101 protein-coding genes and 3 pseudogenes are annotated in these 111,552 nt (G+C 73.3%); 49 read left to right on the top strand and 55 right to left on the bottom strand.

Annotated features, from left to right (window positions below):
• The first annotated feature begins 123 nt into the window (after positions 1 to 123).
• The 5 genes from ACIP9D_RS24110 (at position 124) to wecB (ending at position 6,295) form a co-directional block, all read left to right on the top strand.
• Positions 124 to 1,668, top strand: coding sequence for a hypothetical protein (locus tag ACIP9D_RS24110; protein WP_350873117.1), 1,545 nt, complete (start codon positions 124 to 126; stop codon positions 1,666 to 1,668).
• 112 nt (positions 1,669 to 1,780) lie between these two features.
• On the top strand, positions 1,781 to 2,821 hold the full coding sequence (locus ACIP9D_RS24105) for an SDR family NAD(P)-dependent oxidoreductase (protein ID WP_350873116.1): 1,041 nt from the start codon (positions 1,781 to 1,783) through the stop codon (positions 2,819 to 2,821).
• Positions 2,815 to 3,942 carry an NAD-dependent epimerase/dehydratase family protein gene (locus ACIP9D_RS24100; RefSeq protein ID WP_350873115.1) on the top strand — a complete coding sequence of 376 codons (1,128 nt, stop codon included), beginning with the start codon at positions 2,815 to 2,817 and terminating at the stop codon, positions 3,940 to 3,942. The genes ACIP9D_RS24105 and ACIP9D_RS24100 overlap by 7 nt, the downstream gene beginning before the upstream one ends.
• A complete protein-coding gene (locus ACIP9D_RS24095) occupies positions 3,939 to 5,174 on the top strand; it encodes a glycosyltransferase family 4 protein (RefSeq protein WP_350873114.1) in 1,236 nt (411 codons plus the stop codon). Before ACIP9D_RS24100 ends, ACIP9D_RS24095 begins: the two co-directional genes overlap by 4 nt.
• Complete coding sequence (gene wecB / locus ACIP9D_RS24090; RefSeq protein ID WP_350873113.1) at positions 5,171 to 6,295, top strand: non-hydrolyzing UDP-N-acetylglucosamine 2-epimerase; 1,125 nt, start codon at positions 5,171 to 5,173, stop codon at positions 6,293 to 6,295. Before ACIP9D_RS24095 ends, wecB begins: the two co-directional genes overlap by 4 nt.
• 187 nt (positions 6,296 to 6,482) lie before the next feature.
• On the opposite strand, the gene ACIP9D_RS24085 is transcribed toward wecB, so the two are convergent.
• From ACIP9D_RS24085 to ACIP9D_RS24070, 4 genes are all read right to left on the bottom strand, one after another.
• Entirely contained in the window at positions 6,483 to 8,357 is a 1,875-nt protein-coding gene (locus ACIP9D_RS24085) for a polysaccharide biosynthesis protein (RefSeq protein WP_350873112.1), read from the bottom strand.
• Positions 8,358 to 8,525: 168 nt separating this feature from the next.
• A complete protein-coding gene (locus ACIP9D_RS24080; RefSeq protein ID WP_350873111.1) occupies positions 8,526 to 9,170 on the bottom strand; it encodes an acetyltransferase in 645 nt (214 codons plus the stop codon).
• Complete coding sequence (locus ACIP9D_RS24075; RefSeq protein ID WP_350873110.1) at positions 9,167 to 10,342, bottom strand: aminotransferase class I/II-fold pyridoxal phosphate-dependent enzyme; 1,176 nt, start codon at positions 10,340 to 10,342, stop codon at positions 9,167 to 9,169. Before ACIP9D_RS24075 ends, ACIP9D_RS24080 begins: the two co-directional genes overlap by 4 nt.
• Positions 10,339 to 11,010 carry a sugar transferase gene (locus ACIP9D_RS24070; RefSeq protein ID WP_350873109.1) on the bottom strand — a complete coding sequence of 224 codons (672 nt, stop codon included), beginning with the start codon at positions 11,008 to 11,010 and terminating at the stop codon, positions 10,339 to 10,341. The genes ACIP9D_RS24075 and ACIP9D_RS24070 overlap by 4 nt, the downstream gene beginning before the upstream one ends.
• A gap of 261 nt (positions 11,011 to 11,271) precedes the next feature.
• Here ACIP9D_RS24070 and ACIP9D_RS24065 point away from each other — a divergent pair, with 261 nt between their 5' ends.
• Entirely contained in the window at positions 11,272 to 12,219 is a 948-nt protein-coding gene (locus ACIP9D_RS24065; protein ID WP_350873108.1) for a DUF389 domain-containing protein, read from the top strand.
• Here the strand turns inward: ACIP9D_RS24065 and ACIP9D_RS24060 are convergent.
• Complete coding sequence (locus ACIP9D_RS24060) at positions 12,185 to 12,616, bottom strand: hypothetical protein (RefSeq protein ID WP_350873107.1); 432 nt, start codon at positions 12,614 to 12,616, stop codon at positions 12,185 to 12,187. The two genes, ACIP9D_RS24065 and ACIP9D_RS24060, sit on opposite strands and share 35 nt — an antisense overlap.
• A gap of 290 nt (positions 12,617 to 12,906) precedes the next feature.
• A pseudogene (locus ACIP9D_RS24055) lies at positions 12,907 to 15,334 on the bottom strand (Tex family protein).
• Here ACIP9D_RS24055 and ACIP9D_RS24050 point away from each other — a divergent pair.
• Entirely contained in the window at positions 15,333 to 16,844 is a 1,512-nt protein-coding gene (locus ACIP9D_RS24050) for a dGTP triphosphohydrolase (RefSeq protein WP_350873106.1), read from the top strand. The pseudogene ACIP9D_RS24055 and the gene ACIP9D_RS24050 sit on opposite strands and share 2 nt — an antisense overlap.
• An 18-nt stretch (positions 16,845 to 16,862) precedes the next feature.
• On the opposite strand, the gene ACIP9D_RS24045 is transcribed toward ACIP9D_RS24050, so the two are convergent.
• From ACIP9D_RS24045 to ACIP9D_RS24015, 7 genes are all read right to left on the bottom strand, one after another.
• Positions 16,863 to 18,011 (bottom strand): MBL fold metallo-hydrolase, encoded by a 1,149-nt coding sequence (locus tag ACIP9D_RS24045; RefSeq protein ID WP_350873105.1) that lies wholly within the window; start codon positions 18,009 to 18,011, stop codon positions 16,863 to 16,865.
• A gap of 105 nt (positions 18,012 to 18,116) precedes the next feature.
• Entirely contained in the window at positions 18,117 to 19,133 is a 1,017-nt protein-coding gene (locus ACIP9D_RS24040) for a serine hydrolase (RefSeq protein ID WP_350873104.1), read from the bottom strand.
• A gap of 98 nt (positions 19,134 to 19,231) precedes the next feature.
• On the bottom strand, positions 19,232 to 20,173 hold the full coding sequence (locus ACIP9D_RS24035) for an SDR family NAD(P)-dependent oxidoreductase (RefSeq protein WP_350873103.1): 942 nt from the start codon (positions 20,171 to 20,173) through the stop codon (positions 19,232 to 19,234).
• A complete protein-coding gene (locus ACIP9D_RS24030) occupies positions 20,170 to 21,354 on the bottom strand; it encodes a zinc-dependent alcohol dehydrogenase (protein ID WP_350873102.1) in 1,185 nt (394 codons plus the stop codon). Before ACIP9D_RS24030 ends, ACIP9D_RS24035 begins: the two co-directional genes overlap by 4 nt.
• A gap of 257 nt (positions 21,355 to 21,611) precedes the next feature.
• On the bottom strand, positions 21,612 to 22,379 hold the full coding sequence (locus ACIP9D_RS24025) for a succinate dehydrogenase/fumarate reductase iron-sulfur subunit (RefSeq protein WP_350873101.1): 768 nt from the start codon (positions 22,377 to 22,379) through the stop codon (positions 21,612 to 21,614).
• Entirely contained in the window at positions 22,376 to 24,313 is a 1,938-nt protein-coding gene (locus ACIP9D_RS24020) for a fumarate reductase/succinate dehydrogenase flavoprotein subunit (RefSeq protein WP_350873100.1), read from the bottom strand. Before ACIP9D_RS24020 ends, ACIP9D_RS24025 begins: the two co-directional genes overlap by 4 nt.
• A gap of 2 nt (positions 24,314 to 24,315) precedes the next feature.
• Positions 24,316 to 25,047, bottom strand: coding sequence for a succinate dehydrogenase cytochrome b subunit (locus ACIP9D_RS24015; RefSeq protein WP_350873099.1), 732 nt, complete (start codon positions 25,045 to 25,047; stop codon positions 24,316 to 24,318).
• 35 nt (positions 25,048 to 25,082) lie between these two features.
• Here ACIP9D_RS24015 and ACIP9D_RS24010 point away from each other — a divergent pair, with 35 nt between their 5' ends.
• Complete coding sequence (locus ACIP9D_RS24010; RefSeq protein ID WP_350873098.1) at positions 25,083 to 26,009, top strand: LysR family transcriptional regulator; 927 nt, start codon at positions 25,083 to 25,085, stop codon at positions 26,007 to 26,009.
• A 54-nt stretch (positions 26,010 to 26,063) separates the two neighbouring features.
• On the opposite strand, the pseudogene ACIP9D_RS24005 reads toward ACIP9D_RS24010, so the two are convergent.
• Both ACIP9D_RS24005 and hrpA read right to left on the bottom strand, forming a co-directional pair.
• Positions 26,064 to 26,618, bottom strand: a pseudogene (locus ACIP9D_RS24005) (DUF998 domain-containing protein); the annotation flags it as partial.
• A gap of 235 nt (positions 26,619 to 26,853) precedes the next feature.
• On the bottom strand, positions 26,854 to 30,906 hold the full coding sequence (hrpA, locus tag ACIP9D_RS24000; RefSeq protein WP_350873097.1) for an ATP-dependent RNA helicase HrpA: 4,053 nt from the start codon (positions 30,904 to 30,906) through the stop codon (positions 26,854 to 26,856).
• A 340-nt stretch (positions 30,907 to 31,246) separates the two neighbouring features.
• Between hrpA and ACIP9D_RS23995 the strand changes: the two genes are divergently transcribed.
• Complete coding sequence (locus ACIP9D_RS23995) at positions 31,247 to 31,690, top strand: cytidine deaminase (RefSeq protein ID WP_350873096.1); 444 nt, start codon at positions 31,247 to 31,249, stop codon at positions 31,688 to 31,690.
• A 13-nt stretch (positions 31,691 to 31,703) separates the two neighbouring features.
• On the opposite strand, the gene ACIP9D_RS23990 is transcribed toward ACIP9D_RS23995, so the two are convergent.
• Positions 31,704 to 32,063 (bottom strand): YciI family protein, encoded by a 360-nt coding sequence (locus tag ACIP9D_RS23990; RefSeq protein ID WP_350873095.1) that lies wholly within the window; start codon positions 32,061 to 32,063, stop codon positions 31,704 to 31,706.
• Between the two features lie 153 nt (positions 32,064 to 32,216).
• On the opposite strand from ACIP9D_RS23990, the gene ACIP9D_RS23985 reads away from it, so the two are divergent.
• The 5 genes from ACIP9D_RS23985 (at position 32,217) to ACIP9D_RS23965 (ending at position 38,566) form a co-directional block, all read left to right on the top strand.
• Complete coding sequence (locus ACIP9D_RS23985; protein WP_350873094.1) at positions 32,217 to 33,263, top strand: iron ABC transporter permease; 1,047 nt, start codon at positions 32,217 to 32,219, stop codon at positions 33,261 to 33,263.
• Positions 33,260 to 34,330, top strand: coding sequence for an iron ABC transporter permease (locus ACIP9D_RS23980; protein WP_350873093.1), 1,071 nt, complete (start codon positions 33,260 to 33,262; stop codon positions 34,328 to 34,330). The genes ACIP9D_RS23985 and ACIP9D_RS23980 overlap by 4 nt, the downstream gene beginning before the upstream one ends.
• A 46-nt stretch (positions 34,331 to 34,376) precedes the next feature.
• The gene (locus ACIP9D_RS23975; protein ID WP_350873092.1) at positions 34,377 to 35,318 is read left to right on the top strand and encodes an ABC transporter ATP-binding protein; all 942 of its coding nucleotides are present in this window, start codon (positions 34,377 to 34,379) and stop codon (positions 35,316 to 35,318) included.
• On the top strand, positions 35,318 to 36,262 hold the full coding sequence (locus ACIP9D_RS23970) for an iron-siderophore ABC transporter substrate-binding protein (protein WP_350873091.1): 945 nt from the start codon (positions 35,318 to 35,320) through the stop codon (positions 36,260 to 36,262). Before ACIP9D_RS23975 ends, ACIP9D_RS23970 begins: the two co-directional genes overlap by 1 nt.
• Before the next feature lie 162 nt (positions 36,263 to 36,424).
• Positions 36,425 to 38,566, top strand: a complete 2,142-nt coding sequence (locus ACIP9D_RS23965; protein ID WP_350873090.1) for an acyltransferase family protein — start codon at positions 36,425 to 36,427, stop codon at positions 38,564 to 38,566.
• Between the two features lie 179 nt (positions 38,567 to 38,745).
• Here ACIP9D_RS23965 and ACIP9D_RS23960 read toward each other — a convergent pair whose 3' ends face one another.
• The 3 genes from ACIP9D_RS23960 to trmB form a co-directional block, all read right to left on the bottom strand.
• Positions 38,746 to 39,390, bottom strand: a complete 645-nt coding sequence (locus ACIP9D_RS23960; protein ID WP_350873089.1) for a hypothetical protein — start codon at positions 39,388 to 39,390, stop codon at positions 38,746 to 38,748.
• Positions 39,391 to 39,509: 119 nt separating this feature from the next.
• A complete protein-coding gene (locus tag ACIP9D_RS23955; RefSeq protein WP_350873088.1) occupies positions 39,510 to 42,023 on the bottom strand; it encodes a DUF3516 domain-containing protein in 2,514 nt (837 codons plus the stop codon).
• 58 nt (positions 42,024 to 42,081) lie between these two features.
• Positions 42,082 to 42,711, bottom strand: coding sequence for a tRNA (guanosine(46)-N7)-methyltransferase TrmB (trmB, locus tag ACIP9D_RS23950; protein ID WP_350873379.1), 630 nt, complete (start codon positions 42,709 to 42,711; stop codon positions 42,082 to 42,084).
• Positions 42,712 to 43,146: 435 nt separating this feature from the next.
• Between trmB and ACIP9D_RS23945 the strand changes: the two genes are divergently transcribed.
• Both ACIP9D_RS23945 and ACIP9D_RS23940 read left to right on the top strand, forming a co-directional pair.
• Positions 43,147 to 43,719, top strand: a complete 573-nt coding sequence (locus ACIP9D_RS23945) for a hypothetical protein (protein ID WP_400451042.1) — start codon at positions 43,147 to 43,149, stop codon at positions 43,717 to 43,719.
• Between the two features lie 7 nt (positions 43,720 to 43,726).
• Positions 43,727 to 44,500 carry a class F sortase gene (locus tag ACIP9D_RS23940; RefSeq protein ID WP_350873086.1) on the top strand — a complete coding sequence of 258 codons (774 nt, stop codon included), beginning with the start codon at positions 43,727 to 43,729 and terminating at the stop codon, positions 44,498 to 44,500.
• A gap of 6 nt (positions 44,501 to 44,506) precedes the next feature.
• Here the strand turns inward: ACIP9D_RS23940 and ACIP9D_RS23935 are convergent, their stop codons facing one another.
• The 3 genes from ACIP9D_RS23935 to ACIP9D_RS23925 form a co-directional block, all read right to left on the bottom strand.
• On the bottom strand, positions 44,507 to 44,806 hold the full coding sequence (locus tag ACIP9D_RS23935; protein ID WP_350873085.1) for an antibiotic biosynthesis monooxygenase: 300 nt from the start codon (positions 44,804 to 44,806) through the stop codon (positions 44,507 to 44,509).
• 28 nt (positions 44,807 to 44,834) lie between these two features.
• A complete protein-coding gene (locus ACIP9D_RS23930) occupies positions 44,835 to 45,632 on the bottom strand; it encodes an exodeoxyribonuclease III (protein ID WP_350873084.1) in 798 nt (265 codons plus the stop codon).
• A 97-nt stretch (positions 45,633 to 45,729) separates the two neighbouring features.
• On the bottom strand, positions 45,730 to 46,650 hold the full coding sequence (locus ACIP9D_RS23925) for a PAC2 family protein (protein WP_350873083.1): 921 nt from the start codon (positions 46,648 to 46,650) through the stop codon (positions 45,730 to 45,732).
• A gap of 421 nt (positions 46,651 to 47,071) precedes the next feature.
• Between ACIP9D_RS23925 and ACIP9D_RS23920 the strand changes: the two genes are divergently transcribed.
• From ACIP9D_RS23920 to ACIP9D_RS23910, 3 genes are all read left to right on the top strand, one after another.
• Positions 47,072 to 47,938: a peptidase M23 gene (locus ACIP9D_RS23920; protein ID WP_350873082.1), complete on the top strand. Its 867-nt coding sequence runs from the start codon at positions 47,072 to 47,074 to the stop codon at positions 47,936 to 47,938.
• Between the two features lie 142 nt (positions 47,939 to 48,080).
• Positions 48,081 to 48,224, top strand: coding sequence for a hypothetical protein (locus ACIP9D_RS23915; protein ID WP_350873081.1), 144 nt, complete (start codon positions 48,081 to 48,083; stop codon positions 48,222 to 48,224).
• 48 nt (positions 48,225 to 48,272) lie between these two features.
• Entirely contained in the window at positions 48,273 to 49,028 is a 756-nt protein-coding gene (locus ACIP9D_RS23910) for an EcsC family protein (protein ID WP_350873080.1), read from the top strand.
• Positions 49,029 to 49,048: 20 nt separating this feature from the next.
• On the opposite strand, the gene ACIP9D_RS23905 is transcribed toward ACIP9D_RS23910, so the two are convergent.
• Positions 49,049 to 49,900, bottom strand: a complete 852-nt coding sequence (locus tag ACIP9D_RS23905; protein WP_350873079.1) for a GDSL-type esterase/lipase family protein — start codon at positions 49,898 to 49,900, stop codon at positions 49,049 to 49,051.
• Positions 49,901 to 50,141: 241 nt separating this feature from the next.
• Between ACIP9D_RS23905 and ACIP9D_RS23900 the strand changes: the two genes are divergently transcribed.
• The 6 genes from ACIP9D_RS23900 to ACIP9D_RS23875 all read left to right on the top strand — a co-directional run bounded on the left by ACIP9D_RS23900 (position 50,142) and on the right by ACIP9D_RS23875 (position 55,675).
• Entirely contained in the window at positions 50,142 to 51,011 is an 870-nt protein-coding gene (locus ACIP9D_RS23900; protein ID WP_350873078.1) for an LLM class F420-dependent oxidoreductase, read from the top strand.
• Positions 51,012 to 51,100: 89 nt separating this feature from the next.
• Positions 51,101 to 51,364 (top strand): DUF6343 family protein, encoded by a 264-nt coding sequence (locus ACIP9D_RS23895; RefSeq protein WP_350873077.1) that lies wholly within the window; start codon positions 51,101 to 51,103, stop codon positions 51,362 to 51,364.
• Between the two features lie 12 nt (positions 51,365 to 51,376).
• Entirely contained in the window at positions 51,377 to 52,795 is a 1,419-nt protein-coding gene (locus tag ACIP9D_RS23890) for an NADP-dependent succinic semialdehyde dehydrogenase (RefSeq protein WP_350873076.1), read from the top strand.
• Between the two features lie 42 nt (positions 52,796 to 52,837).
• Positions 52,838 to 53,803, top strand: coding sequence for a TIGR03885 family FMN-dependent LLM class oxidoreductase (locus ACIP9D_RS23885; RefSeq protein ID WP_350873075.1), 966 nt, complete (start codon positions 52,838 to 52,840; stop codon positions 53,801 to 53,803).
• A gap of 37 nt (positions 53,804 to 53,840) precedes the next feature.
• On the top strand, positions 53,841 to 55,421 hold the full coding sequence (locus ACIP9D_RS23880) for a Na+/H+ antiporter (RefSeq protein ID WP_350873074.1): 1,581 nt from the start codon (positions 53,841 to 53,843) through the stop codon (positions 55,419 to 55,421).
• Positions 55,418 to 55,675, top strand: a complete 258-nt coding sequence (locus ACIP9D_RS23875) for a UBP-type zinc finger domain-containing protein (protein WP_350873073.1) — start codon at positions 55,418 to 55,420, stop codon at positions 55,673 to 55,675. Before ACIP9D_RS23880 ends, ACIP9D_RS23875 begins: the two co-directional genes overlap by 4 nt.
• Positions 55,676 to 55,705: 30 nt before the next feature.
• On the opposite strand, the gene ACIP9D_RS23870 is transcribed toward ACIP9D_RS23875, so the two are convergent.
• The 4 genes from ACIP9D_RS23870 to ACIP9D_RS23855 form a co-directional block, all read right to left on the bottom strand.
• On the bottom strand, positions 55,706 to 56,239 hold the full coding sequence (locus ACIP9D_RS23870) for a GNAT family N-acetyltransferase (RefSeq protein WP_350873072.1): 534 nt from the start codon (positions 56,237 to 56,239) through the stop codon (positions 55,706 to 55,708).
• A gap of 13 nt (positions 56,240 to 56,252) precedes the next feature.
• Positions 56,253 to 57,545: an MFS transporter gene (locus tag ACIP9D_RS23865; protein ID WP_350873071.1), complete on the bottom strand. Its 1,293-nt coding sequence runs from the start codon at positions 57,543 to 57,545 to the stop codon at positions 56,253 to 56,255.
• A 184-nt stretch (positions 57,546 to 57,729) separates the two neighbouring features.
• A complete protein-coding gene (locus tag ACIP9D_RS23860) occupies positions 57,730 to 57,996 on the bottom strand; it encodes a hypothetical protein (RefSeq protein WP_350873070.1) in 267 nt (88 codons plus the stop codon).
• Between the two features lie 76 nt (positions 57,997 to 58,072).
• Entirely contained in the window at positions 58,073 to 60,685 is a 2,613-nt protein-coding gene (locus tag ACIP9D_RS23855) for a glycoside hydrolase family 9 protein (protein ID WP_350873069.1), read from the bottom strand.
• A gap of 244 nt (positions 60,686 to 60,929) precedes the next feature.
• Between ACIP9D_RS23855 and ACIP9D_RS23850 the strand changes: the two genes are divergently transcribed.
• On the top strand, positions 60,930 to 61,655 hold the full coding sequence (locus ACIP9D_RS23850; protein WP_350873068.1) for a protein phosphatase 2C domain-containing protein: 726 nt from the start codon (positions 60,930 to 60,932) through the stop codon (positions 61,653 to 61,655).
• Between the two features lie 7 nt (positions 61,656 to 61,662).
• Here ACIP9D_RS23850 and ACIP9D_RS23845 read toward each other — a convergent pair whose 3' ends face one another.
• Genes ACIP9D_RS23845 through ACIP9D_RS23835 form a run of 3 tightly spaced genes read right to left on the bottom strand, consistent with a single transcriptional unit; the run spans position 61,663 to position 65,455 of the window.
• A complete protein-coding gene (locus ACIP9D_RS23845) occupies positions 61,663 to 64,341 on the bottom strand; it encodes an ATP-dependent helicase C-terminal domain-containing protein (protein WP_350873378.1) in 2,679 nt (892 codons plus the stop codon).
• A gap of 28 nt (positions 64,342 to 64,369) precedes the next feature.
• Positions 64,370 to 64,570 (bottom strand): DUF397 domain-containing protein, encoded by a 201-nt coding sequence (locus ACIP9D_RS23840; RefSeq protein ID WP_350873067.1) that lies wholly within the window; start codon positions 64,568 to 64,570, stop codon positions 64,370 to 64,372.
• Between the two features lie 42 nt (positions 64,571 to 64,612).
• Positions 64,613 to 65,455, bottom strand: coding sequence for a helix-turn-helix transcriptional regulator (locus tag ACIP9D_RS23835; protein ID WP_350873066.1), 843 nt, complete (start codon positions 65,453 to 65,455; stop codon positions 64,613 to 64,615).
• Positions 65,456 to 65,597: 142 nt separating this feature from the next.
• On the opposite strand from ACIP9D_RS23835, the gene ACIP9D_RS23830 reads away from it, so the two are divergent.
• Genes ACIP9D_RS23830 through ACIP9D_RS23820 form a run of 3 tightly spaced genes read left to right on the top strand, consistent with a single transcriptional unit; the run spans position 65,598 to position 68,383 of the window.
• Positions 65,598 to 66,224 carry a GPP34 family phosphoprotein gene (locus ACIP9D_RS23830; protein WP_350873065.1) on the top strand — a complete coding sequence of 209 codons (627 nt, stop codon included), beginning with the start codon at positions 65,598 to 65,600 and terminating at the stop codon, positions 66,222 to 66,224.
• 42 nt (positions 66,225 to 66,266) lie between these two features.
• The gene (locus ACIP9D_RS23825; RefSeq protein WP_350873064.1) at positions 66,267 to 67,796 is read left to right on the top strand and encodes an APC family permease; all 1,530 of its coding nucleotides are present in this window, start codon (positions 66,267 to 66,269) and stop codon (positions 67,794 to 67,796) included.
• Positions 67,793 to 68,383: a GNAT family N-acetyltransferase gene (locus ACIP9D_RS23820; RefSeq protein ID WP_350873063.1), complete on the top strand. Its 591-nt coding sequence runs from the start codon at positions 67,793 to 67,795 to the stop codon at positions 68,381 to 68,383. The genes ACIP9D_RS23825 and ACIP9D_RS23820 overlap by 4 nt, the downstream gene beginning before the upstream one ends.
• Positions 68,384 to 68,534: 151 nt before the next feature.
• Here the strand turns inward: ACIP9D_RS23820 and ACIP9D_RS23815 are convergent, their stop codons facing one another.
• Entirely contained in the window at positions 68,535 to 69,350 is an 816-nt protein-coding gene (locus ACIP9D_RS23815) for a SigB/SigF/SigG family RNA polymerase sigma factor (protein ID WP_350873062.1), read from the bottom strand.
• A gap of 378 nt (positions 69,351 to 69,728) precedes the next feature.
• Here ACIP9D_RS23815 and ACIP9D_RS23810 point away from each other — a divergent pair, with 378 nt between their 5' ends.
• Positions 69,729 to 70,454 carry a hypothetical protein gene (locus ACIP9D_RS23810; protein WP_350873061.1) on the top strand — a complete coding sequence of 242 codons (726 nt, stop codon included), beginning with the start codon at positions 69,729 to 69,731 and terminating at the stop codon, positions 70,452 to 70,454.
• 19 nt (positions 70,455 to 70,473) lie between these two features.
• Here ACIP9D_RS23810 and ACIP9D_RS23805 read toward each other — a convergent pair whose 3' ends face one another.
• Entirely contained in the window at positions 70,474 to 72,063 is a 1,590-nt protein-coding gene (locus tag ACIP9D_RS23805; RefSeq protein WP_350873377.1) for a phospholipase D-like domain-containing protein, read from the bottom strand.
• Between the two features lie 135 nt (positions 72,064 to 72,198).
• On the opposite strand from ACIP9D_RS23805, the gene ACIP9D_RS23800 reads away from it, so the two are divergent.
• Positions 72,199 to 72,327 carry a hypothetical protein gene (locus ACIP9D_RS23800; protein ID WP_350873060.1) on the top strand — a complete coding sequence of 43 codons (129 nt, stop codon included), beginning with the start codon at positions 72,199 to 72,201 and terminating at the stop codon, positions 72,325 to 72,327.
• A gap of 52 nt (positions 72,328 to 72,379) precedes the next feature.
• Here the strand turns inward: ACIP9D_RS23800 and ACIP9D_RS23795 are convergent, their stop codons facing one another.
• Together ACIP9D_RS23795 and ACIP9D_RS23790 are read right to left on the bottom strand one after the other, a co-directional pair.
• A complete protein-coding gene (locus ACIP9D_RS23795) occupies positions 72,380 to 73,366 on the bottom strand; it encodes a pirin family protein (RefSeq protein ID WP_350873059.1) in 987 nt (328 codons plus the stop codon).
• Positions 73,367 to 73,375: 9 nt separating this feature from the next.
• Positions 73,376 to 73,858 (bottom strand): MarR family transcriptional regulator, encoded by a 483-nt coding sequence (locus tag ACIP9D_RS23790; protein ID WP_350873058.1) that lies wholly within the window; start codon positions 73,856 to 73,858, stop codon positions 73,376 to 73,378.
• 154 nt (positions 73,859 to 74,012) lie between these two features.
• Here ACIP9D_RS23790 and ACIP9D_RS23785 point away from each other — a divergent pair, with 154 nt between their 5' ends.
• Positions 74,013 to 74,543: a GNAT family N-acetyltransferase gene (locus ACIP9D_RS23785; protein ID WP_350873057.1), complete on the top strand. Its 531-nt coding sequence runs from the start codon at positions 74,013 to 74,015 to the stop codon at positions 74,541 to 74,543.
• 44 nt (positions 74,544 to 74,587) lie between these two features.
• On the top strand, positions 74,588 to 75,175 hold the full coding sequence (locus ACIP9D_RS23780) for a DUF1684 domain-containing protein (protein ID WP_350873056.1): 588 nt from the start codon (positions 74,588 to 74,590) through the stop codon (positions 75,173 to 75,175).
• A 68-nt stretch (positions 75,176 to 75,243) separates the two neighbouring features.
• On the opposite strand, the gene ACIP9D_RS23775 is transcribed toward ACIP9D_RS23780, so the two are convergent.
• The 3 genes from ACIP9D_RS23775 to ACIP9D_RS23765 form a co-directional block, all read right to left on the bottom strand.
• Positions 75,244 to 75,828: a general stress protein gene (locus ACIP9D_RS23775; RefSeq protein ID WP_350873055.1), complete on the bottom strand. Its 585-nt coding sequence runs from the start codon at positions 75,826 to 75,828 to the stop codon at positions 75,244 to 75,246.
• 82 nt (positions 75,829 to 75,910) lie between these two features.
• Positions 75,911 to 76,711 (bottom strand): helix-turn-helix transcriptional regulator, encoded by an 801-nt coding sequence (locus ACIP9D_RS23770; protein ID WP_350873054.1) that lies wholly within the window; start codon positions 76,709 to 76,711, stop codon positions 75,911 to 75,913.
• 98 nt (positions 76,712 to 76,809) lie between these two features.
• Positions 76,810 to 78,135 (bottom strand): glycoside hydrolase family 6 protein, encoded by a 1,326-nt coding sequence (locus ACIP9D_RS23765; RefSeq protein ID WP_350873053.1) that lies wholly within the window; start codon positions 78,133 to 78,135, stop codon positions 76,810 to 76,812.
• Between the two features lie 133 nt (positions 78,136 to 78,268).
• Here ACIP9D_RS23765 and ACIP9D_RS23760 point away from each other — a divergent pair, with 133 nt between their 5' ends.
• The gene (locus ACIP9D_RS23760; RefSeq protein WP_350873052.1) at positions 78,269 to 78,769 is read left to right on the top strand and encodes a metallophosphoesterase; all 501 of its coding nucleotides are present in this window, start codon (positions 78,269 to 78,271) and stop codon (positions 78,767 to 78,769) included.
• A gap of 12 nt (positions 78,770 to 78,781) precedes the next feature.
• Here ACIP9D_RS23760 and ACIP9D_RS23755 read toward each other — a convergent pair whose 3' ends face one another.
• The gene (locus ACIP9D_RS23755) at positions 78,782 to 79,000 is read right to left on the bottom strand and encodes a DUF3072 domain-containing protein (protein WP_400450884.1); all 219 of its coding nucleotides are present in this window, start codon (positions 78,998 to 79,000) and stop codon (positions 78,782 to 78,784) included.
• 135 nt (positions 79,001 to 79,135) lie between these two features.
• Between ACIP9D_RS23755 and ACIP9D_RS23750 the strand changes: the two genes are divergently transcribed.
• Positions 79,136 to 80,071, top strand: coding sequence for an FAD-dependent oxidoreductase (locus ACIP9D_RS23750; protein ID WP_350873376.1), 936 nt, complete (start codon positions 79,136 to 79,138; stop codon positions 80,069 to 80,071).
• Positions 80,072 to 80,093: 22 nt separating this feature from the next.
• On the opposite strand, the gene ACIP9D_RS23745 is transcribed toward ACIP9D_RS23750, so the two are convergent.
• The 3 genes and pseudogenes from ACIP9D_RS23745 to ACIP9D_RS23735 form a co-directional block, all read right to left on the bottom strand.
• The gene (locus ACIP9D_RS23745) at positions 80,094 to 81,386 is read right to left on the bottom strand and encodes a cation:proton antiporter (RefSeq protein WP_350873050.1); all 1,293 of its coding nucleotides are present in this window, start codon (positions 81,384 to 81,386) and stop codon (positions 80,094 to 80,096) included.
• A gap of 107 nt (positions 81,387 to 81,493) precedes the next feature.
• Positions 81,494 to 82,173 (bottom strand): annotated as a pseudogene (locus tag ACIP9D_RS23740) (HAD family hydrolase).
• A 44-nt stretch (positions 82,174 to 82,217) separates the two neighbouring features.
• The gene (locus ACIP9D_RS23735; RefSeq protein ID WP_350873049.1) at positions 82,218 to 84,347 is read right to left on the bottom strand and encodes a SpoIIE family protein phosphatase; all 2,130 of its coding nucleotides are present in this window, start codon (positions 84,345 to 84,347) and stop codon (positions 82,218 to 82,220) included.
• Between the two features lie 266 nt (positions 84,348 to 84,613).
• On the opposite strand from ACIP9D_RS23735, the gene ACIP9D_RS23730 reads away from it, so the two are divergent.
• Entirely contained in the window at positions 84,614 to 85,480 is an 867-nt protein-coding gene (locus ACIP9D_RS23730) for a mechanosensitive ion channel family protein (RefSeq protein ID WP_350873048.1), read from the top strand.
• A gap of 74 nt (positions 85,481 to 85,554) precedes the next feature.
• On the opposite strand, the gene ACIP9D_RS23725 is transcribed toward ACIP9D_RS23730, so the two are convergent.
• The gene (locus tag ACIP9D_RS23725; protein ID WP_350873047.1) at positions 85,555 to 85,908 is read right to left on the bottom strand and encodes a DUF6401 family natural product biosynthesis protein; all 354 of its coding nucleotides are present in this window, start codon (positions 85,906 to 85,908) and stop codon (positions 85,555 to 85,557) included.
• A gap of 152 nt (positions 85,909 to 86,060) precedes the next feature.
• On the opposite strand from ACIP9D_RS23725, the gene ACIP9D_RS23720 reads away from it, so the two are divergent.
• Positions 86,061 to 86,507, top strand: coding sequence for a hypothetical protein (locus tag ACIP9D_RS23720; RefSeq protein ID WP_350873046.1), 447 nt, complete (start codon positions 86,061 to 86,063; stop codon positions 86,505 to 86,507).
• Here ACIP9D_RS23720 and ACIP9D_RS23715 read toward each other — a convergent pair.
• Positions 86,504 to 86,716 (bottom strand): hypothetical protein, encoded by a 213-nt coding sequence (locus ACIP9D_RS23715; RefSeq protein WP_350873045.1) that lies wholly within the window; start codon positions 86,714 to 86,716, stop codon positions 86,504 to 86,506. The genes ACIP9D_RS23720 and ACIP9D_RS23715 overlap by 4 nt on opposite strands.
• A gap of 155 nt (positions 86,717 to 86,871) precedes the next feature.
• Here ACIP9D_RS23715 and ACIP9D_RS23710 point away from each other — a divergent pair, with 155 nt between their 5' ends.
• Entirely contained in the window at positions 86,872 to 88,167 is a 1,296-nt protein-coding gene (locus tag ACIP9D_RS23710) for an MFS transporter (protein ID WP_350873044.1), read from the top strand.
• A gap of 143 nt (positions 88,168 to 88,310) precedes the next feature.
• Here ACIP9D_RS23710 and ACIP9D_RS23705 read toward each other — a convergent pair whose 3' ends face one another.
• The 4 genes from ACIP9D_RS23705 to ACIP9D_RS23690 form a co-directional block, all read right to left on the bottom strand.
• Positions 88,311 to 88,571, bottom strand: coding sequence for a hypothetical protein (locus ACIP9D_RS23705; protein WP_350873043.1), 261 nt, complete (start codon positions 88,569 to 88,571; stop codon positions 88,311 to 88,313).
• Positions 88,572 to 88,735: 164 nt separating this feature from the next.
• Positions 88,736 to 89,197 carry an SRPBCC family protein gene (locus ACIP9D_RS23700; protein ID WP_350873042.1) on the bottom strand — a complete coding sequence of 154 codons (462 nt, stop codon included), beginning with the start codon at positions 89,195 to 89,197 and terminating at the stop codon, positions 88,736 to 88,738.
• Between the two features lie 49 nt (positions 89,198 to 89,246).
• Entirely contained in the window at positions 89,247 to 89,663 is a 417-nt protein-coding gene (locus ACIP9D_RS23695) for a DUF2795 domain-containing protein (RefSeq protein ID WP_350873041.1), read from the bottom strand.
• A 45-nt stretch (positions 89,664 to 89,708) separates the two neighbouring features.
• Complete coding sequence (locus ACIP9D_RS23690) at positions 89,709 to 90,689, bottom strand: YihY/virulence factor BrkB family protein (RefSeq protein WP_350873040.1); 981 nt, start codon at positions 90,687 to 90,689, stop codon at positions 89,709 to 89,711.
• 189 nt (positions 90,690 to 90,878) lie between these two features.
• On the opposite strand from ACIP9D_RS23690, the gene ACIP9D_RS23685 reads away from it, so the two are divergent.
• Positions 90,879 to 91,280 carry a ChaB family protein gene (locus tag ACIP9D_RS23685; RefSeq protein ID WP_350873039.1) on the top strand — a complete coding sequence of 134 codons (402 nt, stop codon included), beginning with the start codon at positions 90,879 to 90,881 and terminating at the stop codon, positions 91,278 to 91,280.
• Between the two features lie 63 nt (positions 91,281 to 91,343).
• Here ACIP9D_RS23685 and ACIP9D_RS23680 read toward each other — a convergent pair whose 3' ends face one another.
• Complete coding sequence (locus ACIP9D_RS23680; protein ID WP_350873038.1) at positions 91,344 to 92,777, bottom strand: aldehyde dehydrogenase family protein; 1,434 nt, start codon at positions 92,775 to 92,777, stop codon at positions 91,344 to 91,346.
• Positions 92,778 to 92,849: 72 nt separating this feature from the next.
• On the opposite strand from ACIP9D_RS23680, the gene ACIP9D_RS23675 reads away from it, so the two are divergent.
• Positions 92,850 to 94,454 (top strand): NAD(P)/FAD-dependent oxidoreductase, encoded by a 1,605-nt coding sequence (locus ACIP9D_RS23675; RefSeq protein WP_350873037.1) that lies wholly within the window; start codon positions 92,850 to 92,852, stop codon positions 94,452 to 94,454.
• A 322-nt stretch (positions 94,455 to 94,776) separates the two neighbouring features.
• Here ACIP9D_RS23675 and ACIP9D_RS23670 read toward each other — a convergent pair whose 3' ends face one another.
• From ACIP9D_RS23670 to ACIP9D_RS23660, 3 genes are all read right to left on the bottom strand, one after another.
• Positions 94,777 to 95,544 carry a polyprenol monophosphomannose synthase gene (locus tag ACIP9D_RS23670; RefSeq protein WP_350873036.1) on the bottom strand — a complete coding sequence of 256 codons (768 nt, stop codon included), beginning with the start codon at positions 95,542 to 95,544 and terminating at the stop codon, positions 94,777 to 94,779.
• A gap of 135 nt (positions 95,545 to 95,679) precedes the next feature.
• Complete coding sequence (locus ACIP9D_RS23665; protein WP_350873035.1) at positions 95,680 to 96,681, bottom strand: SDR family oxidoreductase; 1,002 nt, start codon at positions 96,679 to 96,681, stop codon at positions 95,680 to 95,682.
• Positions 96,678 to 97,124, bottom strand: a complete 447-nt coding sequence (locus tag ACIP9D_RS23660) for an SRPBCC family protein (RefSeq protein WP_350873034.1) — start codon at positions 97,122 to 97,124, stop codon at positions 96,678 to 96,680. Before ACIP9D_RS23660 ends, ACIP9D_RS23665 begins: the two co-directional genes overlap by 4 nt.
• 267 nt (positions 97,125 to 97,391) lie before the next feature.
• On the opposite strand from ACIP9D_RS23660, the gene ACIP9D_RS23655 reads away from it, so the two are divergent.
• The 8 genes from ACIP9D_RS23655 to ACIP9D_RS23620 are packed head-to-tail and all read left to right on the top strand — an operon-like array spanning position 97,392 to position 106,043.
• Positions 97,392 to 99,017: an HAD-IIIA family hydrolase gene (locus ACIP9D_RS23655; protein WP_350873033.1), complete on the top strand. Its 1,626-nt coding sequence runs from the start codon at positions 97,392 to 97,394 to the stop codon at positions 99,015 to 99,017.
• Positions 99,014 to 99,991, top strand: a complete 978-nt coding sequence (locus ACIP9D_RS23650; RefSeq protein ID WP_350873032.1) for a glycosyltransferase — start codon at positions 99,014 to 99,016, stop codon at positions 99,989 to 99,991. Before ACIP9D_RS23655 ends, ACIP9D_RS23650 begins: the two co-directional genes overlap by 4 nt.
• Positions 99,976 to 101,193 (top strand): glycosyltransferase, encoded by a 1,218-nt coding sequence (locus ACIP9D_RS23645; RefSeq protein ID WP_350873031.1) that lies wholly within the window; start codon positions 99,976 to 99,978, stop codon positions 101,191 to 101,193. The genes ACIP9D_RS23650 and ACIP9D_RS23645 overlap by 16 nt, the downstream gene beginning before the upstream one ends.
• On the top strand, positions 101,190 to 101,888 hold the full coding sequence (locus tag ACIP9D_RS23640; protein WP_350873375.1) for an SIS domain-containing protein: 699 nt from the start codon (positions 101,190 to 101,192) through the stop codon (positions 101,886 to 101,888). The genes ACIP9D_RS23645 and ACIP9D_RS23640 overlap by 4 nt, the downstream gene beginning before the upstream one ends.
• Positions 101,889 to 101,898: 10 nt before the next feature.
• Positions 101,899 to 103,428 (top strand): PfkB family carbohydrate kinase, encoded by a 1,530-nt coding sequence (locus tag ACIP9D_RS23635; protein WP_350873030.1) that lies wholly within the window; start codon positions 101,899 to 101,901, stop codon positions 103,426 to 103,428.
• Positions 103,425 to 104,126, top strand: coding sequence for an SDR family oxidoreductase (locus ACIP9D_RS23630; RefSeq protein ID WP_400450873.1), 702 nt, complete (start codon positions 103,425 to 103,427; stop codon positions 104,124 to 104,126). The genes ACIP9D_RS23635 and ACIP9D_RS23630 overlap by 4 nt, the downstream gene beginning before the upstream one ends.
• The gene (locus tag ACIP9D_RS23625; protein WP_350873029.1) at positions 104,123 to 105,076 is read left to right on the top strand and encodes a glycosyltransferase family 9 protein; all 954 of its coding nucleotides are present in this window, start codon (positions 104,123 to 104,125) and stop codon (positions 105,074 to 105,076) included. The genes ACIP9D_RS23630 and ACIP9D_RS23625 overlap by 4 nt, the downstream gene beginning before the upstream one ends.
• Positions 105,060 to 106,043: a DNA topoisomerase IB gene (locus tag ACIP9D_RS23620; RefSeq protein WP_350873028.1), complete on the top strand. Its 984-nt coding sequence runs from the start codon at positions 105,060 to 105,062 to the stop codon at positions 106,041 to 106,043. Before ACIP9D_RS23625 ends, ACIP9D_RS23620 begins: the two co-directional genes overlap by 17 nt.
• 43 nt (positions 106,044 to 106,086) lie before the next feature.
• Here the strand turns inward: ACIP9D_RS23620 and ACIP9D_RS23615 are convergent, their stop codons facing one another.
• On the bottom strand, positions 106,087 to 106,890 hold the full coding sequence (locus ACIP9D_RS23615) for a TetR/AcrR family transcriptional regulator (RefSeq protein WP_350873027.1): 804 nt from the start codon (positions 106,888 to 106,890) through the stop codon (positions 106,087 to 106,089).
• An 82-nt stretch (positions 106,891 to 106,972) separates the two neighbouring features.
• On the opposite strand from ACIP9D_RS23615, the gene ACIP9D_RS23610 reads away from it, so the two are divergent.
• On the top strand, positions 106,973 to 108,538 hold the full coding sequence (locus ACIP9D_RS23610; RefSeq protein WP_350873026.1) for an MFS transporter: 1,566 nt from the start codon (positions 106,973 to 106,975) through the stop codon (positions 108,536 to 108,538).
• A gap of 102 nt (positions 108,539 to 108,640) precedes the next feature.
• Here the strand turns inward: ACIP9D_RS23610 and ACIP9D_RS23605 are convergent, their stop codons facing one another.
• The 3 genes from ACIP9D_RS23605 to ACIP9D_RS23595 form a co-directional block, all read right to left on the bottom strand.
• Positions 108,641 to 109,144 carry a hypothetical protein gene (locus ACIP9D_RS23605; protein WP_350873025.1) on the bottom strand — a complete coding sequence of 168 codons (504 nt, stop codon included), beginning with the start codon at positions 109,142 to 109,144 and terminating at the stop codon, positions 108,641 to 108,643.
• A gap of 75 nt (positions 109,145 to 109,219) precedes the next feature.
• Entirely contained in the window at positions 109,220 to 110,851 is a 1,632-nt protein-coding gene (locus ACIP9D_RS23600; protein WP_350873024.1) for a RecQ family ATP-dependent DNA helicase, read from the bottom strand.
• 102 nt (positions 110,852 to 110,953) lie between these two features.
• Complete coding sequence (locus ACIP9D_RS23595) at positions 110,954 to 111,340, bottom strand: hypothetical protein (protein ID WP_350873023.1); 387 nt, start codon at positions 111,338 to 111,340, stop codon at positions 110,954 to 110,956.
• Positions 111,341 to 111,552: the final 212 nt, after the last annotated feature.

The raw sequence follows: 111,552 nt of genomic DNA, 5'->3' as shown, positions 1-111,552 counted from the left end.
CTAACGATGGTGGTGTGAATCGGTGACGCCGGGGGGATCAGCGCGAAGTGGCGTCGCGAAGACCGGCCCGAAATTCGTGAGAGAAGCGCCCGAGTTAGATGTCCGAATATATGCTCCGCTCTCATGGACTCATTGGCAGGGGCGCGGGCGATGGCAGACGGGGATCGAGGCGCACGGCCGCGTCATGCGCGCGGGGTGCCCGACGATCGCGCGCGGACTCCGACCAGCGGTCTCTGGCGCTGCTTCGCCGGGCTCGCCTGGCTCGGGTTGGGCGTGGCGTGCCTGCTCTTCGAGCGGAACATCCCGACCGACTGGGGCAGGGACGGAAATCTCGCGATGAGCCTGCTGGCGACCCTCTTCGGCGCGTGGGTCTTCTGGCGCGACGGTGGTCGCCGGATCACGGCGGTCGGGCTCTACAACCTCGCCTTCGCCTTCTTCGTCGGGTTCAGCGGGCTCTATCAAACGGTGAAGGCATGGACGGTCGATCCCGGCATCCCGCTCTTCACCGCCGTCGCCATCTGCTACTTCGCTCAGGTGGTGACATGGTTGTTGTTCTGGAGCGGCAGCGCGCCGCACCGGCTGACGACGAGTGCCGGGCAGGCGGACGGAAAGACGGCTGGGTGGGCGGTGAAGTGTGGCTTGCTCCTGCTGGTGCTCGCGGTGGCCACGGCGATGGTCGCACCCGATGCGCTGCCAGTGGCCAATCCGGTCGGCTTTGTCGGTGTCGTCCTCCTGGCCGTGGGGCTGTTGCGGGGGCCGTTGGCCCGCCACACGTTCCTCTGGGGAGTGGTTCTCCTCATCGCCTTCGCGCTCTACTTCACCTACCTCTTCAACGGCTTCGGACGGATCGTGGTCGGTACGCTGGCGCTCGCGCTGCTGGTGATATCGGCCCACCGTGATCAGCGGCCGTACACGAAGCTCCTCATCCTTGGTGGAGCGGCACCGGCGCTGCTGTTCCTCGCCGGACTCCGTGCCACCGGTTCACAGGGCTCACCGTTGATGGCCGACCAGGATGGATTCGGGTCCGCGATCAGTCCGCTTCACTCGTTCGCCCAGCTCCTGCGTTTGAACGAGGTAGGGCTGCTGCCGCGGGGCTGGGGGGAGACGTTTGCCAACGCGGCCGTCGGCCTGGTGCCCCGCGCGCTGTGGGAGGGCAAGCCGGTCGGCTTCGGTGCGGACCTCGTCACGTTTCTGTCGCCCGAACTGGTCGGCACGGGGCACTCCGCGGCAGCGCTTGCGCACGGTGAGTGGTTGTACAACTTCGGCCTGCTGGGGCTCGGGTTGATGATCCCGGCGATCGGCCTCGCTGTCAGGTTCATCGACAGGCTTCTGGCCTGGGCGTCGTCGAGTCCGTTGACGACGCCGTATGCCGTGGGCGCTTACGCCGGTGCGATCGTCACCGCGGTCGGTCTGTTCGATTTCTTGTGGGTAGGCAGCTTCACCTACGTCGTCCGTGGCGGTGGCCGTCTGCTGGTGCTCGCCGCGGTGATCCTGCTGATCGGCTGGCGGGTTTCCGGGCCGGCGGCGCCGAGCCACCTGGTTGGCCGCAACCGGCCGCACGCCGCCCGACGTTCGCGGCCGTTCACGGCGGTGTCCGGTCCGATCGGCCGGCCGACTGGGCGCACGTTGGCGAAGTCGGGATCCGGACCAAACAACTTATTCCGTTAAGCCCGTTCTGGGCGTTTCTCCACCTGGGTACCGCTCGTTGCGGCAGTTGTGGCCGCATCACGGCCCCGACCAGCAGGGCCTACGCGAGCCACCATGAACGAACGGAGCGTCAGTGAGTTACTTGACCACCGGACGCCGGGTGCTCATCACCGGCGGTACGGGTTCCTTCGGCCAGACCATGGTGCGCCGCCTCCTCGACCGGGGGGTCGGTGAAGTACGGGTGCTCAGCCGGGACGAGGCCAAGCAGGACGCCATGCGTCGGCTGCTCGGCGACGAGCGGGTCCGCTACTACGTCGGCGACGTGCGGGACTACGACTCGGTGCTCAAGGCCAGCCGAGGCATCGACTACATCTTCCACGCCGCCGCTCTCAAGCAGGTGCCCTCGTGCGAGTTCTTTCCGCTCGAGGCGGTCCGGACGAACGTGCTGGGCAGCAGCAATGTCGTCGAGGCCGCGGAGCGAAACGGGGTCGGCTCGGTGGTGGTGCTCAGCACCGACAAGGCCGTCTATCCGGTGAACGCGATGGGCATGAGCAAGGCGATGATGGAGAAGGTCGCCCAGGCGCACGCCCGGAACAACCCGAACAGCGCCACCACGGTCTCCTGCGTCCGGTACGGCAACGTCATGTACTCGCGCGGTTCGGTGATCCCGCTCTTCATCGAGCAGATCAAGGCGGGTCGGGCGCCCACGGTGACCGACCCGGGGATGACCCGTTTCCTGATGTCGCTGGCCGACTCGGTCGAGCTGGTCGAGCACGCCTTCCAGCACGCCCGACCCGGTGACATCTTCATCCGCAAGGCCGCCGCCTGCACCGTCGGTGACCTGGCCGAGGCGGTCTGCCAGCTCTTCGACGTGCCCGCCAAGCTCGACGTGATCGGCGTACGGCACGGCGAGAAGCAGGACGAGACGCTGGCCAGCCGGGAGGAACTCGCCCAGGCCGAGGACTTCGGCGACTTCCTCCGGGTGCCACTCGACGGCCGCAACCTCAACTACGCGCTCTACGTCTCCGAGGGTGACCTCGGCGGCGGGCCGGCCGAGGACTTCAACTCGGCGAACGCGCCGCGGCTCGGCGTACCCGAGATCATCGAGCTGTTGAAGACGCTGCCCGAGGTCCGCGCTGAGCTGGCCCTGCGGGACCCGGTGCTGGCGTGCTGAAGCTGGCCGTCACAGGGGCCGGCGGGTTCCTCGGCTGGCACGTCCGGGTGCTGCTGCGTGCGCTCGGCTGGCCGGAGCCGACCGTGCTCACGCGCGCCGACCTCGCCGACCCCGGCATGATCGCCGCGAAGGTGGCCGGGGTCGACCGGGTGCTGCACCTGGCCGGTGTGAACCGGGGGGAGCCGGCGGACGTAGCCGCCGGAAACGTGCAGCTCGCCGCGCAGCTCGCCGCCGGGCTCAAGCACTGCGCGAACCCGCCGGCTCGGGTGGTCTACGCCAACTCGGTGCAGGCCGGCAACGGCACCTCGTACGGCGACGCCAAGGCCACCGCCGCCCGGGTGCTGGCGGACACCGGCGTCGACCTCGACGACGTGTTGCTGCCGAACCTGTACGGCGAACACGGTCGGCCCTACTACAACTCGGCGGTGGCGACCTTCTGTCGGTTGCTGGCCGAGGGTGGGCGGCCAGAGGTGCACGCCGACCGGGAGCTGAGCCTGGTGCACGTGACCGACGCCGCCGCCCGGCTCATCGGCATGCCCTTGGGCGGGTCGTGGGACCCGGCCATGCCGGCGCTGCGGATCGGTGTCCAGGCCCTGGCCGACCGGCTCGCCGGGATGGCCGCTACGTACCGGACGGGGGAGATCCCGCCCCTGCTGGAGCGGCACGACGTGCGGCTGTTCAACACCTACCGGTCGCACTGCTTTCCGGCGCACTATCCGCTGGCGTTGCCCCGCCGGGCGGACGCCCGCGGTGAGCTGGTCGAGACGGTCAAGGCGCACGGCGGCGCCGGCCAGACCTTCTGCTCCAGCACGGTTCCCGGGATCACCCGCGGCGAGCACTTCCACCTGGCGAAGGTGGAGCGGTTCGTGGTGTTGCGCGGCTCGGCCGAGATCAGCCTGCGCCGGGTGGGCGATGCCGAGGTGGTGCGCTTTCCGGTGAACGGCGACGAGCCGGTGCTGGTGGACATGCCCACGATGTGGGTGCACAAGCTGGTGAACACCGGGCCGGACGAGCTGGTGACGATGTTCTGGACCAACGAGCTCTTCGACCCGGATCGGCCGGACACCTGGCCTGAGCCGGTGGAGGCGGCCCGGCCGGCGCCGGTGGCGGTCGGCGCGTGAAGATCGGTCTGGTCAGCCAGTGGTATCCCCCGGAGGGGGTCTTCATTCCGGGCAACCTCGCCGACCAACTGGCCGACCGCGGTCACGAGGTCCGGGTGCTCACCACCTTCCCCAGCTACCCGCACGGCCGGATCTTTCCCGGCTGGCGGCAACGCTGGCGGCACCAGGAGAGCGACGGGCCGGTCGAGATCCGGCGGGTGCCCGCCTATCCCAGTCATGACACCTCGGCCGCGCGGCGGGCCGTGAGCCACCTCTCCTTCGGCGCCAGCAGCGCGGCCGGGGTGCGGTGGCTCGCCGGCGTCGACGTCACGTACGTCTACCACCCGCCACCCACCTCCATCGCCGCCGCGGCGCTGCTGCACGCCGTCCGGCGGACGCCGATCGTGCTGCACGTCCAGGACCTGTGGCCCGAGTCGGTGGTGCACTCGGGCATGGCGCCCCCGGGACGCAAGGGGCGCGCCCTGGCGAGTGCGCTCGGCGAGCTGATGCGCCGCACGTACCGGATGGCGGACGCGGTTGTGGCGATCTCGCCCGCGATGGCCGAGCAGGTCGTGGCGCGCGGCGCCGACCCGGCCCGGGTACGGGTGGTCTGGAACTGGACCGACGACGCGCTGTTCCGTCCGGTGCCGGCCACCGCAGCGGCCCGCGCGGTGCTCGGTCATCGCGGGCGCCCCACCGTGATGTTCGCCGGCAACATCGGTCTGCTGCAGGGCATCGAGACGGCCGTACGGGCCGCGGCTGCGGTCCGGGATCAGGTCGACGTCGTGCTGGTCGGCTCGGGCGCCGGCGAGGACGCTGCCCGCCGGCTCGCCGCCGAGCTGGGCGCCGACAATGTACGGTTCGTCGGCCGGCGTCCGGCCGAGCAGATGGCCGATCTGTACGCCGCCGCGGAGTGGCAACTGATCTGCCTGCGCGACGTGCCGGCCCTGCGCGCCGCTGTCCCGTCGAAGCTGCAGGCCGCGCTGGCCTGTGGCGTGCCGGTGATCGCGTCGGTGGCGGGCGACACCGCGAGCCTGGTCCGGTCGACCGGAGTCGGCCTCGTCTGCCCGCCCGAGGACTGGCAGGCCCTCGCCGACCGGTTCGCGGAGGCGGCCGCCCAGCCGACCTTCGCCCGGGAGGAGATGGGCCGCCGGGCTCGACAGGTCTATCAGGAGCGGATGTCGCTGCGCGCGGGCGTCGACCAGTTCGAGGACATCTTGGCCAAGGTGGCAGCAGAGAGAGGACGGGCATGACCCGGATCATGACGGTGGTCGGCACCCGACCCGAGATCATCCGGCTCTCCCGGGTGATCGCCCGGCTCGATGACACGCTGGACCACGTCCTGGTGCACACGGGACAGAACTGGGACAGCACCCTTTCCGACGTCTTCTTCACCGAGCTGCGGCTGCGCCAGCCGGACCGCTTCCTGCGGGTCGACACCTCCTCGCTCGGCCGGGTGTTGGGCGGCGTGCTGGTCGGCATGGAGGCGGCGATCGCCGAGCTGCGGCCGGACGCGCTGCTGGTGCTCGGCGACACCAACAGCTGTATCGCGGCTCTGATGGCCCGGCGGATGCGCGTGCCGGTCTACCACATGGAGGCCGGCAACCGGTGTTTCGACCTCAACGTGCCGGAGGAGACCAACCGCCGGCTGGTCGACCACGTCGCCGACTTCAACCTGGTCTACACCGAGCATGCCCGGCGCAACCTGCTGGCCGAAGGGCTGCACCCCCGCCGGATCCTGCACACCGGCTCGCCGATGCGGGAGGTGCTGGAGCACTACCGTGCCGAGATAACCGCGTCGCCGATCCTGCGGCAGCTCGAACTCGAACCGGGGCGCTACTTCATGGTCAGCGCGCACCGCGAGGAGAACGTGGACCAGCCGGCCCGGCTGCGGCAGCTGCTGGACTGCCTCCGGGCGGTCCACGACCGCTGGGGCTACCCGGTGCTGGTCTCCACCCACCCCCGCACGCGTAAGCGGCTGGAGGCGTTGGCACCGGACGCCGCCGCTCTGGAGGGGATCGCCTTCCACGAGCCGTTTGGCCTGATCGACTACGTCCACCTGCAGACGAAGGCGTACTGCACGCTGTCGGACAGCGGGACGATCAGCGAAGAAGCGGCCATCCTCGGTTTCCCCGCGGTCACCCTGCGGGAGTCGATCGAGCGGCCGGAGGCGCTGGACGCCGGCGGCATCATCATGACCGGGCTGGACCCGGCGGGCGTGGTCGAGGCCGTCCAGGTCACCGTGGACCAGGTCGCCGCGCAGGGCGTGCCCTGTCCGGTCGACTACCAGGTCCCGGACACCTCCCGACGGGTGGTCGACTTCATCCTCTCCACCGTCCGCCGGCACCACGACTGGGCGGGCATCCGCCGCTGATCCGCGTCGAACGAGGCCGGCGACCGCAACCGCGATCGTCGGCCTCGGCGTCTCTCCGACGCCGGTCCCGCTCATCGGTCGGGAACGGGATGACTGCCTGGCTCCCGGGCCGAGCAGCACGGCGTAAGGGGGCACCGCATGCGATGCCCCCTTGCCGAATGCTCCGCCCCTGCGGGGAGCGGGTGGGTCAGCGCGACGACAGTGGCACGCCCAGGGGACCGTGCAGCATCGGCCCGATCGGCTGGGCGGAGAGCAGCGCGAGCTGTTCGACGACCTTCGCCGGATCCTCGTACGGGTCGAGCCCGCTGGCCTCCATCGGGTCGAGCGCCGGCACGGCCACGTGGGACACCAGGGGGTGGAACGGCCGGGTGTCGATCTCACCGGTGCCGAGCAGGTCCTCGTGCAGCTTCTCGCCGGGCCGTAGGCCGGTGTAGACGATCGGCACGGAGCTGGACGCGTGCTCGGCCATCTGGCGGGCCAGGTCGGCGATGCGGACGGGCTCGCCCATGTCGAGCACCAGAGCCTCTCCGTCGCGCCCGATCTCGGCGGCCTGGAGCACCAGGTGGACGGCCTCCTGGACGGTCATCAGGTAGCGGGTGACCTCCGGATGGGTGACGGTCAGCGGCTTGCCGTCCTCGATCTGACGCTGGAACGCCGTCACCACCGAGCCGCGGCTGCTCAGCACGTTGCCGAACCGGACACTGAGGAAGGTCCCGGGGAACCGGGATGCGGCGTGCGCGGTCAACCGTTCGGTGATCCGCTTCGAGTAGCCGAGAACGCTGATCGGGTCGGCTGCCTTGTCGGTGGAGATGTTGACGAACTTGGCCACGTCCTGGCAGGCGTCCAGCACCGACAGGGTGCCCCAGACGTTCGTCTTGACCGCCTCGCCCGGGTGTCGTTGCAGCAGGGTCAGGTGCTTCAGCGCCGCGGCGTGGAAAATGATCTCCGGGCGGCGCTCCCGGATGATCCGGCGGATCTCCTCGTCGTCTCGTAGGTCGGCGAGGATCAGCTCGGGACCGTCCAGCAGGGCCCGTCCGGCGAGCGACATCTGCAGGCTGTGCAGGGCGGACTCGTCCCGGTCCAGCATCATCAGCTCACCCGGGTCCGCCTTCATCACCTGGCGGCAGAGTTCGGAGCCGATGGAGCCGCCGGCGCCGGTGATGAGGATCCGTCGGCCGGTCAGGCTGTTCGTGCTCAGCGGCAGGTCGCCGACCACCTGGCGACGGCCGAGCAGGTCGCTGATCTGCACGTCACGGACGTCGGTGACGGTGATCCGATGATCGACGAGGTCCCGGACCGGGGGCAGCACCTTGAACGCCGCGCCGGCCTGGAGCGTCGCCTCGCGGATCTCGCGGATCAGCGCGGCGTCGGCGTTCGCCACCGAGAAGATGACCGTGCTCGCGGCGGTGCGACGGACCGAGGCGGCCACGTCGTGCCGTCCGCCGAGCACGCGTACCCTGCCGATGCGCAGGTCACGCTTGTCCGGGTCGTCGTCGAGCGCGCCGACCGGCAGGTACCGGCCGCGCGGGTCGCTCAGCATGGCGCGCAGCAGCCCCTGGCCGGCGTCACCCATCCCGAACAGCAGCACGGGCGTGGACGACCGGACGTCGGGCCGCATGGCGAGATCGTGCCGGTGCCGGTACGCGAACCGGGCGCCGAGCATGAACAGCAGGGCCAGCGCGCCGCCGACCAGTGGGGTGCTTGCCGGTACCGGCCGGTCGCCGGAGGGCAGCAGGCCGAGCAGGACGATCGCCGCCGTCATGATGGTGGTACCGGCGACGCCCTGGACCTCCTGCAGGCTGCCCAGTGGGTGCCGCCCGGAGTAGAGGCGACGCAGCGCCGCCACCGCCACGTGCACGATCGCCGCGACCGCGCCGATCGCCGCGGCCCGGCCCAACTGGCCGGGGGGAAGCTGGAACTCGAACCGGGTCCACACGGCGGCGACGAAACCGCCGATCCAGGCGGTGGTGTCGGTGGCGAGGAAGCCGGTGGTGCGGCGACGGGCCCTGGCCCGTCGCGTCCGCCGGTCCGCGTGTGCCGTCATCTCGGGGTGCTGCGGCATGTATTGGCTCCCTGTTCCGTCTTTCGACCACTCCCGCCGCACGGCAGAAGGAGCTCTACGCTCTTTGTCCTTGTTACAGGCTCTTACGGCATCGTTGGGCGTTTTCGGGTTGGATGAGTCGAATATCCTGCCTGTCCCGGTTGGTGCGGACGGGCTGCCCGGCGTCCGTCAACGGGCCGGTACGCCCTTGACGACCACCTGATCGGGCACATCCCGAACGACGCAGGCACCGGCGCCGACGGTGCTGTCGCGCCCGATCCGCAAGCCCTGGAGGACGGCCGCGGTGGTGCCGATGAGGACACCCTCGGCGAGGTGACAGTCACCGGAGACGGCGGCGAGCGGATTGACCGAGACGTAGTCGGCGAGGGTGCTGTCGTGGCCGACCGTGGCGTTCTGGTTGAGATGTACGTGCCGGCCGAGGGTGACGTTCGTGGTGACCCGGGCCCCCGCGAAGGCCACGAACCCCGGCCCGTGCTCCGTGTCCGGCCCGATCGTGGCGTCCGGGTGGACCAGGCTCGCCGCCGGGACGCCGTACCCGTCGGTTCGCCGCCCGACCGCTCGACGAATCCGCGGGTCTCCGATGCCGACGACGTGGTGCACGCCCGGCGGGGCGTCGCGCAACCAGGCCACGTCGCCGAGGTACGGCACGTCGAGTCGCTGCAGCCGCTTGAGGTTCTCCTCGGTGGGTCGGTCGTCGACGACACCGAGCAGCTGCCAGAGCGGCTGTGGCGCGGCCCCGTTGACCGCCCGGGCGATGGTCAGCACCTCCCGGCCGTGTCCACCGCAGCCGACCACCACAAGCCCCGTGGTCACGCTGCCGGGCCCCCCGCCCGGAGGGTGAGGAACTCGTCGATCGCGGCGAGCACCCGGCCGACCTGGGGCTCGCTCAGCGCGCTTCCGCTGGGCAGGGTGAGCCCGTCGGCGAACAGCCGCTCCGCGGCGCCGGTGAGCAGGCTCTCGGCTCCGGCGTGGACGGGTTGCAGGTGCATCGGTTTCCACACCGGTCTGGTCTCGATGTCCCGCTCGGTCAGGTGGGCTGCGAGGTCGTCCGCCCGCCAGCCGCACCGCTCCGGCTCGACGGTGATGACGGTGAGCCAACAGTTCGACCCGGTGTCCTCCGCGCCGAGCAGCCGCACACCCGGCACCGGAGCGAAGAGCTTGGCGTAGCGGTCGCGCAACTGGCGGCGTCGGGCGATCATGCCGTCCAGCCGTACCAGCTGGGCCCGGCCCAGTGCGGCCAGCAGGTTGCTGAGCCGGTAGTTGTAGCCGGTCTCGCGGTGTTCGTAGTGCGGCGTCGGCTCCCGGGCCTGGGTGGAGAGGTGGCGGGCCCGAGCCAGCAGAGCGACGTCGTCCGAGACGAGCATCCCGCCACCGGAGGTGGTCATGATCTTGTTGCCGTTGAAGGAGAGCGCGGCGACGCGCCCGAAGGAGCCGGCGGCGCGTCCCCGGTAGCTGGCACCGAGTGCCTCCGCGGCATCCTCCACCAACGGAACTTCGGCGTCGACGCAGACCGGTACCAGGGCGTCGTAGTCGGCGCAGCTGCCGAACATGTCTACCGGGACGACCGCGCCGACCCGCTCGCCGCGCGCTCGCAGCCGCTGGATCAGCGCGGCCACGAGCTGCACGTCCACGTTGCCGGTCTGGGGGTCGCAGTCGACGAAGACCGGTCGCGCGCCGATGTAGCGGACCGCGTTGGCGGTGGCGACGAAGGTGAGTGTGGGCACGAGGACCACGTCGCCGGGTCCGACCCCGACGCCGAGCAGAGCGAGGTGCAGGGCGGCGGTGCCGGAGCTGACCGCCAAAGCCCCCGTGGTGCCGACCCGCTCCGCTATCTCGCGTTCGAACGCCTGCAGGTCCGGGCCGGCTGGCGCCACCCAGCCCGAGCGGAGCGCGGCGATCAGGTACGACTCCTCGAGCGGACCGACGTCGGGCGGGGAGAGCAGGACTCGCCGACTCGCCGCTCCGGCCCCCTGCAAGGTCGTCACGCCGGGGTCCGATCCCGCTGCGGCAGTGCCGGGCGGTGCGGCGTACCCAGGAACTCCGGAGCGGTGGCCGACCCCGTCGCGTTGATCCCGTCGCGGCGCAGCACGGTACGCACGGTCGCGAGGAGGATCGACAGGTCGAGGCGGGGGCTGCAGCTGTCCACGTACCGCACGTCGAGGTCCAGCTTCTCCTCCCAGCTCAGACTGTTGCGCCCGCGCACCTGGGCCAGCCCGGTGACGCCGGGTCGTACCTCGTGCCTGCGGGCCTGCCAGGGCGAGTAGCGATCGAGGTACTCGGGCAGCAGCGGGCGGGGGCCCACCAGGCTCATGTCGCCGCGCAGCACGTTCCAGAGCGTGGGCAGCTCGTCGAGGCTGGTGGCGCGCAGCCAGCGCCCGAGTGGAGTCAGTCGAGCGTCGTCGCCGACCAGGCCCCGGCTGGGGTTGGGCGGCCGCATGGTGCGGAACTTGACCACCTCGAAGGGCTGGCCGTGCAGGCCGATGCGGCACTGGCGGAACAGCACCGGGCGGCCGAGGCCCACGGCGACCAGGACCGCGACCACCGCCAGCACCGGCGAGACGAGCACCAGCAGTACGACCGCCACCGTGACGTCGACGATCCGCTTACCCCGATCGGGGCGGATCGGCCGTGGGGGGCGACCGGGGGTGTTCACGAGACCACCAGGCAGCGGCACCTTCCGACCTCCGAGGTAATGCGACAAAAAGTTCTTTAAGTGTTTTAGCAGGCATAGACGCCGCAGCGACTCCGAATGCTCACAGTCGGGCTGCTTCCTCCCGATCAACCACGAAACTCCGCGCACGGACACGGCTCTACCGCCGGACCTTGTGCGGTCCGCGCAGATCAGCGCCCGAGCGGTACAGTCGCGACGGCCGGACGGGCAAGGGGAGAACCGCCGGCCGGGCGAGGGGGACGTGTGCTGCACCTGAGGGTGATCGCTCCGCCGGACCAGTCGGCGGCGGTGACCGACCTGTTGACCGCCGAGCCCGGGGTCACCCACCTGGTGGTGCTGCCCGGCGCCGCCCGTCAGCCCCCGGGCGACCTCATCCAGTGCGATGTCGTCCGGGAGAGCGCCGACAGCGTGCTGCACGGCCTGCAACAGCTCGGCGTGGAGGCGCGCGGGGGTGTCGCCGCCGACGACGTCGAGCTGACCATCTCCGCGGCAGCCGACCGGGCGGCGGAGGAGGCGCCCGGCAGCGGCGCCGACGCGGTGGTGTGGGACGAGATCGCGGCCAAGACCGGCGAGCAGACCGAGCTCTCCGGCACCTACCTGGTGCTGATCATCGTCGCCACCATGATCGCTGGCATCGGCGTCCTGCTCGACCAGCCGATTCTCATCGTCGGCGCGATGGTGGTCGGTCCCGAGTTCGGCCCGCTGGCGGCGCTCTGCGTCGGGCTGCTACGCCGGCGGCTGGGCACCGTCGTCCGGTCGGTGCAGGCCCTGGTGGTGGGCTTCCTGGCCGCCATGGTGGCCACCGCGCTGAGCACCTGGGCGCTGACCGCGGCCGGCCTCGTCAACCGGGAGATGCTGCTGGCGGAGCGGCCACTGACCGACTTCATCTGGCGGCCGGACGCGCTCTCCTGGGTGGTCGGCCTGCTGGCCGGGGTCGCCGGCATGCTCTCGCTGACCTCGAAGAAGTCCGGCAGCCTGGTCGGGGTGCTGATCTCGGTCACCACCGTGCCGGCCGCCGCGAACGTCGCCGTCGCCGGCGCCTACGGGGTCTGGGACGAAGCGGGCGGTTCGGCGCTCCAACTCGTGATCAACATCGCCGCGATCGTGCTCGCCGGGCTGCTCACCCTGCTCGTGCAGCAGTTCTGGTGGTGGAACGTCAGCCGTCGGAACCGGCGTCGAGCCGGCGGGTGAGCAGGGCCCGCAGCGGGATCGACTCCCCGTCCCGGCCGCCCTCACCGACGATCAGTGGCGGTGGGCTCGGTTCGGCCTCCGCGCCGAACAGCCGGGCTCGCAGGCTGCCCGGCACCGTCAGCAGGAAGAACCGGCCGTCCACGTCGACCGCCCGGCTGCGGGCCTGGTCCACGTACCAGCCGGTGAGCCTGGTCCGGTACCGACCGCGACCGTCGTAGGAGCGCGCGACCAGCCGGGTCGGGCGCAGCCCCCGCCGGTTGGCCTCGGCCACGAACCAGGTCACGATCTCCGCAGCCTGCGCGTGCGCGGCCGCCCGCCGTCGGGCGTCGGCCTCCGCATGGGCCCGCACCGCCCGCCGCTGCCGCTCCGGCCAGTCCAGGCCGTCGTCCTCACCCACGCCCCGACGGTACGCCGCTCAGCCCGCCCCCGGTGATCCACCCACCCCCGCCCCCGCCCCCGCCGGTGCGCCGCTCTCGTGACGGCCGGCTCGCCCCGCGTCGGGGGATCTCGTGCTGCTGGGGCAGTCAGAAACGGACGGTCGGCGTCGGCCTACGGTGCGGCTCGGAAGGCCGGCCTGGTGGGTGTCCATATCTGGGGCAGGTCGACAGCACGCGACCCGACCCGTCGGGCAGCCTCGGCGGCCGGCCGACGGGTCGGGTCGGTTGGTCGGAGCGGGTTACCCGAGGGTCAGGCCAGGCCGGCGCGGCGCAGTGCCTCGGCCATCGCGTCGTTGGCCGGCGGCGTCGCGCCGCCACGGCCCTGTCGGGCCCCGCCCCGGTCACCCTGACCGCCGCGTCCGGCGCCGCGCTGACCCGCGCGCCCGCCGCGGTCCTGACCGCCGCCGCGAGGGCCGGCGTCGCCGCCGGGCTCCTCCTCGAGCCGCAGGGTCAGCGAGATCCGCTTACGCGGTACGTCGACGTCGAGCACCTTGACCTTGACCACGTCACCGGACTTCACCACCTCGCGCGGGTCCTTGACGAAGGTCCGCGACATCGCCGACACGTGCACCAGGCCGTCCTGGTGCACCCCGACGTCGACGAAGGCGCCGAAGGCGGCCACGTTGGTCACCACGCCTTCCAGCACCATGCCCTGAATCAGGTCGCTGATCTTCTCCACGCCCTCGACGAAGGTCGCGGTGCGGAACTCGGGCCGCGGGTCCCGGCCCGGCTTCTCCAGCTCGCCGATGATGTCGGTGACGGTGGGCAGGCCGAACGTGTCGTCGACGAAGTCGGTCGCCCGCAGCCCGCGCAGGATCGCCGACCTGCCGATCAGTGAGCGCAGGTCCTGCCCGGTGCTGGCCAGGATGCGCCGCACCACCGGGTACGCCTCGGGGTGCACGCTTGAGGAGTCCAGCGGGTCGTCGCCGCCGGGGATGCGCAGGAAGCCCGCGCACTGCTCGAACGCCTTCGGGCCGAGCCGGGCCACCTTCTTCAGCTCTGCGCGGGTGCGGAACGGGCCGTTGGCGTCGCGGTGCAGCACGATGTTCTCGGCCAGCCCGGCTCCGATGCCGGAGACCCGGGTCAGCAGCGGTGCCGACGCGGTGTTGACGTCCACCCCGACCCCGTTGACGCAGTCCTCGACCACCGCGTCGAGCGAGCGGGAGAGCTTCACCTCGGACAGGTCGTGCTGGTACTGCCCGACGCCGATCGACCTCGGGTCGATCTTGACCAGCTCGGCGAGCGGGTCCTGGAGCCGGCGGGCGATGGACACCGCGCCGCGCAGCGACACGTCCAGCCCGGGCAGCTCCTGCGAGGCGTACGCGGAGGCGGAGTAGACCGACGCGCCGGCCTCGGAGACCACCACCTTGGTCAGGTTCAGCTGCGGGTGCCGCTTGATCAGTTCACCGGCGAGCTTGTCGGTCTCCCGGGAGGCGGTGCCGTTGCCGATGGCGATCAGCTCCACCCCGTGCGCCCCGGCCAACCGGGCCAGGGTCTCGATCGAGGCGTCCCACTGCCGGCGCGGCTCGTGCGGATAGATGGTGTCGGTGGCGACCACCTTGCCGGTGCCGTCCACCACGGCCACCTTCACGCCGGTACGCAGACCGGGGTCGAGCCCCATCGTCGGCCGGGCGCCGGCCGGAGCGGCGAGCAGCAGGTCGCGCAGGTTGGTGGCGAAGACCCGCACCGCCTCCTCCTCGGCCGCCTGCCAGAGCCGCATCCGCAGGTCCGCGCCGAGGTGGATGAGGATCCGGGTACGCCAGGCCCAGCGCACCGTGTCGGCCAGCCACCGGTCACCCGGCCGGCCCTGGTCGCTGATTCCGAACCGGCCGGCGATCACCGCCTCGTACCGGCTCGGGCCGGTCGGCGCCGCGTCGGCCTCGCCGCTCTCCTCCGGCTCCATGGTCAGGTCGAGCACGCCCTCCTTCTCGCCCCGGAACATCGCCAGGATCCGGTGCGACGGCAGCTTGGCGTACGGCTCGGCGAAGTCGAAGTAGTCGGCGAACTTCGCCCCGGTCGACTCCTGCCCGTCGCGTACCCGGGACACCAACCGGCCCCGCGACCACATCTGCTCGCGCAGCGTGCCGATCAGGTCGGCGTCCTCGGCGAAGCGCTCGATGAGGATGGCCCGGGCGCCGTCCAGCGCGGCGGCCGGGTCGGCGACCCCCTTCTCCTCCTCGACGTAGCCGGCGGCCACGGCCCGCGGGTCCTGGGCCGGATCGTCGAGCAGCGACTCGGCCAGCGGCGCCAGCCCGGCCTCGCGGGCGATCTGCGCCCGGGTCCGCCGCTTCGGCTTGTACGGCAGGTAGATGTCCTCCAGCCGGGACTTCGAGTCGGCCGCCATGATCTGGGCTTCCAGCGCCTCGTCGAGCTTGCCCTGGCCACGGATCGACTCCAGCACCGCCGCCCGCCGCTCGTCCAGCTCGCGCAGATAGCGCAGCCGCTCCTCGAGGGTACGAAGCTGGGTGTCGTCGAGCAGGCCGGTGGCCTCCTTGCGGTAGCGGGCGATGAACGGCACGGTCGCGCCGCCGTCGAGCAGCTCCACGGCCGCCCGCACCTGACGCTCGGCCACGCCGAGCTCCTCGGCGATCCGCTGATGAACAGAGAGGGTCACGATCTCGATCCGCCTTCGGGAGTGGTTTCCGCCCAGCATTCTGCCGCGCTAGCGTGGCGATCATGGAACCACCTGTGGAGCCGCGCGCTCGGCGGCTCTTCGGCGGCAGCGCCCGGGCCCTCGGTGACCTCGCCGCCAGCCCGTTCCGGGCCGACCGGGACCGGATCGTCGGCTCGCCGTTCTTCGCCCGACTCGGCGGGGTCACCCAGGTGATCAGCCCGGTCGGATCCGGCCTGCTGGTGCACAACCGGCTCACCCACAGCCTGAAGGTAGCCCAGGTCGCCCGGGCCATCGCCGAACGGCTCACCGCCGACGAGCGCCAACGTGACCTGCTGGAGAAGCTCGGCGGCTGCGACCCGGACGTGGTGGAGGCGGCGGCGCTCGCCCACGACCTCGGACACCCGCCCTTCGGGCACCTCGGCGAACGGGTGCTGGACCGGCTGGCCCGGCAGCGGCTCGGGCTCACCGACGGCTTCGAGGGCAACGCCCAGTCGTACCGGATCGTCACCAGCACCGAGATCCGCGGCGCGGCCACCACCGGGCTGGACCTCACCGCGGCGGTGCGTGCCGCGATGCTGAAGTACCCGTGGACCCGGCTCGACCATCCGGATCCGCATCCCCGGCTGCTCGACCCGCCGCCGCGCGGGGCCACCCCGCCGCCGGACGACCCGGAGAGCGGCTCGTCGAAGTTCGGCGCGTACCGGACCGAGGTCGACGACCTGCGCCAGGCCCGCGAGCCCTTCGTCGGCCGGATCGCGGACTGGCAGCAGACCGTCGAGGCCTCCGTGATGGACACCGCCGACGACATCGCGTACGCCATCCACGACGTGGAGGACTTCTACCGGGTCGGGGTGCTCCAGCAGGGGGCGGTGGCCGCCGAGCTGATGGCCTGGCAGCGGGAGGGCGGGCACTTCCGGGCGATCACCGACGCCGCGCTGGGCACCTCGGCCCGCCGGCCCGGCGCGGCGATCGAACGGCTGCGCCGGCAACTGCACCGCAAGGACGCCTGGGTGGCCGACGACGAGGCGTTCGCCGCCGCCGTCGAGCACGTCCGGGAGGAGCTGGTGGACGGCCTGCTCGCCATGCCGTTCGACGGTTCGATCGAGGCCGAGCAGTACGTGGCCCGCTTCTCCGCGCGCTGGTCGACCCGGTTCGTCGAGGCGATCACGGTCACCGACCAGCCATCGGTGCGCTCCGGCCACGTGCTGCTCGCGCCGGCGCAGTGGCACGAGGTGCAGGTGCTCAAGTTCGTCCACCACCGGTTCGTGCTGGCCCGCCCCGACCTGGCCCTGCACCAGCGTGGGCAGGCCCGGCTGCTGGGCACCCTGGTGGAGGCGCTCTGGGAGTGGCTGCTCGACCCGGAGGAGGAGTCGCGGCTGCCGCGGCGGCTGCACGACCTGGTCGAGCTGGCCGAGGCGGAGCTGCACCCGCGCACCCCGGACCGGATCGGCCGGGCGCGTGGGCGGGCCATCATCGACTTCGTCGCGCAGCTCACCGACAACCAGGCGGTGGCGTTGCTGGATGCGCTCTCCGGCCGCGGCGGCGCGCTCTGGACCGACGCGTTCGTGCTCTGATCGCCGCTGCCGCCCGGGTCAGGCGACCGACTGCCACCAGCCGTCGACCGCCGGCGGGTCGTCCACCACCACCCGCTCGCCGGGCCGCGGCACGGCCAGCCGGACGTCGCGCGCCTTCGTCTCGGTCCAGAGCCGGTCCACCGGCTCCGACCAGTCGTGCAGGGCGAGGTTGAACGTCGCCCAGTGCACCGGGATCAGCAACCCGCCGCGCAGGTCGAGGTGGGCGGTGACCGCCTCCTCCGGGTACATGTGGATGCTCGGCCAGGCCCGGTCGTACGCGCCGATCTGCACCAGCGTCGCGTCGAACGGGCCGTGCTCGGCGCCGATGGCGGCGTAGCCGGCGAAGTAGCCGGAGTCGCCGGTGTAGAAGACCTTCCGGTGCGTCCCGGCGACCACCCACGAACTCCAGAGCGTGCCGTCGCGGCGCAGCCCCCGGCCGGAGAAGTGCTGCGCCGCGGTCGCGGTGATCTCCAGGCCGCCCACCCGGTGGCTCTCCGACCAGTCCAGCTCGATGATGCGCTCGGCCGGCACGCCCCACCGGTCGAGGTGCGCGCCGACGCCCAGCGGCACCACGAACGGGGCGGACTGGCTGGCCAGCAGCTCCCGCACGGTGGGCAGGTCGAGGTGGTCGTAGTGGTCGTGGGAGATCAGGATCGCGTCCAGCGCGGGCAGTTCGTCGAGGCGGACCGGCGGCTCGTGCAGCCGGCGGGGGCCGACCAGCGCGGACGGTGAGCAGCGCTCGCTCCACACCGGGTCGAGCAGCACCCGGCGGCCCTCGATCTCGATCAGCGCGGAGGCGTGGCCGTACCAGATGATGTTGAGTTCCCGGCTCTGGTCGGCCCCGCCGGGCGCGTCGGCCGGCCGCAGCAGCGGCACGGCCGCGCTCGGGCGGCGCTTCTGCTTGCCGAAGACCAGCTCCCAGAGCAGGTTGCGGCCCGGCTCGGGGACCATCGTCCGGGTGCTGGCCGGGTTGTGGAAGGCGCCGTCCCGGAACCGCGGCGACCGGGCCGCCCGCTCAGCCCGGGCACCGGCCAGCCGGCCACCCAACGCCAGCGGCACATCCCGGGCCACCCAGGCCAACCCGGCCAGCGCGGCCACGCCGACGAGCCCTCCCAGCCGCCGGCCGAGGGCCCGCTCGAACTGCGGTCGTTCCGCTGGTGCGCCCATGGTTGTCCCTTCCAGCCGTCTCCCGCAGTACACCGTAGCCACCGAGCGCCGCCGCGCTCCAGGGAACCCGGTGCGCGGCGGCGCTCGGCCGCGGGACGCGGCTGCTCAGCCGCCGTTGCTCGGTCGCTGAGTGGTCAACCGCAGGCGCGGGCCGACGCCGGCGAGCCGGGAGGTCGCGGTCAGGAAGAACCGGCCGAGCCGGGCCCGGGCCTGCACGGCCGGGTGGGTGGCGCCGAAGTCGTCGGCGTCGGCCTGCCCGTCGGCGAAGAGCGCGTAGGTGAGCAGTGGGGCGCCCGCCGGGTCGAAGATCACCCCGGCCTCGTGCCGCGCGCTGTCGAACCAGCCCGCCTTGGTGGCGACCCGGGCCCGCTCGGCCGACGACATGACCCGCCGGATGCCGTCGGTGTAGGCGATGGGGGAGCGCAACAGGTTGAGCAGGAACGTCGTGGAGGTGGGGGAGAGCAGGGCGCCGGCGACGAGCGCCCGCAGCAGGTCGTGGGTCTCCCGGGGGGTGCTGGTGCCGAGGAAGAACCGGTTCGGGTTGGCGACCGGCTGGACCTGGGTGTTCGGGAAGCCCTTCGCCACCAGGATGGCGTTCAGCTCGAGGGCCGGGCAGACCAGGCCGCAGAGCCGGACGGCGGTGTCGTCGGAGACGGTGAGCAGGGCGGCCAGCGCGTGCCCGAGGGTGACCGAGCTGGGGTAGGCGCCGTCGAGGCTGAAGATGCCGTCGCCGCCGGGCACCACGATCGACTCGGTCACCTCGAGCCGCTGGTCGAGGGCGAGCAGACCCCGGTCGACCTTGTCGAGCACGGCCACGGCCACCGCGATCTTGTTGACGCTGTAGGCCTCGAGGCGCTGGTCGGGGGAGTCCGCCACGGCCACGACCGGCGCGCCGGCGGCGTCGCTGACGCTGACGTACGCCTGCCAGTTGCCGCCGGCCTGCGTCGTCGCCCGCTGGTAGGCCCGGGCCACCCGGGCGGCCACCAGCTGGGCGGTGGCGGCCAGAGCGGCGTCGGTGTCCACCGCGTCGGCGTCCACCGCGGCGGCGGCCGGCGAGGTGGTGCCCAGTACGGTGCCGGCGGTGGCCACCGTGCCGAAACCGAGCGCGGTCCTGCGGTTCACCCGGATAGTCAATCGTCTCTCCCGTCGTGGTGCGCCGGAGTTCTCTCCGACCCACCACCCTAGGCGAACCGATAGATCCCGGTGATCCCGTGGACGCCTCACCCCAGGCGTCGCCGCAACCGGGAACCGAGCGTTGCGGGCAGCGCGACGGCGACCCGCAGCAGGTGGGCGGGGTCGGGCAGCCAGCCCCCGCTCAGCGCCTCGCTGGCCGGGTCGGGGGCGAAGAGCACCCCGTCGTGCGGGGCCACCGGCCGGTTGCTCAGCCCGAGCCGGCGCATCAACGGCCCGACCAGGGCGTCGTAGAGCCCCGGCAGCACGGTGAAGCCGACCCGCATCAGCGGATTGAGCCGGCCCACCGAGACCTCCCGGCGGGGCCGGTCGGCGCAGCCCACGATTGCTCGGGCCACCCGCTGCGGGGTGGTGATCGGCGGCGGTGGCCGGCCGACATGGCCCAGGTGGTTCGCCGCGCGCTGGTACACCGGGGTGTCCACGCTGCCCGGGTTGACCAGGCAGAGGTGGATGTCCGGGGCGTCCCGCAGCTCCTGCTGGAGCACCCGGGTCAGCCCGGCCAGCCCCCACTTCGCCGCCACGTAGGCGCTCAGGTAGGGCGCGGTGATGTGCCCGAGCACCGACCCGGTGAGGATCAGGGTGCCCGCCCCGGTGGCCCGGAAGTGCCGCAACGCGACCCTCGCGGCCTCGGCGGCGGCCAGCAGGTCGGTCCGGACCACCTGCTCGAAGAGCCGTCCGGGCAGCTCGTCGAAGCGCCCGTACGCGGTGACCGCGGCGGCGTGCACCCAGACGTCGATCCGGCCGAAGCGGTCGACGGCCGCGTCGGCCAGCGCCTCCAACGCGCCGGGGGTGGTGACGTCGGTCGGCACGGTGAGCACCTCGGCGGCGGCCGCGCACTCCGTTCGTACCTCGGCGAGGGTCTGCGGGGCGCGGGCGGCGAGGACCAGACGGTCGCCGCGCCCGGCGAAGGCCCGGGCCGCCGCCCGCCCGATGCCGCTGGTGGCGCCGACGACCACCACCACCCGGCTCACGGCGCGAGCACGACCTTCACACACCCGTCCCGCTTCTGCTGGAACATCTCGTACGCCTCCGGCGCCCGCTGCAACGGCAGCCGGTGGGTGTGCAGGTCCTCGACGCCCAGCGGGTCGTCGTCGCCGCTGAGCAGCGGCATGATCTCGTCGACCCAGCGGCGCACGTGGCACTGGCCCATCCGCAGCTGGATGCCCCGGTCGAACATCTCCATCAGCGGCATCGGATTCTGCTCACCGCCGTAGACCCCGGAGATCGACACGGTGCCGCCCCGGCGGACGGCCTTCACCGCGGCGTGCAGCACGCTGAGCCGGTCCACCCCGCCCCGGTCGATCACCGGCCGGGCCAGCCGGTCCGGCAGCAGCCCGGCGGCGGTGTGGGCGAGCTTGCCGGCGGGCGCGCCGTGCGCCTCCATGCCGACCGCGTCGATCACCGCGTCCGGGCCGCGCCCGTCCACCAGGTCGATCAGGGCGCCCGGCACGTCGTCGAGTTCCCGGACGTCGAGTACCTCCACGCCGTAGCGGCGGGCCAGCTCGAGCCGCTCCGGGACGAGGTCCAGGCCGATCACCCGGCCGGCGCCGAGGTGCCGGCCGACCCGGGCGCAGAGCTGCCCGACCGGGCCGAGCCCGAAGACGGCGAGGGTACCGCCGGGCGGGGTGTCCGCGTACTTCACCGCCTGCCAGGCGGTGGGCAGGATGTCGGAGAGGTAGAGCCAGCGCTCGTCCGGGCCGTTCTGCGGGACGGTGATCGGGCCGAAGTCGGCGTGGGGCACCCGCAGGAACTCGGCCTGCCCGCCGGGGACCGAGCCGTAGAGGGAGGTGTAGCCGAAGAGCGCCGCGCCCTTGCCCTCGCTGCGCACCTGGGTGGTCTCGCACTGGGCGTAGAGCTGCCGGCGGCACATCCAGCAGTTTCCGCAGGCGATGTTGAACGGCACCACCACCCGGTCGCCCGGCTTCAGCCGGCTCACTCCGGAGCCGACCTCCTCGACGATGCCCATCGGCTCGTGCCCGAGCACCTCGCCCGGCTTCAGGTACGGCCCGAGCACCTCGTAGAGGTGCAGGTCGGAGCCGCAGATGGCGGTCGAGGTGATGCGGACGACGGCGTCGGTCGGCTCCTCGATCCGAGGGTCGGGCACCTCCTCCACCCGCACGTCCCGTTTGCCCTGCCACGTCAAAGCCTTCATGCCCGCGTCCTCCCCTGGAAGTCCTCCTCGGGGCTGCTACCCCGGTGGAGGGACTTGAACCGGAAGTACCCGCAGGTGCTGCCGACCGGCCCCGGGTGGGGGCAGGTCGACAGGGCGCCGGCGGGGATCCTCGCCGGGCGGGCGGCCCGGGGGCCGTCGGGTCGGCGCGGGGGAGGCGTCTCGCGTCGGGCCCGCAGACGGGCACGGGCCGCCGCCTCCCGGGCGGGAGAGCGGCGGCCCGTGGTGCGCGGTGGCCGTCAGGAGCCGGGGGTGTTGTCGCCCCGCTTGGTGGTGGTGGCCGCGAGGAAGTCCCGGTTGAGCCGGCCGATGGTGTTCAGCGGGATGCCCTTCGGGCAGGCCACCGTGCACTCACCGGCGTTGGTGCAACCGCCGAAGCCGGACTCGTCGTGCGCGTCGACCATGCCGATCACCCGGGTGTACCGCTCGGGCTGGCCCTGCGGCAGCAGCGAGAGCTGGGTGAGCTTGGCGGCGGTGAAGAGCATGCCGGAGCCGTTCGGGCAGGCCGCCACGCAGGCGCCGCAGCCGATGCAGGCCGCCGACTCGAAGGCGGCGTCCGCGTTGGCCTTGGCGACCGGGGTGGAGTGCGCCTCGGGCGCGCTGCCGGTCGGCGCGGTGATGTAGCCGCCCGCAGCGATGATCTTGTCGAAGGCGCCCCGGTTGACCACCAGGTCCTTGATGACCGGGAAGGCCCGGGCCCGCCACGGCTCGATGTCGATCGTGTCGCCGTCGGAGAACTGCCGCATGTGCAGCTGGCAGGCGGTGGTGCCGCGCTGCGGCCCGTGCGCGTTGCCGTTGATCATCATGCCGCACATGCCGCAGATGCCCTCGCGGCAGTCGTGGTCGAACGCCACCGGGTCCTCGCCGGCGAGGATCAGCCGCTCGTTGAGCACGTCGAGCATCTCCAGGAACGACATGTCCGGGGAGACGTCGTCGACCTGGTAGGTCACCATCCGACCCTTGTCCTCGGGGCCGGTCTGGCGCCAGATGCGCAGGGTCAGGTTCACTTGTAACTCCGCTGCGTGGGGTGGACGTATTCGAACTTCAGGTCTTCCTTGTGCAGCACCGAGGGCTCACCCGTGGCGGTGAACTCCCACGCGGCGACGTACGCGAACCGGTCGTCGTCGCGCTGGGCCTCACCGTCGGAGGTCTGGTGCTCGGCCCGGAAGTGGCCGCCGCAGGACTCCTCGCGGTGCAGGGCGTCGATGCACATCAGCTCGGCCAGCTCGAAGAAGTCGGCCACCCGGCCGGCCTTCTCCAGCGACTGGTTGAGCCCCTCGCCGTCGCCGACCACCCGGACCCGCTGCCAGAACTGCTCGCGCAGCGCCCGGATCTCGGCGATCGCCTTGCGCAGCCCGGCGTCACTGCGCTCCATGCCGCAGTGCTCCCACATGATCTGGCCCAGCTCGCGGTGGAACGAGTCCACCGTCCGGTCGCCGTTGACCGCGAGCAGCCGCTGGATGCGGTCCTCGACGTCGGCGCGCGCCTCGACCGCCGCCGGGTGGCTGGCGTCGACCTTCTCCAACGGTCCCGAGGCCAGGTAGTTGGCGATGGTGGTGGGCAGCACGAAGTAGCCGTCGGCCAGGCCCTGCATCAGCGCGGACGCGCCGAGCCGGTTGGCGCCGTGGTCGGAGAAGTTGGCCTCGCCGATCACGAACAGACCCGGGATGCTCGACTGGAGGTCGTAGTCGACCCAGAGCCCACCCATCGTGTAGTGCACCGCGGGGTAGATCCGCATCGGCACCTCGTACGGGTCCTCGCCGGTGATCCGCTCGTACATCTCGAAGAGGTTGCCGTACTTGGCCTCGATCGCCTTGCGGCCCAGCCGGTCGATCGCGTCGGCGAAGTCGAGGTACACGCCGAGCTTGGTCGGGCCGACGCCCCGGCCCTCGTCGCAGACGTTCTTCGCGGCTCGGGAGGCGATGTCGCGGGGGACCAGGTTGCCGAAGGAGGGGTAGATCCGCTCCAGGTAGTAGTCCCGCTCGTCCTCGGGGATGTCCCGCGGCGCGCGGTCGTCGCCCTTGGTCTTCGGCACCCAGACCCGGCCGTCGTTGCGCAGCGACTCGCTCATCAGGGTCAGCTTCGACTGGTGGTCGCCGGAGACCGGGATGCAGGTCGGGTGGATCTGCGTGTAGCAGGGGTTGGCGAAGTACGCGCCCTTGCGGTGCGCCCGCCAGGTGGCGGTGACGTTGCAGCCCTTGGCGTTGGTGGAGAGGTAGAAGACGTTGCCGTAGCCGCCGGAGGCGAGCACCACGGCATCGGCCATCTCGGTGCTGATCTCGCCGGTGACCAGGTCGCGGACCACGATGCCCCGGGCCTTGCCGTCCACCACGACCAGCTCGAGCATCTCGTGCCGGGCGTTCATCTCCACGTTGCCGAGGCCGATCTGCCGCTCCAGCGCCTGGTACGCGCCGAGCAGCAGCTGCTGTCCCGTCTGGCCCCGGGCGTAGAAGGTGCGCTGCACCTGGGCGCCACCGAAGGAGCGGGTGTCGAGCAGGCCGCCGTACTCGCGGGCGAACGGCACGCCCTGCGCCACGCACTGGTCGATGATGTTGACCGAGACCTCGGCGAGCCGGTGCACGTTCGACTCGCGGGAGCGGAAGTCACCGCCCTTGACGGTGTCGTAGAAGAGCCGGTGCACCGAGTCGCCGTCGTTGCGGTAGTTCTTCGCCGCGTTGATGCCGCCCTGCGCCGCGATCGAGTGCGCCCGGCGCGGGCTGTCCTGGTAGCAGTAGGACTTGACGTGGTAGCCCTGCTCGGCCAGCGTGGCCGCGGCCGAGCCGCCGGCCAGACCGGTGCCGACCACGATCACCGTCATCTTCCGGCGGTTGGCCGGGTTGACCAGCTTGGCCTCGAAGCGCCGGGTGGACCAGCGCTGCTCGATCGGGCCGTCGGGAGCCTTGGCGTCGGCGATCGGGTCGCCCTCGGTGTAGAGATCCATGTTCAGGCCACCAATCCGGTGAGTACGGCGAACGGGACCACCAGGAAGCCGGCGCAGAGCGCGACGGCGAAGACCAACGCGGCGGTGCGGGCCCGGCGCTCACCCTGCGGGGTCTGCTGCCCCAGGCTGCGGAACGCGCTGAACGCCCCGTGCCGCAGGTGGAAGCCCAGCGCGACGATCGCCAGGGTGTAGAAGAGCGTGACGTACCAGCGCTCCGGCGCGAAGTCGGCGACGACGTTGGCGTACGGCTTGGTCGGGTCGCCGACCGGGTTCAGGTGACCGGTGGTCAGGTCCAGCAGGTGGTAGATGACGAAGAGCAGGATGATCACCCCACCCCAGCGCATCGTGCGGGCCGCGTAGCTGCCCCGGACCTTCGCGCGGTGGGCGTACCGGACCGGTCGGGCGGCCCGGGCCCGCAGGGCCAGGGCGGTGGCGGCGGCGATGTGCCCCAGCACGGCGACGGTCAGCACGCCACGCTGGATCCAGAGGAACCAGACGCCCGGCAGCAGCGGCTTGCCGATGTCGCGCAGCCAGTGCGCGTAGTGGTCGAACGAGGTCTCCCCCGTGAACACCTTCAGGTTGCCGAGCATGTGCAGGATGAGGAACAGCACCAGGATGATGCCCGTCACCGCCATGACGGCTTTCAGGCCGACGTTGGAGCGGATGGGCGACCGGGTTTTCGTGACTACCACGCGTTCGACGCTAAAAGCACTTTGATCAGTCGTCCAATGCATCGAACCCGCAGTCTTGATAGCCGTAGGCTATTTAGATGCAGCTCCATCAGCTCAGGTACTTCGTTGCGGTGGCCGAAGTACGACATTTCACCCAGGCGGCCGACATCGTCGGCATAACCCAGCCGTCGTTGAGTAAGCAAATTCACGCCCTGGAGACCGACCTCGGAGCCCCACTCTTCGAACGGCTAAGGGGCAACATCGCGCTCACCGCGGCCGGCGAGGTGCTGCTGCCGTTGGCCAAGCGGATCCTCGCCGACGTCGACACCGCCACCCGCGAGGTGCAGGAACTGGTCGGCCTGCGCCGGGGCCGGGTACGCCTCGGCGCCACGCCCAGCCTGGCCACCTCGCTCGCCCCGCCGGTGCTGCGCCGCTTCCGCGACGCGCACCCCACCGTGGACCTGCGGGTGGAGGAGGGCGGCTCACAGGACCTCGTCCGTGACCTGCTCCGCGGCGACCTTGACCTGGCGCTGATCATCATGCCGGCCCAGGGCGCCGACCCCGGGCTGCGCGTCGACCCGATCCTGCGGGAGAGCCTGGTGGTCGCCTCGGTGGCCGGGCTGCCCGCAGCCACGACCGGCGAGCTGCGCATCACCGATCTGCGGGACCAGCCGATGGTGATGTTCCGCGAGGGCTACGACCTGCGCGACGCCACCATCCAGGCCTGCCGGGAGGCCGGTTTCGAGCCGACCTTCGCCGTCGACGGCGGAGAGATGGACGCGGTGCTCAGCTTCGTCGAGGCCGGCCTGGGCATCGCGCTGGTGCCGGGCATCGTGGTCGCCCGCCGCCCAGGGGTGCGGATCACCCGGCTGGCCCCACCCGGGGTGACCCGGACCATCGCCGTCGCCCGGCGCCGCGACGTGGTGCCCACCCACGCCGGCCGGGAGTTGCGCCGCATCCTGCTCGACTACGTCCGCGACGCCACCTCCACCGGCGAGCTCCCGCCCGGCGTCGAGCCGCTGTAGGGGGTCGCCCCGGCCGTCCGACCGGTCGCGTCGTCCCAGCTGCGCGACGAGCAGCAGCAGGCAGACCTCGCCGAGGCAGACGAGGCGTTCGATCAGACCCACGAACGGGCGCAGTGGGGAGCCCACCAGGTAGGCGGCCACGAAGGGGGCCATCGCGACCAGGCAGGCGATCGCACCCAGGCCCACCGCGCGGGCGAGCCGCCCCGGATGCCGTACGGCGGTCAGCAGCGCGCCGACCGGCAGCCCCGACAGGGCGGCGACCGCGGCCCAACGGTGGATGTCCCCGGTCGTCGTCACCGCGGCGCCGACCGGATCGCGTGGGAAGACGACCAGGACCACGAGCCCCAAGCACCAGGCGCCCAGCCCGGCCGGTCCCACCGCCGACAGGAGCCGAACCCGGCCGCCGGCGGCCCGCCCGACGGACCGGGCGACCGGGGCGAGCAGCAGCGCCGAACCCACGGCCAGCGCGACGATCGCCACGTTGAACAGCCACCCGTGGCGCGACAGCGCATAGTCGCTGACCGTTTCCCGGACCGGATCGACCGGGCTGCCGGGCAGGTGCAGGACGCCGATCAGCAGCAGCGCCAGCCCGGCGACGAGCAACCCCACGAGGCGGGTGACGGCCGCGGTGCGGGCCGGCCGGGGGCGGGCGGCGATGGCGCTGCCGGGGACAGCTCCGGGGACCACAGGGGCAGTGGGCACGGATCGGGCTCCTCACCGCGGTGGCGCGCCCGGTCGGCACGCGAGGGCGAGGCGTCTTCCCGATCTGCCCCGCGCCACACCACCCGACCGGGACCGGCGGGGTCGGGCGCGGATCCGCCGGATCCGCCCCGGTCCCGTCGGCTCAGCGCCCCTCGGCCTCGTCCATCGCCCGGTAGATGCGCTGCTCCGACACCGGGTACGGGGTGCCGAGCGCCTGTGCGAAGACGTTCACCCGCAACTCCTCGATCATCCAGCGGATCTCCCGCACCGCGGCCTCCTGCCGGCGGGCCGGTGACAGCGCGGCGAGCATGTCCTCGTACTCCTTGCGCACCGTGGCGACGCGGTCCTGCTGCTGCCGGTCCCGCTGCGGGTTCTGCGGCAGCCGCTCCAGCCGCCGCTCGATCGCGGTCAGGTAGCGCAGCAGGTCGGGCAGGCGGGCGTACCCGGTCTCGGTGAGGAAGCCGGCGTGCACCAGCCCGGAGAGTTGGGCGCGGATGTCGGCCAGCGCGGCCACCACCGCCAGGTTCTGCGTCCGGCCGAGCCGCTGCTCGACCGCGTACCCCGCCGCGAGCACCCGGCGGGCCCGCTCCATCACCTCGACCACGGTGTCCACCAGGTCGGCCCGGACCCGCTCGCGCAGCGCGGCGAAGCCGTCGGCGTCCCAGGCCGGGCCGCCCGCGTCGGCGATCAGCTTGTCGATCGCCGCGCCGGCCGCGTCCTCGATCAGCGCCGGCACGCTGCCGTGCGGGTTGCGGCTGAGCGCCAGCTTCGCCTCGTTCGACAGCCGCCCCTGCAGGAACTTCGCCGGCGACGGCACGGTCAGCCGCAGCAGTCGCCGGGTGCCGGCCCAGTGCGCCGCCTCCGCCTCGGCGGCCGAGTCGAAGACCCGTACGCCGACCGTGCCGCCCTCGTCCACCAGCGCCGGGTACGCGGTCACCGCGTAGCCGGCGCGCACCTGCTCGATGCTGCGCGGCAGGGTGCCGATGCTCCACTCACGCAGCCCGGTGCGGGCCACGTCCGGGGCGGCGGCCGCCACCACCTGGCGTACCTCCCGGGTGAGCTGGCGCTGCAACGCCGGCAGGTCCTTGCCCTCGGCGACCGGCTGGTCGTCCTCGCCGAGCACCCGGAACGTCACCCGCAGGTGCGGTGGCAGCTTCGGCACGTCCCAGGCCTCCCGGGGCACGGTCACCCCGGTCATCCGGCGCAGCTGCCGGGTGAGCGCGTCCAGCAGCGGCTCCTCGCCGGCCGGCATCGCCGCGAGCGCGGCCCGGGCGTAGTCCGGCACCGGGACGAAGTTGCGGCGCAGCGCCTTGGGCAGCGAGCGGATCAGCGCGATCACCAGCTCCTCGCGCAGCCCGGGCACCTGCCAGTCGAAGCTCTCCGCCGGCACCTGGTTGAGCAGCGGTAGCGGGATGTCCACGGTGACGCCGTCGGTCGGGGTGCCCGGCTCGAACCGGTAGGTCAGCGGCAGGGCCACCGCGTCGGCGCGCCACTCGTCCGGGTAGTCGGCCTCCTCGACCCCGCTCCGGCCGGCGTTCACCAGCAGCTCACGGGTGAAGGTGAGCAGGTCGGGCCGCTCCCGGCGGGTCTTCTTCCACCAGGCGTCGAAGTGCCGGCCGGAGACCACGTCGGCGGGGATCCGCTCGTCGTAGAAGCGGAACACCGTCTCGTCGTCGACGAGGATGTCCCGCCGGCGGGCCCGGTGCTCCAGCTCCTCGATCTCGGTCAGCAGCCGCTGGTTGTCCTGCCAGAACTGGTGGTGGGTCTGCCAGTCGCCCTCTACCAGCGCGTGCCGGACGAACAGCTCCCGGCTCAGCGCCGGGTCGATCCGGCCGAAGTTGACCTTCCGGGAGGTGACGAGCGGAATGCCGTAGAGGGTCACCTTCTCGTACGCCATCACCGCCGCCTGCTTCTTCTCCCAGTGCGGCTCGCTGTAGCTGCGCTTGACCAGGTGCTGGGCGAGCGGCTCGACCCACTCCGGCTCGACCCGGCCGGCGATGCGGCCCCACAACCGGGACGTCTCCACCAGCTCGGCGGCCATCACCCAGCGCGGCGGCTTGCGGAACAGCGCCGAGCCGGGGAAGAGCCCGAACTTCGCCCCCCGGGCGCCCAGGTACTCGTTCTTCTGCGGATCCTTGAGCCCGACGTGCGACAGCAGCCCGGCCAGCAGTGACTGGTGAACCTTCGGGGTGTCGATCTCCTCCGGCAGGTCCGCACCGACCCCGCGCCGCTGCCCGGCGTCCGGGCCGCCGTCGGCGTCGCGCGCCGCTCGCCCGCCGCGCCCCCCGCCGCCCGACTCGGGGGTACGCAGCACCTGGCGCAGCTGGCTGACGATGTCCTGCCACTCGCGGACCCGCAGGTAGTTGAGGTACTCGGCCTTGCACATCCGGCGGAAGGCGCTGGAGGAGAGGGCCCGTTGCTGCTCCCGCAGGTAGCGCCAGAGGTTGAGCAGCGCGACGAAGTCCGACTCCCGGTCGGTGAACCGGGCGTGCGCCTGGTCGGCCTGGGCCTGCTTGTCGACCGGCCGTTCCCGGGGATCCTGAATGGAGAGCGCGGCGGCGATCACCATCACCTCGGTGGCGCAGCCGTTGCGCTCGCCCTCCACCACCATCCTGGCCAGCCGGGGGTCGACCGGCAGCTGCGCCAGCCGCCGCCCCAGCGAGGTGAGGCGCTTCGTCAGGTCGGTCTCGGTGGGGTCCAACGCGCCCAGCTCGTGCAGCAGGTTGACGCCGTCGGTGACGTTGCGCCGGTCCGGCGGGTCGATGAACGGGAAGGCGGCGATGTCGCCGAGCCCGATCGCGGTCATCTGGAGGATGACCGAGGCCAGGTTGGTCCGCAGGATCTCCGGGTCGGTGAACTCGGGGCGGGAGAGGAAGTCCTGCTCGTCGTAGAGGCGGATGCAGATGCCGTCCGAGGTGCGTCCGCAGCGCCCCTTGCGCTGGTTCGCCGACGCCTGGGAGACCGGCTCGATCGGCAGCCGCTGCACCTTGAGCCGGCTGGAGTAGCGGGAGATCCGGGCGGTGCCCGGGTCGACCACGTACTTGATGCCGGGCACGGTCAGCGAGGTCTCCGCGACGTTGGTGGCGAGCACCACCCGGCGCCCGGTGTGCGCGGCGAAGACCCGGTGCTGCTCGGCGGCGGAGAGCCGGGCGTACAGCGGCAGGATCTCGGTGCCGAGCAGCGCGCGCTTCTTCTGCACCAGCTTGCCCAGCGCGTCGGCGGTGTCCCGGATCTCCCGTTCACCGCTGAGGAAGACCAGGATGTCGCCGGGGCCCTCCGCGGCCAGCTCCTCGACCGCGTCGCCGATCGCCTGGATCTGGTCCCGGACGTTCTCCCCCTCGCCGTCGTCCTCCTCTTCCTCCGCCTCGTTGACCTCGACCAGCGGCCGGTAGCGCACCTCGACGGGGTAGGTCCGGCCGGACACCTCGACGATCGGGGCGGGCTTGCCCTCGGCGTCGGCGAAGTGCCGCGCGAAACGGCCGGTCTCGATGGTCGCCGAGGTGATGATCACCTTGAGGTCGGGTCGGCGGGCGAGCAGTTGCTTCAGGTACCCGAGGATGAAGTCGACGTTGAGGCTGCGTTCGTGCGCCTCGTCGATGATCAGGGTGTCGTACTGGCGGAGCATCCGATCGGTCTGCAGCTCGGCCAGGAGGATGCCGTCGGTCATCAGCTTGACCAGGCTGCGGTCGCTGACCTGGTCGGTGAAGCGGACCTTGTAGCCCACCACGTCGCCCAGCTCGGTGCCGAGCTCCTCGGCGATCCGGTCGGCGACGGTGCGGGCGGCCAGCCGCCGGGGCTGGGTGTGCCCGATCAGCCCGTGCACCCCGCGCCCCAGCTCCAGGCAGATCTTCGGCAACTGGGTGGTCTTGCCGGAGCCGGTCTCGCCGGCCACGATCACCACCTGGTGGTCCCGGATCGCGGTGGCGATGTCGTCCTTGCGGTCGCTCACCGGCAGGCCGGCCGGGTACGTGATCACCGGTACCGCGGCCCGCCGGTCGGCCAGCCGCTGCTCGGCCCGGGCGACCTCGGCGGTGATCTCGGTCAGCGCCGACTCCCGCCGCTCCGGGTCGCGCAGCTTCCGGACGCCGTCCAGCCGTCGCTGGAGACGGCGCTGATCGCGGAACATCAGGGGGGAGAGGCGGCGGTGCAGCTCACGGAGCGAGTCGGGCGCGGCCGGTGCGGCTGGATTCTGCATGTCGTCGCCAAGAATAGGCAGGCGCGGGCGGCGCCGCCCCTGGGTTACCGGCGGCCGGCCCGCCACCGCGTCCGCGAACGCGAGTGCCGATGCCGCGCCGTCCGTCAACGCCCGACCCGCCGCATCCCACCACCCACGCACGGCCCCTTTGCTCTGCTTCACCCGCGGCACCGCTGGGAGCGCTCCGGTGTTGCCGTCGCTGAAGCAGAGCAAAGGGCGTGGTCGGGGCGCCCCACCGGGGACGCAGCCATCGACGCGTCGCCGCCCGCGGTCGCGCGACCAGTGGAGGAATCCGACCGGGCTAGAGTTGCCGCCGACCGAGCTCGACGAGGGGACGCCGATGACGATGCGGGACACCGACCGGGCGCTGGTGCAGGCCGCCACGGCGGTCGCCAAGCTGCGCTGCCGTGGTGAGAACCACACCGTCGCCGCCGCGGCCCGCAGCGCGGACGGCCGGGTCTTCACCGCCGTGAACGTCTACCACTTCACCGGCGGGCCCTGCGCCGAGCTGGTCGCCATCGGCGCGGCCGCCACCCAGGGCGTCGGTGAGCTGGAGACCATCGTCGCGGTCGGCGACCGGGGGCGCGGGGTGATCCCGCCGTGCGGCCGGTGCCGGCAGGTGCTGCGGGACTACTACCCGTCGATCCGGGTGATCGTCGGGCCGATGGACGCGCTGCGCGTCGTGCCGGTCGGCGACCTGCTGCCCGAGACGTACGTCTGGGCCGACCAGCAGACCGACGCCGCGACCCCGGCACCCGCCCCGCGCAGCGGCGCGCAGGGCTGACGGGCGCGCCGGGTCAGTCGCCCGCAGCCGCCTCCAGCATCGAGCGCGGCATCGGCACGCTCTCGAACCGGACGTTCCCCTCGGGTACCATCCAGTTCATCACCTGCACCACGAGCCGTCCGGCCCGTACCGCCGGGTCGTTGCGGTAGAGCTCCCGTGCCCGGTCGCGGTGGACGGCGAGCACCACGAACCCGCGCAGCTGGTCGTCGTCCGCGTCGACGAACGGCCCGGCCGCGAGGACGAGGCCCTGTTCCACCAGGCCCGCCTGGTGGGCCAGGTGGGCGTCCTGCAACCGGTCGGCCGCCTCCGGCGGCAGCTCCGGGGCGTCCGGCGGGCGGACCAGCAGGACGACCGTGTGCTGGTCGAATCGCATGCCCTCACCCTAGGGGCGCACGACGCCCACCGTCGCCGGTCCGCCGGGCTGTCCGCCCAGCTCAACGAGGTTCGATGGACGACCGCCGGTGGGGCCGGTCGCGCGAGGTCGGCTAAGGTAAGGCGAACCTAAGCGCGTACCCGCAGGAGACTCGTGACCACCCTCGCCAGCCGGCCGGTTGCCGCCGGCCGCCGCAGCAGCGCCCGTAACGGGCGTCGACTCGCGGTCACCCTCGCGGCCGGGCTGTTGTTGCTGCTCGCCGTGCTGGCCAGCTTCGCCCTCGGCAGCCGGCCGCTCGCGGTGGACCAGGTCTGGCACGCGCTGGTCGCACCCGACGGCGGCGAGGCGAGCACCATCGTCCGCGAGCTGCGGATGCCGCGTACCGCCCTCGGCCTCGCCGTCGGTCTCGCGCTCGCGGTGGCCGGGGTGCTCTTCCAGGCGCTCACCCGCAACCCGCTCGCCGAGCCGCGGATCCTCGGCATCAGTGCCGGCGCCTCGTTCGGCGTGGTGCTGGCCATCTCCGTCTTCGGCGTCGGCACGCTTGCCGGGTACGTCTGGTTCGGCATCGGCGGCGCGCTGCTGGCCGGGCTACTGGTCTTCGCCGTGGCCTCCCGAGCCCGCGAGGGCGCCAGCCCGGTCACCCTCGCGCTGGTCGGCGCTGCGCTCGACGCCAGTCTCGCCTCCGGGGTGTACGCGCTGCTCAGCATCGACGCCCGCACCTTCGAGGAGTACCGGTTCTGGGTGGTCGGCGGGCTCACCGGTCGGGACCTGTCGGTCTCCGCGCAGGTGCTGCCCTTCGTGCTCGCCGGGCTGGTCCTGGCCGCCCTGGTCGCCCGGGGACTGGACGCGCTCGCCCTCGGCGACGACGTGGCCCGCGGGCTCGGCCACCGGATCGGTCTGGTGCGTCTCGGCGGGGGCATCGCCGCCGTGCTGCTCACCGGTGCCGCCGTGGCCGCCGCCGGGCCCATCGCCTTCGTCGGGCTGGCCGTGCCGCACCTGGCCCGGGCGCTGGTCGGCGCCGACCACCGGTGGACGCTCGCGGTCTCCGCGCTGCTCGGGCCGGCGCTGCTGCTCGGTGCCGACGTCGTCGGCCGGCTGGTCGCCCCGCCCGGCGAGATACCGGCCGGCATCGTCACCGCGCTGATCGGCGCGCCGCTGCTGGCCATCCTGGTCCGTCGCGCCCGGGTGGTGACCGCGTGACCGCCACCACCGACGCTTCGCCGACGTCCGGCACGGCCCGGCTGCCCGGCCGCTCGCTGCTACGGGTCGGCCCGGTCAGCGTCCAGATCCGGCGCCGCTCGGTGCTGGTCGCCGCCGTGCTGATCGTGCTGTTGGCGGCGGCCGTCGTGCTGAGCCTCTCGCTCGGCACCCCGTACGTCGCCCCGCGCGACGTGCTGCGCTCGCTCTCCGGCGTCGGCACCCCGTACGACCTGGTCGTTCTCGACCTGCGGTTGCCGCGCATCGTGCTGGCGGCGGTGGCCGGCGCGGCGTTCGGGGTGGCCGGGACGATGATCCAGAGCGTGGCGCGCAACCCGCTCGCCAGTCCGGACGTCATCGGCATCACCCAGGGCGCCGGGCTCGCCGCGACGGTGGCGCTGACCAGCGGCGCCGCGGCGGTGCTGGTCGCGCCGGCGGCGCTCGTCGGTGGGCTGGCCGCCGCGGTCCTGCTGCTCGCCCTCGGCGCCCGGCACGGGCTGGCCGCGCAGCGGTTCGTGCTCGCCGGGGTGGCGGTGGCGTTCGCGCTGCGGGCCCTCACCGAGGTGGTCATGCTCACCGCCGACCCGATCGACGGGCTGCGCGCGCAGATCTGGCTGATCGGCACCCTCGCGGGCAAGGGCTGGACGGAGACCCTCTGGATCGCCGGCACCCTGCTCGTCCTGCTGCCGGTGCTGGCCTGGGCGGGCTGGGCGTTGAACAGCACCGCGCTCGACGACGACACGGCCCGTGGCATCGGGTTGCGCCCGGTGGCCCGTCGGATCGGGCTCGCCGGCACCGGCGTGTTCGTCGCGGCCATGGTCACCGCCCAGGTCGGCGCGGTCGACTTCGTCGCCCTGGTCGCGCCGCAGGTGGCCCGGCGGCTGGTCCGGGCCGAACGGCCGCCGGTGTTCTGCGCCGCGCTGCTCGGCGCCCTGCTGCTCGTGCTGGCCGATCTGGCCGGCCGCCGGCTCTTCGCGCCCACCCAGCTGCCGGCCGGCGTGCTGACCGCCGCGATCGGCGGCCCGTACCTGATGTACCTGCTGCTGCGCGGCCGCCGGCGGACCTCGTGACCACCGCCGCCACCCGCTTCTCCCTCCACCCCTACGAGGAGGCGTGATGCTCTCCACCCGCGACCTGGTCGCCGGCTACGACGAGCGGACCGTGCTGGACGGGCTGGACCTGGACCTGCCCGCCGACGCGTTCACCGTGATCGTCGGGCCGAACGCCTGCGGCAAGTCGACGTTGCTGCGGACCATGGCCCGGCTGCTCACCCCGCGGCGCGGGACCGTGCTGCTGGACGGCGCCGCCATCCGGGAACTGCCCACCCGGGAGGTGGCCCGCCGCCTCGGCGTGCTGCCGCAGAGCCCGCTGGTGCCCGAAGGCGTCACCGTCGCCGACCTGGTCGGCCGGGGCCGGCAGCCGTACCAGCGCTGGTGGCGGCAGTGGTCGGAGGAGGACAGCGCCGCGGTGGACCAGGCCATGGCGCTGGCGGACGTCACCGGCCTCGCCGACCGGCCGGTGGACACCCTCTCCGGTGGCCAGCGGCAGCGGGTGTGGATCGCGATGACCCTCGCCCAGGACACCGACGCGCTGCTGCTGGACGAGCCGACCACCTTCCTCGACCTGGCACACCAGGTGGAGGTGCTGGACCTGCTGCACCGGCTCCGCGCCGAGCGGGGCCGCACCGTGGTGGCCGTGCTGCACGACCTCAACCAGGCCGCCCGGTATGCCGACCACCTGGTCGCGATGCGCGCCGGAGCCGTGGTGGCCGCCGGACCGCCTCGCGAGATCCTCACCGCGGACCTGGTCCGTGAGGTGTTCGGGCTCGACTGCGTGGTGGTGCCGTGCCCGGTCACCGGCGCGCCGCTGGTGGTGCCCGCGCTCACCAGCCCCACCCTGGCCGGCGGATCGTCCGCCGTCGCCACCCCCGTCGGCACCGACCCGACCAGCGCCGGTTCCCCGGCCGCCGGTCCGTCCGGTGCCCCGGCTGCCGGATCGTCCGGCGCCACCCCTGCCGCCGGCGCACTCGCCGGCTCGTACCCCTCGGAAGGAATCTGATGCGTCGTCTCGTCGCCGCTCTCGCCGCGGCCGCCGCCCTCGGCGTCGGACTCACCGCCTGTGGTGAGAGCGACCCGGTTGCCGGCACCACCGGCGGGGAGACCCGGGAGATCACCCACGCCATGGGCACCACCAAGGTGCCGGCCGAGCCCAAGCGGGTCGTCGTCCTCGACACAGACAAGATCGACACCGCGCTCTCGCTCGGCATCACCCCGATCGGCGCCGCCACCGCGGGCGAGGCGAGGAGCTGGCCGACGTACTTCGGCGAGGAGAAGCTCGCCAGCATCAAGGAGGTCGGCGTGCTCACCGAGCCCGACCTCGAGGCGATCAACGCGCTCAAGCCCGACCTGATCCTGGGCAGCAAGTTCCGCCAGGAGAAGTTCTACGACGAGCTGGCCGCCATCGCGCCGACCGTCTTCACCGACAAGGTCGGCATCACCTGGAAGGAGAACTTCCTCCTCGACGGCAAGGCGCTCGGCAAGGAGCAGCAGGCCAAGGACCTGCTGACCGCCTACGAGACCAAGGCCAAGGAATTCGGCGCCAAGCTCGGCGACGCCGCCAGCCGCAAGATCTCCATCGTGCGCTTCCTCCCCGGCGCCATCCGGGTCTACGGCCCCGACTCGTTCTCCGGCATCGTGGTGGGCGACACCGGCCTGGGCCGGCCCGAGCGGCAGCAGCTCGCCGCCAAGGAGGACAAGCGCTTCGACGTGGTCAGCCCCGAGCGGATCAACGAGGTCGACGGCGACGTCATCTTCGTGACCGCGTACGGCGACAAGGCCGCGGCCGAGCAGGCCAAGGTCACCGGCGGCACGCTCTGGAAGGGCCTCTCCGCCGTCAAGGCGAACAAGGCGTACGTGGTCGCCGACGAGGTCTGGATGACCGGCATCGGGGTCGGCGCCGCCAACAAGATCCTCGACGACCTCCAGAAGTACCTCGCCGCCTGATCCGTCCGCGCCCACCCTGGTGTGCGCCGTCAAATTCAGCTACATCGACGCAGGTAGTGGCCTCTCTTGCCATGGGGAGGCCACTACTTCCGTTTCGGGCACGAACTTGCCGATATTGGTCGTAACCCCCCACGCCGTTGCCCAGTTGCTTCAGTGACGCGGATGGCATGGGATGGGAAACGAATGACTCGAGTGGCCGTGCGGCCAGAGGCCAGTCCCCGAGCCGGATTCCGAGGCGATGTGGAGGGGCTTCGTGCCCTCGCCGTGGTCTTGGTGCTCGTGGGGCATGCCGGTCAGCAACTGGTGCCAGGTGGCTTCGTCGGCGTTGACGTCTTCTTCGTCATCTCCGGATTCCTGATCACCGGCCTGCTGGTGGACGAGGTGAATCGGACGGGCCGGCTCTCGTTGACCGGGTTCTACGCCCGGCGCGCCAAGCGGCTGCTGCCGGCCGCGGTGGTGGTGCTCATCGCGAGCCTGCTGCTCACGTTCGCCTTTCTACCGCGCACCCGCTGGTCGGCCACCGGCTGGGACGTGGTGTTCAGCGGGCTGTACAGCATGAACTGGCGGCTCGCCGAACAGTCGGTCGACTACCTGGCGAGCAACCGCGCGCCAAGCATCCTCCAGCACTTCTGGTCACTCGGCGTCGAGGAGCAGTTCTACCTGGTCTGGCCATTACTGCTGGCCGCCGCTGTGTGGGTTGGCCGGCGCCGCCACGCTCGCACCGGATACCTTCTCCTCGCTCTCGCGCTGGTCGCGGTGCCGTCCTTCGCCTGGTCCGTCTGGCTGACCAGTGACAATCCCGCCCGCGCCTATTTCGTGACGACCACCCGGATGTGGGAGTTGGCTCTTGGCGGCTTCCTAGCCCTGCTCGCCGGCAACCTGCGGCGCCTGCCCCGGCTGGCCGCGGCCGTGCTCGCCTGGTGCGGCCTGGCAGCGATCGTGGCATCGGCCTTTCTTCTGACCGAGGACTCCGCGTTCCCCGGGTATCTGGCGTTGGCCCCCACCCTGGGCACGGCAGCGGTGATCGCCGGCGGTCTCGCCGCAGGCGGCGTCGGACCTGCCACGCTGCTGGCGGTGCGGCCGGTACGCGCCATCGGAGCAATTTCCTACTCCCTCTACCTCTGGCACTGGCCTCTCCTGGTCGTCGCCGAGGCCCGATTTGGGGAGCTCACGACCGCCGCTGGCCTCGCCGTTGCCGCGTTCTCGGTGGTGCCGGCCGCTCTCACCTACCGGTTCATTGAGAACCCGATCCGGATGTCGGCGACGCTGGCGTGGGAGCCTGCGCGCTCACTGCAGCTCGGGGCGGTCTGCACCGGATTGTCCCTACTGGCTGGACTGGCCTTCCAACTCACCGTGTGGCCACCGGCGAGCCCGCCGGCGCCGCCTGTCTTGGCCGCGCCGATCACCGGCACTGGCGCGCCCGTGGCGGCGGCGTCACCGACGGTGCTTGGTGCCGCCGCTCTGGGTAGCTCGCCGGCCAGCAGTGACGCCGGAGTTCCGGCCGACAGGGTGGGGCCGTTCGTGCCGGATCCGCTGGTGGCGAGCAAGGACGGCCCTGATGCGTGGCAGGGAGGCTGTCACGCCGACCAGCGCAGCAGTGCGGTGAGGTCGTGTCAGTACGGGGACCCGAATGCGTCCTTCACCGTCGCTCTCGCCGGGGACTCCCACGCCGCCCAGTGGCTGCCGGCGCTGCAGCGGGTAGCCGTGTCGAACAAGTGGCGCCTCAAGAGCTACACGAAGTCATCCTGCCCGTTCGTCGAAGGCGTGGTCGCCCTCGACAACCGGCCGTATCCCAGCTGCACGGAGTGGAACGAGAAGCTCCGGACCGCGCTGACTGGCGCTGAGCGACCCAACGTGCTGGTGGTGAGCACGTCCTTCTACGTGATGGTCCGTGACGGCGAGCCGGTCACCAGCCAGGCGCAGGCCGCGTTCGCGGACGTGCTCCGGCGGACGTGGGCCGCCACCGCGGCAGCCGGGATTCCAGTGATCGTGCTTCGCGACACCCCCTACCACGACATGGACATCGCGGAGTGTGTATCGGCGAACCCGCGGAAGTTGACCCGATGCGCCTCGCCCCGTGACAAGGTCCTTGCGGCTGGCGGCGGCCCGGCCCACGAAACCGCCGCCCGTGACAACGACAAGGTGCACCTGGTCGACCTCAACGCCGCCATCTGCCCCCGTGCGCGGTGCGCGCCGGTAATCGGGGGCGTGCTCGTCTATCGCGACAACAATCACATCACCGCGACCTACGCTGCGACTCTCGCACCACGATTGGCCGCGGCGCTCGATCGCATAGTCGGCTGAGGACCGCGGGCGGGGCCGTCGTGTATGGCGGTCCGCAGGCGAAGCAGCGACTTTGGCCGACGCGATCGTCAAGCCACTGTCAGCCTGGGCCGAGCGCCTTGCCAGCCGGAACCGGCAGCCGCCCGAGCGCCGAGCCGACGGGTTAGCGGCAGCAGTGCGCTCGGGCGGTGCGGGGAGGGTCAGGCGGCGGTTGTCCAGAGGGAGCGGAAGGCGGCGGCCTCGCCGGCGAGCCAGCGTTCGACCTGGTCGGCCTTGACCCCGTCGGGCATCCGGTGCGCCTGGCCGCGCCGGACGTCGACCAGGACCGGCTCGGCGTGCGGGAGTACCGCGTCCATGTGCCGGGCCATCAGGTGGAGTGTGGCGAGCGCCGTCTCCTCGCTCGGCGGGGCCTCGTCGAAGTGCAGCCGAACGGCCTCGACGCGTCCGTCGTCGTGGCGTAGACCGAAGTGCGGGTTGATCTTGACGGGCAGGTCACCGAGCATGGCGAGCGCGTCGCGGGTCTGGGCCAGGTCGACCGAGGCGGGCTCGCCGAGGGAGTGCAGCCAGGTGGTCGCGCCGGGCACCAGCGCCTGGTAGAGCGGGCGCCAGCGCGGCTTGACCAGGTCGACCACCTGGTCGAGGTGGGTGCCGCCGGTGTGGAAGGCGATGTCGGCCTTGAGCGCCTTGACGAACTGGCCGTGCGGATTGAAGCCGTGCCGACTGGCCCGCTGCTTGCGCAGCCCACCGACGAAGGTCGCCTTGGTCGGGCCGGTGCGGTCGACGTAGCGGGTGAAGCCGAGCAGCGTGGCGTAGGGGGTGAGCGGGGCGGAGGCGGGCGCGGTCACGGTCGTCCTCCCAGGTCAGGAACCGGTTTAGTACATACATTCTAATCGACGGTCCTGACATCGCCCAGCGAACGAAAGGGGCCGTCCGGGCATCCCGGACGGCCCCTGAAAAAGAAGTTCTAGAGCTGGCCGACGGAGGTGATCCGCACGACCGCGGCGCCCACCTCGTCCGAGGCGACCAGGTCGATCTCGGCGCTGATCCCCCAGTCGTGGTCGCCGTCCGGGTCGTCCAGGATCTGCCGGACCGTCCACCGCTCCCGGCCCTGTTCGATCATGAGCAGCGCCGGTCCGCGGGCGTCCGGCCCGGTCCCGATCGAGTCGTACGACTCGAAGTAGGGCGCCAGCGCGTCGGCCCAGGCGTCGTAGTCCCAGCCGTCCGCGGCGTCGAGTTCGGCCAGCAGGTCCCAGCGGCGTAGCGCGGCCAGCTCCACCCGGCGGAACAGGGCGTTGCGCACCAGCACCCGGAACGCGCGGGCGTTGCGGGTGACCGCCGGCGGTCGATCGTCGAGGGCGGCGTGCGCCTCGGCCACCTCGGCTACGTCGGACGGGTTGCGCAGCCGCTCCCACTCGTCGATCAGGCTGGAGTCCACCTGCCGGACCAGCTCGCCCAGCCACTCGATGAGGTCGACCAGCTCCTCGGTCTTCGCGTCCTCGGGGACGGTCTGCCGCAGCGTCTTGTACGCGTCGGCGAGGTAGCGCAGCACCAGCCCCTCGGAGCGGGACAGCCCGTAGAACTGCACGTACTCGGTGAAGGTCATCGCCCGCTCGTACATGTCCCGGACGACGGACTTGGGGGAGAGCTGGTGGTCGGCCACCCACGGGTGCCCCTGCCGGTACATCTCGTAGGCCGCGTCGAGCAGCTCCGCGAGCGGCTTGGGCCAGGTCACCTCGTCGAGAAGTTCGAGCCGGGCCTCGTACTCGATGCCCTCGGCCTTCATCGCGGCGACCGCCTCGCCGCGGGCCTTGAACTGCTGGGCGGAGAGCACCTGCCGCGGGTCGTCGAGGATCGACTCGATCACCGAGAGCACGTCGAGGGGGTACGCCGGGGATTCCCGGTCCAGCAGCTCGATGGCGGCCAGGGCCAGCGGCGACAGCGGCTGGTTGAGCGCGAAGTCGAGCTGGAGGTCGACGGTGAGCCGCACCCGGCGCCCGGTCTCGTCCGGCTCGGGCAGCTCCTCGACCACGCCGCCGGCGCGCAGCGCCCGGTAGATGGCGATCGCCCGGCGGATGTGCCGGCGCTGGGCGGCCCGCTCCTCGTGGTTGTCGGTCAGCAGGTGCCGCATGGCGGCGAACGCGTCGCCGGGGCGGCCGATGACGTTGAGCAGCATCGAGTGGCTGACCTGGAAGCTCGAGGTGAGCGGCTCCGGCTCGGCCGCCACCAGCCGGTCGAAGGTGGGCTGCCCCCAGCCGACCGACCCCTCCGGCGGCTTCTTCTTGACCACCTTGCGCCGCTTCTTCGGGTCGTCGCCCGCCTTGGCCAGCGCCTTCTCGTTCTCGATCACGTGCTCGGGCGCCTGCACCACCACCCGGCCGATCGTGTCGAAGCCGGCCCGGCCGGCCCGCCCGGCGATCTGGTGGAACTCGCGGGCCTTGAGCAGCCGGGTACGCGTCCCGTCGTACTTCGAGAGGCCGGTGAAGAGCACGGTGCGGATCGGCACGTTGATGCCGACGCCGAGGGTGTCGGTGCCGCAGATGACCTTGAGCAGCCCGGCCTGGGCGAGGGTCTCCACCAGGCGGCGGTACTTGGGCAGCATGCCCGCGTGGTGCACGCCGATGCCGTGCCGGACCAGCCGGGACAGCGTCTTGCCGAAGCTGGAGGTGAACCGGAACCGGCCGATCGCGGCGGCGATCATGTCCTTCTCGGCCCGGGTGCAGACGTTGACGCTCATCAGCGCCTGGGCGCGCTCCAGCGCGGCGGCCTGGGTGAAGTGCACGACGTAGACCGGGGCCTGCTTCGTCTCCAGCAGTTCCTCGAGGGTCTCGTGCATCGGCGTCATCGCGTACGAGAAGAGCAGCGGGACCGGCCGCTCGGCCGACCGGACGACGGCGGTCGGCCGCCCGGTACGCCGGGTCAGGTCGTCGACGAACCGGGTGGTGTCGCCGAGGGTCGCCGACATCAGGATGAACTGCGCCTGGGGCAGCTCGATGAGCGGCACCTGCCACGCCCAGCCCCGGTCGGGCTCGGCGTAGAAGTGGAACTCGTCCATGATCACCTGGCCGACGTCGGCCCGGGCGCCCTCCCGCAGCGCCAGGTTGGCCAGGATCTCGGCGGTGCAGCAGATGATCGGGGCGTCGGCGTTGACGCTGGCGTCCCCGGTGAGCATGCCGACGTTCTCCGCGCCGAAGATCTCGCAGAGGGCGAAGAACTTCTCCGACACCAGCGCCTTGATCGGCGCGGTGTAGAACGTGGTCCGGTCGTCCGCCAGGGCCGTGAAGTGCGCCGCCACCGCGACCAGGCTCTTGCCGGAGCCGGTCGGAGTATTCATGATCACGTTCGCGCCGGAGACGATCTCGATGACCGCCTCCTCCTGGTGGGGGTAGAGGTCGAGGCCGCGCTCCTTCGCCCAGCCGGCGAACGCGTCATAGAGGGTGTCGGGGTCTGCGCTTGCGGGCAGCGCGGCGGTGAGCGTCATATCCCGTCCATGGTGCCTGGATCATGCCCCTCCGCGCCAACCGGCCGCGGCCCGCCGGTCAGCGGCGGTGACGGATCAGGTCGAAGATCGGGCGTCCGGCCGTGAGCGCCCGCCGTTCGAACTTCGTCACCGGCCGGTGCGCCGGCCGCGGGGCGAACCCGCCGTGCGGGTCGACCAACTCCGGGTCGGCGTCGAGGGTGGCCCGCATCACCTCGGCGTACTCGGCCCAGTCGGTGGCGCAGTGCAGGGTGCCGCCGAGGGCCAGCCGGCTGCGCAGCAGTGCCACGTGCGCCGGCTGGACGAGCCGCCGCTTGTGGTGCCGGGCCTTCGGCCACGGGTCCGGAAAGAAGATGTGCACCGCGTCGAGCGAGTCGACCGGCAACCGGCGGACCAGCTCCAGGGCGTCGCCCCGGGCCACCCGGACGTTGCCCAGCCCGCGCCGCTCCACCAGGTCGAGCAGGTTGGCGATTCCCGGCGTGTGCACCTCGACCGCCAGGTAATCCCGACCCGGGTCGGCGCCGGCCATCGCGGCGGTGGTCTCGCCCATGCCCGAGCCGATCTCCAGCACCACCGGCGCGTGGCGACCGAACATCCCGGCGAGGTCGACCGGGCCGCCGGGGCCGTCCGGGACCGCCAGGCCGTACGCGGGAAAGAGCCGGCCCAGCGCGTCGGTCTGCCGGTCGGACATCCGCCCCCGGCGGGGGTGGAAGGTGCGGATGGTCCGGGGCGCCGCCGGGTGCTCCGCGGCGGCGCTGAGGTCGTGGTCGGTGAAGGTCACAGCGCTGCGAGCGTACGCGACGGTCCTGCCGGATCGGATGTGATGTACGCCCGGGGATGAGAGGATCCATCTCGTACGGCAGACCGGGCGGTCCGCTGCCCGGCACGTCCGCGACGGCGTCGGGAGGGGGTTGGTTCAGTGACCCGCGCTGGCTTCGTGCTGTCGGCTCTCGTCGCCGGTGTGCTGCTTGCCGCCGGGCCGAATCTCGGCGAGAGTCAGCCGTTCGCCACCGGGCCGTCGGCCGGTGGTGCGGCGATCACCGACGATTCCGCGCTCACCGTGGACCCGGTGGCGGCCGCCGAACCGACCCTCGGGGATGATGCCCCGTCGTCCGACGACCCGGCGCTGATCGTTGATCCGGCGTTGGCTGACGGCTCCGCGCCCGCCGGTGACCCGTTGCTGGTCGGCGACGCCGCCCTGGCCGGCGGGTCGGCGCTGGCCGGTGCGCCGGCGCCCGGTGAGCCGGCCAGCTCGCAGCCGCCACCGAACCCGGTCGTCGACGTCTTCGTGGAGGTCAGCCCGAGCACCGTCCAGCCGGGCTACCTGGTCGGCATCAAGGCCAGCTGCCGGGACAACTCGATCCCGGCCATCGTGGTGTCGGACGCCTTCGGCCGGGTGCAGGTGCAGCCGCAGCGCGGCCTGCTGACCGCGTCGCCGATGGTGCGGGAGCGCACCCGCCCCGGCAACTACCGGGTCAAGCTGGAGTGCCGTGACGGGGAGACCGCCTCGACCATGCTCCAGGTGGTGAAGGCGGTGAAGCCCAGCCGCGGCCCGGCCACCGGATTCGGCGGCGGCGCCGGCGGCTTCACCGGGGGGCTGCTGCTGCCCGGTGGGGTCGCGCTGACCATCGCCGGCATCGTCGTCGCCGTCGTCGCGCTGCGCCGGCCGCGCACGGTACGCGGCAGCAACCGAGGCTGAGCCCGCGATGCCGGCCCCCCGCCCCAGCCGCCCGCCCGTCGGATCGCCGGCCGACCGCTCGGCGCTCGCCCAGCGGGTCTCCATCACCCACGCGATCACCGCGCAGCCAGCCCCGCCGGTACGCCCCGCCGCCGGCCGGGGCACCGGCGTCCGGAACCGGCGACCGGGGCGCTCGCCCTGGACGGTGCCGCTCGCCGTGGTGCTCGTGTTGGCCGGGGTCTTCGCCACCGGTGTCGGGCTGGGCCGCTCGGCCGGGCCGCTGGAGTGGGCCACCAGCGGCGCAGACCGGCCGGCCCGCAGCGACAGCGCCGCCGTGCGGGCCAGCCGTCCGGTGAGCCTCTCGGTGCCGACGATCAAGGTGTCCGCACCCGTCGCGCCGGTCGGGCAGGCCCGGGACGGCTCGATCGCCGTGCCGCCGCTGGAGCGGCACAACGAGACCGGCTGGTACGACCGGGGCCCCACTCCGGGCGAGCCGGGCCCGGCGGTGATCGTCGGGCACGTGGACACCAAGAGCGGCCCGTCGGTCTTCTACGACCTGGGCAAGCTGAAGCCGGGGGACACCATCGAGGTGGCCCGGGCCGACAGGTCGGTGGTGGTGTTCCGGGTCGACACGGTGGAGCACTTCCCGAAGGACCGGCTGCCGGCCGAGCGGATCTACGGCCACGAGGGCCCACCGGGGCTGCGGTTGATCACCTGCGGCGGCGAGTTCGTCGGCGGTCGCACCGGCTACACGGACAACATCATCGCCTTCGCCTCGCTGCAGTCCACCCGGAAGCCGTAGCCCCGGTCAGGGGACCTGTTGGATCACCTCGAACTCGAGGAGGGTGGCACCGGAGGCGACCGGGCGCTGCTGCTGCCCGGCGTGCGCGGCGCGGGACGGGCCAGCCGCCCAGGCCTGGTAGGCCTCCTCGGACTCCCACTTCGTGTACACGAAGTAGCGGCTCTCCCCGGCGACCGGGCGGAGCAGCTCGAACCCGAGGAAGCCGGGGGAGTTCTCCACCGCGCCGGCGCGGGCGGCGAACCGCTTCTCCAGCTCCTCGCCGGCACCGGGCGGGACGTCGATCGCGTTGATCTTCACGACTGCCATGCCCCCACCCTAACCAGCGCCGGCCGGCTCAGAACGTCTCGACCGCCGGCACCAGGGCGGCGTCCACCACGATCGGCGCGTGGTCCGAGGGGCCCTTGCCCTTGCGCGCCTCCCGGTCCACGTACGCCGAGCTGACCACCCGGACGAACGGTGCGGAGGCGTACACCAGGTCGATCCGCATGCCCTTGTTCTGATGGAACATCCCGGCCCGGTAGTCCCAGTAGGTGAACGGGTGCGGCCCCTTCATCGGGGTGGGCACCACGTCGCTGAGCCCCAGGTCGCGCAGCGCCGCCAGCGCGGCCCGCTCGGGCCGGGTGACGTGGGTGGAGTGGGCGAAGACCGCCGGGTCCCAGACGTCCGCGTCGGTCGGCGCGACGTTGAAGTCACCGCAGACCGCGAGCGGCAGCTCCCGGGTCAGCTCCTCCTCCAGCGCGTCGCGCAGCGCGGCGAACCAGGCGAGCTTGTACGCGTAGTGCGGGTCGTCGGGCGCCCGGCCGTTCGGCACGTACACCGACCAGACGCGCAGCCCGCCGCAGGTGGCCGAGATGGCCCGCGCCTCGGGCTCGGGGAAGCCCGGTTCGCCGGGGAACCCGACCGTCACGTCGGTCAGGCCGACCCGGGACAGCAGGGCCACCCCGTTCCACCTGCCGTCGCTGTGGCTGGCCACCGTGTAGCCCAGCTCGCCCACCTCGGCCACCGGGAAGGCGCCGTCCGGGCACTTGGTCTCCTGGAGGCAGACCACGTCCGGGGCGGTGCCGGCGAGCCAGTCGAGCAGCCGGGGCAGGCGGGCCTTCACCGAGTTCACGTTCCAGGTCGCCAGGCGCATGGTCCCAGCCTGCCGCATCGCTGCCCGGGGCGCCGGCCGGCGCCCCGGGATGTCGCGCCATCGCGGGTCAGCCCCGGGGGTGTCGCGCCTTCGCGGGTCAGCTCCCGGGAGTGTCGTTCGGGCGGGTCTGCTCGGCCAGGAACCGCTCCAGCTCGGCGCCGAGCTCCTCGGCGGTGGGCAGTGGCCCGGCGTCCGGGGCGAGCAGGTTCTTCTCGCCCCGTCCCCGGGCGAACGCGTCGTACTGCTCCTCGAGGGCCTGGACCAGCGCCGCGGCGTCCTCGGTCTGGGCGACCTGCCGGTCGATCTCGACCCGGACCACCTCGGCGGCGGAGCGCAGCCCGTCGCGGGGCAGCAGCAGCCCGGTGCTGCGCGAGATCGAGGAGAGCAGGACCTCCGCGGCGGCCGGGTACTCGGTCTGCGCCACGTAGTGCGGCACGTGGGCGGCGAAGCCGAGCGCGTCGCGGCCCAGCTCGCCGAGCCGGAACTCGAGCAGGTGACCGACGCTCGCCGGCACCTGCACCTGCTGCAACCACGGCTCGTAGCCGGCGATCAGGTCGCGCCGGGTGGCGTGTGCGGTCACCCCGGTGGGCCGGGTGTGCGGCACCGCCATCGGGATCGAGTTGAGCCCGACGGTGAGCCGGACGTCCAGCCGGGCGGCGAGACCGGCGACGGCCGCGACGAACCGCTCCCACTGCAGATCGGGTTCGGGGCCGGTGAGCAGCAGGAAGGGCGTCTCGTCGTCGTCGCGCAGCAGGTGCAGCTCGAGCTTCGGCGTGTCGTACGACTCCCAGTGGTCCTCGACGAAGGTCATCACGGGGCGCCGGGACCGGTAGTCGAAGAGCTGGTCGACGTCGAAGGTGGCGACGGGGCGCGCCTCCAGCGAGGTGAGCAGCTGCTCGCGGGCCAACCGACTGGCGTTGCCGGCGTCGACGAAGCCGGTGAGGGCCTGGATCAGGACCGGCTGACCGAGGTCGGGCAGATCGTCGGTGAGCTCGTAGAGCTCGTGTGGGTCGAGCACCGGTGCGGACCTCCCTGGGATGTGCCTGCGGGGCGCCACCGCGTGCCGTGACGCCCGGTTCGGGCAACGTACCCGCCATCCTGGCGCATTCCTTCCCCGGGCGGTCCGTTCTCTGGACCGGGATCAGGATCGGGCAAATCGCCTCATTCCACCGGTCGGCCCGCCGATGGTACCCGTTCGGAGGATGCCGGCATGGGACGGACGGACGAGTTTGATGATCACTCCGCCGGTCGCGTCCGGATGGTGGGTTTCCTCCCGGTCCTGCGCGGTCGAGTGGGGCGGGAGGTTTCTCCGGTCCGCGAGGTCCGTCCGCTGGTGGCCCCGGCCCGGCCCGACCGTCCCCCACCCGGCCCGAATAGTGTGGCCAGGGCCACGAGATCACCGAGGGTAATCACCGGGGGCACCTGCCTAGCCTCGGCTGATGCGTGCCGACGACACCCCCGACGCCCCGAACGCCCTCACCGACCCGTATGTCCAAGCGGATGACCAGCCATCAGCCGAACGGCCGATCCGGTGGAGTCGCCTGCGGGCCGCCGGTGGCGTCCGGGAGTTGAGCAGCGCGCCGGGTCGAGTGCGGGTCGCGCTCGCCGCCGGCGTGGTCTGCTGCCTCGGTCTGGCGGCGTTCGCCCAGGCCGGCGAGCGGACCGCCCAGGCGGACCCGCTGGCCGCCCGTGCCGACCTGGTCCAGCGTGCCGAGCAGGAGCAGCGGGCCTCCCGCGGCCTCGACCGCACACCGACCGCCGAGCCCACCGCCTCCGCCACGACGCCGGCGGCGGAGTCGGCCGCTCCCGCCCCGACCCACCGCGACCCGGACACCGAGCCGGACCGGCCCACGAAGCGGGTCGCGCCGGTGGCTGGCCTGAGCAGGGCGCAGATGGCGAACGCCGAGACGATCGTGCGTACCGGCCGGGAGATGGGCGTGCCCCGCCGGGGTCTGGTGATCGCGGTGGCGACCGCGATGCAGGAGAGCAACCTCTACAACTACGCCAGCGGCGTGCTGCCCGAGTCGCAGGACTACCCGCACCAGGCGATCGGCTGGGACCACGACTCCGTGGGGCTCTTCCAGCAGCGCCCCAGCAGCGGCTGGGGCCCGGTCGGCCGGCTGATGGACCCGGCGTTCGCCACCCGGCAGTTCCTCACCGCACTTGAGCAGGTGCCGGGTTGGCGGCAGATGCGGCTGACCGAAGCGGCCCAGGCGGTGCAGGTGTCGGCCTATCCGGACCTCTACGCCCAGCACGAGTGGCGGGCCACCGAGGTCGTCGACGCCGTCGCTCCCGCCGGGCGGTAGCCGGCCCCGGCCGGGCGCTGGACCGCCCCGGCCGGACGGTACTCTCCGACCACTGTGGACGGTTGCGAGTCGGCCATCCCGGGTACATCCGTTGTCGGTTCCAGGTACACATGAGAGACGGCACACCGACTGGAGGACCGAGATGTCTCTGTTGCAGCGAATCAGCACCTTCCTGCGCTCCCCGAAGGGGCAGCAGCTCGTCGCGCGCGGGCGCCAGGAGCTGGCCAAGCCGGCCAACCAGCAGAAGCTGCGCGGGCTCGCCGCGCGGCTGAACAAGCGCCGCTGAGCGTCGCCGGACCGTCGTACCCCCTGTGCCGACCCCCCGGGAGTTCCTGTGACCGATTCCGTGCCCGCCGACGGCCAGCCGCCCACCTCCCTGCCGCAGCCGCCGGCGGTGCCGCCGGCCGCACCACAGGACGTCCCGGAGGCGCCGCCGGCCACCCTCTGGGACCGGATGCGCGACGATCCCCAGTACGCCCCGGAGCACCTCGCCCTGGAGGCGGTGCGCCGTCTCGGACCTGAGGCGGCGCAGTGGGCCCGCCGGGCCCGGGCGGAGCAGCCCGGCGCCTCCGCCGACGTGCTGGCCGAGCAGGCGGTCCGCAAGTTCGTCAACCGGGCGCGGCTCTCCGGTGCCGTCTCCGGTGCCGCCGGGCTGCCCGGCGCGGTGATCGACGTGGGCGTGCTGGCCTGGACCCAGGCCCGGATGGTGCTGCACGTCGCCGCCGCCTACGACGTCGATCCGCTGCACCCCGACCGCGCCACCGACCTGCTCGTCCTGCAGCGGGTGCACAAGGTGGCCGAGAGCGCGCGGCTGGCGCTCGGAGTGGCCGCCGGCCGGGAACGCGCCGGCGCGCTGTTCGGCACGGGCGGGCAGCGTCCGCTGGGCAAGGTGATGCTGCGCCTCGGCGTCCGGCTGGCCCAGATGGCCGGGGTCCGGGCCGCCAAGCGGGTCTTCGCCAAACTCGTCCCCGGCGCCGCGATCATCCTCGGCACCTGGGCCAACTCCACGGCCACCACGGATCTCGGCGAGCGTTCCCGGGCGCTGTTCCGTCAGCGGGGCAACGCGGTACCCGGTCCGCGCCGGTCCTGACCCGCGGCAGGGGTGTCGGGTTAGTCGGCGAAGCCGGAGGCGCGCCAGGTCACCTCCGCGAGGCGGTCCTGCCCGGCCGCGTTCGGGTGGAACCAGTCCAGCGGGTTGACCAGGTCCAGGGTGAACCGCACCCGGTGCACCGCACCGCCGTCGTGCCGGCACCGCGACCCGTAAGCCCGGCACGCGGCGACGAGCTGGGCGTTGTAGGCCGCGATCCGCTCCCGGAAGGCGGTCCGGCGGGCCCGGTCGGCGGGGGCGGTCGAGGTCGCCTCAGCCAGCAGGGCCGGGCAGACGCCGCGCCGCCAGGCCCGGACCGCCCGGGAGTCGGTGTGCCCGACCTCCCAGAGCCGGTACAGGTCGGGGATGCTGACCACCAGCACCCGCACCTTCGGCCGGCCGGCGCGCAGCGCACGTAGCCCCCGGTCCACGCCGGTGCGGAACTCGGCCACCGGGGTCATCTCCTCGATCCCGCCGCGACAGGCGTCGTTCGCGCCGATCAGCACGGTCACCTGGTCGGGCCGGTCCCGGGCCGCGGCCCGGGCCTGCGCCTCGAGCGCCGCCGCCCGGGCGCCCGGCCGGGCGTGGTTGTACGCCCGGCCGCGGATCGCCGGATCGCGGTCGAGCAGCCGCCGGTAGAGGCTCTCCACCCGCAGGCCGTCCCCCGTCGAGAAGGAGTTGCGCTGGCACGAGGTGAGCACCAGGCAGGAGCCGAAGCCGGTGGTGATCGAGTCGCCCAGGGCGGCGATGCCGCCGGACGAGCCCGGTGGCGGGGATTCCCGGGGCGGGCGGGTCGCGCCCTCACCGCCGCCTTCGCAGGCGAGCGCGACCAACGCCAGCAGGCAGGCGACGGCGGTGACCCAGCGTCGAGGCATGACGTTCCCCGTCCGGCAGCGCAGAGCAACGGCGCGGTCACTCTATGCGCGTGTCGGGCGCTGGCGGACGGCTGATGTCGGGTATGCGGCAGATCGGTGCCGCCGCCGACGCCCGCGTGGTACCGGCGCGCCACCGCCGTCCGGGTGACCTCGCGCCGAGGATTGACTTCGCGCGTTCTCGAAGTGGAACGCTTGGCCGAGTCGTCGCCGACATCCGCGCGCCGCGAGGAGGCTGTGGGACATGAAACTCGGTCTGCACTACTGGAGCTTCACCACCCCGCCGGAGCCGGGGCTGATCACACCCACCCTGGCCCGGACCGCGCAGATCGCCGACGAGACCGGGTTCGCCGCCTTCACCGTGATGGACCACTACTTCCAGATGGAGGCCGTGACGCGGGCCGAGGAGCCGATGCTGGAGGCCTACACCACGCTCGGCTACGTCGCCGCCAAGACCGAGCGGATGGCGCTGGGCGTGCTGGTCACCGGCGTGATGTACCGCTATCCGGGGCTGCTGGCGAAGATCGTCACCACCCTGGACGTGCTCTCCAACGGTCGCGCCCGCCTGGGCATCGGCGCCTCCTGGTACGAGCGCGAGCAGAGCGGCCTCGGCGTGCCGGTGGTACCCGTGGGCGAGCGGTTCGAGCGGTTGGAGGAGACGCTGCAGATTTGCCTGCAGATGTGGAGCGAGGACAACGGTCCGTTCGAGGGCAGGCACTACCGGCTGGCCGAGACGCTCTGCGTGCCCGCCCCGATCCGCCGGCCCCGCCCGCCGATCATGATCGGCGGCAGCGGTGAGAAGAAGACGCTCCTCCTGGTCGCCCGGTACGCCGACTCGTGCAACCTCTTCGGCGGCAACACCGACGAGTTGCGCCACAAGCTCGACGTGCTCCGGTCGCACTGCGAGGCCGAGGGGCGCGACTACGACAGCATCGAGAAGACCGTGGTGATGCGCGTGTCACCCCTGGACGAGCCGGACGCCTTCCTCGCCGCCGCCGAGGAGTACGCCGCGCTCGGGGCGACCGAGCTCCAGGTCACCCCGGACCGGCACCCGGTGGAGTTCGCCGAGCAGGTCGGCGAGCGGCTCCTGCCGAAGCTCGCCGACATCGGCTGACCGGGCCGGCGGTTCGCGGGCCGGGCGAGGCGGCGCTACCTCGCCCCGCCGTTCCGGTTAACCCCGCCGATCCGGGGTAGGTCGGAAGAATGACGAGATCGCAGCCCCGGCGCGCCCGTGGCACGGTCGGGCACGCGTACAGCGCGCTGAACCTCCGGCTCGCGCTCGCCAGCTTCGGGCTGGTGATCATGGCCATCTTCGCGGTGCTGGCGTTCCTGGCCGGCGTGCTGTGGCTGGGCGTGATCTGCGTGTTCTTCGCGGTCGTCGCCGTGGTCGACCTGGTCATCATCCAGCGTCGCCGCGCCGCCCGCCGCCGGGAGGAACCGGGCGCACAGCACTCACTGTTCGAGTGACAGGAGGACGAGATGTCCATCGCCACCACCAACCCCGCCACCGGACAGGTGCTCAAGTCGTACGACCCGATGTCCGCCGAGCAGATCGACGCCGCGATCGAGCGGGCCGACCTGGCGTACCGGCAGTTGCGCGGCACCACGATCGAGCAGCGGGCCGGATGGATGAACGCGGCGGCCGACCTGCTCGACGCCGAGCGCGACGAGATCGCGCGGATCATGACCACCGAGATGGGCAAGACGTACGCCGCGGCCAAGGCCGAGGTGACCAAGTGCGCCGCCGCCTGCCGGTTCTACGCCGGGCACGCCACCGCGTACCTGGCCGACGAGCCGGCCGACGCGGCGGCGGTGAAGGCCCGCCAGGCGTTCATCCGCTACCAGCCGATCGGGCCGGTGCTCGCCGTGATGCCGTGGAACTTCCCGCTGTGGCAGGTGATGCGGTTCGCCGCGCCGGCGTTGATGGCCGGCAACACCGGCCTGCTCAAGCACGCCTCGAACGTGCCGCAGACGGCGCTGCTGCTGGAGGACCTGTTCCGCCGGGCCGGCTTCGCGGAGGGGGCGTTCACCACCCTGCTGGTCGGTTCGGACGCGGTCGACACGATCCTCTCCGACCCCCGGGTGCGTGCCGCGACGCTGACCGGCAGCGAGGGCGCCGGCCGCTCGATCGCCCAGATCGCCGGCCGGGAACTGAAGAAGACCGTGCTGGAGCTGGGCGGCAGCGACCCGTTCGTGGTGATGCCGTCGGCCGACCTGGACCGGGCCGCCCAGGTGGCCACCACCGCGCGCTGCCAGAACAACGGGCAGTCCTGCATCGCCGCGAAGCGGTTCATCGTGCACACCGACGTCTTCGACGCCTTCGCCGAGAAGTTCGCCGCGGCCATGGCCGCCCTGCGCGTCGGCGACCCGATGGACGACGGGACCGACGTGGGCCCCCTTGCCACCGAGCGGGGCCGCGAAGAGGTGAACGGCCAGGTCCGGGACGCGGTCGAGAACGGCGCCACGGTGCTCGTCGGCGGTGAGCAGCCCGACCAGGACGGCTGGTGGTACCCGCCGACCGTGGTCACCGACCTGACGCCGGAGATGCGGATGTGGCGCGAGGAGGTGTTCGGCCCGGTCGCCGGCCTCTTCCGGGTCTCCTCCTACGAGGAGGCGATCGAGGTGGCCAACGGGACCAGCTTCGGCCTCGGCTCGAACGCCTGGACCCAGGATCCGGACGAGCAGCGGGGCTTCGCCACCGACCTCGACGCCGGCAACGTCTTCATCAACGGGATGACCACGTCCTTCCCCGAGCTGCCCTTCGGCGGGGTGAAGAACTCCGGCTACGGGCGGGAACTCTCCGCGCTGGGCATGCGCGAGTTCTGCAACACCAAGACGGTCTGGGTCGGCGGCGACGACACCGGCCCGGTGGGGCCGGCCGGGGCGCACGCCGAGTAGCGATGCTTTAGCCGGGCGCCGTCCTGGGTACGGAACGCAGCCATGACGGTGTTCGGCTTCCACGCGTCCCACGAGCAGATCCATCCCCGCGCCCTGCTGGAAGCGGTGATCCACGCCGAGCGGGTCGGTTTCGACGCCGCCATGTCCTCGGACCACTTCTCGCCGTGGAGCACCCGCCAGGGCCACTCCGGCTTCGCCTGGTCCTGGCTCGGCTCGGCGCTGCAGGCCACCGGGCTGCCCTTCGGGGTGGTGAACGCGCCGGGGCAGCGATACCACCCGGCGGTCATCGCCCAGGCGATCGGCACCCTCGCCGCGATGTACCCGGGCCGGTTCTGGGCCGCGCTCGGCACGGGCGAGGCGAGCAACGAGCACATCACCGGTGACGGCTGGCCGCGCAAGGACGTCCGCGCCGCCCGGCTGCGCGAGTGCGTGGACGTGATCCGGGCGCTGCTGGCCGGCGAGGAGGTCAGCCACGACGGGCTGGTCCGGGTGGACCGGGCCCGACTCTGGACCCGGCCCGAGCAGCCGCCGGCGCTGATCGGCGCGGCGGTCAGCGTGGCCACCGCCCGCTGGTGCGCCGAGTGGGCGGACGGGCTGATCACGGTCAACGCGCCCGTCGAGCACCTGCGCCGGATGATCGACGCGTACCGCGACGCCGGCGGCCGGGGCCCGCTTCACCTGCAGGCGCACCTCAGCTGGGCGCCCGACCAGGCCGAGGCCGAGGCCGTCGCCCACGACCAGTGGCGCAGCAACGTCTTCGCCCCGCCGGTCTGCTGGGACCTGGAGACCGCCGAGCACTTCGACGCGGTCTCCGCCGACGTTCCCATGGAGCGGGTGACCCGGGTGGTGAACGTCTCGGCAGACCTGGGCCGGCACGTCGGCTGGCTGGAGGAGTACCAGGCGCTCGGCTTCGACCAGATCGCCCTGCACCACGTGGGCCAGCAACAACGGCCCTTCCTGGACACCTTCGGCGCCGAGGTGCTGCCGAAGCTGCGCGCCGCCCACTGATCGTCCGCGCCGGACGTGCCGCCTAGGCTCCTACCCCATGGAGGGACTCTTCGAGGTCGTCGTCTTCCTGGCGGTCGCGACACTCGGCGCGGCGCTGGCCCGCAAGCTCGGCCTGCTGGCGCCGATCGTCCTGGTGGTGGCGGGTCTCGTGCTCTCCTTCGTGCCCGGCTTCCCGCACGTCCGGCTCGAACCCGAGCTGGTGCTGGTCGGGATCCTGCCGCCGCTGCTCTATGTGGCGGCGCTGGAGACCTCCGTGCCGGCGTTCCGGCACAACCTGCGCCCGATCCTGCTGCTCGCCGTCGGGCTGGTGCTCTTCACCGCGGTCGCGGTCGGGCTGGTGCTGCATCTGCTGCTGCCCGCGGTGCCCTTCGCCGCCTGCCTCGCCCTTGGCGCGGTGGTCGCCCCGCCGGACGCGGTCGCCGCGACGGCGGTGGCCCGCCGGATCGGGCTGCCCCGCCGGGTGGTCACCATCCTGGAGGGCGAGAGCCTGCTCAACGACGCCACCGCGCTGGTGCTGTTCCGGGTCGCCGTCCTGGCCGCTGTCGGTTCGGCGGTCGGGGTGGCCGAGGTGACCAGGGAGGTGCTCGTGTCGGCCGGCGGTGGCGTGCTGATCGGCGCGCTCGGCGCGCTGGTCTTCGGTTTCGTGCACAAGCGGATCAGCGATCCGCTGCTGGACAACGCGCTGTCGCTGATCATCCCGTTCGCGGTGGTCTTCACCGCCGAGGAGATCCACGCCTCCGGAGTGGTCGCGGTGGTGGTCACCGGGCTCGCCCTGGGCCACAAGCTGCCACGACTGCTGTCGGCCGCGTCCCGGCTTCAGGTGGGCGCGGTCTGGCGGCTGGTCCGGTTCCTCCTGGAGGGGCTGGTCTTCCTGCTGGTCGGGCTTCAACTGCCGGACGTGCTGCAGGATCTGGACGAGCCGGCCGGTCGGGTGGTCGGGGTCACCGCGGCGGTGCTCGGCGTCGTCATCGTGGCCCGCTTCGTCTGGCTCTTCCCGGTGACCTACCTCACCCGGCTGGTGCCCCGGCTGCGGCGCGGCGAGGCGAAGCTGGCCAAGCCCGCGAAGTATCCGGCGGTGGTCGGCTGGGCGGGGATGCGCGGCGTGGTGACCCTGGCCGCCGCGCTCGCGCTGCCGCTCACCCTGGCCGACGGGGCGCCGTACCCCCGGGCGCTCTTCATCTGGTTGGCCTTCGCGGTGATCGTGGTGACCCTGGTCGGTCAGGGGGCCACCCTGCCGGCGGTGGCCCGGCGCCTCAAGCTGCCCCCGGACGACGCGGTCCAGGACGCGCTCTCCGCCGCCGGGGTGCAGCAGCAGGCCAGCCGGGCGGCCCGGGAACGCCTCGACGAGCTGGCCGACACCGCGCCGGAGCCGGTGGTGAACCGGCTGCGCCGGGCGGTGGACGACCGGACCAACATGGCCTGGGAGCGTCTCGGCAGCGCCGAACGGGAGACCCCCTCCCAGGCGTACGGGCGACTGCGGCAGGAGATGATCGACGCCGAGCGGGAGGTGTTCCGGGTCGCCCGGGACACCGGCCGGATCCCCGAGGAGGTGCTCGTGCGGGCCTATCGTGATCTGGACCTGGAGGAATCGTTGTTGAAGCAGGAGGGTGGCGAATGAGCTGCCAGCATCTGACCGAGGCCGGCACGGTCGAGCCACGGGCCACCGGGGAGTGCCCGGACTGCGTGGCGATCGGCAACGCCGACTGGGTGCACCTGCGGGCGTGCCTCAGCTGCGGGCACGTCGGCTGCTGCGACTCCTCGCCCAACCGGCACGCGACCAAGCACTTCGAGCAGACCGGGCACCCGGTGATGCGCTCGGTCGAGCCGGGGGAGTCCTGGCGCTGGTGTTTCGTCGACGAGGAGATCGGCTGAGCCGTCGCCGCGGGTGGACGGGGACGCAAGTCAGGGCAGGCGGCGGGCGAGCACCTGGCCGGGCCACGGCTCCCGGCCGGGGCGCCGGACGGTGAACGGGTCGGTGCGGGTGAAGCCCTGCCGCTCGTACCACCGCACGAGCGCGCCGTCGCCGCCGGCGTAGCAGTCCACCCGGAGCAGCCCGACGCCACGGTCGCGGGCCAGCTCGGCGGCGTGCGCCAGCAACCGGCCCCCGATCGCCTGGCCGGCGTACGCGCGGTCGGTGACCAGCAGGTTCACGTACACCTCCGGCTCCGCGGCGGCCGGCACGTACTCGGTGGCCGCGCCCACCACCAGGGCGCCGACCGGGTGTTCGTCGAGCACTGCCAGCCACAGCCCACCCGACCCGGCCCACGCGTCCGCCTGGGCGATCCGGCGGGGATCCGCCGAGGCCGGCTCGGTGCCCCACTGGCCGGCCCGGCCCCGCGCCACCAGCCAGGCGGTCGCGTCGTCGAGCAGGCGCAGGACGGCGGGCGCATCCGTGGGGTCGCCGGGCCGGACGGTCAGGTGCTGCGCAGCGGTCATGGCTGACATGCTCCTACAACGACGACCGTGGATGGTCGGCGTCATCCTGCCCGGCCGTCGCCGTGGCGAGCCCGGCCGACCGCATCGCGTCACGACCGGGCGCGACGGCGGGCCGCGTGCGCAGCGCCCACCGGGTGAGCCCCGGCACGAGCAGGCCCACCAGGGCGAAGAGGGCGACCAGCCCGATCCAACCGGCGCCGCCGCCGTCGAGGACCGCCCAGGTCAGCAGGGCGGGGCCGGCCGCCCGGATCAGGCCGGCGAGCAGGCCGTCCACCCCCTGGTAGGCGCCGATCGCGGCCGGATCGGCCAGCTCGTAGGCGAGCCCGGCGCCGGCCGTGCCGTGCCACAGGTCGCCCACCGTGTAGACGGCCGTGCCGAGTAGCAGCAACCCGATCGCCAACCCGGGTGGCGCGCTGCCGGCGGCGGCGTAGAGCAGCATGGCCGCCGCGAGCACCAGCCCGGCGCGGCGCATGGTGCGGGCGGCCGGCAGGGCACTGCGGGCGCCGCGGCTCAGCCGGACCGCGAGCAGCACGGTGAGCACCGTGTTGACCAGCAGGACCGCCGACACCGTCACCGGTGGCGCCCCGGCCCGGTTCACCGCCCAGAGCGGCAGCACCAGGGTGAGCACCACCCAGTGCAGCGAGAGCAGCGCCGACGCGCCGCTCACCGCCAGGAACGGCCCGTCCCGCAGCGCGCGGCCGACCCGGGGCGGCCCGCCGGCGACGCGGGCCGGCGGAAACGCCGGCAGCCGCATGATCAGCGCTGCGGAGACCAGATAACTCGCCACGTTCCCGAGCACCAGCAGGTGGTAGGCGACGGGAGTGTCCGCAGCGAGCGCGAAGGCGGCCAGCCCGGCGCCGAGCGCGATGCCGAGGTTGGCCACCGCGCGCAGGGTGGCGAAGGCGTGCACACGCCCCTGTGGACCGCCCACCGCGGCGACCAGCGCCGCCCGGACGGTGAGGTTGCCCGAGACCAGCAGCGCGTCCAGCACCGCCACCGCGAGGAACACCGGAAACGAGCCCACCAGCAGGTACGACGCGGCGACGGCGGCCTGTAGCAGCTGGAGTGCGGCCCGCAGGGTACGCGGGTCGTACCGGTCGGCGAGCGCGCCCAGCGGCACGCTCGCGGTGAGCCCGACCAGCCCGGCGACGGTCAGGCCCGCGCCCACCGCGGCCGGGCTCAGCCCGACGATCCGGGTGAGATAGAGCGCGGAGCCGGTGAGCCAGAGCCCGAGCCCGACCGTGTTCGCCAGGGTGGCCAACGCCAGGGTGCGCAGGTGTCCGGGCGGCGGTAGCGGCGAGGCCATCAGCGTCGCCTACGGACGGCGGCGCGCGCGGGACCGGGCATGGCTCGACCGTATGTCCGCACCGTCGGCTGTGGAGTGCCCGACGGGCGCGACGCCGGTCACAGCCGTCCGGCGCCCCGCCGGGTCACTGCCGCCGGCGTCATCCCGTGTCCGGGCCGCGTGGGCGGCCGTGCCGGGCCGATCGTCAGGGGGCGCCGCCGGGTTCGCTGTTGATGGCGGCGTCGGTGGCCAGACCGTCATTGCCGCCGTAGCCCTTGCCCCGGGTGCTGCCACGGGAGCGGCGGCTCACGTCCCGCCGGGTCTGCCGGATCGCCTGGCGCGCGACCCGCAGCGTCTCCTCCCGGTCGACCGGGGTACGCCGTCGTCGCCGTCGCACCAACATCATCATCATCACCACCACTGCGGCGAGGGCGAGCGCCGCGCCGGTCGCGAGCCACAGATGGGTGTCCATGACCGGAACGGTAGGCCGGGCCTGCCAGCACGGGTCCGCCCCGGCGCGACCGGGGTCGCGCCGGGGCGGGGGATGCTCAGGACGACGTGCACCTGGCCCCGTTCAGCGTGACCAGACCGGGGGGTGGGTTCGCGCCGCCGCCGGTGGTCGCGTTGAACCCGAAGGCCACCGTGCCGCCGGGGTTGATCCGGGCGTTGTACGACTCGTTGCGGGCGGTCACCGTGGCGCCGGCCTGGGTCACCTTTGCCAGCCACGCCTCGCGCACCTTCTGGTCGCCGGTGAACGCGAACCGGACGGTCCAGCCGTTCACCACCGTCGCGCCGGTGTTACGGACGGTCAACTGGGCGGTGAACCCGGTGCCGCCCTGCCAGGTGCCGTGGTTGGTGTACGCGACCGCGCAGGTGGCCGCCGGCACCGCACCCGCCTCGCCCTGGTCGGCGAGGAACGACGCGATCCAGGCCAGCGCCGAGTTCCAGTTGATCGCCACCTCGTTGGTCGCGTACGAGTTGATGTCGTCGACGTAGCAGAACATCGGCGCACAGCCGGCGAGCAGCTGCGCGGCGAACGGATCCTGGAGGGCGGCGTTCGCCCCGCCGGCCAACGAACCGGCGGGCGGGTTCGGCGAGGCGGGGTCGAGCTGGTGGGCGAAGATCCGGCTGTGCTGGTTCTGCGCGGCGTGCTCGCCCCACCCGGTCACGTACGAGATGTTGAGCGCGTTGCGGCCGAAGAGGTAGTCCGCCGCCTGCACCGCCCCGTCCCGGTAGCGCGCGTCCCCGGTCAGGTCGAAGGCGGTGGCCAGCACGACGGCGTTGTTGATGATGTTGCTGTTGCCACCCCAGACGTAGCTCCCGGCGTCGCCCGGCAGCGGCAGCCCGTACGCCTGCCGGTTCAGCTCGGTGAGGTACTCGTCGGCGGCGGCGGTGACCGAGGCGCGCACCCGGGCCAGCTCGGCCGCGGGCAGCGCGTTCGGCACGGTGGCCAGGTCGAGCCGGCCCAGCGCGGCGACGCCCTGCCAGCCGAAGCCGCGTGGGTCGAAGACGTCCGCGGTGTGCTGCGGCGATGCGCTCAGGTCGGCCAGGTAGGCCGGTGCGCCGGTGGTCAGCCACAGCTCCACCGCCGCCCAGTAGAACTCGTCGGTGACGTTGGAGTCGTCGTACGCCCCGCCGCCGGTGCTGTCGGTCGCGCTCGCGTACCGGGTGGGGTTGGCCTTGGCCGCCGCGTAGGCGGTGGTGGCCGCGGCGCGGCAGCGGCCGGCGAACGCCGCGTCGTAGGGGGCGTAGAGCCGGGCGCACTGGGCCGCGGTGGCGGCCAGGTTGAGGGTGGCGGCGGTGGACGGCGGATGCAGCTCGCGTGGCTGCGGGTCGTCCTGCGGCGCCAGCGGCAGGCCGGTCCAGTTCCGGTCGTGGATCTTGTGGTGGGCCATGCCGGCGAGCGGCCGTCCGGCGGGCACCTGCATTCGCAGCAGGAACTCCAGCTCCCAGCGGGCCTCGTCGAGGATGTCCGGCACCCCGTTGCCGCGTTCGGGCACCCGCAGGGTGCCGTCGCCGAGCGCGGTTCCGCCGTCCGCGGTGGCCGCCGTCTTGGTCCGCTCGAACGCGTTCAGCAGCTGGTAGGTGGCGATGCCGCCGTTGACCACGTACTTGCCGTGATCGCCGGCGTCGTACCAGCCGCCGCGCACGTCGAGCCGGTAGTCGCAGACGCCGGGTTGGCAGGGCACGTCGGTGTCGCCCTGGTTGGGCGCGACGCCGAGGTGCCCGGCCGGGCGGGCGTACTCCGGGCCGAGCAGTTCGCCGTCGATGGCGATGCCGCTGCGCTGGGCGTAGAAGAACTGGAGCGAGTCGGCGCGCAGCCGGTCGTAGAGGGTGCCGGAGATGTCGAACGGGTGGCTGGTTTCGCCGTCGGCCACCAGGGTCAGCCCGGCACCGGGTGTGCGGTACGCGGAGAAGTCGATGCTCTGCACGTTCTGGCCGGAGGCGAGGTCCACCCCGCGCGGGTCGGTGCTGCCGCTGGCCAGCACCGCGCCGGTGGCGGAGCGCAGCTGCCAGGGCAGCGGCTCGGTCGCCTCGGTGACCACGGTGGCGTTCTTCGGCCCGCCGGGAAGGTAGCCGACCTGGTTCACCCGCACCCGCGGCCCGGTGTCCGGCTCGTACGGCTCGGGCGGCTCGCCGCCGCGTAGCGAGACGTTGTCCAGGCAGGCAACCTGCTCGTCGGCGCTCCCGCCCACCTGGAAGATCAGCTGCGCGGAGGGGTTGTCGTCCGGAACGGTGAAGGTCCGCTCGACGCGCTGGGCGGTGCCGCCGGCGGTGACGGTGACGCTGGCGTAGCCGGTGTAGGGCGCGCTGCCCAGTTGCAGCACCGCGGTGACCGGGGCGCCGGGGCTGGCGGAGACGTCGAAGGCAAGGGTGTATTCGGCGCCGGCGGTCAGCGCCACGCCGTCCTGGCCGATGCCGGCGTCCCACGGGTTGGCCAGCCCGCCGGGGACGGTCGCGCAGAGCCGGCCGTCGGTGATCCCGAGCGGGCCGGTGCCGTAGGAGAACCAGGGGGCGATGCCGGCGCTGAAGTCGCCGTTGTCGATCTGTTCCGGTGCGTCCGGTGGCGGCTCGGCCTGGGCCGGGCCGGCGCCGACGCCGGTGAGGGCCAGGATGGTCGCCGCGGCGAGCAGCGCGCGGCGGCGTCGGGATGGCTTCACGGGGGGTCCTTCCGGGACGGTGGGCGGATCGTGGTGGCGGCCGCACTTGAACTGGGAGCGCTCCCAGCCTGTCCGGTCGATGTTTCCAGTGGTCGGCGGCCCTGTCAATCGATCCTGCTTGATGAACTGCGGCGATCCGTGACCCGTCGGAAGTCGGCGGAGGACAGTGAGATTCGCCGCGCCACGCGGCGTCGGCGTGATCTCCTAGAGACAACTGCGCCCTTCGCCTGGCAGGCTGCCTCCCATGACCCTGAAGCTGCGTTCCGTGGGAACGAGCGACCGTGGGCTGATCCGCAGCGGAAACCAGGACGCCCTGCACGCCGGCACCTGGCTGGTCGCCGTCGCCGACGGCATGGGCGGCATGGCGGCCGGCGACCTGGCCAGCGCGATCACCATCGACGCGGTGGCGCCGCTGGACGTCGAGACCCCGGAGGACGCACTGGTGGCCGCCCTGCAGAGCGGCATCGAGCTGGCCACCGCGCGGATCCGCCAGGCGGTCAGCGAGGATCCGGAGCGGCAGGGCATGGGCACCACGCTGACCGCCCTGCTCTTCGCTCGGACCGGCAGCTGCCTGGCGCTGGCCCACATCGGTGACTCCCGCGCCTACCTCTACCGCGAGGGCGTGCTCAAGCAGATCACCCGGGACGACACCTTCGTGCAGATGCTGGTCGACCAGGGCCTCATCACTCCCGACCAGGCCAGCAGCCACCCGCGGCGGGCCGTGGTGACCCAGGCGCTGCAGGGCGACGAGGTCTCCCCGTCGTACGCGACGATGGTGCCCCGGGACGGCGACCGGTGGCTGCTGTGCAGTGACGGCCTCTCCAACGTGGTCCGTCCGGACACCCTGGCCGAGGTGCTGGCGGAGCATCCGGACCGGGCCGAGTGCGCCCGCCGGCTGATCGACCTGGCGCTGCGCGCCGGCGGCCCGGACAACATCACGGTGGTCGTCGCCGACGTCGTCGAGGAGTGACGGGCGCTCAGCGTCGACGCGGGGTGGCGTGCCGGGTCGGCGTCGCGGTGCTCGGATCCTCCGGCCAGGGATGCCGGGGATAGCGACCCCGCAGCTCGGCCCGGACCTGCGGATAGCCCACCCGCCAGAAGGAGGCCAGGTCCGCGGTGACCGCGACCGGGCGGCCGGCCGGTGAGAGCAGGTGCAACAGCACGGGCACCCGCCCGCCCGCGATCCGGGGTGCGTCCCGCCAGCCGAAGGTCTCCTGCAACTTCACCGCCAACACCGGCGCGGCCGGGTCCGCGTAGTCCACCCGGATCCGGGAGCCGGTCGGCACGGTGAGCCGCTCCGGCGCGACCTCGTCCAGGCGGGCCGCCAGGGACCAGGGCAGCAGCCGGCGAAGGGCGGCCGTCACGTCCACCCGGGCCAGGTCCGCCCGGCGTCGCGCGCGGGCCAACTCCGGACCAAGCCAGACCGGTGCGGCGGCGAGCAGCGCGGCGTCGTCGACGTCCGGCCACTCGTCGCCGAGCGCGTGCCGGCAGAACGCCAGCCGTTCGCGCAGCGCCCGGGCAGCCGGGGTCCAGTCCAGCAGGCCCAGCCCCGTGCGGCGCAGCCCGGTCAGCAGGGCCTCGCCGACCTCTGCCGGGTCGGGGCGGGTCAACGGGCGCTCGACCAGCTCGACCGCGCCCAGCCGGACCACCTCCCGGGCCACCACGTCGGCGCCGGACCAGCCGACCTCCCGTTCGGTGCGCAGCAGCGGCCCGCCCGCCTCCCGGGCGGTGGCCTCGTCGAGCGCGGTGGCGAGCCGGATCCGCGCGCTCGGCGCGCCGGGGGAGCGGTCGGCCACGGCCACCGCCAGCCACTGCGACCCGGCCAGCCCCGACCCGGGCCTCAGCTCCGCCTCGGTGCCGCCGGTCATCAGGTACGACGACCCACCGGCGCGGCGCACCCGGGCCAGCCGCTCAGGGTGGGCCAGCCCGACCAGCAGCCCGGCGGCGAGGTCGTCCGGCAGCCACTGCGAGCCGGACCGTCGCTGGCCGCCGGCACCGGCCGATCCCGATGGGCGCGCCGGTCGGGCGCCGCCCCGGGGCTGCTCGGTGTCGCGGCTCGCCTCCGCGGTGGACCCCGCTCCGGGGCCGCCGGTCGCCGCGGGCAGGCTGGCGCGCAGCCGGCGTACCTCGGAGCGCCAGCGTGCGGTGGCCGCCGGGTCGACGCCGTCGCGCAGCCGGCGCCAGGCGGCGGTCAGGTCGTCGCCCGGGCCGGCGACCGTGTCCTCGGCGAGCAGTGCGACCACCTCGGCCGCCCGGTCGGCGCCGACCCGGTCGGCGCCGTCGAGCAGCGCCCGGGCCAGCCGGGGGTGCGCCCCTGCGCCGGCGATCGCCCGACCCCGTCCGGTGATCCGGCCCGCCGCGTCGACCGCGCCGAGAGTGGTGAGGGTGTCCCGGGCGACCGTCATCGCCGCCGCCGGCGGCGGGTCGGGCAATGCCAGCCCGGTCCCGTCCGGGCGGCCCCAGGCGGCCAGGTCCAGGGCGAAGCCGGTGAGGTCCGCCGTGGCGATCTCCGGTTCCGGCTGCGCGGGCAGCCGCTCATGGATCGCCGCCGACCAGCAGCGGTAGACGTATCCGGGTGCCTCGCGGCCGGCCCGGCCGGCGCGCTGGGTGGCCGCTGCCCGGGACACCGGCACGGTCACCAGCGCGCCGAGGCCGCGGGCCAGGTCCATCCGGGCCACCCGGCTCAGCCCGGCGTCCACCACCATCCGCACCCCGGGGACGGTCAGGCTGCTCTCGGCGACCGCGGTGGCCAGCACCACCCGGCGGCTGCCGGCGGCGTCCGAACCTTCTCGCGCCGCCCCGTCAGACCTGCCGGGCCGGGATGGTCGTGGGCGCAGCGCCGCGTCCTGCTCGGCGGCGCGCTGGCGGCCGTGCAGCGTCAGCACCTCGACGGTCTCCGGCAGGTCGGCCAGTCGGCGGGCGACCGCGGCGATCTCACCCGCCCCGGGCAGGAAGACCAGCACGTCGCCCTCGTGTTCGCGCAACGCCCGGCGGACGGTCGCCGCCACGTGGTCGAGCAGGGCGCGGTCCACCGGGCCGGCCCCCGGCGCGAGCACAGGCCGGGGCGGTGGCGCCCAGATCCGGGTCACCGGGTGCAGCGCGGCCTCCGCCCGGACGATCGGGGCGGGGGTGGCCGCACCGCCGAGCAGCGCGGCGAACCGGTCCGCCTGCGGGGTGGCCGACATGGCCAGCAGCCACAGGTCTGGGCGGAGCGCGCCGCGCGCCTCCACCGCGAAGGCGAGCGCGAGGTCGGCGTCGAGCTGCCGCTCGTGGCACTCGTCCAGCAGCACCGCGCCGGTGCCGGGCAGATCGGGGTCGTGCTGCAGCCGGCGGACCAGCAGCCCGGTGGTGACCACCTCGACGCGGGTGTCCGGGCCGACCCGCCGCTCGCCGCGGACCGCGTAGCCGATCCGGCCGCCGACCCGCTCACCGAGCAGGTCGGCCATCCGCCGGGCCGCCGCACGCGCGGCCACCCGACGGGGCTGAGCGATCAGGACCCGCCCGTCGACCTGGTCGGCGACGGCCAGCGGCGCGAGCGTGGTCTTGCCGGTGCCCGGCGGGGCCACCAGGACGGCGGCGCCGCCCGCGCGCAGGGCCGCGACCGTCGCCGGCAGCGCCGCCCGCACGGGCAGGTCCAGGCGTACGTCGGAGAGCACGGCCCAGTCTCGCACCGGCCCCGCGGGGTCAGTCGGGGCGTACCCCGTCGACGCCGGCGACGAAGGCGCGCCACGCCACCGGCGGGAAGACCAGCACCGGGCCGGACGGGTCCTTGCTGTCCCGCACCGCGACCCGGCCGGCGATCGGGCCGACCTCCACGCAGTTGCCGTTACCGCTGCTGCGGGAGCTGGTGCGCCAGGGCACCGGGTTCTTCTCGAGCACGTTCATTCGCGGTACCCCCGTCTGGGCTGGCGTGCCGCGTCAGGCGGGTCACGCAAAGTAACGAGCAGCCTCCGCCAGGCGGGTCAACGACGCCGCCGGATCCAGTGCCATCCGGCACAGCTCCTCGTGCACCAGGCTATACCCGCGCACATGATCGGCTTCCTCCAAGGCCAGCCCTAACGTGAGGTTATCCAGGTAAACCACGGACGCGTCGGCGGCGTCGGGGAAGTTCAGGACGACGTACGGAGTGCTCATGGCCGGGTGCCCGCCAGCGCTGAATGGAAGTACCTGGATTGTCACGTTGGGTAACTGTGCGACCCGACCCATGTGGACCAACTGCTCGGCCATCACGACCGGGCCGCCGACCGGGCGCAGCAGCACCGCCTCGTTCAGCACCACCGACAGCCGCACCGGGTCGTCCCGGCGCAGCACGTTCTGCCGGTGCAGCCGGGCGGCCACCTTGCGCTCCAGGCCCTCCTCGCCGGCGGTGCGCCGGTAGATCTCCCGGGCGTACGCCTCGGTCTGCAGCAGGCCGGGCACCGACTCGGCCTCGTACGTGCGCAGCTGCGCCGCCTCGGCCTCCAGTCCGACGTAGAACTCGAACCACTCGGGCAGCACGTCGCTGTAGGTCTGCCACCAGCCGCGCTGCTGCGCGCCGCGGGCGATCTCGATCAACGCCTCCGCGTCGGCCCCGGTCACCTGGTACAGCGCGAGGGCGGCCCGCACGTCGCGTGGCTTGATGCCGATCTGCGCGTTCTCGATCCGGGACAGGTTGCTCTTCGACATGTCCAGTTGGCGGGCGGCGACATCGAGGGTCATGCCCGCCCGTTCGCGGAGCTGACGGAGTTCGCGGGCGATGCGGCGGCGGCGCACGGTAGGGCTGGCGGTCACCGTGCGAGTCTGCCACGGCAAGATCCGCAGGTCGCATGAGCACGCAGTGCAACTTTCAAAAGTGGGAGTTGCATTGCGAAAGCGGCGGGTGCATCCTTTCCCGGTCGCGGATCACTGTGGACACCCCTGCTCAGGAGGACCGTTGCTCATCGCCGACGAGTTCTTCCTGATCGCCCACAACGACAGCCGGGGCAAGGCGAAACTCCACCCGGCCGCGAACGGGCTCGGTCTCGCCGCCGGCCTGCTCGGTGAACTGCTCCTCTATGGACATGTGATGGTCACCGACGGGCTGGTCACCGTGCTCGACCGGCGCCCGCCGGCAGACGCGCTCGCGCACACCGTGCTCGACCAACTGGTCGGCGAACCGCAACACCGGGCGGTCCGCACCTGGCTGAGCTTCCTCGCCCAGACCTCGGTCGCCTCCGTTGGCGAGCGGCTGGCCCGGGCCGGCGTACTGCGCCGCCAGGAGACCCGCCGGCTGCTGCGGACGTCGGTCAGCTACCTGCCGGTCGACCTCAACGCGGTGGCCTGGCCGGCGACCCGACTGCGTGCCCTGCTCGACCGCCCCGAGCCGCCGAGTGTCCCGGACGCGCTGCTGCTCGGCCTGATCGTGGCCGCGGGGCTCTCCCGCGAGGTGCTGTGGAGCGCGGGGCCGCGTGCCCACCACCGGCTCAACGTCCTCATCCCGGCGCTGCCCGCGCCGCTGAAGGAACTCGTCGCGCACACCGAGGCCGCGGTCGGCGCCGCGGTGCTGCGCCGCGTCACCTGACCCCCGGCACCCCTACCTCTCCCTCGCGAATCGGAGCAGCCGATGCCCCCGACAGCTACCGTCGAACGACCGAGCAACGTGTCCGAGTCACTGGCCCGGGGGCGTCTCGGCGTCCCCTCCGTGATCTTCTTCGTGCTGTCCGCCGCCGCGCCGCTGACCGTGGTCGCCGGCGTGGTCACCACCGGCTACGGCGTCATCGGGGTGACCGGCATTCCGCTGGCCTTCCTGGTGATCGCCGCGGTGCTGGCGCTCTTCTCGGTGGGCTACGTCGCGATGTCCCGACGGGTGGCCAACGCGGGCGCCTTCTACGCCTACATCTCCCGCGGTCTCGGCCGGCCGGCCGGGGTCGGGGCCGCCTGGGTGGCGCTGATCGCTTACAACGCCCTCCAGGTCGGGCTCTACGGCACGATCGGCATCGCCGCCGAGCCGGTCCTGGACCGGTTCTTCGGCATCACCCCTGCCTGGTGGGCGGTGGCACTGGTCGCCTGGGCGATGGTGGCGGTCCTGGGCATGCTCCGGGTGGACATCAACGGCATGGTGCTGGCCGCGCTGCTCATCGCCGAGATCGCGGTGATCCTCGTCTTCGACCTGGGGCAGCTCAGCCACCCGGCCGAGGGCGGAGTCAGCCTGGCCGCGCTCTCGCCGGAGAACCTGTTCGTGCCGGGCGTCGGCGCGCTGCTGGTGCTCGCCACCACCGGCTTCGTCGGTTTCGAGTCCTCGGTGGTATTCAGCGAGGAGACCAAGGATCCGAAGCGGACCGTGCCGCTGGCCACGTACCTCTCGGTCGTCATCATCGCCGCGCTCTACGCGCTGTCGTCCTGGTCGATGACAGTGGCCACCGGGCCGGACCGGATCGTCGCCGAGGCGGGCGAGCAGAGCGTCGGGCTGATCTTCAACCTGGCCGGCGCGCACCTCGGCGACACCGCCGTCGCCATCGGTCAGGCGCTCTTCCTCACCTCGGTGCTGGCCGCCATGATCTCGTTCCACAACACCACCGCCCGGTACGCGTTCGCGCTGGGCCGGGAGCGGGTGCTGCCGGCGGTGTTCGGACGGACCTCACCGCGCTCCGGCGCGCCGCGGGCCGCCTCGCTCGCGCAGACCGTGCTGGGCCTCGTGGTGATCCTGCTCTATGCGGCCAACGGCTGGGACCCGGTGGTCAAGCTCTTCTTCTGGGGCGGGACGGCGGGTGGGTTCGGGGTGCTGCTGCTGATCGCCACCACCTCGATCGCGGTGATCGCCTTCTTCGCCCGGGGCGCCGCCACCGAGACGCTCTGGCGGCGGGTCATCGCTCCGGGACTGGCCACCGTCGCGCTTCTGGTGATCGTCTGGCTGGCCGTGGCGAACTTCGCCGACCTGCTCGGCGTGGCCCCGGACTCGCCGCTGCGGTGGGCGATTCCGGCCGCGTACCCGGTCGCGGCGCTGCTCGGTGTGCTCTGGGCGCTGGTGCTGCGCGGCAGTCGCCCGGACACGTACGCCCGGATCGGGCTGGGCGCGGAGAGCGCGGCGACGGCGGCGCTGCCGGTACCGCGTACGGGTGGAGACACCCCGACCGAGGCGGAGGCGCGGCGATGACCGAGGCGCGGATCGAGCGGCTCGGGCCGGCGGAGACCGCGCTGGTCGCCGGGCGGATCGCCGAGGCCTTCAGCGTGCTCGACGCCACCGCCTGGCTGGTGCCCGACGCGGCCAAACGGGAGGCGGTCCTGGCCGGCAACTTCGAGATCCTGGTCGAGCACGCGATGCGACACGGCCTGGTCCACGCCACCGTGGACCGGGCGGCGGTGGCCGTCTGGTTCCCGTCGGTCGGCGAGCCGGCCCCGCCACCGGAGGCGTACGACGCCCGACTCGCCGCCGCCTGCGGCGAGTGGACCGAGCGCTTCCAGCACCTCGACGAGCTCTTCGCCGCCCATCATCCCCATCCGGACCATCACCACCTGGCCTTCCTGGCGGTGCGACCGGAGCGGCAGCGGCAGGGGCTGGGCACCGCCCTGCTCCGCCACCACCACGCCTGGCTGGACGCCCACCGGATGCCGGGTTACCTGGAGGCGAGCAGCGAGAGCAGCCGCGACCTGTACGCGCGGCACGGCTACCGGGTCGCCGAGCCGTTCCGACTGCCCGACGGCACGCCGTTCTGGCCCATGTGGCGGGAGCCCGCGGGCTGACGTCACGTCACCCCCGCTGACGGCGCGAGCCGGGCCGCCCCGAAGGAGCGATCCGGCTCGCGCATTGTCACGTGTGCGTGACGGTGGGTCAGGGGTCCCGCCCCGGACGTGACCGGTGGCCGGGCCGCCAGGCCCGGCCACCGGTGAACCGTCAGTAGGCGCCGTCGAGCTGCCCCCGCAGCTTGGTCAGCGCGCGGGCCAGCAGCCGGGAGACGTGCATCTGCGAGACGCCGATCTGCTCGGCGATCTGCGACTGGGTCAGGTTGCCGTAGAACCGCAGGGTGAGGATCTTCTGCTCGCGCTCGTCGAGGGTGGCCAGCGCCGGGCCGAGGGCGACGCGCAGCTCGGCCAGCTCGAACTCGCTGTCCTCGCCGCCGAGCATGTCGCCCAGTTCGGTGGCCCGCTCGCCGTCACCGGTGGGGGTGGAGAGAGAGACGGCGTTGTAGGCCCGGGCGCCCTCCAGGCCCTCCAGCACCTCTTCCTCGGTGAGCTTGAGGTGGGCGGCGATGTCGGCGACCGTCGGCGAGCGGCCGAGGGTCTGCAGCAGCGTGCTGTTGGCGTCGGAGATCTGCAGGCGCAGCTCCTGGAGGCGACGGGGCACCCGGATGTCCCAGGTGCGGTCGCGGAAGTGCCGCTTGAGCTCACCCACGATGGTGGGGATCGCGTAGCCGGCGAAGTCGACGCCACGGGACGGGTCGAACTTGTCGATCGCCTTGATCAGACCGATCGCGGCGGTCTGCGCCAGGTCGTCGCTGGGCTCGCCCCGGCCGCTGTAGCGGTGGGCGAGGTGGTTGGCGAGCGGCAGCCAGGCCTCGATCGCCTTGTCGCGCATCGCGGCGCGCGACGGGTGGTTGGTGGGCAGTGCGGCCATCGCGTTGAGCAGGTCGGTGGCGCTGTCGGAGAGCGACCGTGGGTCGAGCTTCCTGGTGCCGCTCGTCGTCTGCTCGCTGATCGTTGGCGCGGTCATGGGTGGTCCTCCCTGCACCTCGTCCGCGGATAAAAGACGTGACGCTTTGGTTTAGCTTCGGATGGGCCGTTCGGGACTCACCTTAGCCTGATCGTCTTGCCGAAATCTAGCCGAACGGCTGATGTACTTAAGTGATTTTCTGTCATGTTTGCGAACGAATCCGACATAATCGCGATGGCCTGTGAGGCTGATTACGGGTTCGATCGGCCCAGCCGCCGCCACCTGCACATCGCCCGGTGTCACCCGTACGGGTGAGGAGATCCCGCCGAGCGGTCAACGTGAAATCCGACATGAGGCGCGCACTGTCTACTTTCCGTCCTTGTCCCGTGTACGGGACCACCCGTAGGTTCGGCGCATACCCATTGGGATGGAGGCGCCGTGCTCGACCCTGCCGCTCCCCAGCTCGTCGTGAACAGCCGCACCCTCTACTTCAGCTGGCTGCCGGCGGACCCGGGCGCGGTCGCTGCGCTGGTACCGGCCGGGTTGCGTCCTCGCCCGGACCGGCAGGTCTTCCTCAACCAGTACGTGGTCGATGACGAATCCCAGACCTCGGGCTTCGGCGCCTACAGCCTGACCTACCTCGGCGTGTCCCTCAGCGGGGTCGACGCTCCAGGTGGCATCAGCCCGGGCGGCTGGTGGACGAACTACGTCGCCTCCAGCCCCCAGGTGCTCGACTACGCCCAGGCCCGCGGCGCGCCCGCGCTGCTCGGCGGGACCGTCATCGACGTACACGACGGCACCCTGGTCGCCGAGACCGAGCTGGACGGTGTCCCGGTGATCCGGGCCCGTTGCCGGGTCGGGGACACCGGCCACGTGATCAGCAGCGGCCACCACCGCTACTTCACCCGACGCAACGGGCGGCTGGTCAGCTCCGTCTACCCCTACCTCGCCGAACCGGTGACCCCGTTCGAGATCGAGTCGGTGGAGTTCCTCGAGCCGGAGCACCCGGTCTACGCGCTCCGCCCGGCCAACCCGCTCGTCATCTCCTGGGGCTTCTACTCGCCGCGCGCGTCGTTCGCCTACCCCGGCGGGCTGACCGTGCACGCCGGCGACGCCGCACTGCCGAGCGAGCGGCTCGCCGGCTTACCGGTTCCGGCGGCCTGACCGTCCCGGCCCCCGAGGTTCACCAGGTGCCGGCCCGGCGGGCGTGCAACGGTCGCCCGTCCGGGTCGTAGAGCAGCCGGTACATCGGTAGCGCCCACGCCCGGGTGAACCAGCCCAGCCGCTCCGGGCGGTGCGGTCGCAACCGGCCGGGCGGCCGGGGGCCGGCCTGCCCGCCGTCGTACCACCCCTGCAGGGCGTCGGCGGCCGCGGACAGCGTGGCGACGGCCTCGGCCGGGTCGAGCAGGTCGGCGTCCTGCCCGCCGGCCGGATCCCGGTCCAGGTGCTCGCGCCAGAGCCGCAACCGCAGCTCCCGGGCGAAGACCCGGGCGCCGTCGCCCCGCCCGGCCGGGTCGATCGGCGCCCGGTCGTCCCGCGTGTCGTCCAGCACCGCGCAGGAGAGCTCGCTGTCGTGGGTCCACGAGCGGCGGTTGAAGTTGTCGCTGCCCACGCTGGCCCAGACGTCGTCGACCACGCAGACCTTCGCGTGCACGTAGACCGGGTCGCCGGACGGGTTCTCCAGGTCGAAGACGTGCACCCGGTCGGGCGCGGCCCGTTCGCAGAGCGAGAGCGCCTGCTCCCGGCCGACCATGTTGGGCGGCAGCGCCAGCCGGCCGTCCACGTCCGGGTAGCGCGGCACCACCGCGACCAGGTGCAGCTCCGGGTTCTCCCGCAGCGCGCGGGCGAAGAGATCGGCCACCTCCGCGGACCAGAGGTACTGGTCCTCCAGGTAGATCAGCCGGCGAGCCCGGCGCACCGCCTTGGTGTAACCCCGGGCCACCGTCCGCTCCCCGTCCGGGGCGAAGGAGTAGCGCGGCCGCACGGCCGGATAGGTGCGCAGCACCTGGATCTGGTGCGGCCCGCACGGCGGCGGATCGGCCGGCTGTTCCGGCAGCGGATCCGGGCTCAGATCGGCCCCGCGCAGTCGGTCCCGCAGGAATGCCAGCGGGTTCTCCGAGTCCAGCGGCATCGGGTCGGTCCACCGCTCCCGGAAGAGCGTGTCCAGCGCGCCGACCACCGGCCCGCGTACCGCCAACTGCACGTCGTGCCAAGGTGGATGCGGACCGTACCGGCCCGACATCTGCACCGCCTGCGGGTCGCCCTGGTGACCGGCGTCGTCCCGCCGGCTGTGGCAGAGGTCGATCCCACCAGCGAAGGCGATGTCCCGCTCCGGCTCCGCCGGATGCCGCAGCACCACCAGCTTCTGGTGGTGCGAGCCGCCGCGGCGTACCCGCTGGTCGAGCAGGACCTCGCCGCCGGCCGCGGAGATCGCCTCGCTGAGGTCGCGGTTCTCCGCTTCGCTGTAGGCCAGGGCGTCTAGGTGCGAGCGCCAAATCAGGCCCTTCACCACCACGCCACGCTGGGCCGCCTGGGCGAAGAGTTGGGCAACCGTGGGGCCCTCGGGGCGCATGAGCTGGTCGGGGTCCCCGCGCCAGTCGGTGAAGAACAGGTGGTCACCAGCGGCCAGCGCCTCGACCTCGGTGACCAGCCGGTCGAAGTAGGCCGCGCCGTGAATTAACGGCTCGGCCAGGTTTCCACCGGTCCAGACGGGTAACTCAGAGACCGGGTTGGCGCGTTCGGCTGCGGTGAGGAACCAGTCCTGCAGCGGCAACGTTCCGTCCCTCCCGAGGTCAACCACGTCCTCACGGTAGGACCCCCGCCGTGGGTCCGCACCCCGGCCGGCGACACCTGTGCCCTGGCCGGCGTCCACCCCGAGTCAGACGCGAACAGCCGAGGAGGCCACACCATGCCCAGCGAGACGACGAATCCCATGACCGAGCACCGCGAGCCGGCGGTGGAGGGCGAACGGGGAGCGCTGGTCGCCGTGTTCCTCATGGTCATCCTCGGAGTGGCTGGGATCTTCGCCGTCTCCTGACCGGTGACACGCGCGGGCGGCGGGGTCGACCCCCGCCGCCCTGGGCCGTGGGTCAGGGGCGAGGACCCTGACCGTCGGTGTGCGGCAGCCGCTCGGCCGGGATGACGCCGAGCTTGCCGGCCTGGAAGTCCTCGAACGCCTGGAGCAGCTCGTCGCGGGTGTTCATGACGAACGGACCGTAGTGCGCGACGGGCTCCCGGATCGGCTGCCCACCCATGATGTAGAGGTCCAGCGCCGGCGTGTGCGCGTCCTGGCTGGCGTCCGCGGTGAACCGGAGCGCGTCGCCCGGGCCGTGCACGGCGAGCTGACCGGTGTGCACCGGCCGCCGGTCGGTGCCGACCGTGCCGCGCCCGCCCAGCACGTAGGCCAGGGCGTTGAACTCGGGCCGCCAGGGCAGGTCCACCTGCGCGCCCGGCTGAACGGTGACGTGGGTGATGGTGATCGGGGTGTGCGTCGAGCCCGGGCCGTGGTGCCCGGCGACCTCGCCGGCGATCACCCGGATCAGCGCCCCGCCGTCGGGCGTGGTGAGCAGCGCCGACTCCTTGCCGCGGATGTCCTGGTAGCGCGGCGGGTTCATCTTGGCGACCTTGGGCAGGTTGACCCAGAGCTGGGTGCCGTGGAACAGCCCACCGCTCATCACCAGGTGCTCCGGCGGGGCCTCGATGTGCAGCAGCCCGCTGCCGGCGGTCATCCACTGGGTGTCGCCGTCGGTGATGGTGCCGCCGCCGCCGTGCGAGTCCTGGTGGTCGAAGACGCCGTCGATGATGTACGTGACGGTCTCGAAACCCCGGTGCGGGTGCCACGGGGTGCCCTTCGGCTCACCCGGCGCGTAGTCCACCTCGCCCATCTGGTCGAGGTGGATGAACGGGTCCAGGTCGGTCATCGGCACTCCGGCGAAGGCCCGGCGCACCGGGAAGCCCTCGCCCTCGAAGCCGCTCGGGGCGGTGGTGAGCCGACGGACCGGCCGGAAGGCGGTGGACTCGTCGAGCCGCGGCAGGCGCGGCAGGACGAGGACGTTGTCGACGGTGATCGCGGGCATCGGTGGCTCCTAGTTCTCGGCGTGGGTGACCGACGCGTCCCGGGCCGCCCGAAGGCGGTGACCGAGGCGTTCGAAGATCCGGGTGAGGCAGGCGACCTCGTCGTCGTCGAGGTCGTCCATGAGGTGGGTCCGCACCGACGCCAGATGGTGGGGCGCGGCGTCCCGCAGGGTCAGCAGACCGGCGGCGGTGAGCACCGCCTCGCTGCCGCGCCGGTCGTCGGGACAGGGCTGACGGGTGACCAGGCCCCGTCGCTGCATGGTGGAGATCTGGTAGGTCAGCCGGCTGGGGGAGAAGACCAGCCGGCTGGCCAGCTCGCCCATCCGCAACCGCTGGCCCGGCGCCTCGGAGAGCAGCACCAGCACGTGGTAGTCGGCGAAGCTCAGCTCGCTGTCGGCGCGCAGGTCCTCCTCCAGCTGCGTGAACAGCCGTTGGCTGGACTCGATGTACGCGCGCCAGGCGGCGAGTCGGGCGCTGTCCAGGCTCTCGGTCACGGCACCAGGTTAGCACTCTTTCAAAATTTAACTAGTTGCCCGACTGTCGCGTGGCTCACGCTGATTTCGAGCGCCGGAAGACTGGTGCAGGTTTGAATGAACCCGGTCTGATATCCAGCGGTGCCGGGCGAGCGGGTGTGCCAGACTGCGCGGCGTGGAGCACCTGGAACTGACCGCCGACGACCTGCTGCTGCGCCCCTGGCGGGAGGCGGACGCGCCGGCGGTCCGCAACGCCCTGCGCGATGCGGAGATTGCCCAATGGAACCCGCAGGGCGGGCCGGTCGACGACGAGTCGGCGCTGCGGTGGGTTCGTCGCCGGGCGGACTGGTCGGCCGGCGACCACGTCTCGCTGGCGGTCACCGCCGCGGCGGACGGCGTTCTGCTGGGCTCGGTGTCGTTGCACCACATCAGCGGCGACAACGCCGCGATCGGCTACTGGACGGTGCCCGAGGCGCGCGGCCGGGGGGTCGCGTCGCGCGCGGTCGACCGGCTCACCCGCTGGGGCTTCGAGCGGCTCGGGCTGCACCGCATCGAGCTCTGCCACGCCAGCGTGAACCCGGCCTCCTGCCGGGTCGCCGAGCGCGCCGGCTACCCCGCCGAGGGGACGCTGCGCGAATCCTTCCGGTACGGCGACGGGCGCCGCTACGACGAGCACCTGCACGCCCGGCTGGCGACCGACCGTTGATCGGCCCGCCTCGCCGGCCCGCCTGCGCGGACTAGGCTCGCGGGGTGGACGACCTCGACCTGCTCGACTGGCGGGAACGAACCGCGCGGCTCTACCTCTCCGACGTCGACCTGGCGGGGTTCCGGGCGGAACGTGACCGGCTCTTCGCGAGCCACTCGCAGAGCCCGATCCCGCCGCCGGACCGCGCCGCTTTCACCGGGCTGCGCTATCACCCGCCGGATCCCACCGCAGCGGTCGAGGCGCCGCTGCGCCCCGCCGAGGGTGGACTCGACATCGACACCGGAGGCCCGGACGGCGTGATCCACTACCGACGGGTCGCCATCGCCGACACCCCGTGGGGTCCGCTGACCCTCTGGTGGATCGCCGCGTACGGCGGGGGGCTCTTCGTGCCCCTGCGCGACGCGACCTGCGGCCAGGGGAGCTACGGCGGCGGTCGCTACCTCACCGACACGGTGAAGGGCACCTACGGGCGCGGGCTGACCGTGCTTCCCGGCGCGCGGGTGCGGCTCGACCCCAACTACCTCTACAACCCCTCCTGCGCCTACGACGACCGGTGGGCCTGCCCGCTCGCCCCGGCGGAGAACCGGGTCGAGGTGGCGCTGCGCGCCGGCGAGCTGGCCTACTCCGGATGAGCTGCCCGGGGTGAACCGGTCCACCCCGGCGCCGGGCGGGCGCCGGGGTGGACTCACGACGTCCGGTCTCAGCGCGTGCTCGGGTTCGGCGCCGTCATGTGCAGCCGGCCGAGCAGCTGCCGGGCCTGGTCGGCCAGGTTCGCGGTGACGATGACGGCGTACTGGCCGGCCCGTAGCGAGCTGGCCGAGGTGAAGTCGCGTTGGCCACCCGTCATGGCGTGCGCCACCGCGCCGAAGATCGCACCCCAGATCGCGCCGATCACCAGCCCGATAACGATCACGGCGAGCCAGTTGCCGACCGTGAAGATGCCGAAGAGCAGGCCGATGAAGAGCCCGAACCACGCCCCGGTGCCGCCGCCGACCAGCGCCGCCCGGCCGGTGGTCATCCGGCCGAGCACCGTCTCCACCAGCGTGAGGTTCGTGCCGACAATGGCGGTGTGCTCGACTGGAAAGCGGTTGTCCGCCAGATAGTCGACGACACGCTGTGCCGACGGGTAGTCCGGATACGACCCGATCGTCACGGTCGGCGGCCCACTCTCCGGGCCGTGGCCGTCGCCGGGTGTCGCCGGCCGTCCCGCCGGACCTGACGGAAGCAGGTCACCGCCCGGCATGGCCGATCGCCAGCCACCGGTCGAACCCGAAGAACTGGTCATGAGCTTCCTCCCTCGTCCAGCCGACCGGGTTCCCGCCCGCGCCGCCCGGTAACGCCCCGCGCGGCGCGGATGCGCCGCGCGGTCAGCGGACGGGCCGGCGCAGGTGGGCGGCGGTGGCCTCGTCGGCGGGGAAGAACGACTCGATGGAGAGTTCCTGGACGGTGACGTCCAGCGGCGTGCCGAACGTCGAGACGGTGCTGAGCAGCCGTAGCTCGCCGTCGTCGTGGCGCAGCCGCAGCGGCACCACCACATCGCCGGGACCGGGCAACTCGACCTCCGGCGTGCCGCCGGGATAGCCGCGCAACTCGTCGTACAGCGAGGCGAGGTCTGCGTCCGCGGTCAGCCCGAGCTGGCGTCGCAACCGGCCGAGCAGGTGCCCGCGCCACTCGGCGAGGTTGACGATCCGGCGCGCCAGACCGTCCGGGTGCAGGGTCAGCCGCAGCGCGTTGGCCGGCGGGCGGAGCAGGTGGTCGGCGACGCCGGCCGTGAGCAGGGGCAGCGTGGCGTTGCCCGCGACCAGGTTCCAGAGCCGGTCGACCGCGACCGCCGGATATGGCTCGTGCGCCCGCAGCACGGTACGCACGGCGTCCAGCACGCGGCGCAGCTCCGGGCTGTCCAGCCGCGCCTGCGAGAAGACCGGCGCGTATCCGGCCGCGAGCAGCAGCTGGTTACGGTCCCGCAGCGGCACCTCGAGGTGCTCGGCCAGCCGGAGCACCATCTCCCGGCTCGGCGTCGACCGGCCGGTCTCCACGAAGCTGAGATGCCGGGCGGAGATCTCCGCCTCGATCGCCAGCGCGAGCTGGCTGAGTCGACGGCGCTCCCGCCACTGTTTCAGCAGCCGACCGACCGGCGGCTGCCGCCGCTCGGCGGCCGTCTGCTCCACCGGCCCATCACAGCACACCGTCCGGCGGGCACGGGTTGCCCGTCCCCGCCGGACGGCCGCCGCCGGGCGGGAGAGCGCTGCCCGGCCCGCCCGGCGGGTCAGGAACAGGTGACGTCGTCGAGTGCGAAGCCGGTCGGTGCGGGCAACGTGCCTCCGGAGTAGGTGCCCTGGAAGCCGAGGGTCAGCGTCCCGCCGGCGGGCAGGGCGGCGTTCCACGCGGTGTTGCGGACGGTGATCCGGTCGCCGGACTGGCTCCACTCGCCGTTCCAGCCGGTGCTGAGCCGGACGCCGGCGCCGGCCACGAAGGTGAGTGTCCAGCCGGTGCGCGCCGCGCCGTGGTTGGTCACCCGAAGCTCGGCGGTGAAGCCACCGGGCCAGGAGTTCGGTGTGTACGTCACCGCGCACCCGCCGGTCGGCGGGGGAGTGGTCGGCGGGACGGTCGTGGGCGGGGTGGTGGTCGGCGGCGGGCCGGCCGCCACCGCGAGGTCGTACGCCCGTTGCGGAACGAACTGGCCGGCCGGGGCGAGGCAGCCGTCCGCCTCGCCGGGCAGCTTCACCCAGAGGAACGCGTCGATCGCCGGGTCGCCGGTGGCGGTGGTGCTCGGCGTGCCGATCGCCCGGCCCGGCGGGTCGCACCACTCGGAGCCGGCCGGGCCGTTGCCGTTGCGGCTGGTATCGATGACCGCGGTCAGCCGGGAGATCCCGGTCGCCGCGATGACCGCCTTGGCGTACGGGATCGTCTCGGCGGTGCTGCGGTAGTTCGAGACGTTCAACGAGATGCCGTCGGCGCTGTTGGCGATGTCCGCGCCGACCAGCCGGGCGGCCGCCTCGGCGGGGCTGAGCCACGCCGAGTGCCCGATGTCGAGATAGACCTTCGCCAGCGTGGAGCCGGCCTTGAGCCGCTTGCCGGCGTACCCGATCGAGGCTTTCGTCTCGGCCTGCTGGGCGGCGCTCTGGCAGTTGCTCATCAGCGGCAGCACGTCCGGCTCCAGGACGATGGTGGCCGGACGTCCGGCCAGCCCCGCGGCGACCTGGTCGACCCACTGCCGGTAGCTGGCGTGGTCCGGGGCGCCACCGCCGCTCGCCCCGCCGCAGTCCCGGTTCGGGATGTTGTAGACCACCAGGATCGGCACCTTGCCGACGGTGGCGGCCGACCCGACCAGGGCGTCGACCTCGGCGCGTACGGTCGAGGTGTTGGTCCGGGTGAACCAGCGGGCCTGCGGGACGGCGGCGATCCGGTCCCGGATCACCGGGGTCCGCGGGTCGTCCGGATTGGCCGCCACCCAGGCCGCCGCGGCGGTGGCCGGGTCGACGTAGAACGTCGAGTCGGCGGCGACCGCGGCCGGGGCGCGCAGGCCGACCGTTGCGGTGGCGACGGCGAGCGCGGCGGCGACGGCCGCGGCGAGCGTGGATCTGCTTCGCATGGCTCTCCTCTCATCGATGAGCGCCGCTGGAAGCGCCCCCATGTACGCCGTCAAACTACGTCCTGTTCGCCGCGCTGGAAAGACCCCGGACCGGCGCGGCCCCGGAAACCGCGGTACGGCGGAGAATGGGCGGATGCGCCTGGTGATCACCGCGGACACCCACGTGCCGAAGCGGGCTCGGGACCTGCCCGCGCCGCTCTGGGCGGCGATCGAGCAGGCGGACGTGGTGCTGCACGCGGGAGACTGGGTGGACGAGTCGCTGCTCGACGCGATGCTGGCCCGGTCCCGCCGCCTGGTCGGCGTCTACGGCAACAACGACGGGCCGCCCCTGCGGGCCCGGCTGCCCGAGGTCGCTCGGGTGGAACTCGACGGGCTGCGCGTCGCCGTGGTGCACGAGACCGGGCCCCGTACCCGCCGGGAAGAGCGCTGCGCCGCCCGGTTCCCCGATGTCGACCTGCTGGTCTTCGGCCACTCGCACATCCCCTGGGACACCCGGGCGCCCGGCGGGCTGCGACTGCTCAATCCGGGCTCGCCGACGGACCGCCGGGCGCAGCCGCAGGCCACCTACCTGACCGCCCGGGTCGCGGCGGGGCGGCTCGACCAGGTCGAGTTGCACCGCCTCCCGCCGCGCTGACCGGGTCGGGGTTCACTGGCCCCGGCCGGTCTCCTCCTGGAGCTCGTCGATCCGCTTGGACGCCTCCGCCTTGGTCAGCCCCTCCGGCACCTCGGCGTCGGCCTCCCGGGCGAGCGTGGCCAGGTAGGACTCCTGGGCCGCGGTCGGCGGCTCCGCGCCGGTCACCCACTCGTCCGGATCCTTGACGGCGCCCTGCGGGTTGCTCTGATCGCTGGTCTGGTCGGTCATCATCTCCACCTCTCTTCGAACAGGCGTGCCAATACCCCGATCGGCCCCGGTTCATGCCGGTTCCCGGCGCGTGGCGGCGGACCCCGATCCGCCGGTGCGCCGCTTACCATCAGCGGCGTGAACGCGGACCGGTCGGGCGTGGTGGTCGTCGGCGCCGGTATCGCCGGCGTGGCGTGCGCGGTGGAGCTGGCCCGGGCCGGCCTGCCGGTGCGGATCCGCGAGCGGGCCCATGTGCCCGGCGGCCGGATGGCCAGCAAACGCTTCGACGGCCGGCCCGCCGACCTCGGCGCCGCCTACTTCACGGTCAGTGACCCGGACTTCGCCGCCGTCGCCGAGAGCTGGCGAACGGCCGGCCTGGCCCGGGAGTGGACCGACACGTTCGTGGCGTACGACCGGGACGGCCGGCGCGCGGTGCCCGGACCGATGCGCTGGGCCGCACCGCGCGGCCTGCGCTCGCTGGTCGAGCACCTGGCCCGCGACCTGCCGGTGACGGTCGACCGGCTGGTGCTCGGCGTCGATCCGGGACCGAACGTGGACGGCGACCCGTGCGAGGCGGTCGTGCTGGCCATGCCCGGCCCGCAGGCCGCGCTGCTGCTGGCCCCGGCGCTGGCCGCCGCCACGGTGGCCGCGCAGGCGCAACGATGGTCGCCGTCGCTCGCCGGGGCGCTGCGGTTCCCGTCGCGGTGTTGGGAGGACTTCCGGGGCGCCTTCGTCAACGACCACCCGCTGCTGACGGTGGTCTGCGACGACGGCGACCGGCGTGGCGACGGCGCGCCGGTCCTGGTGGCGCACACCACGCCGGAGTTCGCCGCCGGCCATCTGGCCCAGCCGACCGGCGCCGCACCGGCGATCGAGGAGGCGGTCCGCGACCTGCTGGCGCTGCCCGAGCCGGCAGAGCACGTACACGTGCACCGCTGGACGTACGCGAAGCCGACCGTCGCCGGCGCCGGCACCTTCCACCTCGACGCGGACGGCATCGGGCTGGCCGGGGACGCCTACGGCACGCCCCGGGTGCAGAGCGCCTGGCGCTCCGGCCGGGACCTCGGCCGCGCCCTGGTCGACCGGCTGCGCTGAGCCGCCCAGGGGCTCCGAGCGGTCAGCTCGCGGCGGTGGCGACGCTGGGCTCGGCGGGTCTTCCCTCGGCCGGGTCGCCGGTGCGTTCCCCGGCCCGGTCCAGCAGTTGCATCACCGGCGTCGCCGCGACACCGTGCACCACCACCGAGACGACCACCACCAGCCCGACGGTGGCCCAGATCAGCTCGGCCTGCGGGAAGTCGGCCTTCGTGGTGGCGTACGCGAGGTAGTAGAACGAGCCGACGCCGCGGATGCCGAAGAACGCGATGACCCAGTGCTCAGTCGGTCGGCCGGGAGCGCCGCGCAACGACAGCCAACCGACCAGCGGCCGGACCACGAAGACCAGCGCCAGCCCGACCGCCGCCGCCGGCCAGGTCAGCGGGCCGAGCAGCCCGCCCACCACCGCGCCGCCGAAGAGCAGCAGCAGCAGGACCGTGAGCAGCCGCTCGACCTGCTCGGCGAAGTCGTGCAGCACCGAGTGGAACTCGTGGGTCCGCTCGGCCGCCCGGATCGCCCGGGCGGCCACGAAGACGGCCAGGAAACCGTAGCCGCCGGCCACCTCGACCAGCCCGTACGCCAGGAACGTGGCGGCCAGCGCGAGGAAGCCCTCGGCGTGCCGGGCGAGTCGCAGCGTGCTCGGCGCCCGGAAGAAGAGCTTGCCGAGCAGCCAGCCGATCAGCAGACCGCCACCGACGCCCACCCCGACCTTCCACACCACGTCCACGGTGAACCAGCCGGCCAGCCAGTCACCCGGGGCCAGGCTGGTGGTCGCGATGGCGATCGCCGCGTAGACGAACGGGAACGCCAGCCCGTCGTTCAACCCGGCCTCCGAGGTGAGCGCGAAGCGGACCTCGTCCTCCGAGTCCTCCACGTCGGTCGGCTCGCCGACCTGCACGTCGGAGGCGAGCACCGGGTCGGTCGGGGCGAGCGCGCTGCCGAGCAGCAGCGCGGCAGCCGGCACCAGGCCGGCCCACCACCAGCCGAGCAGGGCCACCGCGGCGATGCAGACCGGCATCGCGATGGCCAGCAGCCGCCAGGTGGCCGACCACCGCGACCAGCTCAGCGGCCGATCGATCTTCAGCCCGGCGCCCATCAGGGCGACGATCACCCCGATCTCGGTCAGGTGGGTGGCCAGCTCGGGATGGGCCAGCGGATCCGGCGTCGGCAGCCCGGTGGGCAGCAGGAACACCGCCATGCCGAGGCCGAGGAAGGCGATCGGCATGGAGAGCGGCCGGCGCTCCAACACCCTGGGCAGGATCCCGGCGAGCAGGGCGCCGACGCCCACCAGCGCGAAAGCCACGTCTACCGGTTCCACCCGCACCACCCTCCGACCGTGCCCGCGAGGGGCGGGCAGGTGGTGACACACCTTGCCCCGGCGGACCGCCGGCTATGCCTGCCCGGCGCGGCCAACCCCCGGCGGCGTCACCGTGGCCGGGTCAGCGGCGAGTCGTCCAAGGTCGCCAGCAGCGCGGCCGGGTCGTCGTAGACCGCCACCGCGCCCGCCCCGGCCAGCTCGCCCCGGCTGGTGCCGCCGCAGGTCAGACCGACGCAGGGGATGTCGAGCTTCCCGGCGGCGGCGACGTCCCAGACCGAGTCGCCGACGAAGACCACCCGCTCGGCGGCCAGTCCGGACTGGTCCAGCGCGGCGATCAGGATGTCCGGCGCCGGCTTGCTCTGCTTCGCGTCGGCCGACGAGGTGACCGCGTCGATGACGTCGTCCGCGTCCAGCGCGCGGCGCAGCGCGCTGACCTCGTGCTCGGCGGTGCCGAGGTGGCGAGCACCACCCGCAGCCCCCGTTCGGCGCAGGCACGCAGCAGGTCGGCCGCGCCGGGCAGCGGTGTCAGCCGCGCCCAGTACTCGGCGTAGAGGGTGTCGTGCGCGTCGCGCAGCTTCGGGTCGGCGTCCCGGTCCCGTTCCGGGCCGAGCAGGTGGTCGAGCAGCTTGTCCGAGCCCATCCCGATGGCCCGGTGCACGTCCGCCATCGGCACCGGTCGTTCGGTCTGGCGCAGCGCCTCCCACCAGCTCACGGTGTGCAGGTACGTGGTGTCGACCAGGGTGCCGTCGACGTCGAACAGGACACCTGCCGGATTGTCGGTAGACATGGCCGTCCTCCTACCCGTTGCGGGCCCGCCTGACGCCCCCGGGCTCAGTCACCCGGGAGGAGGATCTCGAACCACACGGTCGAGCCGCGCACCGTCGGGTCCGTTCCCCAGGCGTCACTGAGTTCCTCGATCAGCCCCAGGCCTCGGCCGCGGCTGCTCAGCGTGTCGGTCTGCGCCCGGGTGACCGTGCCCCGGGTGCCCGAGTCGGCGACCGAGACCAGCAGCCGTTCGGCGCTGAGGTCGATCTCCACCCGGGCCGCGGTGCCCGCGTGCAGCAGCGCGTTGGTGGTCAGCTCGCTGGTGCAGAGCACGGCCGCGCCGATCACCGAATCCGGCACCTGCCACTCGCCCAGCTGGGCGCTCATCCAGTGCCGGACCCGGCTCGGGGCGGTCGGCTCGGCCGGCACCTCCATGCCCGCCGAGCGGCTCGCCTTCAACGCGTGCTCGACGGCGAGCACGGCGACGTCGTCCTCGGTGGTGCCGGCGACCGCGCCGGTGGCCACCGCGCAGAGCGCCCGCGGGTCGCTGCTGGTGGCGGCGGAGACCGCGTCGGCGAGCGCGCCGAGGCCGGCGGTGAGACTCTGCCGTCGCCGCTCCACCACGCCGTCGCTGTAGAGCAGCAGGGTGTCGCCCGGCGCGAAGCGGACGGTGCCGGTGGCCGGTTGGGAGCCGAGGCCCAGCGGCGCGCCCACCGGCACGTCGAGGAACTCGGCGTAGGGGCGGTCGTCGGGGGTGCCACGGCGGATCAGTGGCGCTGGGTGCCCGGCGCTGGCCAGGGTGATCTCCTGCCGTTCGGCGTCGACCACGCCGAAGACCACGGTGACGAAGAGTTCGTGCGTGCCGGCCTCGGCGCCGAGGCTGGCGACCAGCCGGTCCAGCCCGGCCAGCACCGCGTCCGGGCCGGGGTCGGCCAGCGCCAGCGCACGCAGCGCGGCCCGCACCTGCCCCATCCGGGCGGCGGCCTGCACGTCGTGCCCGGCGACGTCGCCGAGCACGATGCCGAGCCGGCCGTCGGGCAGCAGGAAGGCGTCGTAGAAGTCCCCGCCGGCGGCGTTGCCGTCGACGCCGGGGTCGTAGCGGGCGGCGATGCGCAGCTGGGGGAGATCCGGCAGGTGCTCCGGGAGCATGCTGCGTTGCAGCAGCTGGGCGGTGCCGTGCTGGGTCTCGAACCGGCGTGCCCGCTCGGCCGCCTGGCCGATCAGCTCGGCCGAGGCGGCCAGCAGCGCCCGCTCCGCGGCCGACCAGAGACGTGCGGCCTGGTGGCCGACCGACAGCCCGCCGCGTATCACCGTGGCCCGCAGCGGCACCGCGGCCAGCGAGACGATCTTCTGGTCGTGCCGGTCGGCGGCGGCCGCCCGCAGCGGCTGACCGTCGCCGGTGAACAGCGGCGCCCCGGTCGCCGCGGCCTGCACCACCGGGTCCGGCCAGTCGACGGAGGTGCGCCGCCACAGCGGGGGAAGCCGCTCATCGGCCTCGTCCATCAGCTCGCCCCGGATCCGCCGGACCATCCGCCAGCCGCCGCCACCCTCGTCCACCGCGAACGCGACCCGGTCGGCGTCGAACGTGGTGATCGCGTAGCGCAGCGCCACCCGGGCGACGTCGTCGAGGGTGAGCGTGCCGGCGAGTGCGGCGGCCACCTCGCTCAGGCTCTGCAACTGTTGGGTGGCGTGGGTGGTCTCGGCGGCCACGTTCAGCACACCGACGATCCGGCCGGTGCTGTCGCGCACCGGCGAGTAGCCCCGGGTGAAGACCGCCCGCTCGACCACGCCGCTGCGGCTGCGGACCAACGGAAGGCTGGTCTCCCGCTCGAGGAAGGACCCCCCGTCGCGGTGGATCCGATCGATCACGTCCCCGACGCCGGGCAGCTGCCACAGCTCGGCGAACACGTCGCCGGCCGGCCGGCCGACCGCCGCGGGGTGCCGGTCGCCCATCAGCTCGGCGTAGCCGTCGTTGTAGAGCAGGACGCGGTCGGCACCGTGCGCGAGCGCCATCGGCACCGGTGAGGCGAGGATGAGGTCGACGACCGCGCGCACCGCCGGATCCCACGCCTGCCGCGGGCCGAGCGAGGTGCCGGCCCAGTCGTGGCCGAGGACGACGCCCGCCGCGCCGGTCCCGCCGGGTGCACCGGAGACCGGAGCTGGTGGCGTGGGGACTCGCCCGACCGTTCCTGGCATGCCCGCAGCCTAGCCCGAGCGTCCGCCGACTGTTTCCGATCATGTGCGGTGCGTCGCGAGCGTCGTTCCGGGTTCCGGACGGGCACCTGGTGCGGGCCGCGGTTACGTCGCGGCGGCATTGGCCACGCGACGATGCCCTCGCGGGCGTTCCGGCAGGTCAGGGTGGTGTGATCCGACTTGTCGGAAAAATCCTGCGGATTCGCCCGGCGTGCCGCTCGGGGGACTGGGTAAGCCGCGGCGCAGAGCAGGTGACAGGGAGGGACAAGATGCGGGAAACCCTGGCGGTGCAGCAGGTCGATATCGGAAATGCCGTCTCCGACGCGTGGCGGGAGGTGCTGCTCTTCGTACCGAAGGCCGTCGCCTTCATCGTGATCCTGGTCATCGGGTGGATCATCGCCCGGGTCGTCCTGAAGGTCGTGGACACGGTGCTGGAGCGGCTGGGCTTCGACAGGGCGGTCGAGCGGGGCGGGATCAAACGCGCGCTGGAGCGCAGCAAGTACGACGCCAGCGACATCCTGGCAAGGCTCGCGTACTACGCGGTGCTGCTGTTCACCCTGCAGTTCGCCTTCGGAGTGTGGGGTCCGAACGCGATCAGTGACCTGATCCGGGGCGTGGTGGCCTGGCTGCCACGGGCCTTCGTGGCGATCATCATCGTGGTGGTGGCAGCCGCGATCGCGAACGCCGTACGCGATCTGGTCAGCGGTGCGCTCGGTGGACTGTCGTACGGCCGGGTCCTGGCCGACCTGACCGCGATCTTCGTCATCGCGCTCGGCATCATCGCGGCGCTGAACCAGGTGGGCATCGCCACCACGGTGACCACGCCGGTGCTGATCGCGTTCCTGGCCACGGTGGCCGGCATCCTGATCATCGGTGTCGGTGGTGGTCTGGTGCGACCGATGCAGTCCCGCTGGGACCGCTGGCTGGACCGGGCGGCGGAGGAGTCCCGGGCGGTGCAGGCGCACCGGCAGGCCAGGGCGGCCGGACGCGGCGACGTCGAGCGGCAGATGGCCGACCGGACCGGCGCCGAGCGTACCCAGGCCGCCCGGGAGGCGCAGCAGTCGACGATGGCCGGCGGACAGGGCACGTACCAGTCCGGCAACGTCACCGACGAGACCCAGCAGTTCCGGCCCTAGGGCCGCAACGGGTGACACCGGGGAGGGGGTCCGCGCGCGGCGCGGGCGCCCTCCCCGGATCCGGCGCCCGGGCGTCAGCCGTGGCCGAGCGGGCGGGCCAGTGCGCAGACCGCGAGCAGCCGGGTGAGCAGCCAGTCGGGGGCGGACCAGTCGACCGGGCCGGCCGGCGGTTGCCAGCCGTGCTCGAGCGCGGCGGCGCGGACGCCCTCCGCGTAGCCGGCCAGCGCCGCCGCGGTCAGTGGCAGCCGGTCGGAGTCGAGGCTGTCCCGGACGGCCGCCGCATGCTGGTCGACCAGGGCGAGCAGGCCGGGCCGCTCCGCCGCCGCGGCGAGCCCCGCGGCGCCGACGGCGACGGTCAGGGCGGCAAGGGTGGACCGCGCCGAGTCGACAGCGGTACGGGAAACGACCCGGTTGAACGGCACACGCATGGGGAACGAGGCTAACCGACCCGAATCCCGGTCGACCTCGGCCGCCCGGTCGGTGTGCGCTCGGCCACCGGCTCGCCGAACTGGCCGACCGGACCAGCCCGGGACGGGGTGGAACCCGCCGGACGGGCCCGGCACGGAGCAGGGAGGCACGGATGCGGCAGCAGGACGGACCCGACGAACAGCATCGTCGGCCAGCCGGGGTCGGCGACGAGACGGTGGCCGCGCTGGGCAAGCTCAGCGAAGCTCTGGAGTGCGTGGAGCGGGTCCGTGGACACCTCTACTCGCTGCACCAGCTGATCGGGCACGCCGATCTCATGCTGGACGACGCGGTCGAGCGGTTTCGCTCCGCCGGGCACCCGGAGATCGCCGAGCGGATCTCCGACGAGCTGCTGGGGCGCAACGTCATCGCCGGCCGGTGGACGTTCCAGATCGTCGAGGACTTCGACGACGGCTACTACGCACTCTTCCGAGAGCTGGACCGGCAAGCCCGCGAGCAGCTGGTCGACGGCCGGCGTCACCTCTACGAGGCGGAGATGAAGGAGCGGCGGCGCACCCGGGGCCGTCCCGGGCACGAGGCGCGCCCGAGTGCCGCCGGCTAGTCGCCGGAGCCGGCGCCGGCCGGGCGCCGGCGGGCGGCGTCGTCGGCGATGATCACTGTGGCCACCATCAGCGCGACGCAGAGGCTGAACAGCCAGGAGTCGTCGGAGACGAGCCAGGCCGAGACGGGCGCCTGGAGCGCGGCCAGCAGGAAGCCGAGCCACGCCAGGCGGCGCTGACGCGGGGAGAGAATGCCGGAGCCCTGTTGCATCCCGAAAGTCTTACGCGACACGGCCGCATTGCCGTCCTCCGTTCGGCCGATTCTGGATGAGCTGTCCGTTTTCCCGACCGTCCGGACGTCATTTCTTGTCGCGACGGGGGACCCGGCCGTCACCGGTCACCGTGCCGGGCGGAGGATGGTCGTCCGTGTCCTCCACCCCCGCGCCGCCCCGGGCATCCCTGCTGCTGCTCGCCTACCTCGCCTTCGTCAGCCTCGGTCTGCCGGACGGGCTGATCGGCGTCGGCTGGCCGTCGATCCGGGCCGACTTCGGCGTGCCGACCGAGGCGGTCGGTCTCGTACTCACCGCCGGCACCGCCGGATACCTCACCTCGAGCGTGCTGGCCGGCTTCACGCTGGCCCGGCTCGGGGTGGGCTGGCTGCTCGCCGGCAGCACCCTGCTGGCCAGCCTGGCGCTGACCGGCTACACGGTCAGCCCCGGCCTGGCTCTGATGATCGGCTGCGCGCTCGTGCTCGGGCTGGGCTCCGGCGCGATCGACTCCGGGCTCAACGCGTACGCGGCCGGCGCGTTCGGGCCGCGACACATGAACTGGATGCACGCGTTCTTCGGGCTCGGTGTGGCGATCGGTCCACTGATCATGACCAGTGCGCTCAGCCTGGGGCTGGCCTGGCGGTGGGGGTACGGCATCGTGGCCGTGGCGCAGCTCGCCCTCGCCGCCGCCTTCGCGCTCAGCGTTCGGGCCTGGCGGGACAGGTCCCGCCGGGCGATTCCGGACGCGCCCGCAGCGGTGGCCGATGCGGCCTCCGGGCCGGTGGGGTCGGTCGGCGTGACGCCGACCGCCGGCACCACCGACGCCGACCGTGCGGCCGTCGGCACCGCCGGGCCGCCGATCGCCCGGCCCGTGCCGGTACGGGAGACGCTGCGGCTGCCGGCCGTCTGGCTGGGCGCGGTCGCGTTCGCGCTGTACGTGGCGATCGAGGTCGCCGCTGGGCTCTGGGCCTTCCTGCTGCTCACCGAGGGACGGGGACTGGCCGACGCCACGGCCGGTCTCTGTGTCTCCGCGTACTGGGGCAGCCTCTTCCTCGGGCGCGTGGTGCAGGGGGTGGTGGCCGAGCGGCTGGGCGCGGCCCAGGTCCTGCGGGGCAGCCTGCTCGGCATGGCCGCCGGTGCCGCGCTGATCGCGTTGCCCGCCCCGGCCTGGGTGGCGGTGGCCGGACTCGTCGTGGTCGGCTTCGCCGCGGCCCCGGTCTTCCCGCTGCTGACCCTCACCACCGCCGAGCGGGTCGGTGCGGTGCACGCGGACCGGACCATCGGGCTGCAGATCGGCGCGGCCGGGCTCGGCGGGGCACTGGTCCCGGCCGGGGTCGGAGTACTGCTCGGCAACGTCTCGGTGCAGGCGCTGGGGCCGGCGCTGTTCGTGCTCGCCGTCGGGCTGATCGCCCTGCACGCGGCCGCTTCGCGCCGGCCCGGGGTCACGAGCTAGCCGATCGTTCCCGGGGTCGCGCGCCAGCCGAAGGTCCCCGAGGTCGCGCGCCGGGCGACGTCCGGAAACCGCAACGCGGGTGCGCGTCCGGCCGGGCCGGCTCGCGTCCGGCCCGGCGAGACCACGTCCAGGCTGTCGGTGGGTCAGCCGTTGTCCGGGCCGGTGCGTCCGGTGGTCGACGGCCGGTAGGCGCGGTCCGGGTCGGTCGGCTCACGGCCGGCGCCGGCGGCCTGCCCACCCCGGTCCGCCGCCTCCGGCCCGTGCCCGAACGCGGCCTCCTCACCGGCGTCGTTGCCGGTGACGTCGTCGGCCTGCCCGTCGATGCTCGAGCCTGCGACGGCCCGCTCCAGTTCCTCCAGCGGAGTCCGTTCCTCGTCCCGCCACACCCTGCCGTCGTCCGTCATGCCTTCGCGGTACCCCCGGGCCGTGATGGCAAACGGCGCAGGCGCGGAACGACGCACCCGCACAGACGGCTCAGGCGCGCGGACGGCTCCGGGGCGCGGACGGCGATGGCCGCCGGAGAGATTCCGGCGGCCATCGGAGGTTCGTCTTCCCCGGGGGATGGGGGTCACGGCTGCGGGCGGTCGACCTTCCCGCGCCAGGCGCCCGTCTCCTGACGGCGGCGCTCGATGAACTGCTTGAACCGCTCCAGGTCGCCCTTGGCACGCCGGTCCACGATGCCGAGCTTGTCACCGGCCTTCTCGACCACGCCGTGCGGCTCGAACTCGAGCTGCAGGGTGACCCGGGTGTTTCCCTCGTCCAGCCGGTGGAAGGTCACCACGCCGGCCTGCTGGGTGCCGCCGGTGGAGCGCCAGGCGACCCGCTCGTCGGGAAGCTGTTCGGTGATCTCGGCGTCGAACTCGCGCTTCACCCCGGCGATCTCGACGGTCCAGTGGGTCATCGTGTCCGACAGCTGCCGGACCTCCTGCACCCCCTCCATGAAGTGGGGGAACTCCTCGAACTGGGTCCACTGGTCGTACGCGGTCCGTACCGGAACGGAGACGTCCACATGTTCGGTCACGCCACTCATCAGCATCCTCCTCAGTTCGCCGGGGCCGGCCGGGTCGGGTCCCGGCCGGTCACCAGCGAGTCGTCTCGTTCTTGTTGCCGAGCGCGGCCCAGACCTCGGAGATCGTCTGGTACCGGGTCCCCTCCGGCAGGCGCTCCAGGTCGGCGATGATGTCGTCCGGCGCTTCGTTGTTCCGCGCGTTGGCGATCAGCGCCTCGCGGTCGCCAGGCAGGGCGGTCATCGTGATGAACCGTCCGAACCGGCTGCGCCGCTCGACGTCCTGCGAGCTCATACCCTTGGGCGCGCCGCTGCGCAGCTCACCCGCGGGCGCCGTGGTCGCCTCCGGCTGGTCCTCGCCCGCCGGCTCCGGCACGCGCGACTCGTCGACTCGCGAGCCGCCGGTTCCCGGCCCCTGGACGAGGCCGGCCACCTCCTGGCTCATCTGCTCGTCGATCCTCGGTCCGTGCTTGCTGTTGCCACGCTCCATGCCTTCTGCGCTACCCGGCGAGACCGGCGCTAAACCGGCAAGCGGTCACGAACCGGCCGGTGCTCGGGGCGGCAGCACGGGCTCCTCGGGCGCTGATTCGCCGGCCTGCAACCGCCGTCCCCGCTGCAGCTCGGCGTTGATCTGCACACCCAGCATCAGCGCCGAGTTGGACAGGTAGAGCCAGACCAGGAACGCGATGACCGCACCGAGGCTGCCGTAGGTGGCGTCGTACGAGCCGAAGTTGGCCACGTAGAGGCCGAAGCCGAAGGAGGCCACCGCCCAGGCGACCAGCGCTACCGCTCCGCCCGGCGTCAGCCAGCGGAACCGGGGCTGACGCACGTTCGGCGCGATCCAGAACAGCAGCGACAGCAGCACCATCATGATCAGGGCGAGCACCGGCCACTTGGCCACGCCCCACACCGTGCGGGCCAGGCCGCCGGCGTTGACCAGGTCGCCCACCGCGTCGGCGACCGGCCCGCTCACGATCAGCCCGACGGCCACCACGGCGAGCAGCACCAGCGTGACCGCGGCCAGCCCGATCTGCATCGGGCGCAGCTTCCAGACCGGACGCCCCTCGGTCACCCCGTAGATCGCGTTCGAGGCGCGGGTGAACGCGCCGATGAACCCGGACGCGGACCAGAGCGCGCCGAGCAGACCGAAGCTCAGCAGCACCTTCGCCGAACTCTCCTGGTCGACCACGTCGCGGACCACGCCGACGAACCCCTCGTTCGCCACCACCGAGCCGGCGCCCATCTGCCGCGCCAGGTCCAGCACCGTGTCCACCGTGCGCTCGCCCTCGGAAACCAGCCCGACCAGCGAGACCACCACGACGGCGGACGGGAAGAGCGCGAGCACCCCGTAGTAGGTGAGCGCGGCGGCCCAGTCGGCACAGTTGTCCGAGAAGAAGTTCCGTACGCTGCGGACCAGCACACCGCGCCAGGTCCGCCAGCTCAGTTGCCGGATCCGCCGAGGCAGGCGCAGTCCCCGCTGGTCACCGAGCGTCGTGCCGGGGTCCGTCGTCGTCATCTGCCGCTCCCTGTGCCCCCGACCGCCGGATGGTCCGGTCCGTCCGGCTGAGCCTGGCCCGGCCGGTACCCAGGGCGGAAAGCCCGCAAACGGGCGGGCCCGGGTGGACGTACCGGCGGTTTGCGGGGCCCGGTCGGGGGAACGGTCAGATGAGGATCGTGAGCACCCGTCGACGCGGAGGAGGACGAGATGCCCGGGCGCGAGGTACTGCCCAGCACGCTGCGGCGCTCCCCGGACAAGGCGCAGCGCACCTGGGAGAAGACACACGACTCGGCGGTGGAGACGTACGGCGAGGGCGAGCGGTCGCACCGCGCCGCCTTCGCCGCCGTGAAGCACGAGTTCGAGAAGGTCGGCGACCACTGGGAGCCGAAGGGGCGTAAGGGCCCCAGCGACCGGCAGGCGGCCGGCGGTGGCCCGGCGCGCCGCGCGCCCACCGCGGGCGGCGTGGACGCCAACGCCACCAAGGACCATCTGATGGAGGTGGCCCGCAAGCTGGACGTGCCGGGCCGGTCCCGGATGAACAAGCCGGAACTGGTCAAGGCGATCGAGAAGGCCAACAACCGGCAGACCGCCAAGGCGCGGGGCCGCTGACGCCGATCGAGAAGTGCCGTACGGGGTGGCTGTCCGGAGACGGGCGGCCACCCCGCGTTCGCGTCACCAGTGCCCGCCGCCCGGCGCCTCGATGTGCACGGCCTTGGTGGCGGTGAACTCGTCGAGCAGCTCCGGGCCGTACCCGAAGCCCTGGCCGCTGCCGCGCCGTGGGTGTGCGGCGCCGCCCGGCGCGCCGCCGAAGACCGCGTTGACCTTCACGGTGCCCACCGGCAGCTCCTTCCAGGCCCGCTGCGCATGGCTCATCGAGCCGGTCAGCACCGTGGCGCCCAACCCGTACGGCGAGTCGGCCGCGCACCGCAGCGCCTCGCTGAACGAGTCGACGACCACCACCGGGGCGACCGGGCCGAATGTCTCCTCGCGCACCAGCGGCATGTCGTGGCGGCAGTCGGTGACCACGGTCGCCGGGTAGAACGCGCCCGGCCCTTCCGGCAGCGTGCCGCCGGTGCGGATCCGCGCCCCCTGTGCCACCGCCGCCGTCACCTGGCCGTGCACCCGGTCGCGGTGCTGCCGGTCGACCAGCGGGCCCAGCTCGGTCGCCGGGTCGCGGCCCGATCCCATCCGCAGCGCCTTGGCCCGGTCGACCAGCGCGGCCACGAAGTCCTCAGCCACGTCCCGGTGGGCGTAGATCCGCTCCACCGCGACGCAGATCTGGCCGGCGTTGGCGAACGCGCCCAGCGCGGCCTCCCCGGCCGCCCAGACCGGGTCCACCCCGGCGTCGACGATCAGCGGGTCACTGCCGCCGTTCTCCAGCAGCACCTTCGCGCCGGTGCGCGCGGCGGCAGCGGCGATCGCCCGGCCGGTCTCGGTGGAGCCCACGTGCGCCACCAGGTCCACCTCCTGGGCGGCCAACGCGGCACCGGTCTCCGCCCCGCCGGTGAGCAGGGAGAGCACCCCGGGCGGCAGCGCCTGGTCCAGCGCCCGGGCCAGCAGCCAGCCGGTGGCGGGGGTGCGCTCGCTCGGCTTGTAGAGCACCACGTTGCCGGTGACCAGGGCCGCGCCGAGCAGCCCGCAGGAGACCGCCACCGGGTCGTTCCACGGGGTGATCGCGGCGACGACGCCGCGGGGCTGCGGTGCCATGAAGTCGATGGCGTGGTGACCGCCGTGCAGGGTCCGCCCGCCGCGCATCGGCGCCAGTTCGGCGTACTGTCGCAGGGTGCCGATGCCCGCCTCGACGCCGCCGCGGGCGTCCGCCAACGGTTTGCCCATCTCCGCGGTGACCGCCGCGGTCAGCTCCTCGGTCATCGCCTCGACCGCGTCCGCGGCGCGGTGCAGGGCCGCCGCCCGTTCCGCCGGCGCGGTGCCCGCCCACTCCGCCGCGACCTCACGGGCCGCCTCCACCGCCTTGCCGACCACGTCGGCCGTCGCCACCGGCGCGGAGCTGACCGGCGAGCCGTCGGTCGGGTCGTGCACGACCAGCTCGCTCTCCTCGCCGCCCGCTCCCCAGACCCCACCGATGAGCTGCGCAACCGTGTACATGCGGCGCTGGATGCCCCGGTCTTGCCGAGACAAACGCGTTTCGCCTGGTTGCGCCCGGGGTAGGCGGGTCGGATGACTCCCACCGGCGCGGAGAGCGCGGACGCCGTCGTCGTCGGGGCCGGGCACAACGGTCTGGTGGCGGCCAACATGCTGGCCGACGCGGGCTGGGACGTGGTGGTGCTGGAGGCGACCGGGACGCCCGGCGGCGCGGTGCGTTCGGCCGAGGTGACCGCCCCGGGCTACCTGAGCGACCTGTACAGCTCGTTCTACCCGCTCGGCTACGCCTCGCCGGTGCTGCGACGCCTCGACCTGGGCCGTTACGGGCTGACCTGGCGGCACGCCCCGGACGTGCTGGCCCACCTGATGCCCGACGACCGGGCCGCCGTGATCAACCGGGATCCCGAGGTCACCGCGGCGTCGCTGGAGGCGTTCGCGCCCGGCGACGGTCAGCGCTGGCTGACCGCGTACGGCGACTGGATCAAGGTCGCCGAGCCGATGCTGGAGGCGATCACCACCCCGTTCCCGCCGGTGCGCGGTGGGCTGACCCTGCTGCGCCGGCTGCGGATCTCCGGCGCGCTGCGGCTGGCCCGGAGGTTGGTGGTGCCGGTCCGCAAGCTGGGCGAGGAGGTCTTCGACGGTCCCGGCGGGCCCGCGCTGCTGGCGGGCTGCGCCCTGCACACCGACCTCTCACCGGAGGAGGCCGGCTCCGGGGTGTACGGGTGGCTGCTCGCCATGCTCGGCCAGCAGGTGGGCTGGCCGGTGCCGGACGGCGGCTCGCGGCGGATCACTGACGCGCTGGTGGCCCGGCTCAGCGAGCGGGGTGGCCGGATCCTCTACGGCGCCCGGGTGGACCGGGTGCTCACCGCCCGGGGCCGGGCGATGGGGGTACGCACCGACGGGGGAGCGCTCTGGCGGGCTCGCCGGGCGGTGCTCGCCGACGTCCCCGCCCCGGCGCTCTACCTCGACCTGGTCGGCGCGGCGGCGCTGCCGCCCCGGTTGGTGGAGGACCTGGCGCACTTCCGGTGGGACGGCTCCACGCTCAAAATGGACTGGGCGCTCTCCGCGCCGGTGCCGTGGCGCAACCGGGCGGTGGCGACCGCCGGCACCGTGCACCTCGGCGCGGACGTGGACGGGTTGACCCTCTACTCCGCAGCGCTGGCCCGCGGGGAGCTGCCGCGGGACCCGTTCATGCTGGTCGGCCAGATGACCGTCGCCGACCCGAGCCACTCCCCGCCGGGCACCGAGTCGCTCTGGTCGTACACCCACCTGCCGTTCCGCCGGGAGTGGCGGGCGGAGGAGATCGCCGAGCACGTCGAGCGGATGGAGCGGGTGCTGGAGGAGGCCGCGCCCGGCTTCCGCAGCCTGATCGTCGGACGGCACGTGGCCGGCCCGGTCGAGTTGGAGCAGGGCGACCCGAGCCTGGTCGGCGGCGCGGTCGGCGGCGGCACCTCGGCCGCGTACCAGCAGCTGTTCCTGCGCCCGATCCCCGGCCTCGGCCGGGCGGACACCCCGGTCGACCGGCTCTTCCTGGCCAGCGCGTCCGCGCATCCCGGCGGTGGGGTGCACGGCGCGCCCGGCGCGAACGCCGCCCGGGCCGCACTGGCTCGCGACGGCGCCCTGACCGGCGCCCTCTACGCGAGCACGATCGGCGCGGCAAACCGCGCGATCTACAGCTGACCGCTGACCGCCGGGTGCCGGGTGCCGGTGACGGCTACCCGGTGTGAGGCAGGCTCCGCCCGAGGACACCACCTCCGACGCCTTTGCTCTGCTTCAACCGAGGAAACAGCCACCCTGGGTGACAGCTTGGTCGACCGTGCCCGTCCCACCATTCGCGACCGGCCAGCTCAGCGTGGTGTTGCCTCCGCTGAAGCAGAGCAAAGCGCGGAGCGCGCAGCGCCCTGGTCGGGCGCGCTAGCTACCGAGGGTGATCTGACGCTGAGTGATGGCACCGTTGACGGTCCGGCCCGCCCGGCAGTCCGGGCGGCCCCGGCCGATGCGCTCAGCGCTCGATGTTGCGGTGCTTGCTGCGCAGCTTGAACGGCATCAGCGCACTCTCGATCTTCGTGGCGGTGGTCATCTTCGAGTCACCGTCCCGGCGCTCCTCGAAGCGGATCGGTACCTCCAGGATGGTGTGCCCGAGCCGGGTGGCGAGGTAGTGCATCTCCACCTGGAAGCTGTAGCCGTTGGACTGCACCCGCTCCAGGCCGATGTCCCGGAGCGCGTCCGCCCGCCAGATCTTGAAGCCGGCGGTGAGGTCGCGGATCCGCACCCGCAGCAGGGTGTGCACGTAGAGGTTCGCCCAGCCGCTGAGCGCGCGCCGGTACAGCGGCCAGTTCTCGTCCAGCTCACCGCCGGGCACGTACCGCGAGCCGATCACCACGCCCGCCTGCGTCGACAGCAGCGCGCCCAGCATGCCCGGCAGCGCCGCCGGCGGGTGGGAGAGGTCGGCGTCCATCTGCGCCACGTACTCGGCGCCGCCGTCGAGGGCGCGGCTGATCCCGTCCACGTACGCCCGGCCGAGGCCCTCCTTGCCCGGGCGGTGCACCACCTCCACCCGGTCCGGGTGCTCGATGGCCAGCTTGTCCGCCACCTCGCCGGTGCCGTCCGGCGAGTTGTCGTCGGCGACCAGGATCTTCAGGCCCGGCAGCGGCAGGGCGAGGAGCCGCTCGACCAGCACCGGGAGGTTCCCCGCCTCGTTGTAGGTGGGGACCACGACGGTCAGGCGTGCGTCCCGCCACGGGGCGGGCAACTGCACGGGTTCGATCATGACGGACATCCTCGGTTTGCGGACAGGGATTCACTGAGAGGGTATCCAGTTGCCGCTTCGTCGTCGTAAAGGCTCCCCATCCGGTGGATGTGCGAATGCCGACGAGCGCTCTCGCGGGGGCATCGGGGAGCGGAATCAGCGGCGGTGCCGAGCCACGCCGGCGAGGGCGAGAGCCGTGGCGGCCAGGGCGAATCCGGAGAGCGCAGGTTTGTGGGTGCCCACCCAGAGCGCCGCCGACCTGGTACGCGCCTGGTCGCCGAAGACGCCGTCGGCGCCCCGGTCCTGGCCGTCGTCGCCGGGACGGTCGAGGTTGTCCCGCCAGGTGGCCGGGTCGATCGGGGTGTCGGTCTGCTGGCTGTCGTACCCGTCCCGGGCGAGCTTGCGGTCGAGCAGGCCGGGCAGCAGAATGTCGCCGAGTCGGGCCCGCCAGGTCGGCCCACCCACGTTCAGCTCCCGTGTCCCGCGGTCGGCGGCCCAGAGGATGGCCCGGGCGGCCACCTCGGGCGCGAAGATCGGTGGCACCGGCTGCGGGTGCCGGGGAAGCCGGGTGCGGACCCAGGAGAACTGCGGCGTGTTCACCGCCGGCAGCTGCACCATCGACAGCCGCACCCCCGGGCAGTCACGCAACAGCTCCGCCCGCAGCGAGTCGTTGAAGCCCTGGATGGCGTGCTTGCTCGCGCAGTACGCCGACTGCAGGGGAATGCCCCGGTAGGCGAGGGCCGAGCCGACCTGCACGATCGCGCCCCGGCCGTGCGCCCGCATGTGCCGCAGCGCGGCCAGCGTGCCGTGCACGGTGCCCAGGTAGTTGACCTCGGTGACCCGACGGAACTCCGCGGCGGGGATCTCCCACGACGGGGCGAAGACCGAGACCATCGCGTTGTTGACCCAGACGTCGATCCGCCCCCAGTGGTGCACCACGTCGTCGGCGGCCTGCTGCACCGCGCCCGCGTCGGCCACGTCGACCCGGTAGCTGCGCACCTCGGCCGCGCCGCGCTCGCGGCAGTCCCGTTCGGCCGCGGCCAGTCCCGCCTCGCCCCGGGCGATCAGGGCCAGCCGGGCGCCCCGACCGGCGTACGCCCGGGCGACCGCGCGGCCCACCCCCGCGCTCGCCCCGGTGACCACCACGACCTGGGTCATCGCTGGGTCTTCTGCCGGGTGGCGATGTCCGAGAGCCGGTTGAGCGTCTCCCGGTTGCGCAGGTGCAGCACCAGGTCGTTGAGCTTGTTGCGGACCCAGCGCAGTGGCCCCGCGGCGAAGTCCTCCCCGATCCGCACCCGGGTGGCGTGCTCGCCGACCGGTTCCAGCGTGAACGTCACGATCGCCTCACCGGCCGGCCAGAGCCCGGCGCGCAGCACCAGCCGGTGCGGCGGCTCGGAGTGCAGCACCGTCGAGGCGTCCTGCAACGAGACCGGCCACGGTCCGGCTCGGTGGTGCAACTGGCTGCCGACCCGAGGCCAGTCGTCGTCCACGTCCCGGACGTGCGTGGTGCCGACCACCCAGTCGCTGTACGTCCACCCGTCGGCGAGCACGTCGAAAACCTGCTGCGGGGGAGCCTCGATAACTTTCTCCACAATCGCCACAACGCCCCCGTACCCGTCCACCGACCGGGGCTAACGGTGCCGGCGGGTTAGCTTCTCAGGGGCGACGGGTAACGCCAGCGCGGGCGGCCGTGTGTGGGCGCCGGCGCGCGCGGTGGTCCTGCCGCGTCGAAGATGATGTTTACTCCCTGGGGCGCCGGGAACCCGCCGGCTGTGCGACAGGACCAGGTGAAGCCGGATCAGCGCAGGTCAGCCGGGGTTTTGGCCGGTGCTGGCCGGGCTGGTTCCGGCTCGGTTCTGTACGACGCGGTGCTGCTCGACCGGGACGGCACGTTGGTGGAGGACGTGCCTTTCAACGGTGACCCGGAGAAGGTGCGGCCGGTGCCGGGGGCGCGGGCGGCCCTGGACCGGTTGCGGGCCGCGGGGCTGCGGCTGGGCGTGGTGACGAACCAGTCGGGGCTGGCGCGGGGGTACTTCACCGAGGCGCAGATGCACGCGGTGCACGCCCGGATCGAGCAGCTGCTCGGGCCGTTCGACACGTGGCAGGTCTGCCCGCACGACGACAGCGACGGGTGCGGGTGCCGCAAGCCCGCGCCGGGGCTGGTGCACGCGGCGGCGGCGGATCTGGGCACGGTCGCCACCCGCTGCGTCATGGTGGGGGACATCGGCCGCGACGTGTCCGCGGCGCTGGCGGCGGGCGCGACCGCAGTGCTGGTGCCCACGCCGGTGACCCGGCCGCAGGAGGTCGCGGCCGCGCCGTGGCTGGCCGCGGACCTGCCGGGCGCGGTGGAGGAGATCCTGCGCCGGCGGCACGCCGTCATCCCGGCCGCCGAGCCGAGCCGCAACCGGGGGACCGTGCTGGTGGTGCGGGCCGACTCGGCCGGGGACGTGCTGGTCACCGGCCCGGCGATCCGGGCCGTCGCCGCCGGTGCCGACCGGGTCGTCATGCTCTGCGGGCCGCGCGGCCGCGCCGCCGCGGAGCTGCTTCCCGGCGTCGACGCGATCGTCGAGCACCGGCTGCCCTGGATCGATCCCACCCCCGAACCGGTCGATCCGGCCGACATGCACGACCTCACCGGCCGCCTCGCCGCCCTGCGCATCGACGAGGCGGTCATCTTCACCTCGTACCACCAGTCGCCGCTGCCGCTGGCGCTGCTGCTGCGCCTCGCCGGCGTGCCCCGGGTGGCCGCGATCAGCGACGACTACCCGGGCAGCCTCCTCGACCTTCGCCACCGGGTCCCGCCCGGCGTACCCGAGCCGGAGCGCGCGCTCTCTCTCGCGGCCGCCGCCGGTTACGGCCTGCCCACCGGCGACGAACCCGGTCTGCGGCTGCGCCCGGAGGTTCACCGGCCCCCGGCCCGGCTCGGGGCGCCCGGCTACGTCGTGCTGCACCCCGGCTCGTCGGTGCCCAGCCGGGCGTGCCCGCCCGAGCTGGCCGTGCGGATCGCGCGGTCGCTGGCCGACGCCGGGCACCGGGTGGTGGTCACCGGTACGCCGGACGAGCGGCGGTTGACCGCCGCGGTGGCCGGCTCGGTCGGACTGGACCTGGGCGGCCGCACCGGGCTCGCCGAACTGGCCGCGGTGATCGCGGGCGCGGGGGCGGTGGTGGTCGGCAACACCGGCCCGGCCCACCTGGCCGCCGCGTTCGGCGTGCCGGTGGTGAGCCTCTTCGCCCCCACCGTCCCGTTCGGACAGTGGGGCCCCTACCGGGTGCCCACCGTCCGGCTGGGCGACGCCACCGCCGGCTGCCGGGACACCCGGGCTGCCGCCTGCCCGGTCCCCGGGCACCCCTGCCTGGCCGGGATCGACCCGGCAGAGGTGGTCGAGGCGCTGCGGCTGCTCGGCGTACCCGCTGATCCGGTTCGGACGGTGAGCGCCGGCGCGGGCCCGGCCGGCGCGACGGTGGTGTCCGCCAGCGGCGGGAGCGGGCGATGAATCTCCTGCTCTGGCACGTGCACGGCTCGTGGACCACCGCGTTCGTGCACGGCCGGCACCGGTATCTGGTCCCGGTCACTCCCGACCGAGGGCCCTACGGCCTCGGCCGCGCCCGTACCTATTCGTGGCCGGAGACCGCCGTCGAGGTGACCCCGGCCGACCTCGCCGACGTCGACGTCGACCTGGTCATCCTGCAACGCCCCGAGGAGATCGACCTCGCCGAGCAGTGGTTGGGTCGCCGCCCCGGGCGGGACGTGCCCGCCGTCTACGTCGAGCACAACACCCCGAAGGACGGCGACGTGCCGAACAGCCGGCATCCGATGGCGGACCGCGACGACCTGCTCGTCGCTCACGTCACCGGGTTCAACCAGCTCTTCTGGGACACCGGCGGCACCCGCACGACCGTGATCGACCACGGCGTCGTTCCGCCGACGGTGGAGTACACCGGTGAGCTGGACCGGCTCGCCGTGGTGATCAACGAGCCGGTGCGCCGCTGGCGGGTCACCGGCACCGACCTGCTGCCCCGCTTCGCCGAGATCGCCCCGTTGGACGTCTTCGGCATGAAGGTGGCCGGCCTGGCAGCCGAGCTGGGCCTACCACCCGAGCGGGTGACCAGCTACGACGACGTGCCGCAGGCCCGGATGCACGCCGAGCTGGCCCGGCGGCGGGCGTACCTGCACCTGTGCCGGTGGACATCGCTCGGGCTGAGCCTGATCGAGGCGATGACGATGGGCATGCCGGTCGTCGCGCTCGCCACCACCGAGGCGGTGATGGCGGTGCCACCGGGCGCCGGCGCCCTCGCCACCCGGATCGACACCCTGCTGGACGCCGCCCGCCGGTTCGTGGCCGAACCGGAGTTCGCGCGGCAGGCCGGCGCGACGGCCCGGACCGCGGCCCGCGACCGGTACGGCCTCGACCGTTTCCTCGCCGACTGGGACCGGCTGCTGGAGGAGGAAGTATGCGCATCGCGATGATCTCGGAACACGCCAGCCCGCTCGCCATCCTCGGCGGCGAGGACGCAGGCGGCCAGAACACGCATGTCGCGGAGCTCTCCGCCGCGCTCGCGGCCGCCGGGCACGACGTACGGGTGTACACCCGGCGCGACGCGGTGGACCTGCCGGTGACGGTCCGCGCCCCGGACGGATACGACGTCGTGCACGTACCGGCCGGGCCGGCCGAGCCGGTGGCCAAGGACGCGCTGCTGCCGCACATGCGGGACTTCAGCGACTGGCTGGTGGAGCGGTGGCGGGGCGGCGACTGGATGCCCGACGTGATCCACGCGCACTTCTGGATGAGCGGGTTGGCCGCGCTCGCGGCCAGCCGGCAGACCGGGGTGCCGGTGGTGCAGACGTACCACGCGCTCGGCACGGTGAAGCGGCGTTACCAGGGCGTGCAGGACACCAGCCCGGCCCGGCGGGTGGCGTACGAGCGGGAGCTGGGCCAGTCGGTGGACCGGGTCGTCGCCCAGTGCCAGGACGAGGTGGGGGAACTGGTCCGGATGGGCGTGCCCCGGTCCCGGATGACGATCATCCCGTCCGGGGTCAACCTCAGCTCCTTCGCCCCGCTCGGGCCGGCCGCCGACCGGGAGCCGGGACGGGCCCGGATCCTGACCGTCGGCCGGCTGGTGGAGCGCAAGGGCTTCCAGACCGTGATCCGGGCGATGGCGCTGGTCCCCGACGCCGAATGCGTCGTGGTCGGCGGCCCGCCGGCCGGGCTGCTGGAGAGCGACCCGTACGCCCGGCGGCTGCGGGCGCTCGCCGGCACCTGCGGGGTGGCCGACCGGGTGCGCCTCGTCGGCGCGGTGCCGCGCGAGGAGATGGGCCGCTGGTATCGCTCGGCCGACATCCTGGTCGCCGCCCCCTGGTACGAGCCGTTCGGGCTCACCCCGTTGGAGGCGATGGCCTGCGGCGTGCCGGTGGTCGGCACCGCGGTGGGCGGGATCAAGGACACCGTGGTCGAGGGGGTCACCGGCGATCTCGTTCCGGCCCGCGACCCGCGCGCCCTGGGCAACGCGATCCAGGGTCTGCTCGACGACCGGATCCGCCGCTTCGCGTACGCCACCGCGGCCCAGGAGCGGGCCCGGCTGCGCTACTCCTGGGCGGCGACCGCGGAGCGGCTGGTGGAGATCTACGGCGAGGTGGCCGCGGTGCGTCGGCCGACCCGGGTGGTGGCCTGATGGCGGCGGGCTCGCTGCTCGAGACCCACCTGGCGAACCTGGCCGCGGCCCTGCTGCCGTTCCGCGACTACGAGCGGATGCTCACCGGGTGGGGTGAGACGCTGGCCCGGCGGCTGGCCGGTGGTGGTCGGCTGCTGGTGGCGGGCAACGGCGGCAGCGCGGCCGAGGCCCAGCACCTCACCGCCGAACTCGTCGGCAAGCTCCGAGACGACCGGCAACCGCTCTCCGCGATCGCCCTGCACGCGGAGACCTCCGCGATGACCGCCATCGGCAACGACTACGGCTACGACGAGGTCTTCGCCCGTCAGGTCCGCGCCCACGGTCGCACCGGGGACCTCCTGCTCCTGCTCTCCACCAGCGGGACCAGCCGCAACCTGCTCACCGCGGCCCAGGCCGGTCGCGATGCCGGGCTCAGCTGCTGGGCCTTCACCGGCCCGGCGCCCAACCCGCTCGCCGACGCCTGCCACGAGGCGCTCGCCATCGCCTCGCCGGACAGCCAGGTGGTGCAGGAGCTGCACCTGGTGGCCACCCACCTGCTCTGTGAGTACGTGGACCAGGCCCTGCCCGCCGTGCTCGGCGCGTCGGTCGGTGTCACCCCGCCCTCGGTCGAGCCGGTCCGCTCCGGCGGCGTGCGTACCGGGGTGGAGGTGGTGCTGGACGGCGGGGCGGGGCAGGGGGTGCAGGCGCGAGGATGAGGGGGGAAGCGTGACGGGACCCGTGGTGGTGGTCGGTGACACCCTGCTCGACCGGGATGTCGAGGGGGTGGTCAACCGACTCTGTCCGGACTCTCCGGTGCCGGTTCTCGACGAGACCGAGTACGTCGACCGGCCGGGCGGCGCCGGCCTGGCCGCGGTCTTCGCGGCCGCCCAGGGCGCCGAGGTGGTGCTGGTGACGGCGCTCGCCGACGACGCCGGGGGCGCCCGGCTGAGCGCGCTGCTCAACGCGGCCGGCGTGCAGGTGTACGCGCTGCCGCTGGCCGGGTCCACGGCGGAGAAGATCCGGCTGCGGGCGCGTGGCCGGGTGCTGCTGCGCCACGACCGGGGCGGTCCGGCCGGCGACCCGGGTGAGCCGAGCGAGGCGGTGCTCCGGGTGATCGCGAACGCCTCCGCCGTGCTGGTGAGCGACTACGGCCGGGGGGTGGCCCGGCATCCGGCGCTGCGCGCGGCGCTCGCCGCGACCCGGGCGCCGGTGGTCTGGGATCCGCACCCGCGGGGACCGGCGGCGGTGCCCGGCGTGCACCTGGCGACGCCGAACGAGTCCGAGGCCCGCGAGCTGATTCCCGCGCTGCCCGGGGCGACTCGGCTGGCGACCGCCTCCCGGGGCGCGCAGGGGCTGCGCAGGCGGTGGCGAGCCGGCGCGGTCGCGGTCACCCTGGGCGGCGACGGCGCGCTGCTCTGCCACGCGGGGTCGACTCCGCTGGTGGTGCCCGCCCCGAACAGCGCCGAGGGGGACACCTGCGGCGCCGGCGACCGGTTCGCGGCCGCCGCGAGCCTGGCCCTGGCCCGGGGCGCGCTGGTCTCCGAGGCGGTGCAGGCGGCGGTCGCCGAGGCGTCCGCGTACGTGGCCGGTGGGGGAGTGGCGACGGCGCTGCCGCCTCCGGTGCGGCCGGCGGTCAGCACCGCGGCCGCCGTGGGCGGTGAGCGGGTCGGCGTCGCCGCGGTGGCCGGGGTGCTCGCCGAGGTACGCGCCGCCGGCGGCACGGTGGTGGCCACCGGAGGCTGCTTCGACCTGCTGCACGCCGGTCACGTGGCGACGTTGCAGGCCGCCCGGCGGCTCGGTGACTGCCTGATCGTCTGCATGAACTCGGACGCCAGCGTCGCCGGCCTGAAGGGCCCGGAGCGCCCGGTCGTCCCGCAGGGTGACCGCAGTCGGCTGCTGGCGGCACTGGGCTGTGTGGACGCGGTGATGATCTTCGACGAGCCGACACCACACGCCGCACTGTCCTGGCTGCGCCCGGACATCTGGGTGAAGGGCGGCGACTACGCGAGCGGCGCGGGCGACGCCCCGGCCCTGCCCGAGGCGGAGATCCTGGGTCGCTGGGGCGGGCACACGGTGGTGGTGCCGTACCTGGACGGCCGCTCCACCACCGACATGATCGCCGCGGCCCGCGCGGGCGGGCAGCTGGCCGGGGCGTGCTGCGCCGAGAGCGCGCACCTGGCGGCCTGGTCGGCGACGGCGCCGAAGCCGGCCGGTTGGCCCGGCGGCACGTCGGCGACGACGGAGCGGGCCCGGTGACCGGCAGCCCGCCCGTGACCGGGCGCACCGTGCTGGTGACCGGCGGGTCGAGCGGCCTGGGCGCGGCGGTGGTCACCGCGGTGGCCCGCGCCGGCGGCCGGCCGCTGGTGATCGACCGGCAGCCGCCCGGCGACGGTGTGCCGTGGGTCGAGTGCGACCTGGCCGACACCCGGGCCGCCGAGGTGGCCACCCGCCAGCTCGCCGAGCGCTCCGGCGGCCTGGACGCGGTGGTCACCGCGGCCGGGATGGACGTGCCGGGCCGGCTGGTCGACGTCCCGGCCGACACCTGGGAGCGGATCGTGACGGTGGACCTGCTCGCCACGGTGGCGGTGGTCCGGGCCGCGCTGCCCTTCCTGGAGAGTTCCCGGGGCAGCATCGTCACGGTCGCCTCGACGCTCGGTGTCAAGGCGGTCAGCGACGCCACCGCGTACTGCGCGGCGAAGTTCGGGGTGGTCGGCTTCACCCGCTCCCTCGCCGCCGAGCTGGCCGGGCAGGTCAACGTCACCCTGCTCATCCCCGGTGGCATGCGGACCGCGTTCTTCGACGAGCGGGACGAGCAGTACCGGCCAGGGCCGGACGCGAGCCTCAACGACCCGGCCGACAGCGCCGCCGCGGTGATGTTCGCGCTCGCCCAGCCGCCCGGCTGCGCGGTCCGCGAGATGGTGGTCTGCGCCGAGCAGGAGACGTCCTACCCGTGATCCTCGTGCTGCGCGCGCTGGGCGTCGGCGACCTGGCCACGGCCGTGCCGGCGCTGCGCGCGCTGCGTGCGGCGTACCCGGACCGGCAGTTGGCGCTCGCCACGCCGGCCTGGCTGGCGCCGCTGGTCGAGCTGGTCGGCGGCGTCGACCAGGTGCTCGACACGCCCGGGCTGGGGGCAGCCCGCTGGCCCGCCCCGGCACCGCGACTCGCGGTGAACCTGCACGGCAGCGGCCCGCAGTCGCACCGGATGCTCGCCGCCGCCGAGCCGGGACGGCTGCTCGCCTTCGCGAACCCGGCGGCCGGTTTCACCGACGGGCCGGCGTGGGACGAGACCGAACACGAGGTGGACCGCTGGTGCCGGCTGCTGGCCTGGCACGGGATTCCGGCCGACCGGGCCGACCTGGCGCTGCGCCGGCCGCCGGCGACCGGCCTGCCGGCCGGGGTCACCGTGCTGCACGCGGGTTCGAAGATCGCCGCGAAACGGTGGCCCGCCGACCGGTTCGCCGCGTTGGCCCGCCGACTGGCCGCTCGGGGGCACCGGGTGGTGCTGACCGGGTCCGCCGACGAGCGACCGCTGGCGACCCGGGTGGCCGCGGTCGCCGGGTTGCCCGCCGAGGCCGTGCTGGCCGGGCGCACCGACCTCGGCGAGCTGGCCGGGGTGGTCGCGTACGCCCGGGTGGTGGTCAGCGGGGACACCGGGGTGGCGCACCTGGCGACCGGCTTCGGCACCCCGTCGGTGGTGCTCTTCGGGCCGGTGCCGCCGACCCGCTGGGGTCCGCCGCCGGAGCGTCCCCGGCATCGGGTGCTCTGGGCCGGTGAGGGTGATTGGCCCAGTTGGGACGGGGTAGGTAGCCATCCGACATTGGCGGCGCTCGGGGTCGATGAGGTCTCCGCCGCGGTGGACGAGGTGGAACGGGTGGTGCGGGTCTCCGGTGCGGTTGCGGCGTAGTGATCCGGGCGGGCCGGGGTACCGGCGCCGCCGGCGTGGAAGTGGCTGGCTCTTCCTGGGTGCGGAGGGCGATCCGGTCCGGGACCCGGACGAGTTGGCCCGGCTGCGCGCCCTGGTCATCCCGCCGGCCTGGCGGGACGTGTGGATCTCGCCGTATCCGAACGGGCACATCCAGGCCACCGGGATCGACGCGGCCGGCCGTAAGCAGTACCTGTACCACCCGGCCTGGCGGCAGAAGCGGGACGAGGCGAAGTTCGACCACGTGCTGGAGGTGGCGCGCCGGCTACCGACGCTGCGCGAGCAGGTGGAGCAGGATCTCGACGGGCGTGGACTGAACCGGGACCGGGTGCTCGCCACCGTCGCCCGGCTGCTGGACATGGGGATGTTCCGGGTCGGCAGTGACCAGTACGCCGCCGGCGACGACCCGACGTTCGGGGTGGCCACCCTGCGCCCCGAGCACGCCCGGTCCCGGGGTGGCTGTGTGGTCTTCGAGTTTCCGGCCAAGGGCGGGATCGAGCAGGTGCGCCGGATCGAGGACCCGGAGCTGTGCCGGGTGCTGCTCGACCTGCGTCGGCGTCGCCGGCAGGCGGACCGGCTCTTCGGCTACTGGGACGGCCACGACTGGCGCGACGTGCGGGCCGACGAGGTCAACGAGTACCTGCGCGACGCCAGTGGCGGGGAGATGACCGCCAAGGACTTCCGGACCTGGCACGCCACCGTGCTGGCCGCGATCGAACTGGCCACGGCGGGGCCGGCCCGGTCGGTGACCGCCCGTCGCCGGGCCGTGTCGGGGGTGATGCGAGAGGTGGCGGAGCTGCTCGGCAACACCGCGACCGTGGCTCGGACCTCCTACGTGGACCCGCGGGTGGTCGACCTCTACCACGACGGGGTGGTGGCCGAGGTGGACCCGGCGGCTCCCCGGGAGGAGGCCGAGCGGGTGGTGCTGGAGCTGCTCGAGGAGGCCTGAGCGGTCGCCGGCCCGCAGCCCGCAGCCCGGCCCGGTCGGCGGCTCAGCCCGTGGCCCGGCCGCGGCGGGTGGCGGGGCGGCCTCGGTCCGCGGCCCGGCTCGTCACCAGCGCCTCCACGCCGTCGAGCAGCCGCTCGAGACCGAAGTCGAACTCCTCGTCCGGGTCGTCGTCCCGTTCCAGTACGCCGGCGGCGATCACGGCGTGCAGCGCCGGGAAACGGGCCGGGTCGGCCACCCGGGCGACCAGCCGCGAGTACTCCGGCATGATCTCGTCCATCCGCCGGCCCGACGCGGCGCTCGCCTCCTGGACCTGCGCCATGAGCTGCGCCTCGTTGCGTACGTAGCCGGTGAGCAGCAGCATCACCGACATCTTCTCGGAGCCGGTCAGCCCGGTGCCGTCGAGGCAGCGCAGCCCGTCCTCCAGCCAGCCGAGCGTGTGCGGGGTGAGCGGCGGGCCGCTGACCGGGACCCGGACCACCCACGGATGCCGTTGCAGCGCCGCGCGTTCGGCCCAGGACCACCGGGCCAGCCCGGCTCGCCAGTCGGGCCCGGTCCCACCCGGGCCGGGCGGCTCGCCGTACGCGGCGTCCACCATCAGGGTGAGCAGCTCCTCCTTGGCGCCGACGTAACGGTAGAGGGCCATGGTCCCGGCGCCCAGCTCCTTGGCGACCCGGCTCATCGAGACGGCACCGAGCCCTTCGGCGTCGGCCACGGCGACGGCGGCGGCCACGATCCCGGCCAGCGTCAGCCCTGGTCGCGGCCCCTTGGGTGCGCGCTCGCGCAGCCCCCAGGCGGCCTCGATGACCGGCGGCAGCGGCGGGTCGGTCTCGTCATTTGTCGGCTCCACGATTCCTCCTTGCCGACACATCCTAGATCTGCGTATGGTCTACGCAATTAAGCGTACGCCATACGCAGAAGGAGCTCCCCTCATGACTTCGACCCCGCGCGCCGGACGCCGGGAGTGGATCGGGTTCAGCGTGCTGATGCTGCCCCTGCTCCTGGTCTCCATGGACGTCTCGGTGCTCTACTTCGCCGTACCGTTCATCAGCGCCGAACTGCGCCCGACCGGCACCGAACAGCTCTGGATCTTCGACATCTACGGCTTCGTCCTCGCTGGGCTGCTGATCACCATGGGCTCGCTGGGCGACCGGATCGGGCGACGCCGGCTGCTGCTCTGCGGCGCGCTGGCCTTCGGCGCGGCGTCGCTGCTCGCCGCGTACGCCGACAGCGCCGGCACGCTGATCGCCGCCCGCGCGCTGCTCGGCGTCGGTGGCGCCACCCTGATGCCGGCCACCCTCGCGCTGGTCCGCAACCTGTTCCACGACGAGAAGCAGCGCGGCACCGCCATCGCCATCTGGACCGCCACGCTCACCGGCGGCATCGCCATCGGCCCGGTGCTCAGCGGGATCCTGCTCGAGCACTTCTGGTGGGGCTCGATCTTCCTGATCAACCTGCCGGCGATGCTGATGCTGCTCCTGCTCGCCCCGGCGCTGGTGCCGGAGTTCCGGGATCCGGCCGCCGGCCGGTTCGACGTGCTCAGCTCGGTGCTCTCGCTCGGCGCGCTGCTGCCGGTCATCTACGGCGTCAAGGAACTCGCTCGCGCCGGCTGGGCGGCCGGCCCGGCCCTGGCCATCGTCGCCGGGCTGCTGGTCGGCGTGGTCTTCCTGCGCCGGCAGCGGCGGCTCACCCATCCGATGGTCGACCTCGCGCTGGTCCGCCGCCGGGCGGTCGGCGGGGCGCTCGCGGTCAACCTGGTCGCCATGTTCGCCATGGTCGGCTTCGCCATCTTCACCACCCAGCACCTGCAGTCGGTGCTCGGTTTCAGCCCGCTGCGCGCGGCACTGTGGAGCCTGCTGCCGTCCCTCGTGGTCGGTGGGGTCGCGCCGGTCGCCGCGGCGCTGGCCCGGCGGATCGACCGGGCGTACCTGATCGGGGCGGGCTTCGTCATCGCGGCCGGCGGCTTCGTACTGCTGACCCGGGTGCCGGTCGACGACGGCCTGGTCACCCTGCTGCTCGGCGCCAGCGTCTACGCCGCCGGCCTGGTGATGGTGATGTCGCTGGTCACCGAGCTGGTGCTCGGCGCGGCGCCGCCGGAGCGCGCCGGGGTGGCCTCGGCGCTGACCGAGTCGGGCAGCGAGCTGGGCGGCGCGCTGGGCATGGCCGTGCTGGGCAGCGTCGGCAACGCCGTCTACCGGCGGGAGGTGGTCGACGGGCTGCCGGGTGGCCTGCCGGCCGACGCGGTGGGCGCGGCCCAGGAGACCCTGGGCGGGGCGCTCGCGGTCGCCGGGAACCTGCCCGCCGACGCGGCTGCGGTGGTGCGGCACGCCGCAACGGCCGCGTTCACCGACGGCCTGCACCTGGCCGCCGGCGTCGCCGGCGCGCTGATGCTGCTCGCCGCCGCCCTGACCGTGGCAACGCTACGCGGAGTAACCCCCCATACCAAAGCCCCAGCCCCAACCCCGACCCCAACCCCAACCCCAACCCCCACGCGCTGACCGCACGCGCAGTCGATCATGCAGTTGTGGTGCCTCGCGAAAGGGGCGAAGGCGAAGACATCGCCCACCACAACTGCATGATCGACCGCGATGGGGAGGGGGTCAGTCGTTGAGGACGTGCGAGAGGCGGTCGCGGAAGCGGCGCTCGGAGTCGCTGACCACGTCGCCGCCGAGGCCGAGGATTCCTCCGGTGGAGGCCGCGCCGACCACCTGCTCGGCGATCTCCACCAGCCAGTGCTTGTACGCCCCCGCCTCGCCCTCGTCGACCCGGGCGGCCAGCAGCGCGGCGGCCTCGCCGGCCCGGCCGAGCACGTCGTCGATCATCGCCTTCGGGTCGGCGGGGGAGATGGCCGGCAGCTCCTCGCCCGCCTCCGGGTCGCCCACCCGGGTCACGATCTCGCCGGCCACCGCGGCGACCAGCGGGCTCGCCGACTCTCGGCCGGCGGCGATGGTCTCCAGGCCGGCCGCGTTCTCGGCCATGGTGCGCCGCGCGCCGTCGGACTCGGCCGCGCTCGCCGCGGTCAGCACCGACTGGGGTAGGCCGACGAGCAGCCCCCACTCCCCGTCGGAGAAACCGAACCCCGTGTACGCCGGCTGTTCGATCACGGCAACGCCCCTTCCAGCTGTCTGTCGCGGTACGTCCTCGGCGCGCTCCGGCAGCGGCGCGGCGCCCGGCTCAGGCTAGTCCAGCGTCAGCAGGCCCTGTTCGGACACCACGCGCACGGACAGCGTCTTGTACCCCACCTCGTCGAAGAGAACCGTCATCCGGTCCTCCTCGTAGTTGAGCACCAGCCCGGCGCCCCACTCGGGGTGGCGGACCTGGCTGTGCACCGGGAACGGCCCGACCGCGCCGTTGCCGGCGGTGCTGGTGCCAGCGTGGCAGTTGTCGCAGTGCCCGCAGACTGCGGTCATCTGCTCGCCGAAGTACGCCAGCAGGGCCTGCATCCGGCAGCCCGTGGTCTCGGCGAAGGCGCGCATCATGTCGGTCCGGGACCGTGTCACGCTCTGCTGCCGCTCCGCCTCCGCGAGCGCCGCCGCCGCGGCGTCCACCGGATCGGGGGAGTAGCGCGGGGCGCCGATGCGTCCCTTCGAGCGGGGCTCGGCGGCGCCGACGTGCTCCAGCAGCGACAGGTACTGGCCGAGCTTGCGCGGGCCGAGCCCGGTCAGCTCGCGCAGCTCCTTCTTGGTGCCCGGCTTCTTGCGCAGCAGCGCCGCCAGGTCGCGCAGCTCGCCCACGTCGGGCAGTCCGCCGGTGAAGAACCGTTGCAGGCCCACGTCCTCGGCCTGCCAGAGCAGCAGCAGCCGGGCCGGGTCGCCGTTGCGGCCGGCGCGGCCGATCTCCTGGAAGTAGCTGTCCGGTGAGTCGGGCAGGGCCATGTGGACCACCCAGGCGATGTTCGGCTTGTCGATGCCCATGCCGAACGCCGAGGTGGCCACCATGATCGGCACCTGGTCGGCGAGGAACGCCTCGTGCAGCTCGCCGCGCGCCCCGGCCGGCATCCCGCCGTGGTAGTACTGGGACGGGTAGCCGGCATCGGTGAGCTTCGCGGCCAGCTCCTCGGCGGCGCGCCGGGTGGGCACGTAGATGATGCCGGGCCGGGTGTCGTCGCGGAGCAGGGCGATGAGCCGCCGCCACCGGTAGTCCTCGGTGGGGCAGTAGGCGACCTCGAGGAAGAGGTTGGGCCGGTCCAGCCCGGAGACCACCACCTCGGGGTCGCGCAGCCGTAGCCGGGCGATGATGTCGTCGCGGACCGGCGGCGAGGCGGTGGCGGTCAGCGCCACCACTGGCGGCCGGCCGATCCCCTCGATCAGATGGCCGAGCGCCAGGTAGTCGGGCCGGAAGTCGTGCCCCCACGCCGAGATGCAGTGCGCCTCGTCGATCGCCACCAGGGCCGGCTTCAGCGACCGGACCTCGGCCATCCGGTCCGGGTTGCTGAGCTGCTCCGGGGTGATGAAGAGGAACTCGGCCCGGCCGGCCCGGATCTCCTCGATCGCCTCGGCCTGCTGGTTCGGGGTCTCGTCGGAGCTGATCCGCACCGCGCGCAGCTCCGGGCGCTGCCGCTCGTTGAGCGCCGCGATCTGGTCCTGCTGGAGGGCGAGCAGCGGCGAGATCACCACGGTCGGACCGGGGATCAGGCTGGCCGGGATCTGGTAGATCGCCGACTTGCCGGCGCCGGTGGGCAGCACCACCAGGGCGTCGCGGCGCTTCATGACCGCGCGCATGGCGGCCAACTGGTTGGGCCGCAGCGCGTTCCAGCCGAAGAGGCTCCGCGCCGCGCGGCGCAACGTCATCGAGTGCGTGGACAGCTTCATCGAGGGCCGGAGGTACCCGAGCTGATCAGCGCCGAAACACGTCCTTCCGCGTCGACAGCAGGGGTGTTCCACACCACTCTCACGGAAGCGTCGGCCACGGTGTCAGTAACCGTAGCGGGCGCGCAGATAGACGGCGAGATCCTCATCCTTCTCGCTCGCGACCACGTCGGCGGTCACCGGGTTGCCCGCCCTTCTGAACACCAGGTAGGAGTCCGCGTCGAGGCGCCATCCGAAGGTGTCCGGCACGGACGAGGCGGGGAACGGGAAGGCGGCGTCCGCCGGAGCCATGACGGCGGGCTGCGCCGGCGCGGCGGCGAATCCGCCCAGAATGCGGTCCAGACACTCCGGCGACGCGGTGAAGTGCAGGTAGAGCTCGCCCATCGGCCCGGTCATGTCCTCGACGTTGGCGTAGCGGAGACCGTCGACGTCGCACGGGAGGCTCAGCTGGTAGTGCGGCAGGATGTCGTCCTCGAAGTCACCCCGCGTCACCCCGAAGATCCCGTCCGGATGCCGGTAGGTAGGGCCGCGGCCCCCAGAAGTGGGCCGGGGGATAGAGCCACACCGCCAGCCCGACGGCCGCCAGCGCGGCCGCACCCCACCGCCACAATCGAGCCCGGTGCCACCAAGGGATCCCCGTCATGTCGAGCGACCCTATCCCCGAGGCGCAAACCTCGCGGCCTCACCAGAACCGTCGCCCAAAC

This window comes from Micromonospora sp. NPDC093243 (assembly GCF_044753725.1).
Lineage (GTDB): Bacteria > Actinomycetota > Actinomycetes > Mycobacteriales > Micromonosporaceae > Micromonospora.
Note: the sequence above shows the minus strand (reverse complement) of the source record. Positions and strands in the feature narration are given on the sequence as shown.

Coding starts and splice junctions, on each gene's coding strand:
- ACIP9D_RS23905 (WP_350873079.1), bottom strand. CDS start 49,900: ATGCCTCGACGCTGGGTCACCGCCGTCGCCTGCCTGCTGGCGTTGGTC.
- ACIP9D_RS24020 (WP_350873100.1), bottom strand. CDS start 24,313: ATGGATCTCTACACCGAGGGCGACCCGATCGCCGACGCCAAGGCTCCC.
- ACIP9D_RS24030 (WP_350873102.1), bottom strand. CDS start 21,354: ATGAAGGCTTTGACGTGGCAGGGCAAACGGGACGTGCGGGTGGAGGAG.
- ACIP9D_RS23795 (WP_350873059.1), bottom strand. CDS start 73,366: ATGCCCGCGATCACCGTCGACAACGTCCTCGTCCTGCCGCGCCTGCCG.
- ACIP9D_RS24010 (WP_350873098.1), top strand. CDS start 25,083: ATGCAGCTCCATCAGCTCAGGTACTTCGTTGCGGTGGCCGAAGTACGA.
- ACIP9D_RS23920 (WP_350873082.1), top strand. CDS start 47,072: ATGCGTGCCGACGACACCCCCGACGCCCCGAACGCCCTCACCGACCCG.
- ACIP9D_RS23825 (WP_350873064.1), top strand. CDS start 66,267: ATGCCCCCGACAGCTACCGTCGAACGACCGAGCAACGTGTCCGAGTCA.
- ACIP9D_RS23990 (WP_350873095.1), bottom strand. CDS start 32,063: ATGCGATTCGACCAGCACACGGTCGTCCTGCTGGTCCGCCCGCCGGAC.
- ACIP9D_RS24085 (WP_350873112.1), bottom strand. CDS start 8,357: ATGCCGCAGCACCCCGAGATGACGGCACACGCGGACCGGCGGACGCGA.
- ACIP9D_RS23700 (WP_350873042.1), bottom strand. CDS start 89,197: ATGAGTGGCGTGACCGAACATGTGGACGTCTCCGTTCCGGTACGGACC.
- ACIP9D_RS24015 (WP_350873099.1), bottom strand. CDS start 25,047: ATGCATTGGACGACTGATCAAAGTGCTTTTAGCGTCGAACGCGTGGTA.
- trmB (WP_350873379.1), bottom strand. CDS start 42,711: ATGTCCGACCGGCAGACCGACGCGCTGGGCCGGCTCTTTCCCGCGTAC.
- ACIP9D_RS23915 (WP_350873081.1), top strand. CDS start 48,081: ATGTCTCTGTTGCAGCGAATCAGCACCTTCCTGCGCTCCCCGAAGGGG.
- ACIP9D_RS23735 (WP_350873049.1), bottom strand. CDS start 84,347: ATGCCAGGAACGGTCGGGCGAGTCCCCACGCCACCAGCTCCGGTCTCC.
- ACIP9D_RS23715 (WP_350873045.1), bottom strand. CDS start 86,716: ATGCAACAGGGCTCCGGCATTCTCTCCCCGCGTCAGCGCCGCCTGGCG.
- ACIP9D_RS23965 (WP_350873090.1), top strand. CDS start 36,425: ATGGCATGGGATGGGAAACGAATGACTCGAGTGGCCGTGCGGCCAGAG.
- ACIP9D_RS23870 (WP_350873072.1), bottom strand. CDS start 56,239: ATGACCGCTGCGCAGCACCTGACCGTCCGGCCCGGCGACCCCACGGAT.
- ACIP9D_RS23800 (WP_350873060.1), top strand. CDS start 72,199: ATGCCCAGCGAGACGACGAATCCCATGACCGAGCACCGCGAGCCGGCG.
- ACIP9D_RS23865 (WP_350873071.1), bottom strand. CDS start 57,545: ATGGCCTCGCCGCTACCGCCGCCCGGACACCTGCGCACCCTGGCGTTG.
- ACIP9D_RS23725 (WP_350873047.1), bottom strand. CDS start 85,908: ATGCGTGTGCCGTTCAACCGGGTCGTTTCCCGTACCGCTGTCGACTCG.
- ACIP9D_RS23970 (WP_350873091.1), top strand. CDS start 35,318: ATGCGTCGTCTCGTCGCCGCTCTCGCCGCGGCCGCCGCCCTCGGCGTC.
- ACIP9D_RS23995 (WP_350873096.1), top strand. CDS start 31,247: ATGACGATGCGGGACACCGACCGGGCGCTGGTGCAGGCCGCCACGGCG.
- ACIP9D_RS23885 (WP_350873075.1), top strand. CDS start 52,838: ATGACGGTGTTCGGCTTCCACGCGTCCCACGAGCAGATCCATCCCCGC.
- ACIP9D_RS23670 (WP_350873036.1), bottom strand. CDS start 95,544: ATGATCGAACCCGTGCAGTTGCCCGCCCCGTGGCGGGACGCACGCCTG.
- ACIP9D_RS23890 (WP_350873076.1), top strand. CDS start 51,377: ATGTCCATCGCCACCACCAACCCCGCCACCGGACAGGTGCTCAAGTCG.
- ACIP9D_RS23955 (WP_350873088.1), bottom strand. CDS start 42,023: ATGACGCTCACCGCCGCGCTGCCCGCAAGCGCAGACCCCGACACCCTC.
- ACIP9D_RS23675 (WP_350873037.1), top strand. CDS start 92,850: ATGACTCCCACCGGCGCGGAGAGCGCGGACGCCGTCGTCGTCGGGGCC.
- wecB (WP_350873113.1), top strand. CDS start 5,171: ATGACCCGGATCATGACGGTGGTCGGCACCCGACCCGAGATCATCCGG.
- ACIP9D_RS23600 (WP_350873024.1), bottom strand. CDS start 110,851: ATGAAGCTGTCCACGCACTCGATGACGTTGCGCCGCGCGGCGCGGAGC.
- ACIP9D_RS23975 (WP_350873092.1), top strand. CDS start 34,377: ATGCTCTCCACCCGCGACCTGGTCGCCGGCTACGACGAGCGGACCGTG.
- ACIP9D_RS23895 (WP_350873077.1), top strand. CDS start 51,101: ATGACGAGATCGCAGCCCCGGCGCGCCCGTGGCACGGTCGGGCACGCG.
- ACIP9D_RS23695 (WP_350873041.1), bottom strand. CDS start 89,663: ATGGAGCGTGGCAACAGCAAGCACGGACCGAGGATCGACGAGCAGATG.
- ACIP9D_RS23685 (WP_350873039.1), top strand. CDS start 90,879: ATGCCCGGGCGCGAGGTACTGCCCAGCACGCTGCGGCGCTCCCCGGAC.
- ACIP9D_RS23840 (WP_350873067.1), bottom strand. CDS start 64,570: ATGAACGTGCTCGAGAAGAACCCGGTGCCCTGGCGCACCAGCTCCCGC.
- ACIP9D_RS23900 (WP_350873078.1), top strand. CDS start 50,142: ATGAAACTCGGTCTGCACTACTGGAGCTTCACCACCCCGCCGGAGCCG.
- ACIP9D_RS23930 (WP_350873084.1), bottom strand. CDS start 45,632: ATGCGCCTGGCGACCTGGAACGTGAACTCGGTGAAGGCCCGCCTGCCC.
- ACIP9D_RS23650 (WP_350873032.1), top strand. CDS start 99,014: ATGAATCTCCTGCTCTGGCACGTGCACGGCTCGTGGACCACCGCGTTC.
- ACIP9D_RS24050 (WP_350873106.1), top strand. CDS start 15,333: ATGGAACCACCTGTGGAGCCGCGCGCTCGGCGGCTCTTCGGCGGCAGC.
- ACIP9D_RS24110 (WP_350873117.1), top strand. CDS start 124: ATGGACTCATTGGCAGGGGCGCGGGCGATGGCAGACGGGGATCGAGGC.
- ACIP9D_RS23680 (WP_350873038.1), bottom strand. CDS start 92,777: ATGTACACGGTTGCGCAGCTCATCGGTGGGGTCTGGGGAGCGGGCGGC.
- ACIP9D_RS23880 (WP_350873074.1), top strand. CDS start 53,841: ATGGAGGGACTCTTCGAGGTCGTCGTCTTCCTGGCGGTCGCGACACTC.
- ACIP9D_RS23875 (WP_350873073.1), top strand. CDS start 55,418: ATGAGCTGCCAGCATCTGACCGAGGCCGGCACGGTCGAGCCACGGGCC.
- ACIP9D_RS23610 (WP_350873026.1), top strand. CDS start 106,973: ATGACTTCGACCCCGCGCGCCGGACGCCGGGAGTGGATCGGGTTCAGC.
- ACIP9D_RS23860 (WP_350873070.1), bottom strand. CDS start 57,996: ATGGACACCCATCTGTGGCTCGCGACCGGCGCGGCGCTCGCCCTCGCC.
- ACIP9D_RS23755 (WP_400450884.1), bottom strand. CDS start 79,000: ATGATGACCGACCAGACCAGCGATCAGAGCAACCCGCAGGGCGCCGTC.
- ACIP9D_RS23775 (WP_350873055.1), bottom strand. CDS start 75,828: ATGACCAGTTCTTCGGGTTCGACCGGTGGCTGGCGATCGGCCATGCCG.
- ACIP9D_RS23820 (WP_350873063.1), top strand. CDS start 67,793: ATGACCGAGGCGCGGATCGAGCGGCTCGGGCCGGCGGAGACCGCGCTG.
- hrpA (WP_350873097.1), bottom strand. CDS start 30,906: ATGCAGAATCCAGCCGCACCGGCCGCGCCCGACTCGCTCCGTGAGCTG.
- ACIP9D_RS23730 (WP_350873048.1), top strand. CDS start 84,614: ATGCGGGAAACCCTGGCGGTGCAGCAGGTCGATATCGGAAATGCCGTC.
- ACIP9D_RS23645 (WP_350873031.1), top strand. CDS start 99,976: ATGCGCATCGCGATGATCTCGGAACACGCCAGCCCGCTCGCCATCCTC.
- ACIP9D_RS23765 (WP_350873053.1), bottom strand. CDS start 78,135: ATGCGAAGCAGATCCACGCTCGCCGCGGCCGTCGCCGCCGCGCTCGCC.
- ACIP9D_RS23705 (WP_350873043.1), bottom strand. CDS start 88,571: ATGACGGACGACGGCAGGGTGTGGCGGGACGAGGAACGGACTCCGCTG.
- ACIP9D_RS23935 (WP_350873085.1), bottom strand. CDS start 44,806: ATGGCAGTCGTGAAGATCAACGCGATCGACGTCCCGCCCGGTGCCGGC.
- ACIP9D_RS23850 (WP_350873068.1), top strand. CDS start 60,930: ATGACCCTGAAGCTGCGTTCCGTGGGAACGAGCGACCGTGGGCTGATC.
- ACIP9D_RS24045 (WP_350873105.1), bottom strand. CDS start 18,011: ATGGGCGCACCAGCGGAACGACCGCAGTTCGAGCGGGCCCTCGGCCGG.
- ACIP9D_RS23940 (WP_350873086.1), top strand. CDS start 43,727: ATGCCGGCCCCCCGCCCCAGCCGCCCGCCCGTCGGATCGCCGGCCGAC.
- ACIP9D_RS23815 (WP_350873062.1), bottom strand. CDS start 69,350: ATGACCGCGCCAACGATCAGCGAGCAGACGACGAGCGGCACCAGGAAG.
- ACIP9D_RS23690 (WP_350873040.1), bottom strand. CDS start 90,689: ATGACGACGACGGACCCCGGCACGACGCTCGGTGACCAGCGGGGACTG.
- ACIP9D_RS23760 (WP_350873052.1), top strand. CDS start 78,269: ATGCGCCTGGTGATCACCGCGGACACCCACGTGCCGAAGCGGGCTCGG.
- ACIP9D_RS23665 (WP_350873035.1), bottom strand. CDS start 96,681: ATGACCCAGGTCGTGGTGGTCACCGGGGCGAGCGCGGGGGTGGGCCGC.
- ACIP9D_RS23720 (WP_350873046.1), top strand. CDS start 86,061: ATGCGGCAGCAGGACGGACCCGACGAACAGCATCGTCGGCCAGCCGGG.